This is a genomic window from Marivita sp. S0852 (assembly GCF_046591575.1).
Taxonomy (GTDB): domain Bacteria; phylum Pseudomonadota; class Alphaproteobacteria; order Rhodobacterales; family Rhodobacteraceae; genus Marivita.
On record NZ_JBIQWA010000001.1, the window covers coordinates 681,428 to 796,770 of the forward strand.

The 115,343-nt window shown below is 56.7% G+C and carries 110 protein-coding genes and 2 tRNA genes (2 of these 112 running past the window's edge); 63 read left to right on the forward strand and 49 right to left on the reverse strand.

Going from position 1 to position 115,343, the window contains the following annotated elements:
- Positions 1-162 carry the final stretch of an Hpt domain-containing protein gene (locus tag ACG74X_RS03310; RefSeq protein WP_411232713.1) on the forward strand. Its footprint begins 171 nt before the window's first position, so 162 of the gene's 333 nt are visible here — the last part of the coding sequence; its start codon lies off the left edge, out of view; its stop codon occupies positions 160-162.
- A 17-nt stretch (positions 163-179) separates the two neighbouring features.
- On the opposite strand, the gene ilvA is transcribed toward ACG74X_RS03310, so the two are convergent.
- Both ilvA and ACG74X_RS03320 read right to left on the reverse strand, forming a co-directional pair.
- Positions 180-1,406, reverse strand: a complete 1,227-nt coding sequence (gene ilvA / locus ACG74X_RS03315) for a threonine ammonia-lyase IlvA (RefSeq protein ID WP_411232714.1) — start codon at positions 1,404-1,406, stop codon at positions 180-182.
- Between the two features lie 37 nt (positions 1,407-1,443).
- The gene (locus tag ACG74X_RS03320) at positions 1,444-2,154 is read right to left on the reverse strand and encodes a hypothetical protein (RefSeq protein WP_411232715.1); all 711 of its coding nucleotides are present in this window, start codon (positions 2,152-2,154) and stop codon (positions 1,444-1,446) included.
- Positions 2,155-2,299: 145 nt separating this feature from the next.
- Here ACG74X_RS03320 and ACG74X_RS03325 point away from each other — a divergent pair, with 145 nt between their 5' ends.
- Complete coding sequence (locus ACG74X_RS03325) at positions 2,300-3,529, forward strand: argininosuccinate synthase (RefSeq protein ID WP_411232716.1); 1,230 nt, start codon at positions 2,300-2,302, stop codon at positions 3,527-3,529.
- Between the two features lie 26 nt (positions 3,530-3,555).
- Here ACG74X_RS03325 and ACG74X_RS03330 read toward each other — a convergent pair whose 3' ends face one another.
- Positions 3,556-4,272, reverse strand: a complete 717-nt coding sequence (locus ACG74X_RS03330) for an HAD family hydrolase (RefSeq protein WP_411232717.1) — start codon at positions 4,270-4,272, stop codon at positions 3,556-3,558.
- A gap of 158 nt (positions 4,273-4,430) precedes the next feature.
- On the opposite strand from ACG74X_RS03330, the gene msrA reads away from it, so the two are divergent.
- Complete coding sequence (gene msrA / locus ACG74X_RS03335) at positions 4,431-5,093, forward strand: peptide-methionine (S)-S-oxide reductase MsrA (protein WP_411232718.1); 663 nt, start codon at positions 4,431-4,433, stop codon at positions 5,091-5,093.
- On the opposite strand, the gene ACG74X_RS03340 is transcribed toward msrA, so the two are convergent.
- Entirely contained in the window at positions 5,090-5,965 is an 876-nt protein-coding gene (locus ACG74X_RS03340) for a ribokinase (protein WP_411232719.1), read from the reverse strand. The two genes, msrA and ACG74X_RS03340, sit on opposite strands and share 4 nt — an antisense overlap.
- Positions 5,966-5,968: 3 nt before the next feature.
- Positions 5,969-8,224 (reverse strand): NADP-dependent malic enzyme, encoded by a 2,256-nt coding sequence (locus tag ACG74X_RS03345; protein ID WP_411232720.1) that lies wholly within the window; start codon positions 8,222-8,224, stop codon positions 5,969-5,971.
- Positions 8,225-8,332: 108 nt separating this feature from the next.
- Here ACG74X_RS03345 and mutS point away from each other — a divergent pair, with 108 nt between their 5' ends.
- Positions 8,333-10,960 (forward strand): DNA mismatch repair protein MutS, encoded by a 2,628-nt coding sequence (gene mutS / locus ACG74X_RS03350; protein WP_411232881.1) that lies wholly within the window; start codon positions 8,333-8,335, stop codon positions 10,958-10,960.
- Here the strand turns inward: mutS and ACG74X_RS03355 are convergent.
- On the reverse strand, positions 10,957-11,523 hold the full coding sequence (locus tag ACG74X_RS03355; RefSeq protein ID WP_411232721.1) for a nucleotide exchange factor GrpE: 567 nt from the start codon (positions 11,521-11,523) through the stop codon (positions 10,957-10,959). The two genes, mutS and ACG74X_RS03355, sit on opposite strands and share 4 nt — an antisense overlap.
- A gap of 10 nt (positions 11,524-11,533) precedes the next feature.
- Entirely contained in the window at positions 11,534-12,598 is a 1,065-nt protein-coding gene (gene hrcA / locus ACG74X_RS03360) for a heat-inducible transcriptional repressor HrcA (protein WP_411232722.1), read from the reverse strand.
- 86 nt (positions 12,599-12,684) lie between these two features.
- Here hrcA and rph point away from each other — a divergent pair, with 86 nt between their 5' ends.
- From rph to hemW, 3 genes are read left to right on the forward strand one after another with little or no spacing between them, the layout of a single operon-like run.
- On the forward strand, positions 12,685-13,398 hold the full coding sequence (rph, locus tag ACG74X_RS03365) for a ribonuclease PH (protein ID WP_411232723.1): 714 nt from the start codon (positions 12,685-12,687) through the stop codon (positions 13,396-13,398).
- On the forward strand, positions 13,395-14,006 hold the full coding sequence (gene rdgB, locus ACG74X_RS03370; RefSeq protein ID WP_411232724.1) for an RdgB/HAM1 family non-canonical purine NTP pyrophosphatase: 612 nt from the start codon (positions 13,395-13,397) through the stop codon (positions 14,004-14,006). Before rph ends, rdgB begins: the two co-directional genes overlap by 4 nt.
- Positions 13,969-15,147: a radical SAM family heme chaperone HemW gene (gene hemW / locus ACG74X_RS03375; RefSeq protein WP_411232725.1), complete on the forward strand. Its 1,179-nt coding sequence runs from the start codon at positions 13,969-13,971 to the stop codon at positions 15,145-15,147. The genes rdgB and hemW overlap by 38 nt, the downstream gene beginning before the upstream one ends.
- On the opposite strand, the gene ACG74X_RS03380 is transcribed toward hemW, so the two are convergent.
- The 6 genes from ACG74X_RS03380 to rho are packed head-to-tail and all read right to left on the reverse strand — an operon-like array spanning position 15,144 to position 21,923.
- The gene (locus tag ACG74X_RS03380) at positions 15,144-16,052 is read right to left on the reverse strand and encodes a ParB/RepB/Spo0J family partition protein (protein WP_411232726.1); all 909 of its coding nucleotides are present in this window, start codon (positions 16,050-16,052) and stop codon (positions 15,144-15,146) included. The two genes, hemW and ACG74X_RS03380, sit on opposite strands and share 4 nt — an antisense overlap.
- Before the next feature lie 10 nt (positions 16,053-16,062).
- On the reverse strand, positions 16,063-16,875 hold the full coding sequence (locus ACG74X_RS03385) for a ParA family protein (RefSeq protein ID WP_411232727.1): 813 nt from the start codon (positions 16,873-16,875) through the stop codon (positions 16,063-16,065).
- Entirely contained in the window at positions 16,868-17,461 is a 594-nt protein-coding gene (gene rsmG / locus ACG74X_RS03390) for a 16S rRNA (guanine(527)-N(7))-methyltransferase RsmG (RefSeq protein WP_411232728.1), read from the reverse strand. Before rsmG ends, ACG74X_RS03385 begins: the two co-directional genes overlap by 8 nt.
- Positions 17,461-19,332, reverse strand: coding sequence for a tRNA uridine-5-carboxymethylaminomethyl(34) synthesis enzyme MnmG (gene mnmG / locus ACG74X_RS03395; protein WP_411232729.1), 1,872 nt, complete (start codon positions 19,330-19,332; stop codon positions 17,461-17,463). The genes rsmG and mnmG overlap by 1 nt, the downstream gene beginning before the upstream one ends.
- A 12-nt stretch (positions 19,333-19,344) precedes the next feature.
- Entirely contained in the window at positions 19,345-20,631 is a 1,287-nt protein-coding gene (mnmE, locus tag ACG74X_RS03400) for a tRNA uridine-5-carboxymethylaminomethyl(34) synthesis GTPase MnmE (RefSeq protein WP_411232730.1), read from the reverse strand.
- Positions 20,632-20,651: 20 nt separating this feature from the next.
- On the reverse strand, positions 20,652-21,923 hold the full coding sequence (gene rho / locus ACG74X_RS03405; RefSeq protein ID WP_411232882.1) for a transcription termination factor Rho: 1,272 nt from the start codon (positions 21,921-21,923) through the stop codon (positions 20,652-20,654).
- Between the two features lie 497 nt (positions 21,924-22,420).
- On the opposite strand from rho, the gene ACG74X_RS03410 reads away from it, so the two are divergent.
- Genes ACG74X_RS03410 through dnaQ form a run of 4 tightly spaced genes read left to right on the forward strand, consistent with a single transcriptional unit; the run spans position 22,421 to position 25,122 of the window.
- Complete coding sequence (locus ACG74X_RS03410) at positions 22,421-23,020, forward strand: Maf family protein (RefSeq protein ID WP_411232731.1); 600 nt, start codon at positions 22,421-22,423, stop codon at positions 23,018-23,020.
- Complete coding sequence (locus tag ACG74X_RS03415) at positions 23,017-23,850, forward strand: shikimate dehydrogenase (protein WP_411232732.1); 834 nt, start codon at positions 23,017-23,019, stop codon at positions 23,848-23,850. Before ACG74X_RS03410 ends, ACG74X_RS03415 begins: the two co-directional genes overlap by 4 nt.
- A complete protein-coding gene (coaE, locus tag ACG74X_RS03420; RefSeq protein WP_411232733.1) occupies positions 23,847-24,440 on the forward strand; it encodes a dephospho-CoA kinase in 594 nt (197 codons plus the stop codon). Before ACG74X_RS03415 ends, coaE begins: the two co-directional genes overlap by 4 nt.
- Positions 24,433-25,122, forward strand: a complete 690-nt coding sequence (gene dnaQ / locus ACG74X_RS03425) for a DNA polymerase III subunit epsilon (RefSeq protein WP_411232734.1) — start codon at positions 24,433-24,435, stop codon at positions 25,120-25,122. The genes coaE and dnaQ overlap by 8 nt, the downstream gene beginning before the upstream one ends.
- Positions 25,123-25,125: 3 nt before the next feature.
- On the opposite strand, the gene secB is transcribed toward dnaQ, so the two are convergent.
- Positions 25,126-25,632 carry a protein-export chaperone SecB gene (gene secB / locus ACG74X_RS03430; RefSeq protein ID WP_411232735.1) on the reverse strand — a complete coding sequence of 169 codons (507 nt, stop codon included), beginning with the start codon at positions 25,630-25,632 and terminating at the stop codon, positions 25,126-25,128.
- A 65-nt stretch (positions 25,633-25,697) separates the two neighbouring features.
- Positions 25,698-26,195, reverse strand: coding sequence for an FxsA family protein (locus tag ACG74X_RS03435; RefSeq protein ID WP_411232736.1), 498 nt, complete (start codon positions 26,193-26,195; stop codon positions 25,698-25,700).
- Positions 26,196-26,299: 104 nt separating this feature from the next.
- Here ACG74X_RS03435 and ACG74X_RS03440 point away from each other — a divergent pair, with 104 nt between their 5' ends.
- From ACG74X_RS03440 to ACG74X_RS03450, 3 genes are read left to right on the forward strand one after another with little or no spacing between them, the layout of a single operon-like run.
- Complete coding sequence (locus tag ACG74X_RS03440; RefSeq protein ID WP_411232737.1) at positions 26,300-26,959, forward strand: Tim44/TimA family putative adaptor protein; 660 nt, start codon at positions 26,300-26,302, stop codon at positions 26,957-26,959.
- Positions 26,956-27,999: a murein transglycosylase A gene (locus ACG74X_RS03445; RefSeq protein WP_411232738.1), complete on the forward strand. Its 1,044-nt coding sequence runs from the start codon at positions 26,956-26,958 to the stop codon at positions 27,997-27,999. Before ACG74X_RS03440 ends, ACG74X_RS03445 begins: the two co-directional genes overlap by 4 nt.
- The gene (locus tag ACG74X_RS03450; RefSeq protein ID WP_411232739.1) at positions 27,996-28,580 is read left to right on the forward strand and encodes a Smr/MutS family protein; all 585 of its coding nucleotides are present in this window, start codon (positions 27,996-27,998) and stop codon (positions 28,578-28,580) included. Before ACG74X_RS03445 ends, ACG74X_RS03450 begins: the two co-directional genes overlap by 4 nt.
- On the opposite strand, the gene bchO is transcribed toward ACG74X_RS03450, so the two are convergent.
- The 4 genes from bchO to crtA are packed head-to-tail and all read right to left on the reverse strand — an operon-like array spanning position 28,547 to position 32,808.
- Positions 28,547-29,440, reverse strand: coding sequence for an alpha/beta fold hydrolase BchO (gene bchO, locus ACG74X_RS03455; RefSeq protein ID WP_411232740.1), 894 nt, complete (start codon positions 29,438-29,440; stop codon positions 28,547-28,549). The two genes, ACG74X_RS03450 and bchO, sit on opposite strands and share 34 nt — an antisense overlap.
- Positions 29,412-31,103 carry a magnesium chelatase subunit D gene (locus ACG74X_RS03460; protein WP_411232741.1) on the reverse strand — a complete coding sequence of 564 codons (1,692 nt, stop codon included), beginning with the start codon at positions 31,101-31,103 and terminating at the stop codon, positions 29,412-29,414. Before ACG74X_RS03460 ends, bchO begins: the two co-directional genes overlap by 29 nt.
- Complete coding sequence (gene bchI / locus ACG74X_RS03465; RefSeq protein ID WP_411232742.1) at positions 31,100-32,104, reverse strand: magnesium chelatase ATPase subunit I; 1,005 nt, start codon at positions 32,102-32,104, stop codon at positions 31,100-31,102. The genes ACG74X_RS03460 and bchI overlap by 4 nt, the downstream gene beginning before the upstream one ends.
- Positions 32,101-32,808 (reverse strand): spheroidene monooxygenase, encoded by a 708-nt coding sequence (gene crtA / locus ACG74X_RS03470; protein ID WP_411232743.1) that lies wholly within the window; start codon positions 32,806-32,808, stop codon positions 32,101-32,103. Before crtA ends, bchI begins: the two co-directional genes overlap by 4 nt.
- 123 nt (positions 32,809-32,931) lie before the next feature.
- Between crtA and ACG74X_RS03475 the strand changes: the two genes are divergently transcribed.
- The 3 genes from ACG74X_RS03475 to tspO are packed head-to-tail and all read left to right on the forward strand — an operon-like array spanning position 32,932 to position 36,007.
- Complete coding sequence (locus ACG74X_RS03475; RefSeq protein ID WP_411232744.1) at positions 32,932-34,482, forward strand: phytoene desaturase; 1,551 nt, start codon at positions 32,932-32,934, stop codon at positions 34,480-34,482.
- Positions 34,479-35,519, forward strand: coding sequence for a 15-cis-phytoene synthase (gene crtB, locus ACG74X_RS03480; RefSeq protein WP_411232745.1), 1,041 nt, complete (start codon positions 34,479-34,481; stop codon positions 35,517-35,519). The genes ACG74X_RS03475 and crtB overlap by 4 nt, the downstream gene beginning before the upstream one ends.
- A gap of 5 nt (positions 35,520-35,524) precedes the next feature.
- Complete coding sequence (gene tspO, locus ACG74X_RS03485; protein WP_411232746.1) at positions 35,525-36,007, forward strand: tryptophan-rich sensory protein TspO; 483 nt, start codon at positions 35,525-35,527, stop codon at positions 36,005-36,007.
- Here tspO and crtC read toward each other — a convergent pair.
- The gene (gene crtC / locus ACG74X_RS03490; protein WP_411232883.1) at positions 36,004-36,876 is read right to left on the reverse strand and encodes a carotenoid 1,2-hydratase; all 873 of its coding nucleotides are present in this window, start codon (positions 36,874-36,876) and stop codon (positions 36,004-36,006) included. The two genes, tspO and crtC, sit on opposite strands and share 4 nt — an antisense overlap.
- Positions 36,831-38,402 carry a 1-hydroxycarotenoid 3,4-desaturase CrtD gene (gene crtD, locus ACG74X_RS03495; protein WP_411232747.1) on the reverse strand — a complete coding sequence of 524 codons (1,572 nt, stop codon included), beginning with the start codon at positions 38,400-38,402 and terminating at the stop codon, positions 36,831-36,833. Before crtD ends, crtC begins: the two co-directional genes overlap by 46 nt.
- Positions 38,403-38,495: 93 nt before the next feature.
- Here crtD and ACG74X_RS03500 point away from each other — a divergent pair, with 93 nt between their 5' ends.
- The 13 genes from ACG74X_RS03500 (at position 38,496) to dxs (ending at position 51,502) form a co-directional block, all read left to right on the forward strand.
- A complete protein-coding gene (locus ACG74X_RS03500) occupies positions 38,496-39,371 on the forward strand; it encodes a polyprenyl synthetase family protein (protein ID WP_411232748.1) in 876 nt (291 codons plus the stop codon).
- Entirely contained in the window at positions 39,372-40,544 is a 1,173-nt protein-coding gene (locus tag ACG74X_RS03505; protein WP_411232749.1) for a methyltransferase, read from the forward strand.
- A gap of 119 nt (positions 40,545-40,663) precedes the next feature.
- The gene (gene bchC, locus ACG74X_RS03510; protein ID WP_411232750.1) at positions 40,664-41,605 is read left to right on the forward strand and encodes a chlorophyll synthesis pathway protein BchC; all 942 of its coding nucleotides are present in this window, start codon (positions 40,664-40,666) and stop codon (positions 41,603-41,605) included.
- The gene (locus tag ACG74X_RS03515; protein ID WP_411232751.1) at positions 41,602-42,603 is read left to right on the forward strand and encodes a chlorophyllide a reductase iron protein subunit X; all 1,002 of its coding nucleotides are present in this window, start codon (positions 41,602-41,604) and stop codon (positions 42,601-42,603) included. Before bchC ends, ACG74X_RS03515 begins: the two co-directional genes overlap by 4 nt.
- 47 nt (positions 42,604-42,650) lie before the next feature.
- The gene (gene bchY, locus ACG74X_RS03520) at positions 42,651-44,225 is read left to right on the forward strand and encodes a chlorophyllide a reductase subunit Y (RefSeq protein WP_411232752.1); all 1,575 of its coding nucleotides are present in this window, start codon (positions 42,651-42,653) and stop codon (positions 44,223-44,225) included.
- The gene (gene bchZ, locus ACG74X_RS03525; protein ID WP_411232753.1) at positions 44,219-45,685 is read left to right on the forward strand and encodes a chlorophyllide a reductase subunit Z; all 1,467 of its coding nucleotides are present in this window, start codon (positions 44,219-44,221) and stop codon (positions 45,683-45,685) included. The genes bchY and bchZ overlap by 7 nt, the downstream gene beginning before the upstream one ends.
- The gene (gene pufQ / locus ACG74X_RS03530) at positions 45,682-45,909 is read left to right on the forward strand and encodes a cytochrome PufQ (protein ID WP_411232754.1); all 228 of its coding nucleotides are present in this window, start codon (positions 45,682-45,684) and stop codon (positions 45,907-45,909) included. Before bchZ ends, pufQ begins: the two co-directional genes overlap by 4 nt.
- Positions 45,910-46,030: 121 nt before the next feature.
- A complete protein-coding gene (gene pufB, locus ACG74X_RS03535; protein ID WP_072778079.1) occupies positions 46,031-46,180 on the forward strand; it encodes a light-harvesting antenna LH1, beta subunit in 150 nt (49 codons plus the stop codon).
- Between the two features lie 14 nt (positions 46,181-46,194).
- Positions 46,195-46,350 carry a light-harvesting antenna LH1, alpha subunit gene (gene pufA, locus ACG74X_RS03540; RefSeq protein WP_085627475.1) on the forward strand — a complete coding sequence of 52 codons (156 nt, stop codon included), beginning with the start codon at positions 46,195-46,197 and terminating at the stop codon, positions 46,348-46,350.
- Positions 46,351-46,483: 133 nt separating this feature from the next.
- Positions 46,484-47,323: a photosynthetic reaction center subunit L gene (gene pufL, locus ACG74X_RS03545; protein WP_411232755.1), complete on the forward strand. Its 840-nt coding sequence runs from the start codon at positions 46,484-46,486 to the stop codon at positions 47,321-47,323.
- A 2-nt stretch (positions 47,324-47,325) separates the two neighbouring features.
- The gene (gene pufM / locus ACG74X_RS03550; RefSeq protein WP_411232756.1) at positions 47,326-48,315 is read left to right on the forward strand and encodes a photosynthetic reaction center subunit M; all 990 of its coding nucleotides are present in this window, start codon (positions 47,326-47,328) and stop codon (positions 48,313-48,315) included.
- Positions 48,315-49,388 (forward strand): photosynthetic reaction center cytochrome PufC, encoded by a 1,074-nt coding sequence (pufC, locus tag ACG74X_RS03555; protein WP_411232757.1) that lies wholly within the window; start codon positions 48,315-48,317, stop codon positions 49,386-49,388. Before pufM ends, pufC begins: the two co-directional genes overlap by 1 nt.
- A 194-nt stretch (positions 49,389-49,582) precedes the next feature.
- Positions 49,583-51,502, forward strand: a complete 1,920-nt coding sequence (gene dxs / locus ACG74X_RS03560; protein ID WP_411232758.1) for a 1-deoxy-D-xylulose-5-phosphate synthase — start codon at positions 49,583-49,585, stop codon at positions 51,500-51,502.
- A gap of 3 nt (positions 51,503-51,505) precedes the next feature.
- Here dxs and ACG74X_RS03565 read toward each other — a convergent pair whose 3' ends face one another.
- From ACG74X_RS03565 to ACG74X_RS03595, 7 genes are all read right to left on the reverse strand, one after another.
- Complete coding sequence (locus tag ACG74X_RS03565) at positions 51,506-52,912, reverse strand: DUF4214 domain-containing protein (protein ID WP_411232759.1); 1,407 nt, start codon at positions 52,910-52,912, stop codon at positions 51,506-51,508.
- Between the two features lie 88 nt (positions 52,913-53,000).
- Positions 53,001-53,549, reverse strand: coding sequence for an isopentenyl-diphosphate delta-isomerase (idi, locus tag ACG74X_RS03570; RefSeq protein WP_411232760.1), 549 nt, complete (start codon positions 53,547-53,549; stop codon positions 53,001-53,003).
- A complete protein-coding gene (locus ACG74X_RS03575) occupies positions 53,546-54,730 on the reverse strand; it encodes a geranylgeranyl diphosphate reductase (protein WP_411232761.1) in 1,185 nt (394 codons plus the stop codon). The genes idi and ACG74X_RS03575 overlap by 4 nt, the downstream gene beginning before the upstream one ends.
- 2 nt (positions 54,731-54,732) lie before the next feature.
- On the reverse strand, positions 54,733-56,013 hold the full coding sequence (locus ACG74X_RS03580) for a BCD family MFS transporter (protein WP_411232762.1): 1,281 nt from the start codon (positions 56,011-56,013) through the stop codon (positions 54,733-54,735).
- The gene (chlG, locus tag ACG74X_RS03585; protein WP_411232763.1) at positions 56,010-56,918 is read right to left on the reverse strand and encodes a chlorophyll synthase ChlG; all 909 of its coding nucleotides are present in this window, start codon (positions 56,916-56,918) and stop codon (positions 56,010-56,012) included. The genes ACG74X_RS03580 and chlG overlap by 4 nt, the downstream gene beginning before the upstream one ends.
- A gap of 94 nt (positions 56,919-57,012) precedes the next feature.
- Entirely contained in the window at positions 57,013-58,434 is a 1,422-nt protein-coding gene (gene ppsR / locus ACG74X_RS03590) for a transcriptional regulator PpsR (RefSeq protein WP_411232764.1), read from the reverse strand.
- The gene (locus tag ACG74X_RS03595; RefSeq protein ID WP_411232765.1) at positions 58,435-59,220 is read right to left on the reverse strand and encodes a cobalamin-dependent protein; all 786 of its coding nucleotides are present in this window, start codon (positions 59,218-59,220) and stop codon (positions 58,435-58,437) included.
- A gap of 293 nt (positions 59,221-59,513) precedes the next feature.
- On the opposite strand from ACG74X_RS03595, the gene bchF reads away from it, so the two are divergent.
- From bchF to ACG74X_RS03680, 17 genes are all read left to right on the forward strand, one after another.
- A complete protein-coding gene (bchF, locus tag ACG74X_RS03600) occupies positions 59,514-60,035 on the forward strand; it encodes a 2-vinyl bacteriochlorophyllide hydratase (RefSeq protein WP_411232766.1) in 522 nt (173 codons plus the stop codon).
- Positions 60,032-61,318 (forward strand): ferredoxin:protochlorophyllide reductase (ATP-dependent) subunit N, encoded by a 1,287-nt coding sequence (locus ACG74X_RS03605; RefSeq protein ID WP_411232767.1) that lies wholly within the window; start codon positions 60,032-60,034, stop codon positions 61,316-61,318. Before bchF ends, ACG74X_RS03605 begins: the two co-directional genes overlap by 4 nt.
- Positions 61,315-62,850 (forward strand): ferredoxin:protochlorophyllide reductase (ATP-dependent) subunit B, encoded by a 1,536-nt coding sequence (gene bchB / locus ACG74X_RS03610; protein WP_411232768.1) that lies wholly within the window; start codon positions 61,315-61,317, stop codon positions 62,848-62,850. Before ACG74X_RS03605 ends, bchB begins: the two co-directional genes overlap by 4 nt.
- Positions 62,840-66,409 carry a magnesium chelatase subunit H gene (locus ACG74X_RS03615; protein ID WP_411232769.1) on the forward strand — a complete coding sequence of 1,190 codons (3,570 nt, stop codon included), beginning with the start codon at positions 62,840-62,842 and terminating at the stop codon, positions 66,407-66,409. Before bchB ends, ACG74X_RS03615 begins: the two co-directional genes overlap by 11 nt.
- Before the next feature lie 175 nt (positions 66,410-66,584).
- Entirely contained in the window at positions 66,585-67,403 is an 819-nt protein-coding gene (gene bchL / locus ACG74X_RS03620) for a ferredoxin:protochlorophyllide reductase (ATP-dependent) iron-sulfur ATP-binding protein (RefSeq protein ID WP_411232884.1), read from the forward strand.
- Entirely contained in the window at positions 67,404-68,075 is a 672-nt protein-coding gene (gene bchM / locus ACG74X_RS03625) for a magnesium protoporphyrin IX methyltransferase (protein ID WP_411232770.1), read from the forward strand.
- A complete protein-coding gene (locus tag ACG74X_RS03630; RefSeq protein ID WP_411232771.1) occupies positions 68,072-69,511 on the forward strand; it encodes a PucC family protein in 1,440 nt (479 codons plus the stop codon). Before bchM ends, ACG74X_RS03630 begins: the two co-directional genes overlap by 4 nt.
- Positions 69,512-69,538: 27 nt before the next feature.
- Entirely contained in the window at positions 69,539-70,318 is a 780-nt protein-coding gene (puhA, locus tag ACG74X_RS03635) for a photosynthetic reaction center subunit H (protein ID WP_411232772.1), read from the forward strand.
- 57 nt (positions 70,319-70,375) lie between these two features.
- Positions 70,376-71,011 (forward strand): photosynthetic complex putative assembly protein PuhB, encoded by a 636-nt coding sequence (puhB, locus tag ACG74X_RS03640; RefSeq protein WP_411232773.1) that lies wholly within the window; start codon positions 70,376-70,378, stop codon positions 71,009-71,011.
- A 12-nt stretch (positions 71,012-71,023) separates the two neighbouring features.
- The gene (gene puhC / locus ACG74X_RS03645; protein ID WP_411232774.1) at positions 71,024-71,491 is read left to right on the forward strand and encodes a photosynthetic complex assembly protein PuhC; all 468 of its coding nucleotides are present in this window, start codon (positions 71,024-71,026) and stop codon (positions 71,489-71,491) included.
- A gap of 17 nt (positions 71,492-71,508) precedes the next feature.
- A complete protein-coding gene (locus ACG74X_RS03650; RefSeq protein WP_411232775.1) occupies positions 71,509-71,805 on the forward strand; it encodes a hypothetical protein in 297 nt (98 codons plus the stop codon).
- Entirely contained in the window at positions 71,802-72,926 is a 1,125-nt protein-coding gene (gene acsF / locus ACG74X_RS03655) for a magnesium-protoporphyrin IX monomethyl ester (oxidative) cyclase (protein WP_411232776.1), read from the forward strand. Before ACG74X_RS03650 ends, acsF begins: the two co-directional genes overlap by 4 nt.
- 249 nt (positions 72,927-73,175) lie before the next feature.
- Positions 73,176-74,000 (forward strand): putative photosynthetic complex assembly protein PuhE, encoded by an 825-nt coding sequence (puhE, locus tag ACG74X_RS03660; RefSeq protein ID WP_411232777.1) that lies wholly within the window; start codon positions 73,176-73,178, stop codon positions 73,998-74,000.
- Positions 73,990-75,204: a 5-aminolevulinate synthase gene (gene hemA, locus ACG74X_RS03665; protein ID WP_411232778.1), complete on the forward strand. Its 1,215-nt coding sequence runs from the start codon at positions 73,990-73,992 to the stop codon at positions 75,202-75,204. Before puhE ends, hemA begins: the two co-directional genes overlap by 11 nt.
- 105 nt (positions 75,205-75,309) lie before the next feature.
- The gene (locus ACG74X_RS03670) at positions 75,310-75,759 is read left to right on the forward strand and encodes a c-type cytochrome (RefSeq protein WP_411232779.1); all 450 of its coding nucleotides are present in this window, start codon (positions 75,310-75,312) and stop codon (positions 75,757-75,759) included.
- Positions 75,760-75,890: 131 nt separating this feature from the next.
- Positions 75,891-77,207, forward strand: coding sequence for a UDP-glucose dehydrogenase family protein (locus ACG74X_RS03675; protein ID WP_411232780.1), 1,317 nt, complete (start codon positions 75,891-75,893; stop codon positions 77,205-77,207).
- A gap of 79 nt (positions 77,208-77,286) precedes the next feature.
- Positions 77,287-77,946, forward strand: a complete 660-nt coding sequence (locus ACG74X_RS03680; RefSeq protein WP_411232781.1) for a sugar transferase — start codon at positions 77,287-77,289, stop codon at positions 77,944-77,946.
- Positions 77,947-78,340: 394 nt separating this feature from the next.
- Here ACG74X_RS03680 and ACG74X_RS03685 read toward each other — a convergent pair whose 3' ends face one another.
- Positions 78,341-78,907, reverse strand: a complete 567-nt coding sequence (locus ACG74X_RS03685) for a TlpA family protein disulfide reductase (protein ID WP_411232782.1) — start codon at positions 78,905-78,907, stop codon at positions 78,341-78,343.
- A gap of 22 nt (positions 78,908-78,929) precedes the next feature.
- On the opposite strand from ACG74X_RS03685, the gene argH reads away from it, so the two are divergent.
- The 5 genes from argH to ACG74X_RS03710 all read left to right on the forward strand — a co-directional run bounded on the left by argH (position 78,930) and on the right by ACG74X_RS03710 (position 84,824).
- On the forward strand, positions 78,930-80,321 hold the full coding sequence (gene argH, locus ACG74X_RS03690; RefSeq protein ID WP_411232783.1) for an argininosuccinate lyase: 1,392 nt from the start codon (positions 78,930-78,932) through the stop codon (positions 80,319-80,321).
- Entirely contained in the window at positions 80,318-80,491 is a 174-nt protein-coding gene (locus tag ACG74X_RS03695) for a hypothetical protein (RefSeq protein WP_411232784.1), read from the forward strand. Before argH ends, ACG74X_RS03695 begins: the two co-directional genes overlap by 4 nt.
- Positions 80,491-80,808 carry a DUF2834 domain-containing protein gene (locus tag ACG74X_RS03700; protein ID WP_411232785.1) on the forward strand — a complete coding sequence of 106 codons (318 nt, stop codon included), beginning with the start codon at positions 80,491-80,493 and terminating at the stop codon, positions 80,806-80,808. Before ACG74X_RS03695 ends, ACG74X_RS03700 begins: the two co-directional genes overlap by 1 nt.
- Before the next feature lie 88 nt (positions 80,809-80,896).
- The gene (gene lysA / locus ACG74X_RS03705) at positions 80,897-82,162 is read left to right on the forward strand and encodes a diaminopimelate decarboxylase (protein WP_411232786.1); all 1,266 of its coding nucleotides are present in this window, start codon (positions 80,897-80,899) and stop codon (positions 82,160-82,162) included.
- Between the two features lie 37 nt (positions 82,163-82,199).
- Entirely contained in the window at positions 82,200-84,824 is a 2,625-nt protein-coding gene (locus ACG74X_RS03710) for a TIGR02302 family protein (protein WP_411232787.1), read from the forward strand.
- An 18-nt stretch (positions 84,825-84,842) separates the two neighbouring features.
- On the opposite strand, the gene arfB is transcribed toward ACG74X_RS03710, so the two are convergent.
- The 6 genes from arfB to ACG74X_RS03740 form a co-directional block, all read right to left on the reverse strand.
- Positions 84,843-85,277, reverse strand: coding sequence for an alternative ribosome rescue aminoacyl-tRNA hydrolase ArfB (gene arfB, locus ACG74X_RS03715; protein WP_411232788.1), 435 nt, complete (start codon positions 85,275-85,277; stop codon positions 84,843-84,845).
- A 252-nt stretch (positions 85,278-85,529) separates the two neighbouring features.
- Complete coding sequence (locus ACG74X_RS03720; protein ID WP_411232789.1) at positions 85,530-86,159, reverse strand: queuosine precursor transporter; 630 nt, start codon at positions 86,157-86,159, stop codon at positions 85,530-85,532.
- 91 nt (positions 86,160-86,250) lie between these two features.
- Positions 86,251-87,096 carry an esterase-like activity of phytase family protein gene (locus ACG74X_RS03725; RefSeq protein ID WP_411232790.1) on the reverse strand — a complete coding sequence of 282 codons (846 nt, stop codon included), beginning with the start codon at positions 87,094-87,096 and terminating at the stop codon, positions 86,251-86,253.
- A gap of 5 nt (positions 87,097-87,101) precedes the next feature.
- Positions 87,102-88,025 carry a penicillin-insensitive murein endopeptidase gene (gene mepA / locus ACG74X_RS03730; protein WP_411232791.1) on the reverse strand — a complete coding sequence of 308 codons (924 nt, stop codon included), beginning with the start codon at positions 88,023-88,025 and terminating at the stop codon, positions 87,102-87,104.
- The gene (locus ACG74X_RS03735) at positions 88,022-89,362 is read right to left on the reverse strand and encodes an MFS transporter (protein WP_411232792.1); all 1,341 of its coding nucleotides are present in this window, start codon (positions 89,360-89,362) and stop codon (positions 88,022-88,024) included. The genes mepA and ACG74X_RS03735 overlap by 4 nt, the downstream gene beginning before the upstream one ends.
- Before the next feature lie 60 nt (positions 89,363-89,422).
- Positions 89,423-89,968 carry a thioesterase family protein gene (locus ACG74X_RS03740; protein WP_411232793.1) on the reverse strand — a complete coding sequence of 182 codons (546 nt, stop codon included), beginning with the start codon at positions 89,966-89,968 and terminating at the stop codon, positions 89,423-89,425.
- 139 nt (positions 89,969-90,107) lie between these two features.
- Between ACG74X_RS03740 and ACG74X_RS03745 the strand changes: the two genes are divergently transcribed.
- From ACG74X_RS03745 to yaaA, 3 genes are all read left to right on the forward strand, one after another.
- Entirely contained in the window at positions 90,108-90,401 is a 294-nt protein-coding gene (locus ACG74X_RS03745; RefSeq protein ID WP_411232794.1) for a YggT family protein, read from the forward strand.
- Positions 90,402-90,495: 94 nt separating this feature from the next.
- Entirely contained in the window at positions 90,496-92,538 is a 2,043-nt protein-coding gene (recQ, locus tag ACG74X_RS03750) for a DNA helicase RecQ (protein WP_411232795.1), read from the forward strand.
- A gap of 33 nt (positions 92,539-92,571) precedes the next feature.
- A complete protein-coding gene (gene yaaA / locus ACG74X_RS03755) occupies positions 92,572-93,351 on the forward strand; it encodes a peroxide stress protein YaaA (protein WP_411232796.1) in 780 nt (259 codons plus the stop codon).
- Here the strand turns inward: yaaA and ACG74X_RS03760 are convergent.
- The 4 genes from ACG74X_RS03760 to ACG74X_RS03775 form a co-directional block, all read right to left on the reverse strand.
- Complete coding sequence (locus ACG74X_RS03760; RefSeq protein ID WP_411232797.1) at positions 93,336-95,477, reverse strand: response regulator; 2,142 nt, start codon at positions 95,475-95,477, stop codon at positions 93,336-93,338. The two genes, yaaA and ACG74X_RS03760, sit on opposite strands and share 16 nt — an antisense overlap.
- A gap of 147 nt (positions 95,478-95,624) precedes the next feature.
- Positions 95,625-96,803, reverse strand: coding sequence for an acetyl-CoA C-acyltransferase family protein (locus ACG74X_RS03765; protein WP_411232798.1), 1,179 nt, complete (start codon positions 96,801-96,803; stop codon positions 95,625-95,627).
- Positions 96,804-96,871: 68 nt separating this feature from the next.
- Positions 96,872-98,206 (reverse strand): mechanosensitive ion channel family protein, encoded by a 1,335-nt coding sequence (locus ACG74X_RS03770; RefSeq protein WP_411232799.1) that lies wholly within the window; start codon positions 98,204-98,206, stop codon positions 96,872-96,874.
- Positions 98,207-98,264: 58 nt separating this feature from the next.
- Positions 98,265-98,471: a hypothetical protein gene (locus ACG74X_RS03775; RefSeq protein WP_411232800.1), complete on the reverse strand. Its 207-nt coding sequence runs from the start codon at positions 98,469-98,471 to the stop codon at positions 98,265-98,267.
- Between the two features lie 200 nt (positions 98,472-98,671).
- On the opposite strand from ACG74X_RS03775, the gene leuC reads away from it, so the two are divergent.
- From leuC to ACG74X_RS03810, 7 genes are all read left to right on the forward strand, one after another.
- Positions 98,672-100,075 (forward strand): 3-isopropylmalate dehydratase large subunit, encoded by a 1,404-nt coding sequence (gene leuC, locus ACG74X_RS03780; protein ID WP_411232801.1) that lies wholly within the window; start codon positions 98,672-98,674, stop codon positions 100,073-100,075.
- On the forward strand, positions 100,075-100,680 hold the full coding sequence (gene leuD / locus ACG74X_RS03785; protein ID WP_411232802.1) for a 3-isopropylmalate dehydratase small subunit: 606 nt from the start codon (positions 100,075-100,077) through the stop codon (positions 100,678-100,680). Before leuC ends, leuD begins: the two co-directional genes overlap by 1 nt.
- Before the next feature lie 312 nt (positions 100,681-100,992).
- Entirely contained in the window at positions 100,993-101,814 is an 822-nt protein-coding gene (locus ACG74X_RS03790) for a hypothetical protein (protein ID WP_411232803.1), read from the forward strand.
- 41 nt (positions 101,815-101,855) lie between these two features.
- Positions 101,856-102,770 carry an endonuclease/exonuclease/phosphatase family protein gene (locus ACG74X_RS03795; protein ID WP_411232804.1) on the forward strand — a complete coding sequence of 305 codons (915 nt, stop codon included), beginning with the start codon at positions 101,856-101,858 and terminating at the stop codon, positions 102,768-102,770.
- A 64-nt stretch (positions 102,771-102,834) separates the two neighbouring features.
- A complete protein-coding gene (gene leuB, locus ACG74X_RS03800) occupies positions 102,835-103,941 on the forward strand; it encodes a 3-isopropylmalate dehydrogenase (protein WP_411232805.1) in 1,107 nt (368 codons plus the stop codon).
- A gap of 17 nt (positions 103,942-103,958) precedes the next feature.
- On the forward strand, positions 103,959-104,936 hold the full coding sequence (locus ACG74X_RS03805) for a DMT family transporter (protein WP_411232806.1): 978 nt from the start codon (positions 103,959-103,961) through the stop codon (positions 104,934-104,936).
- A 78-nt stretch (positions 104,937-105,014) separates the two neighbouring features.
- Positions 105,015-105,091 (forward strand) — tRNA-Pro (locus ACG74X_RS03810).
- A gap of 106 nt (positions 105,092-105,197) precedes the next feature.
- On the opposite strand, the gene ACG74X_RS03815 is transcribed toward ACG74X_RS03810, so the two are convergent.
- The 10 genes from ACG74X_RS03815 to ACG74X_RS03860 form a co-directional block, all read right to left on the reverse strand.
- Positions 105,198-105,650: a CoxG family protein gene (locus tag ACG74X_RS03815; protein ID WP_411232807.1), complete on the reverse strand. Its 453-nt coding sequence runs from the start codon at positions 105,648-105,650 to the stop codon at positions 105,198-105,200.
- Between the two features lie 108 nt (positions 105,651-105,758).
- Positions 105,759-106,556: an XdhC family protein gene (locus tag ACG74X_RS03820; RefSeq protein ID WP_411232808.1), complete on the reverse strand. Its 798-nt coding sequence runs from the start codon at positions 106,554-106,556 to the stop codon at positions 105,759-105,761.
- Positions 106,553-107,737, reverse strand: a complete 1,185-nt coding sequence (locus tag ACG74X_RS03825) for a vWA domain-containing protein (RefSeq protein ID WP_411232809.1) — start codon at positions 107,735-107,737, stop codon at positions 106,553-106,555. Before ACG74X_RS03825 ends, ACG74X_RS03820 begins: the two co-directional genes overlap by 4 nt.
- A complete protein-coding gene (locus ACG74X_RS03830) occupies positions 107,734-108,609 on the reverse strand; it encodes an AAA family ATPase (RefSeq protein ID WP_411232810.1) in 876 nt (291 codons plus the stop codon). The genes ACG74X_RS03825 and ACG74X_RS03830 overlap by 4 nt, the downstream gene beginning before the upstream one ends.
- 46 nt (positions 108,610-108,655) lie before the next feature.
- Entirely contained in the window at positions 108,656-111,082 is a 2,427-nt protein-coding gene (locus ACG74X_RS03835; protein WP_411232811.1) for an aerobic carbon-monoxide dehydrogenase large subunit, read from the reverse strand.
- Positions 111,079-111,609 (reverse strand): (2Fe-2S)-binding protein, encoded by a 531-nt coding sequence (locus ACG74X_RS03840; protein ID WP_411232812.1) that lies wholly within the window; start codon positions 111,607-111,609, stop codon positions 111,079-111,081. The genes ACG74X_RS03835 and ACG74X_RS03840 overlap by 4 nt, the downstream gene beginning before the upstream one ends.
- Positions 111,610-111,656: 47 nt before the next feature.
- A complete protein-coding gene (locus tag ACG74X_RS03845) occupies positions 111,657-112,511 on the reverse strand; it encodes an FAD binding domain-containing protein (protein ID WP_411232813.1) in 855 nt (284 codons plus the stop codon).
- A 111-nt stretch (positions 112,512-112,622) separates the two neighbouring features.
- Positions 112,623-113,747, reverse strand: a complete 1,125-nt coding sequence (locus tag ACG74X_RS03850; protein WP_411232814.1) for an MHYT domain-containing protein — start codon at positions 113,745-113,747, stop codon at positions 112,623-112,625.
- A 165-nt stretch (positions 113,748-113,912) separates the two neighbouring features.
- A complete protein-coding gene (locus ACG74X_RS03855; protein ID WP_411232815.1) occupies positions 113,913-114,803 on the reverse strand; it encodes a BadF/BadG/BcrA/BcrD ATPase family protein in 891 nt (296 codons plus the stop codon).
- 292 nt (positions 114,804-115,095) lie between these two features.
- Positions 115,096-115,182, reverse strand: a tRNA-Leu gene (locus tag ACG74X_RS03860).
- A 151-nt stretch (positions 115,183-115,333) separates the two neighbouring features.
- Here ACG74X_RS03860 and ACG74X_RS03865 point away from each other — a divergent pair.
- Positions 115,334-115,343, forward strand: partial view of a complex I NDUFA9 subunit family protein gene (locus ACG74X_RS03865; protein WP_411232816.1) — the 5' portion only. Its footprint extends 983 nt past the window's final position; the window shows 10 of its 993 coding nt (coding positions 1-10); it begins with the start codon at positions 115,334-115,336; its stop codon lies beyond the right edge, outside the window.

The following is a 115,343-nucleotide window of genomic DNA, read 5'->3' on the forward strand; positions in this document are numbered from 1 at the left end:
GCCCTGAACCTTGGGTTTAGCGACCTTTCGATCCTGTGCAGCAAGGGCGAAAGCGATGCCGCGCAGGGCCATGTCACATTTGACCCGCAAGCCCTAAAAGACCTTTTTGCCCAGTCCCGTAAAGCCTTTGAAACCGAATATCCGAAACGATACGCGGCTTAGGTTAGACGATGATGATCCTAGATCACAAATTGCGCAAGAAGATCGTCGTCAGTGATATCCTGATAGGTGAATCCACCTGCATCAAGTTTGCCAAACAGATCATCAAAACTGGACGCTCTTTTGGTTTCGATTCCAATCAACACTGAACCATAGTTCCGTGCGGATTTTTTCAGGTATTCAAAACGGGCAATATCGTCATCGGGGCCAAGAAACCCCAGAAAATCTTTCAATGCGCCGGGGCGTTGCGGCAGCCTGAGGATGAAGTATTTCTTCAACCCAAGATATTTCTGGGCGCGTTCTTTCACTTCGGGCAAACGTTCAAAATCAAAATTACCGCCGGTGGTGACACAAACCACCGTTCGACCCCGAATGGACTGGCCCAAATCCTGCAAGGCATCAATCGACAACGCACCCGCAGGTTCCAGAACAATGCCTTCGACGTTCAGCATTTCAAGAATGGTCGTACACAACCGATCCTCGCGGATGGTCAGTGTATTGGCCAGACCAACATCCTTGAGCCGGGCAAATGTCTTTTGCCCGATCTGTCCAACAGCTGCGCCATCGGCAAAGGTGTTTACCGTGTCCAAACTGACAGGTTTTCCGGCATCCAATGCCGCACGCAGGCTCGCACCGCCAGCAGGTTCAACAAACGTGTATTGGCACTGGGTTCCAAGATAGCTCAGCATCCCGGCCGACAGACCGCCACCGCCCACCGGAAGCACCAGATGGTCCGGGCATTTACCAAGCTGCTCCATCATTTCGACCGCAACACTGGCCTGCCCTTCGATCACATCCTCATCGTCAAATGGCGATAGGAAATGCCCCCCGGACTCTGCGCAGAACGCCTGGGCCGACGCCAGCGTGTCATCAAAATAATCCCCCGTCAGGCGGATTTCGATGCTGTCGCCCCCGAACATGGATGTCTTTTGGATCTTCTGCTGTGGCGTTGTCACCGGCATAAAGATCACGCCCTTTTTCCCGAAATGGCGGCACATATAGGCAACGCCCTGCGCATGGTTTCCGGCACTTGCGCACACAAAGACACCAACATCGGGCCGTTTGCGCATCGCATTGAACGCACCCCGCAGTTTGTAACTTCTTACCGGGGACAGATCTTCGCGCTTGAGATAGACTTCTGCGTGATAGAGGTCCGACAGATGCGCGTTGCGTTGCAACGGGGTCTGCGGGAAAACATCGCGCATCGCCTGCGTGGCGTCGCGCGCGGATTGGGCAAAATCAGTCATACAGTCCCCCTAGGCATTTTGCCAATAACCGCAACCCCTAGTCGATTGGCCGGTTTTCAACGAAATGCCCGTAAAGCGTGGTCAGAACCGATATGCCAATGATCGTGGCGAACCAGTTTACAACAAGAGAATACACCACATTGATCACCGAAGTCGGGTCATCATTGAACCACGACGGCAGTTGAACCACGATGCTTGCACCGACAACAATCAGAGCCAGCGTAAAAATCGTTCCGCTTTCGCCACGGGTTTGCTCCCACGCCTGACCAACACTCAACTTTTCGCCCAGCGCCGCCGCCGGCAGCATTACACCAAGCCGGAAAAACAGATACGCGGCGATCCCGATCAGGGCCAGCGTCATGATACCGGCCAATCCCGGAATACCGATAGAGATGACGCCAACCGGTATCGACACCACAACAATTGCCAGAATCACAAGAAGCCCGATCAAAAACGACCTGCCAAGATACCCAAGCACCGCTGACCCGTGAAACTGTGGCAGCCAACCGGATGTTGTTTCACCCGTCAACGCAAACCGATGCCATGCGACCGCAATCCAAAGGCTTGCGATAATCGCCAGAAGCCCCAAAAGCAGCGTTGGCAAAATGGTCGCCGGGTCCATCACCGGCATTTGAGTGCCTTCGATTTCCATCATTTGTGGTGGGTTGAAAAAGCTGTAAATCGTGTAACTGCTTTGCAAAACATACAGCACCAGCGACAGCCGCAGCGCTTGGTCCAGGTTCGCCATCACCAAATTGAACGAATGTCGGAATATCTGCCAACCCTTCATCTCACACACCTTTTTTGTCGGTTTATCATTGTCAAACGGCGACTTCTTGCCCCTGTCCGGAAAAACAAGTAATCGCCCCAGCAAACCCGTTAAAGGAAAACCCATGTCTGCGCCCAAAAAAGTTGTGCTGGCCTATTCCGGTGGCCTCGATACCTCGATCATCCTCAAATGGCTGCAAACCGAATACGGCTGCGAGGTTGTCACCTTCACCGCCGATCTGGGACAGGGAGAAGAGCTGGAGCCGGCACGCGAGAAGGCGGTGATGCTGGGGATCAAACCGGAAAACATCTATATTGAAGACATCCGCGAAGAATTTGTGCGCGATTTTGTGTTTCCGATGTTCCGCGCCAATGCAGTTTACGAAGGCATCTACCTGCTTGGAACGTCAATCGCGCGGCCTTTGATCTCGAAACGGCTGGTCGAGATTGCAGAGCAAACAGGTGCCGATGCGGTGTCGCATGGCGCAACCGGCAAGGGCAACGACCAGGTTCGGTTCGAACTGTCCGCCTATGCGTTGAACCCAGATATCAAGGTTATCGCCCCTTGGCGCGAATGGGATTTGTCGTCCCGGACCAAACTTCTGGACTTTGCCGAAAAAAACCAGATCCCGATCGCCAAAGACAAACGCGGTGAAGCGCCTTTTTCGGTGGATGCAAATTTGTTGCACACCTCGTCTGAAGGCAAAATTCTGGAAGACCCGGCACAAGAAGCGCCTGACTATGTGTATCAGCGCACCACGCATCCCGAAGAGGCACCCGACACACCCGAGATGGTCGAGATCACCTTTGAAAAAGGCGATGCTGTTGCGATCAATGGTGAAGCGATGAGCCCCGCCACGATCCTCACCACGCTGAATGAACTGGGTGGCAAACACGGCGTGGGGCGGCTTGATCTGGTTGAAAACCGCTTTGTTGGCATGAAATCCCGTGGTATTTATGAAACACCCGGCGGCACCGTTTTGTTGGAAGCCCATCGGGGTATCGAGCAAATCACCCTGGATAGCGGCGCGGGTCATCTTAAAGATTCGATCATGCCGAAATACGCAGAGCTGATTTACAATGGCTTCTGGTTTTCGCCGGAACGCGAAATGCTGCAGGCGCTGATCGACAAGAGCCAGGAACATGTCAGCGGCACCGTGCGCGTGAAGTTGTTCAAAGGCTCTGTGCAAACCGTGGCCCGTTGGTCGGATCAATCCCTGTATTCAGAGGCGCATGTCACCTTTGAGGAGGACGCCGGTGCCTATGATCAGAAAGACGCGCAAGGCTTTATCCAGCTTAACGCATTGCGCCTGAAACTGCTTGCCTCGCGGAACCGTCGCCTGAAAAAAAATTAGACTCGAACACAAGCCAATACGCGACATCAAAGTCGAAGCTTGCAGGCACTCATTTTTTTGAAATGCGGCATGCAAGCTTTGACAAGGGTCTGGTGATCGCCAACATCAGGCATGGGGCCTTCGGGTCCGGCAAATCCTGTCGATTGATGAACGCTTTTGTACCAATGCGCAGCCCAAACACCATCTGACGGATGCCCGCCCTTCGACCATGACAACATGGATGCATCCCATTCGAGAGAGATCGCATCACACAACGCGCGCAACGCGTGCTTGGGATCGGTGCGTATATCCTCACTGTCGATGACCACCGGCGTCTGACCCAAAGCACCCACCTCGTCAAAAAGCCTAGATTGTTGGTGAAAGCCGACATCATCAACCGTCAATTTTGGATAACCCTTCGCAAAACTAGCGACAACGCGTTGCGGATGCCGAATAAGAAACACGTTTGTGCACTGCGCGATAAACGTCCTTGGCATACCGGGCAGCATGTGTTGGCACATGTGTTTGTGATACACGTTTGGTTTGTCGTCGGGGATCGGTCCAATCAGGCTCTGTTCCACCTCAAATTCCGTTTCGGGACGCGACGCCAGAACCTCTTGGCGCATCGGATGATCAAGCCCTGTCAAGCGAAGATATGGTCCATAAAAGGGTTCGTCGACCACCGCAAAATCGCGGCGCTGCGCAAACGAATACATCATCGCGGTGGATAAATTGCGGGGCCCAGACCACATCGCCAGTCTCATTGGACCGCTCCTTTCTGCATCATTTTCGGAATAGGTATCGGTCTGCGCGCGACGCACAAGCGGTAACCGACTGTCACCTTCCGGTGAACATCTCATTCGGAAATTGCAGACCACGAAGATCCTGTCGCAATATGACTGCAAAATGAAGGAGTTTCCTGATGCGCCAACTTCGTCGCTCGCGTCCAGTTGCCCTTGCCTTTGCAATCGTAGCAGGACTGTTTATCCAGACCGCCTCTGGCAAAGCTGGTGAAACACATCACATTGTCGTCGCCGGGGGATGCTTTTGGTGCGTGGAAGCAGATTTTGAACGCGTCAAGGGCGTTCATGAAGCCGTGTCCGGCTATACCGGCGGAACCACGGCCAATCCCACCTACAAACAGGTGACCCGTGGCGGGACAGGGCATTATGAGGCAGTAAAGATCTCATATGACAGCGCGCAGCTAAGCCTGGAACAGCTTTATGACATGTTCTTCCGGTCCATTGATCCAACAGATGCAGGCGGCCAGTTTTGTGATCGCGGCCAAAGCTATGCAACGGCGATTTTCGTCTCTGATCCGGCGCAAAAAGCGGCAGCCGAGGCCGCAAAGGCCAAAGCGCGGTCCCAATTGGGACAGCCCATCGTCACACCGATCCTGCCCGCTAAAACCTTTTATGACGCCGAAGACTATCACCAAGACTACTATAAAGGCTCCAATCGGGTTCTCACGCGGTTCGGACCGATCAAACAAAGCGACGCATACAAGCGCTATCGCGATGGCTGTGGTCGGGATGACCGTGTGAAAGAGCTTTGGGGAAATGCCGCGCCGTTCGTCTCTAATTAGGAGAAACGGGCATCCTGAACGTCTTTGAGATCCGGAATGACATCTGCCGTCCCATGACGCGTGACCATAATGGCACCAGCTTGCTGGCCCAGGGCAATCGCCTGCTCCATCGGCATGCCCCGGTCCAGCCCAGCCACCAGAAACCCGGTAAACGTGTCGCCCGCCCCGGTTGTATCGACGGGAACCACCGGCACGGCCGGGAACACCTGGTCTGAACCCAGATCCCTGTTCAGCCATCGGCACCCATCACCACCCAGCGTGACCACAATATCCCGCACCGGAAGATCCGTCAGAGGCGTGTCCATAGCTGCGCAAAGCTGGTCCGCTTCGACGGAATTCATCACAATTATGTCAAGCAATGGCAAAACCGCCTGAACCGCTTCTGCATCGAAAGGTGCCGCTGCATAGACCACACGCAGACCTTTGGCTGACGCCAATGTTGCGCCGTTCAATTGTGCCGATGTTTCGTTTTGAAACAGGAACGTGTCTTTCTCAGTGGCATGGTGCAGAGCGGCTGCGACATGTGGCTCTGACAGTGCATGATTTGCGCCCTGAAACAGCAAAATAGCGTTTTCCCCGTTGGCATCGACCATGATAATTGCATGTCCGGTCTGATGCTCCAGCTCTGAAACAAAGCGCGTATCAACGCCATATTCCAATAGCCGATCCACCGCCCAGCGCCCATCAAGACCCACAGCACCGATATGAACAACCCTGGCCGCCGCACGGGCAATCGCGACCGACATGTTGGCCCCTTTGCCACCCAGACCCCGACGATGATCCGTCGATGCCAGCGTTTCACCGGGCACTGGCAAATGCGGCACCTGGTAAAACAAATCGGCATTGATCGAGCCCAGATTAAAAACCGCCATGGTTTATTTGCCTTTGCACGCCGCCAGGACAGCCATGTTTAGAATGTCATTTGCCGTCATGGTGGTGGAACAAATCTGGATTGACTTGTCGATCCCGGCAAGAATCGGCCCAATTACCGTGGCATCCGCCATTTCCTGCATCAATTTAACCGAAATCGACGCAGAATGGCGCGCTGGCACAACAAGGATATTTGCCGGTCCGGTCAGCCGCTGGAACGGATAATTGGTCTGTGCCTGCGGGTTAAGGGCGACATCGACGGTCATTTCCCCCTCATATTCAAAATTCACGCCGCGCCGGTCCAGAACTTCGGGCGCGAGGTGCATTTTCTCGGCCCGTTCTGACACCGGATACCCAAAAGTCGAAAACGACACAAACGCCACGCGCGGTTCAAGCCCGATCAACCGGGCAACTTCGGCCGCCCGCTCTGCAATGGTGGCCAAATCTTCCTGATCCGGCCATTCGTGAACCAGCGTATCCGCAATCAGCACGATCCGACCCTTGTGAAGCAACGCCGTAACCCCGGCCGCCCCATGCGCCGCATCGGCATCGAACACGTGATTGATCAACTCCATCACATGCGCTGACTTTCGCGTCGCCCCGGTTACCAAAGCATCGCCATGCCCTTGTTGAAGCATCAAAGCCGCAAACACATGTCTGTCACGCGCGGCAAGGCGGTGAATGTCTTCGCTGTCATGCCCTTTGCGCTGCAAACGGCCATAAAGATAATCTTTGTAGCGCTCTAAATGCGGTGTCTTGGCGGCGTTCACAACTTCGATCTCTCTGACGGCGTCGCCCAGTCCGGCCTCCTCAAGCTTGCTTGCCACATCGGCATCGCGGCCCACGACCAACGCTTTGCCAAAGCCCGACCGTTGATACATCACCGCCGCCCGCAAAACGCGCGGGTCGTCGCCTTCGGCAAAAATCATCCGCGCCTGAGCAGATTTGGCGCGGGTATTGATCCCGCGTAGGATGCTCGCGGTGGGGTCCATACGCGACTTGAGCGTGTCTTCATACGCCTCGAGATCAATGATCGGACGGCGTGCTGCACCGGTATCCATACCTGCCTTGGCGACAGCGGGCGGCACGCGGTGAATCAATCGGGGATCAAACGGCGTCGGGATGATATAGTCACGGCCAAATGACAGGCTGGTGCCATAGGCCAAAGCAACCTCATCGGGAACATCCTCGCGGGCAAGCTCTGCCAATGCTTGCGCACAGGCGATTTTCATTTCGTCATTGATTGCGCGGGCGTGAATATCAAGCGCCCCCCGGAACAGATAGGGAAACCCCAGAACATTGTTGACCTGATTGGGGTAATCGCTGCGTCCCGTTGCAACGATGGCATCGACCCGAACCTCGTGCGCCTCTTCCGGTGTAATTTCAGGGTCCGGGTTCGCCATGGCAAAAATCACCGGGTTGTCTGCCATCGACCGAACCATGTCTTGCGTCACCGCGCCTTTGACGCTGACACCCAAAAACACATCTGCATCGACCATGGCGTCTTCCAATGTGCGCGCGTCGGTTTTTACTGCGTGCGCCGATTTCCACTGGTTCATGCCATCGGTGCGACCCTGATAGATGATGCCCTTGGTATCAGCGACGATGCAATTCTGATGCCGCGCGCCCATCCGTTTGAGCAACTCGATACAAGCAATTCCGGCGGCACCGGCCCCGTTCAGGACGATCTTCACATCTTCGATCTTTTTCCCTGAAAGATGCAGCGCGTTAATCAATCCAGCCGCGCAAATCACCGCTGTGCCGTGTTGGTCATCGTGGAAGACCGGAATATCCATCTCTTCTTTGAGCCGCTGTTCAATGATGAAACACTCAGGGGCCTTGATATCTTCAAGGTTCACACCGCCAAAGGTGGGCCCCATGAGTTTGACCGCCTTGCAAAATTCGTCCGGGTCTTCGGTGTCCAGCTCTATGTCAATGGAATTGACGTCGGCGAACCGCTTGAACAAAACGGATTTGCCTTCCATCACCGGTTTCGACCCCAAAGCGCCCAGATTGCCCAGACCCAGAACCGCCGTTCCGTTGGAAATGACCGCGACAAGGTTACCTTTGTTGGTGTAATCATATGCCAGCCCCGGATCTTCGGCGATATCTTCGCAAGGCACCGCAACGCCCGGCGAATAGGCCAAAGACAGATCTCTCTGGGTGGTCAGCGGGACTGTGGCTTGCACCTCCCACTTGCCCGGAATGGGTTCGAGGTGGAAGGTCAACGCCTCTTCGCGGGTGTATTTTGTGTTGGACATGGAGCCTCGCAGTCAAATTCGGGTTTTCCACCCGGGTCGCCCGCCTTAATGTCACGCCAAAGCACCGAGGGGAAGCTGGTGAACGCGAATAAATCGGCCGTCACACCCATGATGGCGCAATATTTGGAAATAAAATCACAATATCCGGATGCTTTGTTGTTCTACCGGATGGGTGATTTTTACGAATTGTTCTTTGATGACGCAGTTGCGGCGGCAGAGGCGTTGGACATTGCCCTTACCAAACGCGGCAAACACGCGGGCGATGACATCCCCATGTGCGGCGTGCCGTTCCATTCCGCCGAAGGATATTTGTTAACCTTGATCCGCAAGGGTTTTCGCGTCGCGGTCTGCGAGCAGATGGAGACACCGGCAGAAGCCAAGAAACGCGGATCGAAATCCGTTGTGAAGCGGGGCGTCGTCCGATTGGTCACGCCGGGAACACTCACCGAAGAAACACTGCTAGAGGCGCGACGGCACAACTTTTTGGCCGCTTTGGCCTGTGTCCGAGACGAATGGGCGCTTGCCTGGACCGATATTTCAACAGGCGCGCTTCATGTCTTGCCTCTGTCCCTTGCGCGGGTCGGGCCGGAATTGGCCCAATTGTCGCCTGCTGAAATTTTGATAGCAGACGGAGAGGGTGAAACTGTCAAATCCATCCTTGAAGACCTGACCCTGACACCCACGTTCCTTGGTAAATCCAGCTTTGATTCAACGGGCGCGTTAACCAGGTTGACTCAGCAATTCAGTGTTTCATCGCTTGACGCTTATGGTCAGTTTTCGCGCGCTGAACTGTCGGCGATGGGCGCGTTGGTCGATTATCTTGACCTCACACAGAAAGGCCGTCTGCCGCTTTTGCGACCGCCTCAACAGGAAAAGCTAAGCGCCTCCATGCAGATTGATGCAGCGACACGGCGCAATCTTGAACTGATCCACGGTCTTGGCGGGGGACGCGCAGGATCACTTTTGTCTGTCATTGACCGTACGGCAACGGCCGGTGGGGCGCGGTTGTTGGAACGTCGTCTGTCGACACCGTCTTGTGACCTGACAACAATTCACGCTCGTCAGGATGCGATCAGCTGGGCCATTGAGGACACAAATTCAGCCAATTGGATCAGAACCGCCCTGAAACGCGTGCCGGACTTGGATCGCGCCATTTCCCGACTGGGACTGGATCGCGGAGGGCCAAGAGATATGGCCGCTGTCCGCAACGCATTAGAGCAAGCAGAGGCGATTTCAGCTTTGTTAGAGACGATATCGTTGCCAGATCCGTTAAAGTCGGCTGCGGCATCTATGACAGGCCACGCCGATCTTCTTGCCCATCTGGATGACGCTCTAATTGCCGAACCACCCCTTCTTACACGGGATGGTGGATTTATTGCGCAGGGCTATGATGCTGCATTGGATGAGGCCCGCAAGCTGCGCGATGAAGGCCGCGGCGTCGTTGCCGCGCTGCAGACGCAATATGCTCAGCAGACAGGGGTCTCATCGCTCAAGATCAAGCATAACAATGTGTTGGGTTATTTTATCGAAACAACCGCGACCCACGCAGAAAAGATGATGGCACCGCCTTTGAATGAAACCTTCATTCACCGCCAGACCACCGCCAACCAGATCCGTTTTACCACGGTCGAGCTGTCCGAATTGGAACGACGTATTCTCAATGCCGGAAGCGAAGCGCTTGAGATCGAAAAGCGTCTCTATATCGCCTTAAGTGATGCCATCCTGACAGAGCAACCAGCCCTGAACGCGCTTTCCGGCGCTCTGGCGGAATTCGATGTGGCAACAGCGCTGGCAGATTTGGCCGCAGATCTGGACTGGTGTCGCCCGAAAGTTGACAACAGCCGGACCTTCGACATTCAGGCGGGGCGTCACCCGGTAGTAGAACGCGCCTTGAAAGCGCAGGCGGACGGCAATTTTGTTGCCAATGATTGCACCCTATCAGCGGAAAACGATGCCGCCTCGATCACGCTTTTGACCGGCCCTAACATGGCCGGTAAATCAACCTATCTGCGCCAAAACGCGTTGATCGCGCTGTTGGCGCAGGTCGGGTCTTATGTACCGGCGACGTCGGCGCATATCGGGCTGGTCAGCCAGATTTTCAGCCGCGTCGGGGCGTCAGATGATCTGGCCCGAGGCCGCTCTACATTTATGGTGGAAATGGTGGAAACGGCTGCAATCCTGAATCAGGCGGACGACCGCGCGTTGGTGATCCTTGACGAAATCGGGCGCGGCACAGCGACATATGATGGTCTTTCGATCGCGTGGGCCACTTTGGAACACTTGCAATCGGTCAACAAGGTGCGCGCCTTGTTTGCCACACATTATCACGAACTTACCGCACTTGCGTCAAAGCTGGACGGAGTTCGCAATTCAACCGTGGCCGTGCGCGAATGGGATGGCGATGTCATCTTTCTGCACGAGGTGCGCGATGGTGCGGCAGACAGGTCTTATGGCGTGCAGGTTGCCCAACTTGCCGGATTGCCGCCGGCGGTCATCACCCGCGCGCGCTCGGTTTTGGACGCGCTGGAACAAGGGGAACGGGAAAACACGTCACCCAAGGCGTTGATTGACGATCTGCCGTTGTTTTCCGCTGTCGCAAACACGCCTCAGCCTGCAAAACCGATCGAAGAAAACAAAATCGAGGCGCAGATCAAAGATCTGCACCCCGACCAAATGACACCAATTGAGGCGTTACAGGCTCTGTATGACCTCAAGGCGCTGATGCAAGACGATTAGGACTTCGGTGTCGAGCTGACACCCACCTGGGCAGGACGCAAAAGACGATCATAAAGCATGAACCCTTCGGCCGAGACCTGAATGATGTCGCCTGCTTGCGTTCCGGGAACCGGGGCTTCGAACATGGCTTCGTGCAATTGCGGATCGAACTTGTCGCCCACTTCGGGTTTGATGGCCTGAACACCGTGCTTGGCAAAGACGTTCAGCAATTCCCGCATGGTCAGCTCAACACCTTCGATAAACGCTTTCGACGCTTCGCGCTGATCCTCGGGAATCGCGTCAACGGCACGTTGCAGGTTGTCATAAACCGGCAACAAATCCCGTGCGAGCCGTGATCCACCATATTGATGCGCCTCGCGCCGATCTTTGTCTGACCTTTTGCGCGCATTTTCGGCCTCTGCCAAGGCACGCATGAATTTGTCCTTCAGATCATCGCGTTCCGCACGCAACGCATCAAGATCAGCGGCTTCATGGCTGATCTCTTCTTCAAGCGCTTCATTTTCTTCTGCCTCGGCCTCAGCAAGGCTATCCAGAAAATCTTTTGTGTGATCTGTTTCGGCCATATTCTTACCCTCAATTCCGGTCGCCGAGCATTTTCCCGACAAGCTGCGCGGTGTAGTCGACAATCGGCACGATCCGCCCATAGTTAAGCCGTGTCGGGCCAATGACCCCGACCGCACCGATTATCTTACGATCAGCGTTCATATATGGAGAGACCACCAAAGAGGAACCCGAAAGTGAGAAAAGTTTGTTCTCAGACCCAATAAAAATGCGCACACCGTCGCCTTCTTCGGTCAGTTCCAGAAATTCGGCGATGTCCCGCTTGCGCTCCAGATCATCAAACAGTTCTCTGATCCGGTCCAGTTCCTCGGCATGTGCATCTTCGGCCAAAAGATTCGACCGTCCGCGCACGATCAACCGCTCTGGTGCGCCGTCTTCGTCATCCCAGATCGCGATACCTTGCTCGACCAGCGTGGCAGCAAGGGTGTTCAGTTCCTGTCGCTTGCGAACAATGTCATCCTTGATCGTTTTCCGAAGTTCAGACAACGTTTTGCCTTCGACCAGCGCATTCAAAAAATTCGCCGCTTCGCGCATAGAGCTGGGCGTTTGTCCCGGCGGGGGTGTGAACAACCGGTTTTCGACATGACCATCGGCAAACACCAAAACGACAAGCGCTTGATCGCCACCTACGGGTACAAATTCGATATGCTTGATCGCGGCCTCATGTTTCGGCGTCAAAACCAGGGACGCGCCCTGCGTCACACCCGAGAGCGCCGATCCGACGCGATCAAGGATTTGGCTCACGTCTTGCGAATTGCTTGTGACGGTCGCATCAATCTTTTCGCGATCGTCCTGATCGAGGTCGCGCACCTCTAACAGGCCATCAACAAACATTCGCAAGCCCAGCTGCGTGGGCACGCGCCCGGCACTGATATGTGGGCTGTCCAGAAGGCCAAGAAACTCCAGATCCTGCATGACGTTGCGCACCGTCGCCGCCGAGACCTTTTCATCCAGCGTGCGCGTCAATGTACGAGAACCAACAGGTTCGCCGTTGAACAAATACCCTTCGACCACCTTGCGAAACACTTCGCGAGAGCGGTCATTGAGTTCATCCAAGAGTTTTGATCCGTCGCTCAAACGTCACCTCATTCTGCGGCTCGTTAAGGGGTTGCGAACCAAGAAAGCCTGCCTGTATCCGTACATGACAAATATAGGGGCTTGCCATGCGACCGTCAGGACGGAAATTAAGCGAAATGCGCGGGGTTTCAATCGAAACCGGGATCAGCAAACACGCAGAAGGATCATGTATGATCCGAATGGGCGACACCCATGTTCTGTGCACAGCCACAATCGAAGACCGCGTCCCGCCGTTTATCAAGGGATCTGGACTTGGCTGGGTCACGGCAGAATACGGTATGTTGCCCCGATCTACCACAAGTCGGATGCGCCGGGAAAGTGCCGCGGGCAAACAGCAGGGGCGCACGGTTGAAATTCAACGCCTGATCGGCCGCAGTTTGCGCGCCGGCGTTGATCGCGTCGCCTTGGGCGAACGTCAGATCACCGTGGATTGCGATGTCATTCAGGCAGATGGCGGAACGCGCTGTGCCTCTATCACCGGCGGTTGGGTCGCTTTGCGTTTGGCGGTCAATGCCTTGATGAAAGCCGGTGATGTCACCTCCGATCCATTAATTTCGCCGGTGGCGGCTGTCAGTTGTGGGATGTATGCGGGCCAGCCGGTTCTGGATCTGGATTATCCCGAAGATTCCGAGGCAGGCGTCGATGGTAATTTCATCATGCGCGGCGACGGTCAGTTGATCGAAGTCCAAATGTCTGCCGAGGGCGCAACCTTTTCACGTGATCAAATGACACAACTGCTTGATCTGGCTGATGTCGGCGTTCAAGAGCTGGTCGCCTTGCAGCTTAAGGCGTCAGAATGACGCGCAAGTTCATAGAAGATCGGTTGCTTGTGGCCACCCATAATCAGGGAAAGCTTGAGGAAATTGCCGATCTTCTAAAGGACTACAACGTCACGGTTGTTGGTGCGGCAGACATGGGGCTGCCAGAACCCGTTGAGGATGGTGCCACATTTGTCGAAAACGCACGAATAAAAGCACATGCAGCGGCCAAGGCAACCGGCCTGCCCGCCCTATCCGACGACAGCGGTCTTGAAATAGACGCGCTCAATGGTGCTCCCGGTGTTTACACCGCTGATTGGGCTGAAACAGGGTCGGGTCGGGACTTTGTGATGGCCATGGAAAAGGCGCACAAAGCCGTTCTGAAAACCGGAGCCACCCAACCCTGGACCGCCCGTTTTTGCTGCACGCTTGTTCTGGCCTGGCCGGACGGACATGACGAGGTGTTCCCCGGAACAATGGAAGGTCAGGTGATCTGGCCAATGCGCGGGTCTCAGGGGCATGGATACGATCCTGTGTTCCAACCTGATGGTTATGACCTGACATTCGGCGAAATGGATCGGTGGGAAAAAAACAAGATAAGCCACCGCGCCGATGCCTTCCGCAAACTGGTTGCAGGGTGCTTTGACTGAGCTTTGGCAACAACGCGGGTTTGGGCTTTATGTGCATTGGCCCTTTTGTGCAGCAAAATGCCCATATTGCGACTTTAACAGCCATGTCAGAGCCGAAATCGACCAATCCAAATGGGCGCACGCGCTCGCCCAGGACATTCGCAGATGCGGGATGGAAACGGGGCCACGGATGCTGTCTTCCATCTTTTTCGGCGGCGGTACACCCAGCCTGATGGAGCCGTCGACGATGGATACCGTCCTATCTGCGGCGCGTGATGTCTGGAGCTTTGCCAATGACATCGAAATCACGTTGGAAGCAAACCCCACATCTGTCGAAGCACACCGTTTTGAAGGTTACGCGACTCTGGGCGTTAACCGGGTGTCGCTTGGGGTTCAGGCGCTGAATGACAAGGATCTGCAAAAGCTTGGCCGCCTTCATTCCGTCGATGAAGCCCGACATGCCTTCACCCTTGCACGGCAATTTTTTGATCGTGTCAGCTTTGATCTTATCTACGCGCGTCAGAACCAAACCCTGGAGGACTGGCGCGCTGAATTGACCGAGGCGCTGGAGCTCGCCATTGATCACTTGTCTCTTTACCAATTAACCATTGAAGAGGGCACCGCCTTCTGGGATCGCGCCGCCCGAGGTCGGCTGCATGGCCTGCCCAACGACGATTTGGGCGCAGACCTGTATGAGGTGACTCAATCACTGTGCAACGACGCGGGCCTGACCGCCTATGAGGTGTCCAACCACGCCCGGCCCGGATCTGAATCAAAGCACAATCTGCTTTATTGGCGCGGTGGTGATTATGCGGGCGTCGGCCCGGGTGCGCATGGGAGATTGACGCTCAATTCACAACGGCTGGCGACCCAAAGTTGGAAGCAACCCGAAGCCTGGTTAAAGGCGGTCAGCCAAGGGTCAGGTGTGAATGTAACCGAGCCATTGACCCCACAAGATATAGCGGAAGAACGCCTCATCATGGGGCTACGTCTTAAAGAAGGCCTAGATATAGATGACGCGCAGTCCGTTATAGATTGGACCCGGTTTAATGATCTATTGAACGGCGGGTATGTCTGGCACCACGACGGCCGAATCGGTGCGACGCCCACTGGTCGGCCCCTGCTGAATTACATCATCTCTCAATGTGCCAAAGCCGACTAGCGCGTTGCGCTCAGCAGCATGCAAAGCGCGTCCAGATCCTCCAGTGAATCATAGCTTACGGTCAATGATCCTGCCTCTTTTCCCGCTTGATGGTTGATCGAAACCTTCATACCTAGAGCTGCGGCCAAATCAGCTTCCAATGCCTTTGTGTCAGCATCCTTTGACCCAGCAGACGCCGTTTTAGATTTTGGTTTGGTGTTTGCCTCGGCGGTCGGTGAGTGTGCCTCTTTAACCAGCCTTTCGGTTTCCCGTACAGAAAGACCCCTCCGCACAATATCTCCGGCCAAAAACACCGGATCGGGCGCGGTAACCAAAGCACGGGCATGTCCGGCGGTCAGTTTCCCATCCTGTACCGCGTGTTTAACGACGTCAGGCAAGGTCAGCAAACGTAACAAATTGGCAATGTGGCTGCGACTTTTCCCCAGCTCTTTCGCCAGCTTTTCCTGAGTGTGACCAAACCGCGTCATAAGCTGTTCGTATCCAGCAGCCTCTTCAATCGCGTTTAGGTCTGCTCTTTGGATGTTTTCAATAATCGCAATTTCAAGAACATCTTCATCAGTAAATTCACGCACCACCACGGGCACTTCATGCACGCCAGCTTTTTGAGCAGCGCGCCACCGCCGTTCGCCGGCAACAATCTCGTAGCGTTCAGCTTCACCATCTTTTTTGCGAACGATTAGCGGCTGTATGACGCCCTTGCTCCGGACAGAGTTCGCCAATTCATCCAGCGCATCCGCATCAAATTGGCGACGCGGCTGATTTGGGTTCGGCTCAAGCTGCTCAACAGGAAGCACGCGCGTTGAGCGGGAACTGGCTGTCGTCGCCTCTGAATCCGGTTCGATATCTGCCATCAGGGCTGAAAGACCACGCCCCAAACCGCGGCGTTGCTCTTTTTTATCTGTCATTGTGTCACCCTCATGCCTCTGTCAGTACTTTGTTTTTCGCTAGAAATTCACGCGCCAATGCACGATACGCAGCCGCTCCCTTGGAATTCGTATCATATTCCAGAACCGGCATTGCATAAGATGGTGCCTCACTCACCCGAACATTGCGGGGAATCACGGTCGTAAAGACCAGATCACCAAGATTATCTCGGGCATCCATTTCGACCTGTTGGGACAGATTATTTCGCGCATCATACATGGTGAGCACGACCCCTTCGATCCTCAAATGAGGATTGGCCGTTTGTCGCACCTCACGGATGGTCAACATAAGCTGGCTAAGACCTTCCAATGCGAAAAATTCGCTTTGAAGCGGTACAAGAACCGAATGCGCGGCCACCATCGCATTGACGGTCAAAAGGTTCAATGACGGCGGACAATCGATCAGGATGTAATCAAACGCGAACTGATCAATATCAGGCTGACGAAGCGCATCATGCAGCAAAAAACTCCGTTTTTCGTTTGCGATAAGTTCAATATCTGCAGAGCTTAGGTCCGTCGTAGAGGCAACCAAGCTCAGATTATGCTGCTGCGTTTTACAAATGATGTCTTGGAGCGGGAAGTCGTCGAGCAAAAGATCATAAGTGGTCGCTCGCCTGTTCTCGGGCATGATACCCAAACCGGTTGACGCATTGCCTTGAGGATCAAGATCGACAACCAACACATTTTGGTCAATCTCAGCCAGGGCAGATGCAAAATTAATTGCCGTCGTTGTCTTACCGACGCCACCTTTCTGGTTTGCGATTGCTATGATTTTAGGGCCATTCGGGCGTTTGGGATCATGCACGTGACAAATCTCCAATTTCCAAGATGGCAGCATCGGGGTTCGTTGTACTTTTATGACTTTGCAAAGAGAACCGCCACTTCTTTTCCGCCTCAGCGACTTCTTCTTTCCAGGTTATTCCTTTGGGAAAGATGGCCAAACCTTCAGATTTCAAATGCAGCTCAGCATAGCTCAATAAATCAGAGAGCGGCGCAAGGGCTCTGGCGCTTAAAATATCTGCGTTGAGCGGCGGTATGTCCTCAATCCGCTGGGCCAGCACAGTAAATGGGACTCCGACCTCCCGTGAGACGGTTTTCAGGAAAGCCGCTTTTCTTTGGTCACTTTCGACCAGTGTGACCTTGGTTTCGGGACATGTTTCGTATTTCAGAATGGCGATGGCCGCGCCTGGGAAACCACCACCGGACCCTAGATCGGCCCAGTGTAGCGCTTTTTTCCTGTTCAACTCCGCGATCTGAACCGAATCCTCAAAATGTCTTTTAGCGGCATCTGAAAGAGACGCCGCTGAAACCAGATTTATTTTTGGGGACCATTTTTTTAAAAGCTTGAGATGTATGTCCAATCGCTCTTGTGTTTCACGTGAAACATTCATCAAGCTAGCTTCTTTCGAATTTGTTTGGACTTCAGACGCGTCAGAATCAATAACAAAGCGGACGGGGTGACCCCGTCAATCCGAGACGCCTGCGCCATATTTTGTGGACGATGGAATGAAAATTTTGCTTTCAACTCATTCGATAAGCCTTCAATTTCATCAAATGGAAAGTCCTTTGGTATCTCTTCCAACTCATCCCGCTGCAAAGCTTCAATATCTCTCCGCTGTCGTTCAAGATAATTTGCGTACAACGCGTCTTTTGACAACTGTTCCCGTGTCACATCGTCAATGTCACACAAGTTTGGGTGAATCTTGATCAAAGCATCCCAGGACACTGAGCCGATTGACAAAGCTTCATACCCAGTCCGACGCGCGCCATCACGAGACACATCTACACCCGCATTAACCAATTGCTGCGACGACACCGACAAGCTGTCAAGTTGAGCTTTGGCCTGATCAAGTTTTTCCTTCTTTTTCGTAAATTCCCGGACCCTAAGCTCAGTCACACATCCCAACTCCATTGCCAACGGCGTCAATCGCTGATCGGCATTGTCTGCCCGTAATGACAAACGATACTCCGCTCGTGACGTAAACATGCGATAAGGTTCGGTCACACCGCGCGACGTGAGGTCATCGATCATCACGCCAATATAGCTATTCGACCGACTGAAGTTAATTGAATCCTGGCCTTTGGACCGGCGGGCCGCATTAATCCCCGCGACCAGACCTTGCGCCGCCGCCTCTTCATAACCCGTTGTCCCGTTGATCTGTCCGGCAAAATACAGCCCCTGACATGTCTCAAGAGATAGGTCCAAGTTCAACGCACGCGGGTCGACATAGTCATATTCAATGGCATATCCCGGCTGCAAGATCTTAGCATGTTCAAGACCTTCTATTGACCGAACATATTCTTCCTGAATCTCTTCAGGTAAAGACGTTGAAATCCCATTGGGATAAATGGTGTGATCCGCCAAACCCTCGGGCTCCAGGAATATCTGATGGGACGGCTTATCAGAAAATCGTACAATTTTATCTTCGATTGAGGGGCAATACCGTGGGCCGATACCCGCAATATGACCGCCATACATGGCGGAACGATCAAGATTTTTCCGAATAATGTCATGGGTATGTTGATTGGTATGCGTTATCGCGCAGGCGATCTGTCGGGCGGTCGGTTTGGATGATAAAAACGAAAACATCGTTGGGTCATCATCACCAGGTTGCCTATCTAGCCCGTCCCAATTGATTGTGCGCCCATCAATCCGCGGCGGCGTACCTGTTTTAAGCCGTCCAAGCGGCAAGCCAAACTCCTCGAGCCGATAGGCCAATTGTGTCGACGGTTTTTCACCCATCCGACCCCCTGCAATTTGGCGATCTCCAATATGGATTATGCCACGCAAAAAGGTTCCAGTTGTGAGGATAACGGTCTGAGACGTTAACTTTTGATTTCCATTTAGCTCGATACCGGCGATCTGACAGTTTTTAACAATCAAATCTGTGACTTCGCCTTCAATGATTGCGAGATTTTGCTGTGCTTTAGTCGCCTTCAGCATCTCGGTTTGGTAAATTTTTCGATCAGCTTGTGCGCGTGGGCCCTGAACCGCCGGACCTTTACGCCGGTTCAACAACCGAAACTGTATACCGGCTTTATCAGCGACCCTTGCCATAACACCGTCAAATGCATCGATTTCTCGGACAAGATGGCCTTTTCCGAGGCCGCCAATCGCGGGATTACACGACATGACGCCAATTCCCTGCTCGGACAAGGTGACCAAGGCCGTCTTAGCACCCATCCTGGCAGATGCATGTGCGGCTTCGCTTCCGGCATGGCCGCCCCCGACGACGATGACATCGAAATCAAATTGTTTCACGTGAAACACTCCTTACTTTCCGATGCAAAAACTAGAGAATATTCGATCTAGCACATCTTCGACATCCACGCGACCCACCAAGCGTTCCAAGATGAAAATCCCAGATCGCAATTCCTCTGCGGCAAGGTCATAAAAATCGGGGCCACGTTCAACAAACTCCACACTCGATCTCAAATTGGCCAAGCCTTGCGAAAGAACATCCCTTTGGCGTTCATGAGACACAAGCCCGCCACTTGTCGCCTTAGATAAAAGAAAACCTTTCACCCTTGCGATAAGTTCAGACAAGCCAGCACCGGTTGTACCAGAGACCCCATCCAACCGACCGGACAAATCAGATTTTCCAAAGACAACGATGTCGTTGTCCTTCGGTTGCAAGATCGAAAATTCCTCTTCATCGCTTAAAAGAAAAACCCTCAGATCTGCCGTATCTGCTCGTTGAAGCGCGCGTTGGATTCCGATGTTTTCGACTGTGTCATTCGAATCGCGAAGTCCGGCAGTATCGAGAAATGTCACCGGCAAACCATCCAAATCCATCCGCACCTCGATAACGTCGCGCGTCGTTCCGGCGATTTCGGATGTAATGGCGGCATCACGACCGGCCAAAGCATTCAATAAGGTCGATTTGCCAGCATTGGGAGGGCCGACAATGGCCACCTCGAAACCAGAACGGATTCGTTCTGCCACGCCAAAGCCCTGGATTTCCTCGTCGAGATTTTTGATAATGCGCGACAGGGATCGCTGAACATCATCAGAAACATCAATCGGGACTTCTTCATCAGCAAAGTCTATTGTTGCTTCTAACAAGGACAGGGCATGGATAAGCTCACCGCGCCAATCCTCTGCCGCATCTCTTAACCTCCCAGAAAACCCCAGCAACGCTTGTTTTCTTTGCATTTCTGTTTCTGATTTAATCAAGTCTGACAACGCTTCGACTTGTGTCAGATCAAGCCGACCGTTTGACAAAGCGCGCCGTGTGAATTCACCCGCGTCTGCCGGGCGGAAACCAGGCATCTCATTCAGGCAGTTCAGGACAACCTGGACAATTGCGATGCTGCCATGAAGGTGAAATTCAACCACCGGTTCGCCAGTAAAGCTTGCCCCATCGTCGAACGATAAAATCAGAGCCTCATCAAGAAACCCACGCTTGGCGTGAGTCAAGCGGCGAAGCGATGGTTTTCGGGCGTCGGGACAGGGGAATCCGAATAAGTCACAACTCTGGGCCGCATCCGGACCCGAGACACGGATAACAGCCACACCTGATTTCCCTGGCACGGTTGCCAAGGCAAAGATCGTGTCCATACACCACCCTGCCCTATGGGTTAGGAATTCATTGAATCGAAGAATTCAGAATTTGTCTTGGTCTGTTTGAGTTTACCGATCAGGAATTCGATAGCATCGGTGGTTCCCATCGGGTTCAGAATTCGACGCAGAACAAATGTTTTCTGCAGATCGACCTTGTCCACCAACAGCTCTTCTTTCCGCGTTCCGGATTTGAGAATATCCATTGACGGGAAGACACGTTTGTCCGCGACTTTACGATCAAGCACGATCTCGGAGTTCCCCGTGCCTTTGAATTCTTCAAAGATCACTTCATCCATCCGGCTGCCCGTGTCGATCAATGCCGTGGCGATGATGGTCAGCGAACCGCCCTCTTCGATGTTCCGTGCGGCACCAAAGAAACGCTTGGGCCGCTGCAGTGCGTTGGCATCGACACCGCCGGTAAGAACTTTACCCGAAGACGGAACGACAGTGTTGAACGCTCTACCAAGTCTTGTGATCGAATCAAGAAGAATAACAACATCTCGTTTATGTTCGACAAGGCGCTTTGCTTTTTCGATCACCATTTCCGACACCGCGACGTGCCGGGTTGCGGGTTCATCAAAGGTCGAGGACACAACCTCACCTTTTACAGACCTTTGCATGTCGGTCACTTCTTCGGGTCGTTCATCAATAAGAAGAACGATGAGATAACACTCCGGGTGATTCCGCTCGATCGAATGTGCGATGTTTTGCAGAAGAACCGTTTTACCCGTACGCGGTGGCGCCACGATCAGCGAACGCTGGCCTTTGCCGATGGGCGCAACAAGATCAATGATCCGCGCGGACCGGTCTTTGATAGTCGGGTCTTCGATTTCCATTTTCAAACGCTCATCCGGATAGAGCGGGGTCAGGTTGTCAAAGGCGATCTTGTGACGGGCGCGTTCCGGTTCCTGAAAGTTGATCTGACTGCAATTGGCCAAGGCAAAATAGCGTTCGTTGTCTTCTGGTGCCTTGATCTCGCCATCGATAGTATCACCTGTCCGAAGCGAAAATTTGCGGATCATTTCTGGCGACACGTAAATATCGTCAGGACCAGGAAGATAGTTGGCTTCGGGTGACCGCAGGAAACCAAACCCATCCTGGAGCACTTCTAGCACGCCATCCCCGAAGATTTGCCAACTTTCATCGGCACGTTCCCGAAGAATCTGGAACATGATCTCGCCCTTGCGCATCGTGGATGCGTTTTCGATCTCAAGCTCTTCGGCCATCGACAACAGGTCTTTGGGGCTTTTCGCCTTCAGATCGGCAAGGTTCAACTTTTCGGTCATGATATATCCTGGACCATCGGTAAGTGTGGTCGTCTTTAGTGTCTCTTAGGAAAGTGCCATCCAGAACAGGACTGTGCTGCTCTTAGCCGAGCCGTTCCGAGCTGTCAAACGACCAACCTTTCTTTAAAAAATTAAGAGAAAAGTAAGGTTTTGGTTGTTTGTTGTGCGCCAGCAGGGCTGTGGATTAACATTTTATACCAGAGTTATCCAGTGAGGGTATCTCTGTGGGTAGGTCTGTTAATTTTCTTAGAGAAAGCAAAATTTAGATCATATCTATCTGATAAATAGAATGATTTTATGCACAAACTCCGGTGTATTTCTTAGGAACGACTTTGTTTGTTAAGAGTTGTCAAAGTCAACAAGTTATCCAATTCACAGGCAGAACAAGATGCGGGTAGGTTCTGAACGGTTCGGTGAGCTGTGAAACAGCTTGCCGCGGCTTGGCCTTTTCCTCAAAACACTCCGTGAAACAAACCTGACTTGTCCGCGGAGTTGTCCACATGAATCTCGATCTGGTTTTGGCGTCCGGGTCCGATATCCGCGCAAAGATGCTGCGCAACGCTGGTCTGAGATTCGATGTTCAGGTTGCGCGAATCGATGAAGAGGCAATTCGCCGATCCCTTGAGGCAGAGGAGGCATCGCCACGCGACATTGCCGATACATTGGCAGAAATGAAAGCGCGCAAGGTTGCTGACAAACTTCCTGGCGCGCTTGTGCTGGGATGTGATCAGGTGCTGTCCGTCGACAAACAGGTGTTTGGTAAGCCACAGAGCATTGCTGAGGCCAAGGTTCAGCTACAGCAGCTGAGGAATCGTTCGCATACTTTATTGTCGGCAGCGGTTCTGTACGAGGACAGCGCGCCAAAATGGCGTCATGTTGGCGTCGTTCGGCTTCGTATGCGTGATTTTTCCGATATGTATCTGGATGACTATCTTGAGAGAAACTGGGAGAGTGTCCGCCATTCTGTCGGCGGATATAAGCTTGAAGAAGAAGGCGCACGGCTGTTCACACAGGTGCAGGGTGACTATTTCACGGTTTTGGGCCTTCCTTTGCTTGAGCTTTTGAACCATCTCACACTAACCGGACGGATTGACGGATGAGTGACAGTAAAATTCCCCTCGCTGGCGTCATTGGCCACCCCATCGCACATTCCAAAAGTCCAAATGTTCACAATTATTGGATCAGGAAATATGGTCTGAAGGGGCATTACGTTCCGATCGACATAGACCCCGAAAAGATCAAGGACATGCTGCCCCGGTTGGCGGATCTTGGGTTTGTTGGGGCCAATGTGACCATCCCGTACAAGGAAACCGTGATGGATATTGCGGATCTGATTACGGATCGTGCCACCCTGATCGGGGCGGCGAATACCCTGATTTTTCGCAAAGATGGCAGAATTCATGCCGATAATACAGACGGTTACGGATTTATTGAGAATATTCGCCAAACTGTTCCGGATTGGACTCCAACAAGTGGGCCAGCGGTTGTTTTCGGTGCAGGTGGTGCTGCGCGGGCGGTGATTGCGTCTCTTATTGATGTGGGTGTTCCAACGATCATGCTGACAAATCGCACGCGCATCCGGGCAGAGAAATTACGCGATGATTTTGGTCAGCGCGTTCAAGTGGTTGAATGGGTGCAGGCCGGTAATGTGCTTGAGGATGCAGATCTTGTTGTGAACACTACGTCACTTGGCATGACCGGAAAAACCGAAATGCGCGTCCCACTTGATGGGTTGCGTCCGGGAATCATTGTCAATGATCTTGTGTATTCGCCATTGCGGACACGATTGCTCGCAACCGCCGAAGAGCGCGGTTGCAAAACTGTCGACGGGTTGGGCATGTTGCTTCATCAAGCGGTTCCCGGTTTCGAGCGGTGGTTTGGCAAACGCCCCGTGGTCGATGAAAATGTCCGTGCGGCGGTTTTGCGGTGACGTTCAAGCTTGGGCTTACCGGGTCTATCGGCATGGGCAAATCTACCACCGCGCAGATGTTTGCAGATGCCGGATGCGCCGTTTGGGATGCGGATAATGCGGTTCACCGTTTATATGAGCGGGGTGGAGCTGCGGTCCCTTTGATCGAAGCGGCGTTTCCAAGCGCTGTTTCAAACGCGCAAGTCGACCGGACAGCCTTGAAGCGCATTATCATGACGACTCCTGTTGCGTTAAAGAAGATCGAAGAGATTGTTCATCCTTTGGTTCAAAAGGATCGGGCAGAGTTTGCAAAAACCGCGACGGCGGAGATACTTGTTTTTGACATCCCGCTGTTGTTTGAAACCGGGGCCGAGAAAGAGATGGATGCCGTTGTATGTGTCACTGTTTCACCTGAACTTCAGGAAGAACGGGTTTTGGAGCGGGGTACGATGACGCAGGATCAGTTTCTAGCCATTCGCGACAAACAGATGCCGAATGATGAGAAAGTGCAGCGGTCTGATTTTGTGATCACCACCGAGACTCTTGAGGATACGCGCCGTCAGGTTCACACTGTTTTGAACCAGATCAAGAAAGATATGAGTGATGCGTGAAATCGTACTGGATACCGAGACAACCGGTTTTGAACCTGAACAGGGCGACCGGATTGTCGAGATTGGCGCGGTGGAGCTGTATAATCATGTGCCGACAGGCCGTACCTATCATCAATATATCAACCCTGAACGATCCATGCCGCAGGACGCGTTCGAAGTGCATGGCCTTGGTGATGATTTTCTGCGTGACAAACCCGTGTTTGCAGATATCGCGCAAGCCTTTGTTGATTTCATAGAAGACGCGACCCTTGTCATTCACAACGCCGCGTTTGACATGAAGTTTTTGAATGCGGAATTGACGTGGCTTAAACGCCCGGTCATTCCCATGTCGCAGTCATTGGACACGTTGGCCATTGCGCGGCGCAAATTTCCGGGCTCGCCTGCGTCGCTTGATGCGCTGTGTCGTCGCTTTGGGATCGACAATTCGTCGCGCACATTACACGGCGCATTGCTCGATTCCGAAATTCTGGCCGAGGTGTATCTTGAGCTGATTGGCGGCAAACAACCGGATTTCGGATTGAGTGTATCGCAAGGCAGATCCGGATCGGGGGAAATGGGCGAGGATTGGCGTCCGACCGCACGACCGGTGCCGTTGCCCTCTCGGATTTCGGAGAGCGAAAAGGCGGCACATGCCGCCTTTGTTGAAACGCTAGGGGATGCTGCGCTTTGGAAGCGCATGTAACGTCTAGGCGTTCGCCGTTTCCGATTGCTGTGATTGCGCACGTCGCGCCAATTCTGTGCGATAAAGCTGAAGGAAATCAATCGTTTCCAGGTTAAGCGGTGGAAAGCCACCATCGCGTGTGACGTCACTGACAATGCGGCGCACGAAGGGAAAAAGCATGCGCGGACATTCAATCAGAAGGAACGGATGAAGCTGGTCTTCCGGGACGTTTTCGACGTGGAATACACCGGCATATTCAAGCTCCAGCACAAAAAGCGTGTCGCCGCTTTCCTTGGCTTTTGAGTTGATCTGGACCTTCAGGATCACCTCGTATTGGTGATCTGCCGTGCGTTTCTTTGCGTCCAGATTGACTTGCAGCTGCACATCCGGCTGCACGTCGCCCTGAACACCCTTTTGCGCAAGGATATTTTCAAACGACATGTCCCGCACGAATTGCGCGAGAACATTCATTTTGATGGGTGCCGGCTGTTCAGCGGCCCCATTCGAAGCGGTTTCTGGCGTGTCAGCCATGTGTCTCTCCCTGAGATCGAGCAATTGATCGGTTCAGCGCTGCATATCAGCCACAGATCAGAGCCTCAATGCTTGGTCCAACCGGAACCATTCTGTGTGGGTTTTTTCGTATCGGTGACATCCTTAAAGTCGGCATCAATCACCGTGTCGCGCGGACGCCTGTGTCGTGGGTCTTGTTGAAACGGGTCGTTTTGTGAGCCCATCTCAAAGCGCTGTACCTTGATGCGTTTGCGCAGATATCCAATGATCGCCAGCCGGATCGGCGGGGCGAGAAGGGCAAATCCAACCGCATCCGTGAAAAATCCGGGTGTCAAAAGCAATGCACCGGCAACCAGGATCATCGCCCCATGCGCCAGCGGTTCGGACGGATCTTCAAGATTCGAGAATGAACCACGCAGGTTGTCCATTGCCGCCAGACCCTGCGATCGGACCAGATACGTACCGATAACCGCGGTCAGGATCACAATCCCGAGTGTCGGCCAAAGACCGATAACGCCCCCAATTTGAATGAATAAACCGATCTCGACCAAGGGAACGAGCAAGAAAGCCACAAACAGCCACATAACAGGGCACTCCTTTCAGCGGGCGTGCGGTGGACTATGCACGGCCCGTCACCTACATAAGAGCACAACGTTGACGTTTCCACTTTGGTCTGGGCGAGGTCCTGATGAATTCTCCGCTGATACAGCTTTTGGTGCTTGCTGGCATCGCCGTGTTTTTGATCCTGCGCTTGAAAAGCGTTTTGGGAACACGGGACGGTTTTGAAAAGCCGCCGCTTCCACAACAAGATACCCGCTCATCCTCTCGGCCGGACCTGGAGGTGATTGAAGGAGGGCCAGATCGCGACATTGTTGATCACGTTGATGAACATAGCGATGCGGCCGATGCCCTGGCGCGTATGAAACGTGCTGAACCATCCTTTGGCGTTGCGGATTTTCTGGGCGGCGCACGCGGTGCCTATGAAATGATCCTCATGGGGTTCGAGCGTGGTGAACTTGCAGAGATCAAGCCCTTTCTAAGCGAGGATGTCTACGAAACATTTGCCGAGGTGGTCGAGGCGCGTGAAGCGCAGGGACTCACGATTGAAGCCGAATTCATCGGTGTTCGAGAGCTGTCCCTGGTGGATGCCACATTCGATGAGGCAACACGCACGGCCGAGATTTCGGTGAAGTATGTTGGCGAACTGACGTCTGCTGTCCGCGACAGCTCGGGCGAGATTATCGAAGGATCGTTGACGCAGATGAAGCGTCAAAAAGATGTTTGGACATTCTCGCGTCGCATGGGTGAAGATGACCCGAACTGGCAGCTTATCGCCACGGGCGAATGATCCGAAGGCTGGGCGCAGCCATTCTCCTGAGTCTACTGGTGGCAGGATCTGCTGTGCCGAACGAGACGGACACACATTACGCCATCCTCGGGTTCGAGGATCTTGAGGGCTGGGCAGATGATGATCATGCCGCAGCCCTTTCGGTTTTCAAAAACACGTGTGCGGATCTGGATGAACCTGATTGGTCCTCGCTTTGTGCCCTGGCCTTCGATGCCAAGGACTCGCGGCAATTTTTTGAACTGTTTTTCCGCCCGCTGTTGATCACTGACGGGAACACTCCTTTGTTCACCGGGTATTTTGAACCCGAACTGAGCGGATCACCCGTGCCCACCACCCGATATCGCCATCCGGTTTACCGAATGCCACCCGAAGCACGCGACACGCGTCCATGGTTGACGCGACAAGAGATTCTGACAAGCGGGGTCATGTCGGGCCGAGGGTTGGAAATTGCCTGGGTTGATGATCCTGTGGAACTGTTTTTCCTTCAGGTGCAGGGGTCTGGACGTATCCGGTATCCCGACGGGCGTGTTATCCGTGTTGGATATGGCGGAGCGAATGGGCACAATTATAGCTCGATCGGGCAAGAACTTGTGCGCCGCGGCACCTATCAGGCGCATCAGGTTTCAGCCGAGGTGATAAAAAACTGGGTGCGTCGCAATCCTTTTGACGGAGAGAGCCTGCTGTTTCACAATAAATCCTATGTTTTCTTTCGTGAAGTCAGCCAGGTTCCTGCCGACAAAGGTCCGCTTGGTGCGATGAACCGCTCTATCACGCCGATGCGGACGATTGCGGTCGACCCGGCATTCACGTCATTGGGTGCGCCTGTCTGGATTGAAAAAGATGGCGAAACCCCATTGCGCCGTCTGATGATTGCACAGGATACCGGCTCGGCGATCAAGGGGGCACAGCGTGCGGATATTTTTTTTGGAACCGGGGATCAAGCGGGTCAAGCGGCAGGCCGGATCAAAGACCCGGGACGCATGGTGGTTTTGATGCCGATCCAACGCGCCTATGCGTTTATTCCGGAATCGCTTCAATGAGCCGTCGGAAACTTCGCGCTGAAGAACGTGCGCTTTGGCAAAAGGTGGCGCATTCCACCACACCTTTGCCAGAGGCGCTGCGGCGCGAAGCGCAAACACCGGAACCGGCTGTTCCCTCTGCGCCGCGTCAAGACAGCCTCGATTTGCCAAAAGCGTTCGGCATTTCAACCGCGAAACCCCTGCCCCATGGTCAGATCACCACGCCGCAACCTGTCCAGCGCGGCAAGCCTGCGATGGACAAGAAAACTTTCGGCAGAATGCGACGCGGCAAACTGGTTCCAGAAGCGAAAATTGACCTTCATGGGATGACCCTCGATCAAGCGCATCCCGCGCTGACGCGGTTCATTATGACGTCCTATTCCCGCGGTTTTCGCCTTGTGCTGGTGATCACCGGCAAGGGACAGCGGGACGATCCCCATGATCCGATCCCCCGCCAAAGGGGCGTTTTGAAGCGTCAGGTACCATTATGGTTGAAAATGGCACCCCTGCATTCAGCGGTTCTCGAAGTCAGCGAAGCGCATGTGCGCCATGGCGGTGGCGGGGCTTATTATGTGTATTTGCGCAGAACGTCGCGGACGTGATCAGCGACAAGCTGTGGTGCCTCTTCGTGTAAAAGATGCCCGTATCCCGCATAAGGGATGACCGTTGCGTCGGGCATTGATTTGGCTGATGACACAACGGTCTTCGGCGGCACGGTTTTGTCATTTTCACCGATCAGAAAGGTGCAGGGCACGTCGATCCGGGGCAGGTCAGCTAACAAACCGTCCAGCTTCCATTGCGCCATCATCAATAATGTTCCGTCGATATGAGCGCGGTTTTGAAACAATCGGGCGTAAAGGTTCAGACCCTCTGACGATATGTTTGACCCTGTCGTCCCCAGCATCGAAATAACCTGCCCAGGGTCCGACATACGTCGTTTGACCATGTTCACCATAAGGGGGCTCATCGCGACCATCCGTGCGGCCATGGGAAAAAGAACGCCGGTCAGCCCCTTAAAGGGTGTCAGCGCCGGATTAACGGCAATCAGCGGGACCGGTCCATCCGAGTTTTGCAAGATGCGCAAGGCCAGTGCGGCACCGGCGGAATGTGCAAGAATAGCCTTAGGTGCCCAGCCCTCATGCGTCAGCAGACTTTGTACGTCTTGCGCCATCAGTGACAAAGACGACCTGTGCCGCGACCCAAGTCTGGTTTGTCCATGACCGGGAAGGTCGATGGCGACTACGTGAAAATCCTTTGCCAGATCGGTCATCACATCTCGCCAGGAATGTGTTGATCCGCTTGCGCCATGCAACAGCAGAACGGTCTCGCCCTGGCCCATTTCCTGAACGTGCCAGTGATGGGGGCGGACATCGACAAACCGCGAATGTGCCGCATGAGGCCAGGCTGTTAGGGTTTCGGCGACACCCATGACATCATTCGCCCAATGCCGTTTCGATGGCACGGCTCAGCCCTTTGGAATCGGCGCGGGGCAGCGCGATATACTGGGCACCCATCACGTCGCACAGGGCGCGCAAATCCCGATGCGGGCGTACAGACGTGTCGATCATGGCGCTGGGTACATTCAACGCTCGAATATGGCGCGCCATCGCTTGAGCATCCTCTTGCGCCGCCTGACGCCCGGTTTTTCCGGGAAGTGGAACATTCGCGCGTCCGTCTGTCAGAATGGCAATGGACGGGGACAACCCTTGCGCACGTGCTCGTTGGGCCAGCTCTGCCGAGGCTTTCAGTCCTGACGCCAGTGGGGTGCCGCCCCCACCGGGAAGACCGGCCAATCGCCGCTTGGTTTGAACCAAGGATCGGGTTGGCGGTAAAATAAGATCGGCAGCTTCGCCGCGAAACGCAATCAGCGCAACATGGTCGCGGCGCGCATAGGCATCTGCCAACATCAGCTCAACCGCGCCTTTCGCTTCGGCCAGTCGGGCCACCGCAGATGATCCAGAGGCGTCGACGGCGAAGATCACCAGCCGGTCTGATACCTCCTGATAATTGCGCACATGAATGTCTGAGGGGCGGATTTGAATGCCGGACCTGCCAGGGTGTTGACGCTTTCGGATCGTTTGCCAGGGCACCGCTGCCCGCAATGTCGCAACAAGGTCAATCCGGTTGCCACCGTCCAACCGACCAGGGCGCGACGGCAATGGCCGTCCGCGACGATTACCGCGTTTTTTCTGTCCTGCCCCGCCGCTTCCTGATGCGGCTTTAACTCGGCCTGTGCCTTCCAACATGGACAGCACATCAAACGGCAACATCGCCTTGACCGCGTCGATCAACAAATCGTCCGGCAGGGTCAGATCAGACTCGTCCTGATCGGGGCTTTGGGTGTCAGGCTGATCGTCTGGCTGTGTGTCGCTTTGATCAGGCTCTTCTTCGTCTTCGTCAGCGGGCATTTGCGTGGCGCGATGGGCATAGACAAGCTGGACAGCGACCATAAGATCATCATCAGTGACTGTTTCGCGACCATTGAGGGCCGCATGCGCCCGCGCCGCGGCAAGAGCCAGAACAGGGGCGCGCAATGACACGATGCCAAACCGGGCTGCTGTGACCGTCAAGGCAGCGGCTGTCTGGTCTGGAATGGAGATTGTGTTCAGGCGGTTTCGGGCGTCCTGAATCGTGTCTTTCGACAGAACCAGTTCGGCCAGTTCGACATGCCGCAGACCTTCCAGATCTACCCGAAATGCAAGGCGCTCTGTCAAAGTTTGCGGCGCAATTTCGTCGTCTTCTGCGCCTTCGTCCAAAAGGATAAGGCAATGCTCCATTGCAGTATCCAGGGCTTGTGCCAACCGTGCGGCAAGACCAGGTTCGCACCGTTCGGCCATAGTGAAAACAAGGGGCGTTGGTGTTTCAAGAATTCCTTTCGACCGAACGACGTTGCCCCGCGTCAGCGTTTCACCAACGTCTATGCCGCCGAACAGCTGTAGATCGCTGATTGCGGGCGAAATCCGGCGGGCGGAAGGAAAGAGCTGTTTGATCGGTTTGCAAAATGCGTCGCGCACCGGACCGGCGCGTGATCGCAGATGCAGCCCGCCAAGCCCGTTGGGATCGACCGCCAGAAGCGACAGGGCCAACTGGCCTTGCACCTGAATGCCGGTCCGATCTTCTTTCATGCAAACACTTCCTCAACAGTGCGCATAATACGTGTCGAAGACCCCGCATCGTCAAGAGGATCGCGGCGCAGCCGGTGGCTCAGCGCCATTGGGGCAACGGATCGAAGATGCTGACGATCGACTTTGGGGCTGCCTTCATACGCGGCAAGGGCGCGCGCGGCACGCAAGAGGGTCAGTTCACCGCGCAGCCCGTCGGATCCGATTGCCACACACAGACCTGCGCAGTCCCGCAAGGTTTCATCCGGTGCGTCAATGTCACCAAGGTTGGCGCGCGCGGTCAGAATGCGATCCCGGATTTTTGCATCTTCCGGAGCCCAGTTTTTCACGAAACTGTCCGGATTGATGTCAAATGCGGCACGGCGCCGGATCACCTCTACGCGTTCATCAATGTCATCCGGGGACCGGACTTCGACGGACAGGCCGAACCGATCCAGAAGTTGAGGGCGCAGTTCGCCTTCTTCGGGATTGCCTGATCCGACAAGGACAAAGCGCGCGTCGTGGCGGACGGACAGACCTTCTCGTTCGATGACGTTTTCACCTGATTGTGCAACATCCAGCAAAAGGTCGACCAGATGGTCTTCAAGAAGATTGACCTCGTCGATGTAAAGATAGCCACGATTGGCCTTGGCCAGCAAACCCGGCTCAAACGCTTTTTCCCCGCGGCTTAACGCACGTTCGATGTCCAGCGCGCCGACAAGCCGGTCTTCTGTAGTACCAAGCGGAAGATCCACGACAGGGGTCGGGGCGGTGATGACCTCGCCTGTGACGGGTTCGGCCCAATCCGGCATATCGTCCAGCGTTTCGGCATTGGTCGGGCTGCCCTTCAGTTTGGAAATCTCTGGCAACAAAGCGGCCAATGCCCGGACGGCCGTGGATTTACCTGTCCCGCGATCGCCAAAGACCAGAACACCGCCAATTCCGGGATCAACGGCCGTCAGAACCATGGCGAGCTTCATTTGATCCTGGCCGACAATGGCCGAGAAAGGGAAAGGATGTCTCATGCGGCAACTTCCTTGAGAATTCGAGGGGATTGGCCTTCCCAACTTCCGGTTTCCCCGGCGATGCGGAAACGCGCATATAATTCTTCGCGAAACCATTGGCCGTCGCGGACAGCGCGAATGGCGTGTGCGTGTGGCCCGTCCACACGGGCAAATTCTGCCATGGATTTGGAATCGGGCCAAATTGAAAATGTGATCTGTTGCAGCAGGGGCAATTCCCCAATTCCGATTTTGAACATCACATTCGGGTCTTGCCCGATGACACCGCTGATATCGGGCACGCGTTTCCAGAATTGCGCGGCAACCGAAGGGCGGACCGTTGCGCGCGTCAATGCCGCGATAGGCCCGTCCGAAGGCGGTGTTTCTTCTATGAACGGCGTCTGACCAGACCAGACCCCGCGCGCCGAATACGGCGTCAGGAACAAGGTCCAGTTTTCAGAGGCGTGTTTTCTGTATTTCTGGAACAACGGCTCGGATGCAATCGCGTCCCGTGCGCGGGATTCGTCAGACCACACGGTCAGGATGGCGTAGACAGCTGTGTTCGGCATGGGGGTAAACCCCTCGCCCGTACCAGAGCCGCACAGTTTCCAGAATTCAAGCCCATCGATTCGCGGCAGCGACAGGCGCGCGGCACCCATCATGGACAGCGCCCAAAGCCGCGTAAGCGGTGTTGCAAAGCGATAAAAGCTAAGACTTACGGTCTGCATTTCGGTTCCCATAGTGTCAACTTAGTCTGACACATTTCAGCGCAGTATGAAAGATAGATAATTTTAAGCCATCTTTTTCTGCGAAAAGATTGTAAAGTAAAGTTGACAGTATAACATAGAGCAATGATGACAAAGCTAGACACTGCCCTTGCGGCCCACTCCGACAAACTGACCTCTGCACATGCCGTCGTGATTGGCGCCGGCCTGGGCGGCCTTGCCTCTGCGATGCGCTTGGGCGCAATGGGGTATCGCGTAACGGTTATCGACAAGCTTGATGTTCCTGGCGGGCGGGGGTCGTGTCTCTGGAAAGAGGGCCACCGCTTTGATCTGGGACCAACGATTGTCACGGTTCCTCAGGTTTTCAAAGAGTTGTGGGCGGTTTGCGGCCGCAACTTTCATGACGATATTGATCTGCGACCGCTTGATCCGTTCTACGAAATTCGCTGGCCGGACGGGTCCAGTTTTACGGCGCGGCAGGATACCGATGCTATGCGTGCCGAGGTCGCCCGATTGTCGCCGGGCGATGTTGCCGGGTACGACAAGTTCTTGCAAGACAGCGAAGAGCGGTACTGGTTCGGGTTTGAGGATCTGGGCCGCCGGTCGATGCATCGCCTGATGGATCTGATTCGGGTTTTGCCAAAGTTTGCAATGCTGCGGGCGGATCGGTCGGTCTATGCGCACGCCGCCAAACGGGTCAAAGACGAACGGTTGCGTATGGCGTTGTCGTTTCATCCGCTTTTCATCGGCGGTGATCCATTCAACGTCACTTCCATGTATATTCTTGTCTCGCATCTCGAAAAAGAGTTTGGCGTACATTACGCCATGGGCGGGGTGGCGGCCATTGCCGAAAACATGGCCGAGATCATCAAGGAACAGGGCGGCACGGTCCGGATGGAAACCGAAGTTGACGAGATCCTTGTCAAAAACGGTCATGCGCGCGGCGTAAAGCTCAAGTCGGGTGATGTTCTGACGGCCGATATCGTGGTGTCCAATGCAGATGCGGGGTTCACCTATGATACTTTGTTGCGCAAACAAAAACGCAAGCGTTGGACCACACCTAAACTCAAAAGCCGACGATGGTCGATGGGTCTTTATGTTTGGTATTTTGGGACCAAGGGAACCCGCGAGATGTGGAAGGATGTGGGACACCACACCATTCTGAACGGACCGCGATACAAAGAGCTGGTTCAGGACATCTTTATGAAGGGCAAAGTCTCGGATGACTTTTCGCTTTACATACATCGGCCGACGGTGACCGACCCATCAGCGGCACCAGAAGGGGATGATACGTTCTATGTGCTAAGCCCGGTTCCGCATCTTGGACACGCGGATTCGGCGGATTGGTCAAAGATAGAGCGGGAATACCGTATGCGTTTGACCAAAGCGCTGGAAGAGCAACTGTTGCCCGGGTTTTCGAGTCGAGTCACCGCCAGTGAGGTGTTCACACCCGAAACCTTCAAAGACCGCTATGCGTCGCCCTATGGGTCCGGATTTTCGATCGAGCCGCGCATTCTTCAAAGCGCATGGTTCCGTCCTCACAATGTCAGCGAAGAACTAAAGGGGCTTTACCTGACGGGTGCCGGAACACATCCAGGCGCGGGCCTGCCGGGCGTTATCTCTTCGGCAGAGGTGTTGGCACAATTGGTGCCTGATCCGGCTTTGGTGCGCGGATGAGCAGTTACGACGCAGATATGCAAGCCTGCCACGAAGCAATTCGGCACGGGTCATTGTCCTTTCATATGGCGTCACGGCTATTGCCTGCGTCTGTACGTGATCCGTCTTTGGCGCTTTATGCCTTTTGTCGCCTTGCTGACGATGCCGTTGATCTGCAGCAGGAAAAAGCTGCTGCCGTGCTGTGCCTGCAAGAAAGGCTTGAACGCATTTACCAAGGGCGACCTGACAATGCGGCCCCGGACCGGGCGTTTGCGCGCGTTGTCGAAAATTTTGATATGCCACGGGCTTTGCCGGATGCCTTGTTGGAAGGGCTGGCGTGGGACGCCATGGGCCGAAATTACCGGACCTTGTCGGAATTGTTCGATTATTCCGCGCGGGTTGCATCGGCCGTTGGGGTGATGATGTGCGTCCTGATGCGCGTGCGCGATCCGAACGCATTGGCGCGGGCATGTGATCTTGGCGTTGCAATGCAGCTGACAAACATTGCCCGTGACATTGGGGAAGACGCGCTGGAAAAGCGGGTCTACCTCCCGCTGGATTGGCTGGATGAGGCCGGGTTGGACAAGGATCAATTCCTGTCCGATCCAAAACCCACCAAAGCCATTCGCCAGATGGCCCGACGCCTCGTTATGGAAGCCAATCGGCTTTACATGCGGTCCGAAGCCGGTGTTGCGGCGCTGCCTTTGTCGTCGCGGCCCGGTATCTATGCTGCGCGGTTCATCTATGCGGGAATTGGCCATCAGGTGCAGGATGCCGGATACGATTCCATCTCGACGCGGGCGCACACATCCAAGGGTCAAAAACTTGGCTGGATCGGTGTCTCTGCAATGAAGGCGATGACAACGGTTGTCATGCCAAAATCTGCGGTCCTGTTTGCTCGACCTCTTCCGGAAACGCAGTTTCTTGTCCATGCCGCCGGGCATGAACCCAATGTCCGGTCACGATCAGAATCGGTTCTGGACGCCTTGGCACAGGTTGCGCGTCATGAACGCGACCAACGTGATGCCTTGAATGATGTCCGGGTTGGGTCTACCTGATTTAGATGTTCTGGCTTTTATTTGGCATTTTTCTCGCGGCGTGTATGGCCGTAGGCGCGACGGGTGGATTGTTTCCCCCGGGGGCCTGGTACCGCCAATTGAACAAGCCGTCCTGGACACCGCCGGATTGGGTGTTTCCCGTCACCTGGACCACGCTGTACGTATTGATGGCCGCAGCGGGCGCACGCGTGGCGTTAAGCCCGGACAATGCGCTGGCGATGGCGCTTTGGGCGCTGCAAATCGCGATGAATGGGCTTTGGACCCCGGTATTTTTCGGATTGCAGCGGATCAAGCTGGGCATGATCGTCTTGAGTTTGCTGTGGTTGTCCGTGGCGGCAACCCTTTGGGCGCTGTGGCAGGTGGATTGGATCGCTGGTCTGATGTTTGTGCCTTATCTGATCTGGGTCTCGATCGCGGCTGCGCTCAATTGGTCGGTTTGGCGACTGAATCCCAAAGCGGCCAATGAAAAGCGCGCCGTGTCGTCTTAATCGAAGGTCCAGTTGCGTCGGCGGGGCACGCGCACGGCCAGCATCGGCTTGAGCAGCGGAGATCTGAACCGCGCCAGATCAAGAGCCTCATGAACGCCGATGGATGTTTCTCCATCAAGTTTTGTTTCCACCATGGACCGTGAATAGAACGGAGCGTCTAACATGCTCATGATCTGTTTGGGCTGCGTTCCGTCATCTCCTCGGGTTTCGCGCCGGACCGCCCAAAGCGAGCGTTTGAAACCAAGCAAAGGTGGCAGATCAATTTCCGACGCGGTTCCGTCCCGCTCAAAGTGAAACCCAGAGCCAAGTTTGGACCCGTCCAACCGGGTTGCATCGTAAAAGCAGGTGCTGCCTTTGCGGGCTGGGTACCGGCCCCATGTCCAAAATGAAAAATCTTCCTCCAACGCCCGCGTTCCAAAGTTGGCATCAAAATACCCGTGCCCGTCCCATTGCCATCCCGGTGCCTCCAGATCGACCGAGATGTCCGAGACCGGGCCAAAGGGACGCCAGATATGCGCGCCATCCGCCGTTAATGGCAGTTCAACTTGGGTGATCGCGCTGGGCGTGACGGTGATGGTGCCACGCACCCTGCTGATGATCGGGGGGCTGGAAACCTCGTTCACCTCGATGATCAGCTTACCATCAATCCACTGCATCGAGGATGGACCAACAGTGAATGAATCTGTCGTTTGACGCAATGCGGGCTGGCCGCGGTCGGTCATCGTAAATCGCCCGCCGGGGCCGTATGTGGCCACGTTGATGCAGACATGATCTTCGGGATTTTTGCGGCCTGACCAGCGATACCAGGGCGAAAAGACCGATCCTATGAACCCGATGACCGAGACAGCGCGCGTGCCGTCGTCGCTGATTCCGTCGACATACCACCACGCATATCCGTTTTCCGGAACCTTGAGGTTGAAGTTAGGTCCGTCACAATCGCCTCGGCCGCGTGCCGACCGGAGAGTGCCGCCATCGGAACGCCCGCCCCCGGATGTGTGCCGCCGCCGCTCAGATACAGGCCCCTGATCTTGGTTCGGGCCGTCGGTCTGCCCAGCGCCGCTGTCATTCCATGTGGGCTCTGCCCGTACAGCGAACCGGCGCTGCCTGGAAAGAGCGCGTCGAAGGTCTTGGCCTGGCTCAGACTGTTCGCTCCCGGTTCGGGTGAAAAGGTCAGACCAAAGCGGCGAAGCTGGGGAAATGTCCGGGAATGACATGTGTCAAAATCCTCCGGTTGGGGGGTGCGCTGTGTAAGCGGCGGTGCATTCATGATGATTTCAAAGCGTTCGGTTTCGGGGTGTGGCGTATCTTGCCCCCGGTCTTCCGCGCAAACGTAGAGCGTTGGATCACGCGGGATCTTGCCATGTTTGATATCCGCGAATTCGTTTTCAGACGGATCACAGAAAAACACATTGTGATGAACAAGCGGCAAATCGGATGGCATAGATGAAAAACTCCAGACATTTGCCGAATGGCTGCGCGCTTTTTTTGTCGTTACACGGGCTGTGGTTTGAACATCGGTCCCAAGCAAGCCAAGCGCGAGCGCCCGTGGATCACCGTTAAACACTACATGATCGGCAGAAAGAGTTTCGCCGGTTGCAAGGGTGACGCCCGATACGCCCCCCGATGTGGTGTCGATGGATTGGACATGGGCATTTGTCCTGATGTCGCCGCCTTTGGATTGGATCAAATCGGCGATAGAGCAGGCCAACGCATGCATTCCGCCTTTGACGCACCAAACGCCGCGCGCTTCGGCCTCCCAGATCAATGACAACAGGGCAGGGGAGCGATCCGGCGATCCGCCGACATAGGTCGCGTAACGGCCAAAAAGCTGTTGCAGTCTTGGGTCACTGAAACTGGACTTCAGCAGCTGCTTTAATGTCAGCCCGGGCGTCATGTCAAGAATCAGGCGCGGATGTGTCAGGACATGTTTGGTCAGGCGGCCAAGCCTTGGTTCGGCGCTTAACATCATTGGTTCGTGAAACCCGTCAAATAACCTGGCAGCGCGGTGGGTAAAGGTCAGGAATTCGGTTCGGGACGTTGGCCCGGCAAATTCCTCAACAGCATCCGCACTTTTTTCAGCGCAGGGAAACAGGTCCAGCGGGCCGCTGTCGGCCCACCAATGGCGCGCCAAAATCTCTTGTGGAATCAGGGTGACGTGATCGGACAGTGTTTCACCAACATCGTCGAACAGTCTTTCAAAGACTTCCAGCAAAGTCAGCACGGTTGGACCAGCATCAACACCATTGACCTGGCGCATTTTTCCGCCGGGGGCGGGATGGCGTTCAAGAACGGTAACGTCAAACCCATGGTGAACCAAAGGCAAAGCAGCCGTCAGCCCGCCGATCCCAGCGCCGACAACAATGACGCGTTCAGAGCTTTGCTTTGGTTTTTTCATCATCGAATTGTTGACTCACATTTGCCAAGTGTCCAGTATGATTTACACAAGTGTGTCAGATAAATTTGACAATATACCGTTTAGGAGTGTTCGATGGGACTGCATACCCGCATCAATTCTGCCGTAGAATCCGCAATCCGTGTCGGACAGGGCGGCACTGCTCCAGCCAAGTTATCGGATGCACTGCATTACGCCTGTACCCCCGGGGGCGCACGAATTCGTCCAACTATTCTTTTGTCGGTCGCGATGGCCTGCGGCGACGATTCACCCGAGACCACAAACGCCGCTGCGTCAGCGCTTGAATTGATGCACTGCGCCAGTCTGGTGCATGACGATCTGCCATGTTTCGACGATGCGGACACGCGCCGTGGCAAACCGTCTGTTCATCGCGCCTATTCAGAGCCGATAGCGGTGTTGACCGGGGATGCGCTTATTATTCTGGCTTTTGAGACGCTTGCACGCGCGGCCCAGTATTCGCCGGATCGGGCTGTCAGGCTGATCCGCACATTGTCACAGCAGTCAGGTATGCCAAATGGCATCTGTGCCGGGCAGGGGTGGGAAAGCGAATCCAAGATTGACCTGTCCGCGTATCATCTATCCAAAACCGGCGCGTTGTTTATCGCGGCGACCCAGATGGGCGCGATTGCCGCCGGTCAGGACGAAGAGCCGTGGTTCGAACTGGGCGCAAGGATTGGTGAGGCGTTTCAGGTTGCCGATGATCTGCGCGATGCACTTTATGACAGCACGACACTGGGCAAGCCGGCGGGTCAGGATGACTTGCACGGGCGGCCAAATGCCGTGTCTGAATTGGGCGTCGAGGGCGCGACCAAGCGCTTGAAAGCCATTCTGGGGGGCGCGATCTCGTCTATCCCGTCATGCCCGGGCGAAGCCAAACTGGCCGAGATGGTCCGCCTTCAGGCCGAGGCGATTATGCCGGTTGTGAAAACCAACGCCGCCAAAGCCGGGTAAATGGCTCTGGCCTCGGATACCCCTGCGTCTGCGATCCGCCCCAAAGTTGGTCTTAAGACCCGGATGATGCGCCTTGTTGCGCGTCCGGGATTTCAGCGCTGGGCGGCGTCCTTTCCATTGACAAGGCGTGTTGCCGCCAAGGATGGGGCGGCGCTGTTCGATATTGTTCAGGGCTTCGTGAAATCACAAGCTTTGTTCGCGTTGGTTGATCTGCGGGTCATGCACCGGCTGATGGATGGATCACAAACCGCACATGATTTGGCAGGTGTCTGCGTCTTGCCCGTGGATCGGATGGACCGATTGTTACGGGCCGGGGTCGCGATGCAGTTGCTCAGGCGGGATCGAAAAGGACGGTACAGTCTGGCCCGCAAAGGAGCGGCTTTGGTTGGTGTTCCCGGACTTGAGGATATGATCCGCCACCACGCCACGTTTTATCGGGATCTGAACGATCCCGTCGCTCTTTTGCGCGGTGAGGTTAATACCGAACTGGCACAGTTCTGGCCGTATGTGTTCGGGGCTGACAACGCCACCGATGCAGACACGTCGACTCGTTATTCAGATCTTATGGCCAGATCACAACAGATCGTGGCCGCAGATACTTTGGCGACCGTCAAGCTTGGTCAGACGCGGCTGCTATTGGATGTTGGTGGCGGTTACGGCGTGTTTGCCGAAGCAGCAGCGCTTCTTTATCCCCGGCTATCCGCCACCGTTTTCGATTTGCCAGCCGTGGCTGCCAACGCAACCTCGCGTCTCGCAGCATCCCAGGCCAAAGATCGTCTGCAGTTTGTATCCGGATCTTTCCGGGACGATCCGCTGCCCGCCGGTGCAGATACGATTTCCTTGATTCGAGTGTTGTACGATCACGAGGATGCAACCGTCACAGATCTGCTGTCTAAAGTTTATGACACTTTGCCGGATGGCGGAACGCTTGTGGTCTCCGAGCCGATGTCAGGTGGAGATCAGCCCGAGATCGCCGGCGATGTTTATTTCAGCTTTTACTGTCTTGCGATGCAAACCGGAACGGTGCGGAGCGCCAAAGAAATAGGGGCTTTGTGCCAAGACGCGGGCTTTTCTCGGATCAAAAGCTACCCATCGCGCCGTCCTTTTGTGACCACCGTGCTGACAGCCACAAAGGTAGAAAAACACACGTCAATGCAAGAGTTTGAGGTCTAAGGTGTCAATTATAGTTGACACTTTAGCCTGTAAGAATAAACTGACAGTGACAAAGCCAAAAAGCGACATACCGGAATCGATTCTTCGACCCACATGTCCCGCGACTGCAGGAGGTTAGGATGCAAACGAACGCTGTTGTGCTAAACGCACCAAAGACCCTTGCGATTGAAACGGTCGAGCTTACCGCGCCCGGGTCCGAAGATCTTGTGGTTGAAATTTCCCATTCTGGCATTTCGACAGGGACGGAAAAGCTGTTTTGGTCGGGTGACATGCCCCCGTTTCCCGGCATGGGGTATCCGCTGATCCCCGGCTACGAAGCCTCGGGTGACGTTGTCGAGGTTGGGTCGAACAGCCGCTACAAGGTTGGTGACCATGTGTTTGTGCCGGGTGCCAATTGTTATGACGGCGTCTTTGGCCTTTTTGGCGGCGCGACCAAGCGATTGGTGACAGATCAGGACCGTGTGACCAAAATTGATCGCGGCCTGGGTGCGCAAGGCGCGCTTCTGGCGCTGGCTGCAACGGCGCGTCATGCGATGGCAGGTTTGGACAAGGCTGTGCCTGATCTGATCGTCGGACACGGCGTTCTTGGTCGTCTGCTTGCTCGCTTGACCATTGCGGCCGGGGCCCCTGCGCCCACCGTTTGGGAAATTGATGCGGATCGTGCGACCGGGGCCGAAGGGTACGAGGTTTTGCACCCTGACAAGGACGAACGTCGCGACTATCGGTCGATCTATGATGCAAGCGGCAATGGCAATCTGCTGAACGATCTCATCGGTCGGATCGGCAAAGGTGGCGAGATTGTTCTGGCCGGGTTCTATACCCAGCCGCTGCAATTTTCGTTCCCGCCCGCGTTCATGAAAGAGGCACGATTCCGCGTCGCCGCCGAATGGGCGCGCGATGATCTGACAGCCACACGCACACTGGTCGAAAACGGTGCGCTGAGCCTTGACGGCCTTATCACTCATCAAGCCGCAGCGACGGATGCGCCCGGTGCGTATCGCACGGCGTTCGAAGATCCGTCCTGCCTGAAAATGATCCTCAATTGGGAGACTTCTTCATGAAGGACGAGGTTCCAAACCTGAAAGACTTTGACCAGCGGTTGAAGGACGAAGCCAACGAGGATCTCGCTGATGTGATCCCGACAGAGGCGACAAAGAAAACCCAGATCATTGCGATCTATGGCAAAGGCGGGATCGGTAAATCCTTCACGCTGGCGAACCTCAGTCACATGATGGCGGAACAAGGCAAACGCGTGTTGCTGATCGGCTGTGATCCGAAGTCTGACACCACGTCTTTGCTGTTCGGCGGCAAGGCATGCCCGACGATCATCGAGACCTCGACCAAGAAAAAACTCGCGGGCGAGGAAGTGAAGATCGGTGATGTGTGCTTCAAGCGTGGCGGCGTCTTTGCGATGGAGCTTGGCGGTCCCGAAGTGGGTCGCGGTTGCGGCGGTCGTGGGATCATCCACGGGTTTGAGCTGCTGGAAAAGCTGGGCTTCCATGATTGGGATTTTGACTACGTTCTGCTCGACTTCCTGGGCGATGTGGTCTGTGGCGGCTTTGGCCTGCCGATCGCCCGTGACATGGCGCAGAAGGTTATTCTGGTTGCCTCGAATGATCTGCAATCACTTTATGTGGCGAACAACGTGTGCTCGGCGGTGGAATACTTCCGCAAGCTGGGCGGCAACGTTGGTGTCGCGGGTCTGGTTGTGAACAAAGACGACGGATCGGGCGAGGCGCAGGCCTTTGCCAAAGCTGTCGACATCCCGATCCTTGCCTCCATTCCGCAGGACGATGACCTGCGCAAGAAATCCGCGAACTACCAGATCGTCGGCACGAAGGAGTCCCAATGGGGCGGCCTGTTCGCAGAGCTGGGCTTGAACGTGGGCGAAGCCCCACCCGTGCGCCCAACGCCGCTGACGCAAGATGGTTTGCTTGAACTGTTTGATGGATCGGAAACCGGAGCTGGTTACACGCTGGTGCCTGCAACCGACACCGACATGCGCGGCAAGAACGCGGCACCGCAAGAGTCATTGGAAGTGATCTACGACGACGCGTGAGGGTCAGCCACCCTGCGTGAAATGGGAACCAAAGAGAAGTAAGTGACGTGAGCAAAGAAGCAACATACGACGAAACGGCAGAGGTTGAGGTCATCCGTGGTGAACCACGTGATGAGGCCGCCGCGATGCCCGTTCCCGCCGATGGGCTTGGCTGCCATTCCGGGTCCGAGATGGAAAAGGCCGCGCGTATGGCGGGCAATTCCGAGATGCTGGACCAGTTCGCCAAGGACTATCCCGTTGGCCCACATGACCAACCGCAATCCATGTGCCCTGCCTTTGGGTCTTTGCGCGTCGGCTTGCGGATGAAACGGACCGCGACGGTTTTGTCCGGCTCGGCCTGTTGTGTTTATGGGCTGACCTTCGTGTCGCATTTCTATGGTGCGCGGCGGTCGGTTGGCTATGTGCCGTTCAATTCCGAGACGCTTGTCACAGGTAAGCTTTACGAGGACATCCGCGACAGCGTGCATGAAATGGCAGACCCGGATCGGTTCGATGCCATCGTCGTGACAAACCTTTGCGTGCCCACCGCATCTGGCGTGCCTTTGCGGCTTTTGCCGAAAGAGATCAACGGCGTGCGGATTGTTGGCATCGATGTGCCGGGTTTCGGTATTCCAACCCATGCCGAGGCGAAAGATGTCCTGGCCGGGGCGATGCTCAACTATGCCCGCGAAGAGATCAAAGCAGGCCCGGTGCAAGCGCCCGAAGCCGGTAAATCGGACCGTCCGACTGTTGCACTGTTGGGTGAAATGTTCCCGGCGGACCCGATGATGATCGGCGCGATGCTGGCCCCGATGGGTCTGGCCGCTGGTCCTGTTGTTCCCTGCCGCGAATGGCGTGAACTCTACGCCGCGCTCGACTGCGGTGTCGTTGCTGCGATTCACCCGTTCTACACCGCTGCTGTTCGTGAATTCGAAGCTGCGGGGCGTCCGATTGTCGGCTCTGCGCCGGTTGGCCACGATGGCACTGCCGCCTGGCTGGCCGGGATCGGTGACGCCTTCAACATTCCCAAAGATCAGATTGCCGCCGCCCAAAATGCGTTCCTCCCTGCCATTAAGGGTGCGTTGGCTCAGACGCCGATCAAGGGCACGATCACCTTGTCTGGCTACGAGGGATCAGAACTGCTGGTCGCGCGTCTGCTTGTCGAAAGCGGGGCTGACCTCCGCTATGTGGGCACCGCCTGCCCGCGCACGAAATGGTCTGACCCGGATCGTGAATGGCTGGAAAGCAAGGGTATCAAGGTCACATACCGCGCGTCTTTGGAAGACGATTGCGCCGCGATGGAGGCTGTTCAGCCTGATCTGGCGATTGGCACGACGCCCGTTGTCCAGAAAGCCAAGGAACTGGGCATTCCCGGCCTTTACTACACCAATCTGATTTCTGCGCGCCCCCTGATGGGGCCTGCTGGTGCCGGGTCGCTGGCCGAAGTGATCAACGCCGCCATCGCGGGCAAAGCGCGCATGGACGACATGAAAGCCTTTTTTGAAGGCGTCGGTCATGGCGATACCGCCGGTGTCTGGGAAGGCAGCCCAAATCTGCGCCCCGAATACCGCGCGACAAACCTCAAGAAGCTGGAGCGCGCCGAAAAGGCCCGCGTCGCGGCGAATGGGGGTGTCAAATGCTGATCCAGGATCATGATCGCGCAGGCGGCTATTGGGGCGCGGTTTATGCCTTTACCGCCGTCAAAGGTTTGCAAGTCGTCATCGACGGTCCCGTTGGGTGTGAAAACCTGCCCGTCACTTCGGTATTGCATTATACAGATGCGCTACCGCCGCATGAGCTCCCCATCGTGGTTACTGGCCTCGGTGAGGAGGAGCTGGGTCGGGAGGGGACCGAGGGGGCTATGAAACGCGCCTGGAGTGTTCTCGATCCAGCTCTCCCAGCGGTGGTGGTCACGGGGTCGATTGCCGAAATGATCGGCGGAGGCGTCACACCGCAAGGCACCAATATTCAGCGTTTCCTGCCGCGCACCATCGACGAGGATCAGTGGGAAAGCGCGGACCGCGCGATGACGTGGATCTTCACGGAATTCGGCATGACCAAGGGTCGGATGCCGCCCGAGAAGAAGCGCGAAGAGGGTGCGAAGCCGCGGGTCAATATCCTTGGGCCTATGTACGGCACGTTCAATATGCCAAGCGACCTGGCCGAGATCCGGCGTCTGGTCGAAGGCATCGGGGCCGAGATCAACATGGTGATGCCGCTGGGCGCGCATCTGGCCGAAATGCGGAACCTTGTGAACGCGGATGTAAACATCTGCATGTACCGCGAATTTGGTCGCGGCCTGTGTGAATGCCTTGGCAAACCATACCTGCAAGCGCCGATTGGCATGGACAGCACAACGAAGTTCCTGCGCAAGCTGGGCGATATGTTGGGCCTCGACCCGGAGCCGTTCATCGCACAGGAAAAGCATTCGACGCTGAAACCCGTCTGGGATTTGTGGCGGTCAGTCACGCAGGATTTCTTTGCGACCGCGTCTTTCGGGATTGTCGCGAACGAGACTTATGCGCGTGGTATCCGCAACTACCTTGAAGGCGATCTGGGTCTGCCTTGCGCCTTTGCCGTTGCCCGTGTGGCGGGTTCGAAAACCAACAACGAAGAAGTGCGGTCTTTTGTGCACAACAAAAAACCGCTCGTTCTGATGGGGTCGATCAATGAAAAGATGTACCTGGCCGAGATGAAGGCGGGGCATGGCCCGCAGCCGACATTCATTCCTGCCAGCTTTCCCGGCGCTGCGATCCGCCGCCATACCGGCACGCCGATGATGGGCTACGCGGGGGCAACTTACCTGCTGCAAGAGGTCTGCAACGGCCTGTTCGACGCTTTGTTTCACATTCTGCCGCTTGGATCAGAGATGGATCAGGCGGATGCCACCCTGACACCACTGCGCCGCGACTTCCCGTGGGATGCCGATGCGCAGGCCGAGCTGGACCGCATTGTGTCCCAGCATCCCGTACTCACCCGAATTTCTGCCGCCAAGAACCTGCGCGACGCCGCAGAGGCTGCAGCTTTGAAACAAGGCGCTGAACGTGTGGTCGTTGAGACCGTTCAGGCATTGTCCCAATCCCAAGGAGGACCGAAGACATGACGGATTTTACCTCTTCTGACACACGCTCGCAGAAGCACTGTCACACAAAACGCGGACCCGAGTTTCTGGTCTATTTCAGCATTATCTTCATCTTTGCGATCCCGTTCGCAACGGTGATGTGGATGCTTGATATCTTCCGGAGGCAAACGCTCAACATGCGCGGCCCATTGGCACGCGCTTGGTGCGAAGCGGATCGGATCACGCCTCTTATTTTCTCTGCCTGAAAAGGTTGGAGACCAAGAACTGACCACCCGGCGGGGTGGACAGGACCCGAGGGGCGTTAAACCCCCAAGGGACCCGGCCGCAGGGAGTGCGGCGTCAGCATAACGTTCCGGAGGAAAGTTCATGGCTGATAATACCGACCTGTCATTCACAGGTCTTACTGACGAGCAGGCCCAGGAGCTGCATTCCGTCTACATGAGCGGCCTTTGGCTGTTCTCGGCGGTTGCAGTGGTTGCACACCTCGCAACCTTCATCTGGCGCCCGTGGTTCTGAGGAAGGATTAGAAAATGGCAAAGTTCTACAAGATCTGGCTCATCTTTGATCCGCGTCGCGTGTTTGTCGCGCAAGGCGTGTTCCTGTTCCTGCTGGCTGCAATGATTCACCTGGTGGTGCTGTCCAACGGCATCAACTGGTTCGAAACAGCAGCAGCCGCTGGCATGTAAGCCAGTCAGCTCGACACGAGCCCAAAAAATCGCTGCGGGCGGCATCTCTTTGAGCCCGCCCGCGGCAAAACCAAACGAAACATGACGGCTTCGACCCTGACGGGCCATGCCGACAAACGCGGAGATAAAGAAGATGGCGCTGCTCAGCTTCGAGAAAAAATACCGCGTCCGCGGAGGGACGCTGATCGGCGGCGATCTGTTCGACTTCTGGGTTGGGCCCTTTTATGTGGGCTTCTTCGGAGTCACGACCGCCTTTTTCGCTCTGCTCGGTACAATCCTCATTTTTTGGGGTGCGGCAGATCAGGGCACATTCAATCCATGGCTTATCAACATCGCGCCGCCTGACCTGAGTTATGGTCTGGGCATGGCACCGCTGATGGAAGGTGGCTTGTGGCAGATCATAACGATCTGTGCGACAGGCGCGTTTCTAAGCTGGATGCTGCGCGAGGTGGAGATTTGCCGCAAACTGGGCATTGGCTATCATGTGCCCTTTGCCTTTGGTGTTGCGATTTTTGCGTATGTGACGTTGGTGATTTTTCGCCCGCTTTTGATGGGTGCCTGGGGTCACGGATTTCCATATGGCATCTTTAGCCATCTCGATTGGGTGTCCAACACCGGCTACGCCTACCTGCACTTCCATTACAATCCGGCGCACATGCTGGCGGTGACGTTCTTTTTCACCACCACTCTCGCGCTTGCATTGCATGGTGGTTTGATCCTGTCCGCTGCTAACCCTGAAAAGGATGAAGAGGTGAAGACGCCCGATCATGAAGACACCTTCTTCCGGGATTTCATCGGCTACTCGGTCGGAACGCTTGGTATCCACCGCGTTGGTTTGCTTCTCGCTCTGAACGCCGGGTTCTGGTCCGCGATCTGTATCATCATCTCTGGCCCCGTCTGGACCAAAGGCTGGCCTGAATGGTGGAACTGGTGGCTCGAACTGCCCATCTGGGGCTCCAATGTGGGACTGTAATCATGGCTGAGTATCAAAACATTTTCACGCAAGTTCAGGTTCAGGGGGCACCCGAATGGGGGCTGGAGACTGAATCTTCCGACAGAGAGCGTATCGGGAAACCTCGGTTTTCCACGCTCGTCGGTTGGATTGGAAACGCCCAGCTTGGTCCGATCCACCTTGGATGGACAGGGATGGTGTCACTGGCAACCGGTATCCTTGCGCTGAACATCATCGGGTTGAATATGCTGGCGCAAGTCGGCTGGTCGATCCCTGAATTTATCCGGCAACTGTTCTGGCTCGCGCTTGAGCCGCCAAGCCCGGAATACGGACTGACCATTCCACCACTGCAAGACGGCGGCTGGTACATCATCGCAAGCTTCTTTTTGCTTGTGTCGGTGATGAGCTGGTGGGCAAGGACCTACATCCTTGCGATGGAACACAAGATGGGCAAACATGTTTTCTGGGCCTTCGGCTCGGCGATCTGGTTGTTCCTTGTGCTGGGTCTCTTTCGGCCGATCCTTATGGGATCGTGGTCAGAGGCGGTGCCCTACGGCATCTTCCCGCACCTTGATTGGACCACCGCGTTCTCGATCCGCTACGGAAACCTGTACTACAACCCGTTCCACGCGCTTTCGATTGTGTTCCTCTATGGTTCTGTTCTGCTTTTCGCGATGCACGGCGCAACCATTCTTGCCGTCACCCGGTATGGTGGCGACCGCGAGTTGGAACAGATCGTGGACCGCGGCACTGCCACGGAACGCGCCGCCCTCTTCTGGCGCTGGACCATGGGCTTTAACGCCACGATGGAAGGTATCCACCGCTGGGCATGGTGGTTCGCAGTCCTCACTCCGATCACAGGCGGCATTGGCATCCTGCTGACGGGCACCGTCGTCGATAACTGGTTCATCTGGGCCCAGGAGCACCACTTCGCACCAATGTATGACGGCTCATATGGCTACGAAGCTTTTGGTACGGGATATCAGGAGTTTATTGGACAGGAGACGAACTGATGCTTCCTAAGTGGTTCAATACATGGAACAGGGATAACCCGACCAACATCTACGGTCCGGCAATCCTTGTGGGGACGGCCGGTGTGGCCGTCACCGTCGCCGCCTTCATCGTCATCGTGGGCCAACCGTTCAAAACGGACAGCTTGCAAACCGGCCCACGCGGGACGGGTATGTCGGTCCCTGAATTCGTCAATGAAGTCCGGGAGGCAGATCCGACCATAGCCGGTTATTTAAGACGAGAGGACATCACCGAAGAGGATATCGCCGCAGTCAGCGCCGAAGCCTTGCAGAATGTTCCGCCGGCGCTGGGCAATATCTCGGACGAAGATTATGCCGAACTGATCGTGGCAATGCGGTCATGGACGGGAATTCCCGACCTGATGGAAGACCCTGACAATTACCAAACCCAGATCGCCTATACGATGGTGGGTATGGTGCAAGGGATCAACGAAGACTGGATCGGCCACGTTCAATCGAACGCTGTGGTGGGTGTGAATTGTTACACCTGTCACCGTGGACAAGCAGTGCCGAGCGAAATTTGGTTTCGTCTTGGCCCTGTGAACGAAGCCGCCGAAGGCTGGGCTGCGGTGCAGAACCGTGTGACCGTGCAGTCGCAGTTTACATCGCTGCCATCCGATGCACTCGAAGCGTATTTGCTGAATTACGAGCAAATCGGCGTGCATGATCTGGAATCCCATGTTGCCGAATATCCGGCAGACGGTATCCAGACCTGGCAACATACCGAGCGGACGTACAGTCTGATGAACTATGTCTCGAATTCGCTTGGGGTGAATTGTGTCTTCTGCCACAACAGTCGGGCCTTCTATGACCCTGAGCAGGTCACCCCGCAATGGGCGACCGAACAGCTGGGCATTTCGATGGTTCAGGAAATCAACAATGATTGGCTTGTTCCCCTCGAAGGTCTGTATCCGCCGGAACGGCTTGGCCCGGTTTTTGCAGACGCGCCAAAGGCAGCGTGCAAGACATGCCACAAAGGGTATCAGCAGCCCTTGCAAGGACTTAACGTGATTGACGAATGGCCCGAACTGGCCCTCACCGATCCCGAGTCCTGATCACTTTCCCAAGCGATAGACTTATCGCTTGGGACGCCAGATCCGGTTTCGACAGGTTCCCAAACTAGAAACCGGATACGGGGCTCAACACCCCGGTTTCCTTCCTGTTGGCTACAGGAACTGGCGTCACGTCTCTGGGTACACCCGGCAAACGTGGCGCCTTCAATCCCTCATGTCCCCGAGGAGACTGCCACATGACACAGACCCCAAATCTTGATCGCATCGCAGGTCCTGCAGACCTCCGAACCATGGATGACGCAACGCTGAAGGCTGTGGCCGACGAAGTCCGATCCGAGGTGATTTCCGCCGTTTCGCAAACCGGGGGTCATCTTGGCTCCAGTTTGGGTGTGGTGGAACTGGCTGTGGCCATTCACGCCGTTTTCAACACCCCGTTGGACAAACTGGTCTGGGACGTGGGTCATCAATGTTATCCGCATAAAATCCTGACCGGGCGGCGTGACCGTATGACGACGCTTCGTCAGAAGGGCGGGTTGTCGGGTTTCACCAAACGCAGCGAATCCGAATACGATCCATTTGGTGCCGCGCATTCCTCAACCTCTATTTCCGCAGCTCTTGGATTCTGTGTTGGTCGCGACATGGGTCGCCCGAGTGGTGATGGCATCGCCGTGATTGGCGATGGATCGATCAGCGCCGGTATGGCGTATGAGGCGATGAACAACGCAGGCCACGAAGGTCGACGGTTGTTTGTTATTCTCAATGACAACGAAATGAGCATTGCGCCGCCGGTTGGGGCGATGTCCTCGTATCTCAGCCGCCTTTACGCGAATGAGCCTTTGGCGCGCATGAAATCTCTTGCCGAGGGTTTTGAATCCGCACTTCCCGAACCGATGCGCGAAAGCGCCAAGCGTGCCCGCCAATTGGTGACCGGCAATCTTCAGGCATCCGGGACGTTGTTTGAAGAGCTGGGTTTTGAATATATCGGCCCGATTGACGGCCACGACATGACCCAGCTTTTGCCGGTGCTGCGCGCTGCCCGAGCACGGGCGACGGGGCCGGTCCTGATCCATTGCTGTACGGTCAAGGGCAAGGGATATTCCTTTGCCGAGAACAGCGCCGACAAATACCACGGTGTGGCCAAGTTTGACGTGCAGTCCGGCACACAGGCCAAATCGAAACCCAACGCACCAAGCTATACCAAGGTTTTTGGTGACACATTGACAGAAGAGGCGGCGCGCGATCCCAATATCGTGGGGATAACTGCGGCAATGCCTGGGGGCACCGGTATTGATATCCTGGCGGACCGCTTTCCATCTCGGGTGTTTGATGTCGGTATTGCTGAACAACACGCCGTGACGTTTGCCGCTGGTCTGGCCGCAACCGGGCTCAAGCCGTTCTGCGCAATTTATTCGACTTTTCTGCAGCGCGGGTATGATCAGGTTGTCCATGATGTGGCCTTGCAAAACCTGCCGGTGCGGTTCGCAATTGACCGTGCCGGTCTGGTCGGGGCCGATGGGGCCACGCATGCTGGTGCCTTTGACGTTGGATATCTGACTGCCTTGCCAAATATGACCGTGATGGCTGCCGCAGATGAGGCCGAGCTTAAGCATATGGTGGCAACGGCGGTTGCACATGATAGCGGACCGATTGCGTTCCGGTATCCCAGAGGTGCGGGCAACGGTGTCGAGATGCCGGAACGCGGCGAGGTACTTGAAATTGGTAAGGGACGCGTTCTGCAAGAGGGCAGCGATGTTGCCTTTCTGAGTTTTGGGGCGCATTTGACAGAAGTCGAAGCCGCAGCGCGTTTGTTGGAGAATGACGGGCTGTCTGTGACTATTGCGGACGCCCGGTTCGCCAAGCCGTTGGACATTGACCTCATTCTCAAACTTGCCGCGAGCCACGAGGCTTTGATCACCGTTGAACAGGGCGCACGCGGCGGGTTTGGTGCCATGGTTCTGCATGAACTTGCGGATCGTGGGGCGTTGGACAAGGGCCTCAAGATCAGAACGCTGACATTGCCCGATCGCTTTATCGACCAGGCATCACCAGATGATATGTATGCCGACGCGGGTCTGACACGGTTCGATCTGTATAAAACCGCGGTCTCGATCACGTCTGATGATGGTAAAGTGGTTCCGCTGGCAAAAGGTGCTTAGCGGTCACACCCAATCAAGCGCATCCTCGACCAGCCCGGTCACACTGATGGTGAATTCTGAACCACGCGCCGTGTCTGCCAAAGCAGCGTGAGCATCAATAATCGCTTTCGCATCGACGACAGAGCTTAGGCTGCCATCGAACGTCTGCATGGCGGTGCTGGCCACGTTGAGGTTGTTCAATCCGTTTACGACAGCGAAATAAGCGCCGATCTCGGCTTTGGTTTCAAGATATTGGGCGTCGCTGACACTGCCAGTTGCAGCTTTGGCACCGTCGATCATCGCAAGGATGAATTCGGCCCGGTCAATGGCACCAGTGTCAAGCGTGCCGACCCAATAATCGAGACCCGCGTCATCGGGGGGGCGACCAAGGATGTTGGAATACACCGCCGTCACAAACTGTGTATTTGCGCCGGTTGAGCCATATAACGCCTGGGTTTCTGGTTGGTCAAAGAACTGCCGTGCGATGTCTTGCATCGACATTCCGTCCGCCAACCGCGACCCCCAGTACAACAATCCCGCTGCATCCGGAGCACGGTTGAAATAGGCCACATACAATTCTGAAAAAGCCAGCATATCTGAATCGCTCAACGCACTGACATTGGTGAACGATGCCAAGGCGAAGGGCGTGTCATTGAATTGAAGTGCCTCAATGCTGTCCAATGTGTCGATGCCGTCTCGTCCTTTTCGGTCCTCGATCATGATCGCACTATCGGTGATGGTGATCCCGTAATCCGCTGCGTCACCCATATAAACCGCCGTGTCGGTGCCCGCACCGCCGGTCAGAATGTCGTTGCCACCTGATCCCGTTATGGTGTCATCCTGAGCGGTTCCAACCAGATTTTCCGCTGTGGAGGTTCCGACAAGAACACCAGACAATTCCGCTGAGGGGTCAGACGGGTTTTCTTCGGCATTTGGTGTGTCTGTCACGATGTCGGGCGTCGTTACACCGTCTGTCATGGCAAAATTCTGTGTCGCCATAACGGAAAAATACGTACCGGTATCGTAGCTGAACGTCCCGGTTTTTATGCCAATTCCGATCACCTCTAGCTCTGGCGTCAAAATATTTTCGCGGTGTCCGGTGCTGTTCATCAACGCCATGTGCAGATCATAGACGTCGTCAAAAAGGCCGGGTTCACCACGTTCGCTTTGCGCTGCGATGTTTTCTGCTGTCCGCCATGATCCGGAAAAGTCGAAGCCTGCATCTGTCATACGTTCCGTGGGCGTCGATCCTCCCACGCCGGTATGGCTAAAGATATTTGTGCTGAGCATCCATTCAGAATGCGCATCCGCGGAGGCGTTAAGCGTCTTGTCGAGCACGAGCGCGTTCAAGCCACGGCTTGTACGTTCCTCGTTCACAAGGTCCAACATGTACCGCTCCAGTTCACTGGCGGTCGCAGCAGCAGCAGACATCTCAAACTCCCCAGTTCGAGCCCCGTCTAAATATTTAGGAGCGAACTAGGGCAAGAAACTGGAGCGAATGTGTTTAAAATTAGCTGTTTTAAGCCGGATTTGCGCAGGAAATCGCCATGTCGCCAAAGATTTGTGGCGCATATGTGTCAAGGTAAATGCGTAACCAGGGCGTGAAGCGGTTTGGTTCGTTTACCACCTCTTTCATGAGGTCCGCGTACCGAATCCATTGCGTCGCCATGACCTCGTCGGGGTTCAGAACCAGCTTTGGGGCCTGATCGACTTTTGACACAAAGATATCAACCACCTCGTGTTCGATAAGACCGCCACCCACATCGGCGCGATATTCCACCCGATCCCGGTAGTCGAGCGGCAACCCAATGATGCCCAGCTCTTCTTTCAGACGACGCTGCGCACAATCGAGGCTGCTTTCGTTCCAGTTTGGATGTGTGCAGCAGGTGTTCGCCCAAAGGCCGGGCGTATGGTATTTTCCCAATGCCCGTCGCTGGATTAAAATCTCGTCGCCGCGCAGTACGAAAACAGAAATCGCCTTGTGTCGCAGCCCGCGGATATGCGCGTCCAGTTTTTCAACCGGACACAGCGTGTCATCCACCCAGGCCGGGATGAGCGTTTGCGTCATACATGCGTCTCCCGGACCAATCCCAGCAGATGGCGCATGTTTTTGAAGCCGATCTTGATATGTGCCATGGGCCGCGCCTTGACGAGTTTTTTGTTCATATATGCCTCGAACGTCAATTTCTGAACATCGACATCGTGACACAGCGACACGAATCTTTCGCGCCGCGAGTCGCTTTTGTAATAGGCATCCTGCATTTGGCCCAACACGCGGAACACTGTTTTGTGCTCCTTCATGAACAGCTTTCTTGCAAGCGCCAGATCGGTGATCCGACCAGTTTTCAGCGTCGCGGCACAGGCGGTGGCGGCGAACCGTCCGCAGATCATGGCGTAATAAATGCCTTCCCCACTTGATGGCGCAACAACGCCCGCAGCATCGCCAGCGACAACCACATCACGGGCATTGTCCCAAAAACGCAGAGGTTTTAACGGAATAGGCGCACCTTCTTTTCGCAGCGTTTCGCAATTGGCCAGGCCTGACGCTTCGCGCAGGGCGGCGGTGGCGTCCTTGAGGTTCACGCTTTGGGCATAGGTGCCCATCCCAACCGAAGTGGTGCCGCCATGCGGGAAAACCCAACCGTAAAAATCGGGGCTGATGGTGCCGTCATAGATCACGTCGCAGCGCAGCGGATCATAGGTGTCGTTCGGTTCCGGTGCGGCGATGATCTCGTGATAGGCAAACACCAATGGCACTTTATCTCCGCCGGGGATCTCATCGCGGGCAACACGGGAATTTGCACCATCCGCGCCGATAATCAGCTTGGTTTGCAAGGCGCGCTCTTCGCCCGTTTCCTTGTCACGATAGATCACTGACCGCGTTTTGGCCGCTTTGTCGCGATCAATGCGGACATAGGTTCCGGTGAACCGCTTGGCCCCGGCCTTTTCGGCGCGATCGCGCAGGAACGGATCGAAATCCTTGCGATCGACCATTCCGACAAATCCATTTTCAATCGGAATATCAACATGGCGGCCTGTCGGCGAAATCATACGGGCGGTGTTCACCTTGGCGACAAGCTGATCCTCGCCAATATCAAAATCCTGCATCAGACGCGGCGGAATGGCACCGCCGCAAGGTTTGATACGACCTTCCCGATCCAGAAGCGCGACCTTGTAACCAGAGCGGGCCAGATCCTCTGCGGCGGTTGCACCGCACGGGCCACCGCCCACAACTACGACATCAAACATCATCATTCTCCTGCGATCAGTTCGGGTTGGCGGACAGAGCCTTCCATGATGCGCAGTGCCATCAGGGCCGCGCAGAGGAACAATCCAGCCTCGAATACAAATACAGCGCCAAATGCCGGGGCGTCTGTGGTGAGTGTGCGCATAATATCGGCAGCTGCAGCACCGGTCAGGCCGCCGAAGCCGGCAGCAATTGCTTGCGCGGCACCCCAAAGACCCATGCGCGTGCCTTCGCGTTTTTCCCGGCCTTCCCCGGCAAGCGCCATCATCGACCCGATTGCCGCAACAGCAAACGCGCCGTTAAAGAAACCAAGGGCAAAAACCGCCGGAAGAAGTGTTTGCGGCAGGGCATAGCCCCCCAGGATCGCAATGACGCACAAGCTTGCCGCCGAGCCAAGGCAGCCACCGATCACCCAATTGCGCAAACATCCAAAGCGCAGCGCCGTTGCCGCGATGCCCACGGTCAGCATCCCAAGGAACACGCCCCCGTTCTGGATGCCGGACAATGTGGTGCTTTCACCGGGTGTGAAGCCAAAGACAAGGCCGGCATAGGGCTCTAGGATCAGCTCTTGCATGAAATATGCGGTCATCGAAAGAAAGACGAACAAGGTGAACATCCGCGCCTTTGGTTCGGCCCAGACTTCGGCGAGACCTTCCCGGAACGGCACGGGCTTTGCTTCTGGTTCGGCCTCGATCCCGCGCTCGACACGCCATGTGGCGGCAAGCGTGATGAAAAGCGCAACAGCGGCCACGCCACTGACCACGCGGATCAAAACGGCGGGTGTATAGGGATCAAGCAATTGACCAACCACACCTGCGGTCATGGCAATGCCAAAGATCATCATCAACCAAGTGATCGTGGCGGCGGCCGCCCTGCGATGCGGAGCGGTTGCAGTGGCAAGAAGCGCGAGCACGGATGTCCCGGCCGCCCCGGCACCCAGACCGATCAACGCATAGGCGACAATCGACATGGCAAGCCCGGCCCAATAGCTGTGCTCCATCTGAACCACGCCAAGCGCGGCGAGGATACCGCCAGCCGCCAGGATGATCATTCCACGAATAATCCAGCGCGTGCGCACACCGCCCTTGTCGGAGATGAACCCCCAATTGGGTCTTGTGATCTGAATTCCATAATGCAGGGCGACCAACGCGCCGGGCAAAACCGCCGGAAGCGCAAGTTCAACCACCATCAGCCGGTTCAGCGTTGATGTGGTTAGAACGACAATCGCCCCAAGCGCCATCTGCACGAGTCCAAGACGAACGATAGAAAACCAACCTAATGTCACCACATCACCTCTACAGAGCGAAGAGCAAAGGCCGAGACCATCATGCCGGACACGTACATCAGAACACCGGTGCCGTTATACCAAGGGGCCTTTGCTTTGGGATCTTTCAGCATGACAGACATTGCCCAAATCTGGCCCAGCACCAACGCGAGGATGGCAGAGGCATGCAGGGATTGCCCCCAATGGGCCAGTGCAAGAATCACAAAGATCTGCGGCACCAGCATGACACCGCACGCCACTTTGGCCGCGCGTTCCGGTCCGAGTGTAACGGGTAAGGAATTGACGCCCATCTGGCGGTCGCCTTCCAATGCCTTGAAATCGTTCAATGTCATGATGCCATGTGCGCCGATACCATAAAGTAGGGCCAACCAGATGATTGGCGCGGATGGCAATGTCTGACTAAGCACAGCTGCACCGGTAAACCATGGCAGTGATTCATAAGACAGCCCAACCAGTCCCGGCCCGAACCAGCCCGATTTTTTGAGCCGAACAGGTTCAGCCGAATAGGCCCATGCGGCGATGACGCCGACAACGGTGGCAATAAAGCCCCATGTGCCCAATAAGGCACCAAGCGAAAGTGACAGCACCGACATGGCCAACGCGATCCACAATCCCCAGCGCCCGGGGATTCGACCAGACGGAATGGGCCGATCCGGTTCGTTGATCGCATCAACATGTCGGTCGCACCAATCATTGGCTGCCTGACTCATGCCGCAAACGACCGGACCGGCCAGGATGATCCCAATGATCAAAAGGCCGATATTGTCGCTGATGGCGACACCAGATGCGACGGCACCACAGGCGTAAGCCCACATTGGCGGAAACCAAGTGACGGGTTTGATCAATTCCAACATCGCCGACGGGGCGGGATAGCGATCAGTGTGTAAACTTATGCTGACAGTCATGTGTCAACTAGACACGACAATTCGATTCACATCAAGCAAAACAGACAGGTCAATGCATTAAATGAGCGGGTCATCTCGACGCGCCAGACGCAGGTCAGTTTCCGTCGCTATCCTTATTCAAAAGCCCGTACTTGCGAAGTTTCACATACAGGCTTTGTCGTGACAGCCCCAGCATTTCAGCCGCTGCCACCCGGTTGTTTCGCGTCAGGCTGACGGCCGTTTCAATACACATTTTTTCAACCACATCGGTCGTTTCGGACACAATTTCCTTCAACGTGGCCGAACCAACAAGCTCCATAACATTGCGGTTTGATTCTTCGCTGCTGTGGACCTGCGTCTTGCGCATGGCATCCACGCGGCTGATGTCGCGGATAATGAAACCCAGTTCAGGTTCATTATGATTTTCAAGAAACGTGACCGACATCTCAACCGGCGTTTTGGCACCGAATTCATTCAATACCTTGGTGGAATACATGCGCATCTGACCAGCGCGGCGTGCGTTTTCCACCAAAACACTAAGGTCAATCTGACCGCGCCCCAGGTAATCCGACAGGTTGCGCCCGCGAACATCTACCGAATGTGCGGCATCCACCAGATCCAAAAACGCATCATTGCAGGCCTCGATAACGCCGCGAACCGACGTAAAGACAAAGGCATCCGGTCCTTTTTCAAAAACCGAGGACAGGTTGGTGGTCAGGCTATCAAATCGCTTGGGGCTGCTTTCCGACGTGGACAGACGACAAATCAGAATGCGTTCACCGCCGGCCCGAAACACGCTGGGGACCACACTGACCTGCTGTCGGCCTCGGCGTGATTGCACGTCAACGCCTGTGGTATTTTCGGACATCGCCTCATTGATCAGGGCTTCGATAAATTCGTCGCCCCGTTTGTCACGGAACTCTTGGGTGAACGAAGAGCCAACCAGATCTTCCCGAGTTGAGCCAAGCATCATTGCCGCCGGTTCATTCAGATCTTTGATTTTGCCATCGTTCACAGAGACAAAAACAACGGGGTCTTGCACTGTGCGCAACAAAAGGCGGTAGCGCGCATCGTATTCGCGTCGGGCCTCATAGCCCTGTTCCAGCGACATTTGTGCTTGCACCAGCTGTTGCTGGGTTTCGGCAATCGGGCGCAAATCCCGTCCCAGCATGAGGAACGATCCGTCTGACCCAAATGGATGAAAGCTGTATCGAACGGGAAATTCCCAAACAGCATTGTCTGAATGGTTCAATTCGACCGACCGTGACGGAAGCTCACCAGACGCCATCTTTGACATGACGGCATCAATTTTCGGGATGCACTCCTTGGTCAGAAAGTTCTTGAGAGGCCGACCTTCCCAATGCTCAAGCTTGCCAAAGGATGTTTCATTTGGATTGACAAGCACGGACAAGACTTCGCCGTCTTTTGATACGACAAGGGCAATATCCGATGCGACGGCAATAATGCTACTTAATACGCTGGCATCTATTAACGGAACGGAACCGCTGCTCCAGAAGGTGGACCCACTACTGTTCATCTACCTTGCCATCGACCCGCTTCTGGACTTCTTTTTCTCGCAAAGCTTAAGTGCAACCTTCACGTCATTTGTCACCAGATCGACGTCTGTCTTTTCTTTAACACCGTCCGTCAGGCTCAGGACGATACCGCCTAGTACAAGTGGCGGCGGTGTCAATATACCGGCACGTATTCGTTTAACTAAATTTGAAATTGATGCAAGAGCATCAGGTCTGGACCCGGAAAACAGGACCATATCATAGTTTTCATCCGACAGCGCCTGCACGATCGTGTCAGCATGTGCGCCAAACAGGATACGCACAGACGCCCCCATCCGTCGAATTTGGGCTGTCGCAACATGAGGACCAAGCGTGTGGCTGTCATCGCCCTGAAGGATCAATAGAACATTTTTCTCCTGCGCCGCTGCGCAGGGCTTGCAGGACCACGGCGGGGCCAGAAGCGTCAAAAGTCCTTGAAGCCGGGCGGTGGCAATGGTCACCTTTGCAAACCCGATATCATCATTCACCCACATCGCGCCCAATTCATGAGCCGCCTGTGGAATGTAGATGTCGACAATCTGATCTGCGCTGATGCGGTTGTTCTGTAATGCCAAGAGCAGCCCGTCAGGGTCGAATGCGCCTGGCTTCAGAACTTCATTCAAAAGCCTCAGAACCGCGCTTGCACGAATCGTGCGCGCAGCCTCTTCGCCTTTGTCGTTAAGAACAGAAATCACGGTGGACGCCAAAACCGATACATCGGGGCGATACTCTTCGGTCGTTATGCGATCGTCTGAATGGTCGTTCGCCATAGCAAAACCTCTTTTCCGAAAGCCTGACACAGATGTCAGACGGATCAGACACTATTATTGTCTAATTCTTGCGCCATAATGTCAAAGACAATTGACACCGTGTCGCAGAACGCTTTCCTTTCAACGATGTAGAACGCGAAAATTGTCAAAAAAACATGGATTAAACAGCGATCTGAGGGATTCGGGGCACGATTTTGCCTGCCGCATAGCCCCGAGTCGGAAAGTGTAAGTTTTAGTTGACACTTGGCCTCAGCAGGCGATACTTTTTCCTAAGCAACTACGGAATCGTACACATGACTGGACCACGTCGCGCCCCTCAAAAGCCGGTGTTTCTCTATACAGAGGAGCAGCGCATGCGCCGTGACAGCACCAAATGGACTGTCATTCAGGCTGTGCTTGCCCCTGTGCAATTTCTGGTTTTCCTGGTCTCGCTTGGCCTAGTGCTGCGGTATCTCTGGACAGGTGCCGGGTATGATGCGGCAACGCTCTCGATCCTGATAAAGACCGCATTCTTGCTGTGCATTATGGTGACAGGTGCCATTTGGGAAAAGGTCGTCTTTGGGCAGTACCTTTTTGCCCATGCCTTCTTTTGGGAAGACGTGTTCTCGATGATGGTGATCGCGCTGCACCTTGCCTATGTTTGGGCGGTGTTCACGCAGGCATTGGCCCCGGCCGAGGAAATGTGGCTCGCGCTTGCCGCCTATGCCGCTTACGTGATCAATGCAGGTCAATTCGTCTGGAAGCTCCGCCGCGCGCGTTTGCAGGCGGCCAATGCGTCTGTTGTCGAACCTCTGACTAAGGAGGCTGCGGCATGACCGAACAATTTACACCGCCCCCCTCGCGCGGGTGTTCAAACACACCTGTGTTGAAGCAGCGCGGTCAGCACGAAGTGTTCTGTGGCCTGACCGGCATCATCTGGCTGCACCGCAAAATGCAGGACGCCTTCTTCCTTGTTGTCGGAAGCCGCACCTGTGCGCATCTTCTGCAATCTGCCGCTGGCGTGATGATCTTTGCGGAACCGCGCTTTGCGACGGCCATCCTCGAAGAAACCGACCTGGCTGGCATGGCTGATGCGCAGCAAGAGCTGGATCGGGTTGTCAGCGAATTGCTGGAGCGTCGTCCTGACATCAAACAACTGTTCCTTGTCGGGTCGTGCCCATCCGAGGTGATCAAGCTTGACCTTGCCACAGCCGCCGAACGTATGAGCGCGCAATTCGCGCCGAACGTGCGCGTGCTCAGCTATTCTGGCTCTGGCATCGAAACCACGTTCACCCAAGGCGAAGACGCATGCCTTGCCGCGATGGTGCCGGTCATGCCCAAGACCGACGCGCGCGAATTGCTCTTGGTTGGCGCGTTGCCCGACGTTGTCGAAGAACAGGCTGTCGGATTGTTGGAGGCGATGGGCATCGGCCCGATCCGCGTTCTGCCTGCATCGCGCGTGAACGACGAATACGGCATTGGCCCGAACACGCTCTACGCGCTGACACAGCCCTTCCTGACAGACACGCACGAAGCGCTGCAACGCCGGCACGCGCAACATATCGCAGCGCCGTTCCCATTCGGCGAAGAAGGCACAACCGCCTGGCTTCGCGCAATCGCAGATCAGTTTGGCGTGTCGGATGCAAAGTTTGCAGAAGTCACCGACGCCCCCCGCGCCCGCGCGCGCAAGGCGGTTGCACAAGCGTCCGAGGCGTTGCGCGGCAAGTCGGTCTTCTTCTTCCCGGACAGCCAGTTGGAAATCCCGCTGGCCCGTTTCCTGACCCGCGAATGTGGCATGGAGGCCGTAGAGGTTGGCGCGCCATTCATCCACCGCGCTGTCATGGCGGCTGACCTCGACTTGTTGGCCGAGGGCCCAACCATCGCTGAAGGGCAGGATGTCGACAAACAACTCGACCGCTGCCGCGACGCGCGTCCTGATCTGACGGTCTGCGGCCTTGGCCTAGCCAATCCGTTGGAAGCCGAAGGTCTCACAACCAAGTGGGCGATCGAACTCGTATTCACGCCTGTGCATTTCTACGAACAGGCGGGCGACCTTGCCGGTCTCTTCTCGCGCCCCGTGCGCCGCCGCGACCTTCTGAAATTGGAGGCGGCAGAATGAAACTCACCGTCTGGACATACGAGGGACCCCCGCATGTCGGCGCGATGCGCGTCGCAACGGGGATGACTGGTCTGCATTACGTGTTGCACGCTCCCCAAGGTGATACGTATGCAGACCTTCTTTTCACCATGATTGAGCGTCGCAATCACCGCCCGCCCGTCACGTACACCACGTTCCAGGCGCGCGATCTGGGCGCAGACACCGCGTATCTGTTCAAAGACGCCGCAACCGCCGCTTATGAGCGCTTCAAGCCCGAAGCGATGATCGTCGGCGCATCCTGCACCGCCGAGTTGATCCAGGACGATCCCGGCGGTCTGGCCGAAACGCTTGGCTTGCCGATCCCTGCGATCCCGCTTGAGCTGCCCAGCTACCAGCGCAAGGAAAATTTCGGCGCGGACGAGACGTTCTTTCAGATCGTGCGAGCCTTGGCCAAGCCGATGGAAAAGACCGCGCGCGTCACGGCGAACCTGATCGGCCCCACTGGCCTCGGCTTCCGCCACCGCGACGACATTGTCGAAGTGACTGGCCTGCTGATGGACATGGGGATCGAGGTGAATGTCGTGGCCCCGATGCCCGCCTCGCCGTCCGACATCGCCAAGATGGGGCAGGCGCATTTTAACGTGCTGATGTATCCCGAAACGGCCGAAACCGCCGCGCGGTATATGGAGCGTGAGTTTGGTCAGCCCTATACCAAGATCGTGCCAATCGGCGTCGGCGCGACGCGCGATTTCGTGCAAGAAGTGGCTCAAATCTGCGGAATAGAGCCGAAACTCGACGACAGCCGCCTGCGGATGCCGTGGTATTCGGCCAGTGTCGATAGCACCTACCTGACCGGCAAGCGTGTTTTCCTGTTCGGCGATGGCACCCATGTGGCCGCCTGCGCCCGCATCGCCCGCGATGAGATGGGGTTCGAGGTGGTTGGAATGGGCTGCTACAACCGCGAACAGGCCCGGATGCTGCGCGGTCTCGCCAAAGATTACGGCGTCGAGGCATTGATCACCGACGACTATCTCGAAGTCGAACGCCGCATCGAAGAGCTGGCCCCCGAGATGATCCTCGGCACCCAGATGGAGCGTCACATTGGCAAGCGTCTGGGCATCCCCTGCGCCGTCATTTCCGCACCCGTGCATGTGCAAGACTTCCCTGCCCGCTACAGCCCCCAGATGGGCATCGAAGGCGCGAACGTGATCTTCGACACCTGGGTGCATCCGCTGGTCATGGGTCTGGAAGAGCACCTGCTCACCATGTTCCGCGAGGACTTCGAGTTTTACGACGAAGCCGGGCCAAGCCATCACGGCGGCAAAGCCACGCCGCGCGCGCCAGAAACAGAGCCTGTCGCGGCAGAGCCACAGGTCAACATCGGCCCGGTCGAGATCGTCTGGCTGCCCGCGGCTGAAAAAGAGCTGAAGAAAATCCCATTCTTTGTGCGCGGCAAGGCCAAGCGCAACACCGAGACCTTCGCGTCCGAACGCGGCGTGCAGGAAATCAGTGTCGACACCCTTTACGAAGCGAAAGCCCATTATGCGCGATAACTTCGACGAAACCCGGGCGTACAACATCGCCATCATCACGCTGGACAGCCACGCGGCTGGTCCCGTGGCGCGGGCGTCGTTGAACCTTGCCAAAGACTTTCCGGGGCTGAGCGTCACCGTGCATGCCGCCGCTGAATGGGCCGAAACGCCGGAAACGCTGGAAGAGACGAAACAGGCCATTGCACAGGCCGATATGATCGTTGCCAACCTGCTCTTCCTTGAAGAACACATCGCCCCCATCATGGATGACCTGTACGCCGCACGGGACCGGGTCGATGGCATGATCGGCGTGATCGCTGATGCGCAGATCATCAAGCTGACCAAGCTGGGCAAGCTCGACATGAGCAAACCTGCCTCTGGTCTGATGAAGCTGCTCAAATCGCTGAAACCCAAATCCACGGATTCAGAGGTCGAAAAGGGCGAAAAGCGGATGCAGCAACTGCGTCGCTTGCCAGGTCTTTTGAAGATGGTACCGGGCAAGGCCCAGGATCTACGGTCCTGGTTCCTGGTCATGCAGTATTGGCTGGGCGGGTCCGACGACAACATAGAACAGATGGTGCGCTACCTTCTGGGCAAATACGCCAAAGGCCGTGATGAATGGCTGGGCGCGGTGGCCGAAGCGCCGATTGAATACCCGGATGTGGCTCTGTACCACCCCGATTTGCCGCAACGTATCACGACAGACATCTCTGACATGCCGCGCCCGGCAGAGGTCAAGACAACCGTTGGCCTGCTCTTGATGCGGTCTTACGTGCTGGCCAACGACACCGCGCATTACGACGCTGTGATCCGCGCCTATGAGGCGAAAGGCATTGCCGTTCTACCTGCATTTGCCGGTGGTCTTGATGGCCGCCCTGCGATCAACGCGTTCTTCCAGACCGAAGACGGCCCGCGCATTGACGCCTTGGTGTCGCTGACCGGGTTCAGCCTTGTGGGCGGTCCTGCGTATAATGACAGCGATGCGGCGGTTGAGGTGCTCAAGGCGCTCGACATTCCCTACATCGCCGCGCACCCGCTTGAATTTCAAACGCTGGGTCAATGGGCCAATGGCGATCAGGGCCTTGGTCCGATTGAGACCACAATGCTCATCGCGCTGCCCGAACTGGATGGCGCGACCTGCCCAACCGTGTTTGGCGGGCGTCATGGGCCAGAGGGCTGTAACGGATGTCAGTACCAATGCCCCTGCGACACGACAAGCAAGGCGATGGCCCCCTGCCGTGAACGTATTGACAGTCTGGCTGAGAAGACGCTGCGTCAGGCCACCCTGCGCCGCAAGGAAAACGCGGACAAGAATGTGGGCATCGTGCTCTTCGGCTTCCCACCCAATGCGGGCGCTGTTGGCACGGCGGCGTATCTGAGTGTGTTCGAGTCGCTCTACAACACGCTGCACCAGATGAAGGCGGACGGGTACGACCTGACGCCACCAGAAAGCGTTGCCGCCCTGCGCGCTGCCGTGCTTGAAGGCAACGCCAAGCAATACGGCCAAGAGGCCAATGTCGCAGCCCATGTGAGCGCCGACGAGATCGTGCGCAGCACGCCGCCGCTCAAAGCGATCGAGGCTGTTTGGGGTCCGGCCCCGGGTAAAATCCAGTCCGACGGAACCGGTGTATTTGTTTTGGGCGCGCAGTTCGGCAAGGTGTTTGTCGGTGTCCAGCCGACCTTTGGGTACGAAGGCGACCCAATGCGGTTGCTGTTCGAAAAGGGCTTTGCCCCGACCCATGCGTTTGTTCAGTTCTACCAATGGATGCGCAACACGTTCTGCGCTGATGTGGTCTTGCATTTCGGCATGCACGGCGCGCTGGAATTCATGCCGGGCAAACAGGCGGGTCTTGGCGCGCGTGACTGGCCGGATCGCCTGATTGGCGAGATGCCGAATGTCTATCTCTATGCGTCCAACAACCCGTCCGAGGCCGCGTTGGCCAAGCGTCGCTCTGGTGCTGTGACGGTCACACATCTGACACCACCACTCGCGCAATCCGGTCTTTATAAAGGTCTGCAAGAGCTGAAAGACAGCCTCACACGGTGGCGGTCGCTTGACCCCGCTGATGGCGAATTGACTGATCTTGAGGCGCTGATCGTCGAACAGGCCGAAGCGGTCGATATGGATGGCAGTGCACCCGAGGCGCTGTGGCTCAAGCTGCTGGAAACCGAAGACGCGCTGATCCCGGATGGTCTGCACATCGTCGGCAAACCGTTCAGCGATGATGCGCGTGCCGAATATCTCAAGCTGTTGGTCGATGCCGATGACGACACACGCGCCAAGGTCGATGCGCTGTTGCAGCAGGAAACCGAACTGCGCGGCCTGATGCATGCGCTTGACGGTGGCTATACCGCGCCCGTGCCCGGTGGTGATCTGATCCGCTCGACGGATGTGCTGCCAACGGGCCGCAACATCCACGCCTTTGATCCGTTTCGTATGCCCACCGAATACGCCTGCCGCGATGGTATGAGGCAAGCAGATCTGCTGCTGGCGACACACGACACCCTGCCGCGCACGGTTGCACTGGTTCTGTGGGGCTCGGACAACATCAAATCCGATGGCGCACCTTTGGCGCAGGCGCTTGCTCTCATTGGCGCGAAGCCCCGCTTTGACAGCTTTGGCCGCATCTCTGGCGCGGACCTGATTCCGCTCGAAGAGCTGGGTCGGCCACGCATCGACGTGGTGATGACGCTTTCGGGCATCTTCCGCGATCTTTTGCCGTTGCAGACCCGCATGTTGGCCGAAGCGGCAAAGAAAGCGGCCGAGGCCGATGAACCTTTGGAACTTAACTACATCCGCGCGCACGCTTGGGTCTATGCGCAGGAAAACGGTGTCGATATCGAAACCGCCGCGTTGCGCGTGTTTTCAAATGCCGGAGGCGCGTATGGATCGAATGTCAATGCGCTGGTCGACAGCTCTGCCTTTGGCGATGAAGACGAACTCGCCGACGCCTACGAGGCGCGCAAGTCGTTTGCCTACGGTGTGAACGGCAAAGCCGCCGCCAACCCGGCGCTGCTGCAAGAGACGTTGAAAACCGTCGATGTCGCCTATCAGAACCTTGAAAGCGTTGAACTGGGGGTCACGACCGTTGATCACTACTTCGACACGCTTGGCGGCATTTCCCGCGCCGTGAAACGTGCGCGCGGCGGGCAAGAGGCGGCGATCTATATCTCCGACACCACGCGCGGCAACGGCAAGATCCGCACGTTGCAGGACCAGGTCGCCCTTGAGACGCGTTCGCGCAGCCTGAACCCCAAATGGTTCGAAGGCATGCTCAAGCACGGGGCCGAAGGTGTGCGCCAGATCGAGGCGCAAGTGACCAACACGATGGGTTGGTCCGCGACGACCGGCAAAGTCGAACCCTGGGTCTACCAGCGCCTGAGCGAAACCTTCGTGCTGGATGACGACATGCGCGCGCGCCTTGCCGACCTGAACCCAACCGCCTCCAGCCGCATGGCGAACCGCCTGCTGGAAGCACACGACCGTAATTATTGGCAGCCCGACGCCGATACCCTGGCCGCGTTGCAAGACGCAGCCGACGCGCTTGAAGATCGCCTTGAAGGCATCGCAGCCGAATGAGAGCGCCAAAGATGAAGTGGAACCTGACATGAGCCCATTGGACACAAAAAGCCCCCCCGCCGCGCGCGCCGCCCTGCGCGAAGCCGCCGGACTCGAGGCCCGTGGCCTGTCCGCGCCCCCCGTTCTGAAAGGGCAGGACGGCGAAGGATCGGTGCAGGTGCATCAGGACAACTCGATGAAAATCGAAGGTGCCAAGGTCTTTGCGGTCTACGGCAAGGGTGGGATCGGTAAATCGACCACGTCGTCCAACCTGTCTGCGGCGTTCTCAAAGCTGGGCAAGCGCGTGTTGCAGATCGGGTGTGACCCGAAGCACGACAGCACGTTTACTCTGACCGGCCAGTTGCAGCCGACCGTGATCGACATTCTGAAAGAGGTGGATTTCCACGCCGAGGAGTTGCGGCCCGAGGATTTCATGGCCGATGGCTTCAACGGTGTGAAATGCATCGAAGCGGGCGGTCCGCCTGCGGGCACCGGCTGTGGTGGCTACGTGGTTGGCCAAACCGTGAAACTGCTCAAGCAACATCACCTGTTGGAAGACACAGATGTCGTTCTGTTCGACGTTCTGGGTGACGTGGTCTGCGGTGGCTTTGCCGCCCCTTTGCAACACGCTGACCGCGCAGTAATCGTCACCGCCAATGATTTCGACAGCATCTACGCGATGAACCGGATCATTGCCGCCGTGCAGGCAAAGTCGTCCAACTACAAGGTGCGTCTTGCCGGTTGCGTTGCGAACCGCTCCAAGGACACCGACGAGGTGGATCGCTACTGCGACACGGTTGGCTTCAAGCGTCTTGCGCATATGCCCGATTACGACGCCATCCGCCGCTCACGGCTCAAGAAAAAGACGCTGTTCGAAATGCCGGACGAGGAAGACATCGTCATCGCGCGCAAGGAATATGTGCGCCTGGCCGAGACGCTGCTCAAGGGCACCGAAGGCATGACGCCAAAGCCGTTGGAAGACCGCGACATCTTTGAACTGTTGGGGTTCGATTAAGTGACTTACGAACTGACCAGAGACCGCGTCGAACACTATTTCGACCGCACCGCGACCAAGGTTTGGGAGCGTCTGACGTCCGACGCGCCGGTTAGCCGTATCCGTGAAACCGTGCGCAAAGGCCGGGACCAGATGCGCGAGACGCTCTTGTCGGCGCTGCCCGCTGACCTGACCGGTGTCCGCGTGCTTGATGCAGGCTGCGGCGCCGGGCAGATGACGCATGAATTGGCGATGCGCGGGGCTGATGTGACGGCGGTGGATATATCACCGTCGCTCGTGAAGATCGCGCGGGATCGTTTGCCGGAGACGTTGCACGCGCGCGTGCGGTTTAAAAGCGGCGATATGCTGTCACCTGATCTGGGCGCGTTCGACCACGTGATCGCGATGGACAGCCTGATTTATTACACCGAGGCGGACATTCGCAAAGCGCTGGCCAACTTGGGCGAACGCACCAGCGGTTCCGTGGCCTTTACCGTGGCACCACGCACGCCGCTGCTGATGGGCATGTGGTACGCGGGCAAGGTGTTCCCGAAGTCAGATCGCTCACCCACGATGATCCCGCATGGGCCACAGCGACTCGCTAAAACAGTCTCTGACATTGGGCAACTCAGCGAATTGGGCCGCATCACATCGGGCTTTTACATCAGCCAGGCGTTGGAGTTCCGGCCATGATCGTCACGCGCTCTCAGGTGAAAAATCTCGGCACGCGGTTGCTTCCGTTCTCGGATGCAGCGTCTGACGATTTGCCTTTGGGCCAACTGCTGCGGCTCGCTCTGTTCCAGATTTCTGTCGGCATGGCGGGTGTCATGCTGCTGGGTACGCTGAACCGCGTGATGATTGTCGAACTCAGCGTGCCCGCCACGCTCGTCGCCATCATGGTTGCCCTGCCTGTCCTCATCGCGCCGTTCCGCGCGCTTTTGGGGTTTAAGTCCGACAACTATCGCTCCGCCATCGGCTGGAAGCGAATTCCCTATCTATGGTTTGGCACGCTCTGGCAGTTCGGCGGTCTGGCTGTCATGCCCGCCTGTCTGTTGGTGCTGGGTGGGGATGTCACCCATGACATTCCGTTTGCAGGCGAAGTCCTGGCCGCGCTCGCGTTCATCATGACGGGCTTTGGCATGCACATGACCCAGACCGCGGGTCTGGCTTTGGCAGCGGATCGCGCGACGGACGAAACCCGCCCGCGCGTGGTGGCACTGCTTTATGTCATGTTCCTCGTCGGCATGGGGGTGTCGGCCATCGTGATCGGCTGGCTGCTGCGTGATTTCTCGGGTGTGCTGCTGATCAGCGTGATCCAGGGCTGTGCCGTTGTGACCGTGGTGCTCAACCTGATCGCCCTGTGGAAGCAAGAGCGCGTGAAGCCGATGAGCAAGGAAGAGCGCGAGGCACCGCAACCGTCCTTCAAGGACGCCTGGAACGATCTGACCCATGGCGGCACCGCGGGGCGTCTTCTTGCGGTCGTGTTCCTTGGCACAATGGCGTTCAACATGCAGGATGTGCTGCTTGAACCCTATGGCGGCGAAATCCTTGGCCTCAGCGTATCGGCCACGACACTTCTGACCGCAACCTGGGCTGCTGGTGCGCTGCTTGGCTTTGCCCTTGCCGCCCGCGTTCTTGCCAATGGAGGCAACACCTATCGCATGGCCTCGGTTGGTCTGCTGGCGGGGATCGCCGCGTTCAGCATCGTGATCTTTGCCGCCCCCATGGACAGCACGTTCCTGTTCTTTTCAGGCGCTGGCCTGATCGGGTTTGGGGGCGGCTACTTCGCCATCTCGACGCTAACCGCTGCCATGACTTTGCCTGCCGAAGGGCTGGCCGGACGGGGCCTTGCGCTGGGCGCTTGGGGTGCGGCGCAAGCCACTGCCGCGGGCCTGTCCACGCTGATCGGCGGGGCCACTCGTGACAGCGTCAACATGATCGCCATGTCCGGCGCATGGGGCGAAGCGTTGCAAACGCCGACCACCGGATATTCCGTCGTTTACCACCTCGAAATCGCGCTTCTGTTTGTGACGCTCATCATATTGGGCCGTCTCGTTAGCCAAAGCCGGACCGCGCCAACCCCTAACCAGAAACCGACAGGGCTGGGCCTTGCCGATTTCCCAACCTGACCAAGGCCCATCAAGGAGGACACTCAGATGACCGAAGACTATATCCTTGGAAACCTAGACCTGGCGAGCATTTCGCTTTGGCTGTTTTTCATTTTCTTTGTCGGTCTCGTGATCTGGCTTCAGCGCGAGAATCAACGTGAAGGCTATCCGCTTTTGGACGAGGACGGCAGCCAAGCAGACGCCGGCAGCGTGTTTCCAAACCCGGCCGATAAAACCTTCAAACTGCCGCATGGTCGCGGTGAATACACCGTGCCATCTGGCCAGACACCCGAACGGGGCGACATTGACGAAAAGCTGACACGCCAGTTTGACAGCGGCGGTTTCCCGTTCGACCCCGTTGGCGACCCGCTTGCCGATGGTGTTGGACCAGGAAGCTGGGCACCGCGCCGCGATGAACCCGAGCTGGATGGCCATGGTCATCCAAAGATCATCCCGATGTCCGGCAGCGATAGCTTTCGGGTTGCCGCGGGCCGTGACCCGCGCGGTTTGCCGGTTGTCGCAGGCGATGGTGCGATTGTTGGCAAGGTCACCGATATGTGGGTCGACGAGCCGGAACAGCTTGTTCGCTATCTCGAATATGAACTGGACGCGGAATTTGGCGGTGGATCGCGGCTTGTGCCGATCACCTTCACCCGCATCTGGGGCAATCGCGTCAAAGTCCGCTCGATCTTTGGAGAACACTTCGCCGGTGTTCCGACACTCGCCGCGGCTCATCAAATCACCAAGCTCGAGGAAGACAAGATCAGCGCCTACTACGGTGGTGGTACGTTGTATGCCAGCACAGAACGTCAAGAGCCGCAGATCTGACCTGAAACCACAAGACGCCAACAGCCGCAGCCACGGCTTTAGGAAAGGGAACCCACCATGTCGCACGATGACTTTGAAATCGAACCGGTCAAAGGCCTGCCAGAAAAACCGCCAGAGGGTGAAACCATCCTCTGGCAGGGCAAGCCGAATTGGTGGGCCCTGTCCAAGGAGTCGCTGAACTTATATTGGGTTGCGGGTTATTTTGTGTTTCTTGCCGTCTGGCGGTTCGTCGCAGTCAGTGACCTCATGCCCTTCGGCGAGGCGGTTTGGGCATCCGTCCCGTTCCTGATCCTTGGGGCCATCACATGCGCCATCCTGATCGCAATTGCGTGGACGCAAGCGTATTACACCGTTTACACCGTCACCAATCGCCGTGTTGCGATGCGGATTGGTGCAGCGCTGAATGTGACGCTGAATTTGCCCTATACACAGATCAAAAATGCCAATCTGGACTTGCGCAAAGCAGGCACCGGGACAATTGCCTTCGATCTTCTGGGTGACACACGGATCAGCTATCTGGTGTGCTGGCCGCATGTGCGTCCCTGGAAAATCTCTCCGACGCAACCTGCCTTGCGCTGCATCAATGACGCAGAAAAGATCGCTGCCATGATATCAGAAGCAGCCCAGGCGCGGGTGTCCATTCCTCGGGTAGAGCGAACACCTGTCGCACCTGCAGCTGTGGCAGCGGAATAAGGGGGCGGACAGATGCAAACCAATACAATTGACAAACCCCGGATTCATGCCACCGAAAAGGAAATCGTTCCACGTATCCTGGTGCGGGCGATGTTTGCGATGGTGATGATCTGTCTGCTGATGGTCAGCGTCTACACCTGGTTGGATGGACCAGCACAATACACAGCACCGGACAGTCCGGTGGTGATCGAAAAGACCCTCTATCTGGAGGGTAACATGAACGGCTCTGCGCGTGTCTTTTCCGAAGACCGCGCCCTGGTCGCCGAGTACAGCCCCGAAGAGGGAGGTTTCCTTTCGGGTATGTGGCGCGTTTTGCAACGCGAACGCACGAAGGCACGTGTTGATCTGGACGGTCCGGTGGTCGTTCGCGCACGTGAAAACAACCGTCTTGAGATCTTTGATCCCAGCACGGGATGGGGTGCTGACCTGATGGGGTTTGGTGCCGACAATTCAGCCGCTTTCGCCAAGCTGCTGAAGTAATCGAAAAGGGAACCACAATGGGATTACTAACGAAAGAAATCGAACGGGCCCCCTGTACCGTTGAAATCAGCCATCGCTTTGAAAGCCTGCACGCACATGTGCGCTTCAATAACGGTGCGGTGATCTATCCGGGGGACGAAGTAAAGGTTCAGGGGCCGGAAATCATGGCCCCGTTCGGCGAAGTCGTGTCGGAAGACCGCGAAGCCGTCATCGTCCGCGCGTCAAAGCTGGAACAGCTTTGGACCCGTCTGACCGGTGATTTCGAAGTGATGGAGCTATGTGAATTCTCCTTCTCGGAAGAGGTGACGCTATGAATATGCAAGCCAAACACACCGCTGACGCCACCACCGTCGAAGAAAGCCTTGCGATTCAAGAAGAGCAGGCGAAATACGACGATAATTTCGCCACCGAAACCGCGATGGCCAACACGCTGCTGACGCCGCGCTTCTACACCACCGATTTTGATGAGCTGGACGCGATCAACGTCGATGGAATTCGCGCCGAGTGGGACGCGTTGATCGCCCAGATGGAGGCAGACCCGAACAAGGGCCACTTCAAAAAGAACGAAGACTGGGACCATGTCGATTGGGAGAACATGGAGCCACAGCTGAAGAAGGAGTTTATCGATTTCCTGATCTCAAGCTGCACCGCAGAATTCTCGGGCTGCGTACTTTACAAGGAAATGAAGCGCCGTGGGAACAACAAGGACATCACGCAGCTGTTTCAATTGATGGCGCGCGATGAGGCGCGGCATGCCGGGTTCATCAACGACGCCCTACGCGAAGCGGGTCTGCGGGTGAACCTTGGCTTCCTCACGCAGTCGAAGAAATACACTTATTTCCGGCCCAAGTTCATCTATTACGCCACCTACCTGTCGGAAAAGATCGGCTATGCCCGCTACATCACGATTTTCCGCCATTTGGAGGCGAACCCCGAACACCGGTTCCACCCGATCTTCAAGTGGTTCGAGGAGTGGTGCAACGACGAATTCAGCCATGGTGAAGCGTTTGCGCTTTTGATGAAGACGGACCCGAAATTGACCCAGGGGCGCAATGTCTATTGGATCAAGTTCTTCCTCACGGCTGTTTACGCCACGATGTATGTCCGCGACCACCAGCGGCCCGCGTTCCACAAGGCGCTGGGCGTTGATCCCGATTGGTACGCGCATGAGGTGTTCACCAAGACGTCCGAGCTGACCAAGCAGATCTTTCCGATCACGTTGGACATTGATCACCCCCGTTGGCAGCCCACGCTGGAGCGGTTGCAACGCGCGAATGTGCAGATTGCCGAAGGCAAAAAGCAGGGTGGCGTTGGAGGCAAGCTCAAGGAATGGGCGGGCGCGGCCAATGCTGCGTCTTGTTTCGTGTCCCTCTACTTCATTCCGGTGAAAAAACACAAAGTGCCCGCCGTGACGCGGTTGGAGCCTTCATATTGAACGGTTTCGCCGCCTTCGGGCGGCGACCGGGGGGGGGGGGGGGGGGGGGGGGGGGGGGGCGNGCGGCCAATGCTGCGTCTTGTTTCGTGTCCCTCTACTTCATTCCGGTGAAAAAACACAAAGTGCCCGCCGTGACGCGGTTGGAGCCTTCATATTGAACGGTTTCGCCGCCTTCGGGCGGCGACCGGGTGGGGGGCCAGCCCCCCACACCCCCCGGCATATTTGGAAAAAGAAGAAGGATAGAAACGCGTGTTAGGTGACCCTTGGATTGCAGCCCTCGTGGCGCTTTTTCTCTGGTGGTTTTCCACTGGGGCGATCCTGATGGTTGTGAAATATGCGGATCGGCGTGGGATGCGGTTTGGTCAGGCGCTGACCATGGCCGCGTTTCCTGTGTTCCTTCTGGGGGCCTATGGCATCTGGGTCAGCGCGACTGGCACGAATGTGGCGTCGGCCTATCACGGCTTTCTTGCGGCGCTGGCGCTTTGGGGATGGATCGAAATGGCGTTCCTGACCGGGACGATCATCGGTCCAAACCGGATGGTTTGCCGCGATGATATCCCGGAATGGGAGCGGTTCATCCGCGCCTGGGGCACAATCGCCTATCACGAGATGCTTCTGGCGGGAACATTGGCGGCAATCTGGCTTTACACATATGAGGCCGAGAATACGTTTGGGTTCTGGACTTTTGCGGTGCTGTTTTTTGCCCGCGTGTCAGCCAAGCTGAACCTGTTTCTGGGTGTGCCCAAGATCAACACCGAATTCCTTCCGCAACCTTTGGCCCACTTGCCCAGCCATTTCCGGCACGCCAAGATGAACTGGCTTTTCCCGATCTCGATCAGCGCGCTGACCTTTGCAGTGGGATGCTGGATCGAACGGATTTTTGCGTCAGACACACAAGGTGACGTGGTCGGCTTTGCCCTGTTGGCCGCCATAACCGCGCTTGCGCTGCTGGAGCATTGGTTCATGGTTCTGCCCTTGCCCGACGAGAAACTCTGGCGCTGGATGTTGCCCGCGCCCAAACCACAACAACAAGACAAGACACTACGAAGAACGGAGGACGCCCATGGACTTTGACAGCTTGTTCAATGCCCAGCTCGACACCCTTAAGAATGAGGGGAATTATCGTATTTTTGCCGAGCTTGAGCGCAAGTGTGGCGCTTTCCCGAAGGCCAAGAGCCATGATGAGGATTGTCCCGACGAGGTGACGGTTTGGTGTTCCAACGACTATCTTGGCATGGGCCAGCACCCCAAGGTGATCAAATCGATGCAGGATGCGGTGGCCGAGAATGGCTGTGGCGCTGGCGGCACGCGGAATATTTCCGGTACAAATCACCAGCACAAATTGCTGGAGGCGGAGTTGGCGGACCTGCATGGCAAGGAATCAGCGCTCTTGTTCACCTCTGGCTATGTGTCAAACTGGGCGGCCTTGTCGACGCTTGGCTCTCGGCTTCCGGACGCGGTGATTTTGTCGGATGAATTGAACCACGCGTCGATGATCGAAGGCATCCGTCACGCGCGTTGCAACAAGGTGATCTGGAAACATAATGATCCAGAGGATCTGGACCGCAAGCTGGCAGCCTTGCCGGTAAACGCGACCAAGATCGTGGCGTTTGAATCGGTCTATTCAATGGACGGCGATATTTGCCCGATGAACGAGATCGTGGACGTGGCTGAAAAGCATGGCGCGCTGACGTATCTGGATGAGGTTCACGCCGTGGGCATGTACGGTCCACGCGGCGGTGGTGTGTCAGAACGCGAGGGACTCGCGGATCGGATCACGTTGATCGAAGGCACACTGGGCAAGGCGTTCGGCGTTATGGGCGGCTACATCACCGGCTTTGACGCGATGTGTGATTTTGTGCGGTCTTTCGCCAGTGGGTTTATCTTTACCACCGCGCTTCCGCCGGCTGTGGCTGCGGCTGCACGGACCTCGATCCAGCACCTGAAGCAAAGCAGTGTCGAACGGGACAAGCAAAAGGCGCAAGTCGCACATTTGCGCCAGCGGCTAGACGCGATGGGTATCCCCCATCTTGAAAATCCCAGTCACATCATCCCCGTGATGATCAAGGACCCGGTCAAATGCCGGATGCTGGCGGATATTCTGATGCAGGAATATGGAATCTATGTTCAGCCCATCAACTATCCAACAGTGCCCAAAGGCACAGAGCGATTGCGCTTTACGCCAGGTCCGCTTCACACTGACGCAGACATCGAACATCTGGTAATGGCTCTCTCAACCCTTTGGAAACAATGCGCTATTTCGCACGAGGTCGCTTAACGCGATACTGATCGCGACGGAGTGATACAGAACCAATGGAATTCCCGTTGGTTTATGATAATTGTGTAGGGTATCGTGCAAACGGACACGTAAAAGGAGTTTGATATGAAGCTTTTGGTCGCAACCGCAGCTACAGCACTCACGCTGGGCGGTGCAGCATTCGCAGACAGCCATGCCGGATCCGGTGATGCTGAAGCGGGCGCAAAAGAATACAACAAGTGCAAATCATGCCACATGATTGTTGCCGATGACGGCACCGAGATCGTCAAGGGTGGCCGCACAGGCCCGAACCTTTATGGCATCATCGGTAAGCAAGCCGGCACTCAGGAAGACTTCCGCTATGGTGACAGCCTTGTTGCAGCGGGCGAAGCTGGTCTTGTTTGGGACGAGGAAACATTTGTAGCCTACGTTCAGGATCCCAAGAAATTCCTGGCAGAATATCTGGATGACAAAGGCGCGCGGTCAAAAATGTCGTACCGCCTGCGCAAAGGTATGGAAGACGTTTACGCATACCTCGTATCGGTCGGCCCCGAGATGGAAGACACCGGGTCGTAACGTAAGATTTTATAAGTCTGGAACGGGGCGCGCTGTCACAGCGCGCCCTTTTCTTTTGCGTCCACCATTGGTCAGAGTTGACCCAAAAAGCTCCGGGGCGCAAAACACCACCACTCAAAAAGGGCAGGTTCATGAAAATTGCGATGATTGGCACGGGATATGTTGGGCTCGTATCCGGGGTATGTTTTTCGGATTTTGGCCACAATGTTGTGTGTGTCGACAAAGACCCGAACAAGATCGACATGCTCGAACGCGGTGACGTTCCGATTTATGAACCCGGTCTGGACACGCTGATGGCCAAGAACGTCGAGGCGGGTCGTTTGGAATTCACCCAGGATTTATCTGCCGCGATTGACGGGGCAGATGCGGTTTTCATCGCTGTGGGAACACCGACACGCCGCGGGGATGGGCATGCTGACTTGACCTATGTAATGGCGGCGGCGCAAGAGATTGCCAAGGCGGCAAAGGGTTATGTTGTGATCGTCACGAAATCAACAGTGCCTGTCGGGACAAATCGCAAACTGCGCGAGGTGGTGTCTGCGGCGAACCCCGATCTTGATTTCGATGTTGCGTCCAACCCCGAATTCCTGCGCGAAGGGGCCGCGATTGATGATTTCATGAAGCCCGACCGCGTTGTTGTGGGCATCCAGACGGATCGTGCGGCCGCCGTGATGTCCGAGATTTACCGTCCGCTATACCTGCGGGATTTCCCGATCGTGACCACCGATCTGGAATCCGCCGAGATGATCAAATACGCGGCGAATGCGTTTCTTGCGACCAAGATCACCTTTATCAACGAAATCGCGGCGTTGTGTGAACGGGTGGGCGCTGATGTGAAGCAGGTATCCAAAGGCATGGGGATGGACAACCGTATCGGCAACAAGTTCCTGCATGCGGGGCCGGGATATGGCGGCTCTTGTTTTCCGAAAGACACCAAAGCTTTGGCGCGGATCGGGCAGGATCATGCCAGCCCGATGCATATCACAGAGGCGGTCATCGCCGTGAATGAAGACATCAAGCGCCGAATGATCGAAAAGCTGCAGGATCTGTGTGATGGGTCCTTCAATGGCAAAACCGTTGCCGTGCTGGGTGTCACGTTCAAACCAAACACCGACGATATGCGCGACGCGCCATCGCTGACAATCGTGCCCGCGTTGGTCGGCGGCGGCGCGAAAGTGCGGGTCTGTGATCCGCAGGGACAACATGAAGGCGAAGCGTTGTTGCCGGGGGTGACCTGGCTGGATGATCCATACCAGGCTGTCAAAAGCGCTGACTTGCTTGTTCTTTTGACGGAATGGAACGAATTTCGCGCCTTGGATCTGGTGCAGATCGCAGAGTCCATGGATCGCCCCGCGATGGCGGATCTGCGCAATATCTACAACGCAAACGTCGCAAAAGATGCCGGGTTTGTAGCCTATGAAAGCGTTGGGCGCATTGGGTTTCAGTAAAGGTCATTGCTCCGGGTTAACCGGGCATTAACGACAATTTGATCAGTCTGGACCAACTTAGGAAAGTTGGTTCAGGCATATGCGCGTTTCAGACAGGCTTTTTGATATCTGCGTTGCCGGGGTCAGTCTGCTTTTGACGTGGCCCATCATCATTTTGTGTATGATCTGCATTGCGATTTGCGATCGCCATCCCCCGATCTTTGGCGCGCGCCGTATGAAGGGGGCGAACCAGCCCTTTACGATGTGGAAATTGCGCACAATGCGGGGCAGCGACGATGGTTTGCCGACATCTGCATCAAAGGCGTCAGAGATCACGCGACTGGGCTTTGTGCTGCGGCAATTGCGACTGGACGAGCTGCCTCAGCTGCTCAATGTCCTGAAAGGTGATATGCGTATCGTCGGGACCCGGCCCCCGACGCCCCGGATGGTGTGCCAATATCCTGATCGTTTCGAAACCATCTTGCGTGACCTGCCCGGGATCACCGGAGATGGCACGCTGAAAACACGCATTCTGGAACGTCGCTTGCTTGACCATACCAGCACCGTGCCCGCGGTTGAGACCGTTTATGTTGATCATATTCTTCGCCAACGTGTGTCGATTGATCTGGCCTACGCGCGCAAGCGCACAGCGGTGTCTGATATCTTTATTGTGCTGCAAACGCTGCGAATGATTCTGTCTTTCTCAACAATGTTCCGTCCAAAAAATGCTCGAATCTGGGCGCGATTGCCGACTCAGTGAAAACAATCCTTGCGGTATCACGCCATTGTATCCCTAAACTGCCTCAAATCCGGCGAAAAAGGCAAAACGCTTGGCTGTGTGCCACATTTCTGACAAATACGATTTTATCGGGCGGGGGCCTGATCACAGGAAATATTCATGCGTCGGGTCTCTGACCACATCCTAACTCTCTCTTTGCTCACGGATGCCGAATCTTTCGGAACAACGACGCAGGATATGTCCAGCACTGTGGCGCAGGAGCGTTGGATCTAGGACAATCGGCACGCGCGGGGGCGCGACTTTGCAGCTACAACTCATGAACCGAGGTGAAGTGCTGTGTGCCGGGTCTGCGTTTGGGGACGCATCCACGCTCCTGCGAACAGGGTGATCGCACAAACCGTTTCAGCTGCCGAAGTCAGCCAGCGCTTTCTTGGCCAAGAATCGTGCGCAGGATGGCTTTTGCGTTATCCGACGCCCAATCTGCGTCACCGCGCAAGCGCGCAACCTCTTTGCCATCCGGGTTCAGAATCACCGTGATGGGAAGCCCAAGAACACCCATTTCCCGCGCCAGCGCAGATTTCGGATCGCGGTGCAGCGGCAGGTTTTCGACGCCGATTTCCTCAAAAAATGTCTTCATCGCCGGAGGCGGGTTGCGGCCCGTTGCAATCGTGACCACTTCAAAATCATCACCGCCGAATTCCGTCTGCAATTCCGACAGCATTGGCATTTCCTTGCGGCACGGCGCACACCATGTCGCCCAGAAATTCAAAAGAACCCATTTGTCGTCATAGGCGGCAAGCGACAATGGCTCGCCCTCAAAGGTGGTGAATTCGGATGTACCAGCCGCCTGTGCCTCGCTGTGGAAGACAAGTTTTTTCATATCGCCGTCGCGCATCGCTTCGGCTGCGGCCAGATCGGCAAAGCTCGGATTTGCAAGCGTGACGAGGCCCGTATAGAGCAATGCGGCAAGCGTTTTCTTCATTTTCCCTCCGAAGGGGTAAGACATGTCCGACAAATCCTCGAACCAGATGTGGGGAGGCCGTTTCGCCGCCGGCCCCGATGCCATCATGGAAGCAATCAATGCCTCGATCGGGTTCGACAAACGCATGGCGGCACAAGACATCGCCGGGTCAAGGGCCCACGCCGCAATGCTTGCCGCGCAAGGCATCGTAACATCTAGCGATGCAAACGCGATGCGGGAAGGCTTGCTCACTGTTTTGTCAGAGATTGAAACAGGTGACTTTGCATTCTCAACCGCGCTGGAAGACATTCACATGAACGTCGAAGCGCGTCTGAAAGAGGTAATTGGCGAACCAGCAGGCCGTTTGCACACGGGCCGGTCGCGCAACGATCAGGTGGCAACCGATTTCCGGCTTTGGGTACGCGACCAACTCGACGCGGCAGAGGCCGGTTTGCAGGCTCTGATGCGCGCATTATTGGCCCAGGCCGACGCAGGCGCGGATTGGGTGATGCCGGGTTTCACCCATCTGCAAACCGCGCAACCCGTCACATGGGGTCATCACATGATGGCCTATGTCGAAATGTTCGCGCGTGATTTGTCCCGCGTTCAGGACGCGCGGAAACGCATGAACGAATCGCCCTTGGGGGCCGCTGCCCTGGCGGGCACATCGTTTCCAATTGATCGCGACATGACGGCAAAGGCACTTGGCTTTGACCGCCCGATGGCCAACAGCCTTGATGCCGTCAGCGACCGGGACTTCGCTTTGGAATTTCTGAGCGTCGCAAGCATCTGTGCAATGCACCTAAGCCGCATGGCCGAAGAGCTGGTGATCTGGTCCTCGGCCCAATTCCGCTTTGTCACCTTGTCTGACCGGTTCTCGACCGGCTCGTCCATCATGCCGCAAAAGAAAAACCCCGACGCGGCGGAACTGATCCGTGCCAAGATCGGTCGGATCTTTGGGGCTAATGTGGCGTTGATGATGGTCATGAAGGGCCTGCCGCTGGCCTATTCAAAGGACATGCAGGAAGACAAGGAACAGGTGTTTGACGCCGCCGACAACTGGATGCTTGCGCTCGCTGCGATGGAAGGCATGGTCAAAGACATGTCCGCGAACATCGAAGCACTGGAATCCGCCGCAAGCGCGGGCTTTTCGACGGCAACGGATCTTGCAGACTGGCTTGTGCGCGCACTCGACCTACCCTTCCGGGATGCACACCACGTCACCGGATCGTTGGTGGCGATGGCGGAACAGAAGGGATGCGATTTGCCGGATCTGAGCCTTGACGACATGCAGTCGGTCCATGCCGGGATAACAGCAGAGGTGTTCGAGGTGCTTGGCGTGCACAATTCTGTCGCCAGCCGCACCAGCTATGGTGGCACCGCCCCTGTCCGCGTGCGCGAACAAATCGCCCGTTGGAAGGATCGTCTGAAATGAAGCACACACCGCTCATCCTGGCTCTGCTTGTGCTTGCGGCCTGTGGTGCCGAAGGTGATCCGATCCGCCCGTCTGTGAACACCACGGTGTCTGTCGGCTCTGAAGGCATACGCACATCAACCGGGGTGATCGTGCAAACCGGGTCTGTCAGTGTTGGAGTGGGATTCTGATGACGTATATGCGCTGGATCTATCTTGCCCTTGCCGTTTGGGGTGCAATCCACCCGATGTATTATTTCATGTCCTACCTCGCGGCAAACGCGTGGAGCCTCGGGGCCTTGATTGACGCGTGGTATGTCAACGATTCGACCACCGGATTGACATGGGATCTGACCATTGCCGCCATCACTCTGACTGTTTGGATCATTGCCGAAGTCGCGATGCGCCGAAACTGGTCAGCGTTGATTGCCATACCCGCCACCTATTGTATCGGTGTCAGTTGTGGATTGCCGCTTTACCTGTACCTGCGGTCGCGTCCTGTGGACTGACAGGGAATCCGATATTTGAACAAGAAGAAGGGTGGTAACACCCACGCCGCTCGGCTACTGCGTCGCGGTCTGATGTCTGGAGACTGTCTTGGATCATTTCCTCTATCGCGATTGTGAGCTTTTCGCCGAAGACGTGCGCGTGTCAGATATCGCCGCGTCCGTTGGAACGCCGTTCTATCTGTATTCGACCGCAACCCTGACCCGGCATTTTCAACTGTTTGATCAGGCCCTGGACGGGATGGACCACATGGTCTGCTACGCCATGAAAGCGGCGTCCAATCAGGCCATCCTCAAAACGCTGGCCGAGCTGGGCGCAGGCATGGATGTGGTGTCAGGCGGCGAATACGCGCGCGCCAAAGCCGTGGGCGTACCGGGCGACCGCATTGTGTTTTCCGGTGTCGGCAAAACGCGCGCTGAAATCCGGCAGGCGCTTGAAGGCGGACTTCGTCAGTTCAACGTCGAAAGCGAACCCGAGATGCGGGTAATCTCCGAAGTCGCAACCAGTCTGGGCAAAACCGCGCCGATCACCGTGCGCGTGAACCCGGATGTCGACGCCAAAACACATGCCAAGATCGCAACCGGTAAATCCGAGAACAAGTTCGGTATCCCGATTGCCAAAGCACGCGAAGTCTATGCCGAAGCCGCCGCACTTCCGGGGATCGAGGTGATCGGCATCGACGTGCATATCGGATCGCAGCTCACCGATCTGACGCCATATGAATTGGCCTATCAAAAGGTGGCCGAGCTGACCGAGCAATTGCGGGCAGACGGCCATACGATCAAACGTCTTGATCTTGGTGGCGGGCTTGGCATTCCTTATGCCCGCAACAATGAAGCACCGCCTTTGCCGTCTGACTATGGCGCGCTGATCAAACGCACTGTTGGCCACCTTGGTTGCGAGATCGAAATTGAACCGGGCCGGCTGATTGCGGGCAATGCGGGCATTCTTGTCAGTCGGGTGATCTATGTGAAACAGGGCGAAGGCCGACAGTTTCTGATCCTCGATGGCGCGATGAACGATCTGATCCGTCCTGCGATGTATGATGCTTATCACGATATCGTCCCTTTGATCGAACCCAAGCCCGGCGTTGAGCAGCAGCCCTATGATATCGTTGGGCCTGTCTGCGAATCCGGGGATACGTTTGCGAAAAACCGCATGATGCCGCCGCTTCGCGATGGGGATCTGGTCGCGTTTCGGTCTGCCGGGGCCTATGGGGCCGTGATGGCCAGCGAATACAACACCAGACCGCTGGTTCCCGAGGTTCTGGCCAAGGGTGATCAATTCGCCGTCATCCGAGAGCGCCCGGACTTTGACGAAATCATAAATCGAGATACCATCCCCCCATGGCTGTGAGGTGCCCCTCTCGCGGTCCACGTGCCGGGAGATGGGAATGACCACACGGGATAACTTGCCCCACGACATCAGCACTGCCATCCGCTGGCCGCTGTTCCTCACCCGTCTGGGAATGGGAGCAGAGGCGGTGGTCCGGGCCTTCTGGCCGCTATGGTCGGTGATTTTCGCCGGTTTGGCGTTTCTGATGCTGGGGCTGCAGGATGTGTTGCCGGTTCAAGTCGTGTGGGCGGCACTCGCGCTTGTCACAGGCGGGGCAGTCTGGGCGCTGATCCGCGGCGTGCGCCGCTTTTCCTGGCCCTCCCAAACCGAAGCGCTCGCCCGTCTGGATGCCACAATGCCGGGCAATCCCATTCTGGCGGCAATGGACAGTCAGGCCATCGGCTCGGATGATGCCGCGTCGCATGCGGTCTGGAAGGCCCATCAGGCGCGCATGACGGCCCGGCTCAAAGACGCCAAGCCAGCGGAACCTGACTTGCGTGTGTCGCGCGCGGACCCGTTCGCATTGCGCTATGTTGCGGTTCTCGCTTTGCTGGTGGCGACAGTGTTCGGATCGGTATTGCGGGTGCAATCCGTGTCTGCGATGGGCCCAACCGGGCAGGCGCTTGCCTCTGGCCCCACATGGGAAGGCTGGCTGGAGCCGCCGCATTACACCGGATTGCCGTCCATCTACCTGAACGACATCGACGCCGCGCGTTTGGAAACGCCCGTCGGCAGCCGCGTCACCTTGCGATTCTATGGAGAGGTTGGCGCGTTAAGCGTCAGCGAAACCATTTCCGGCAGAGCATCCCCGACAGACACCGCACAGGACGTAATCGAAGCGTCGATTCAAACCGCCCAGGAATTCGACATTGTCCAGTCAGGCAGCATCGAAATCGAAGGCCCCGGCGGCCGCTATTGGGAAATTGTCGCAACGCCAGACCAGGCCCCGGAAATCACACGCGAGGAACAGATCGAGGTCAGCTACGAAGGCGAAGCCCAAATTCCGTTCACCGCACGCGACGATTATGGCGTTGCCGACGGCATGGCGCGAATTGAACTTGCGCTGACAGAAGTGGATCGGCGCTATGGTCTTCGCATTGATCCGGAACCGCGGGCCGTGATCGAATTGTCGCTTCCGATGCCCATCGCGGGGGATCGGTCCGACTTTACCGAAACCCTTGTCGATAATTTTTCGCAACATCCCTGGGCAAACCTGCCGGTCACTCTGAACCTGAGCGTCAGTGATGAGGCCGGTCAGACCGGTGACGCGATCCCCGAGGTGATCACCCTGCCAGGCCGCCGGTTTTTTGATCCGATGGCCGCTGCGATCATTGAGCTTCGGCGCTCTATCCTGTGGAACCGCGACAATGCCGCGGATGTGGGGCTTTTGATCCGGGCCATCTCGCATCGTCCGGATGACGCCTTCCGGTCCGCCACCGATTATCTGCGCCTGCGCACCATTCTGCGCCGCGTCGAGGCTTTGGCGCAGGTCCGCATGACCGATGATCAACAGGCCGAAATTGCTAAGGCGATGTGGGATCTTGCGCTTCGCTTGGAAGAGGGTGATCTGGACGATGCGCGCGAACGGCTCCAGCGCGCGCAGGATCGGTTGTCCGAGGCGATGCGCAATGGCGCGTCGGATCAGGAAATCGCCGAATTGATGCAGGAACTGCGCCGCGCGACGGATGATTACCTGCGCCAGTTGTCGCGTCAGGCGCAACAGGACACCCCTGATCAGGAAATGACCCAGAATCAAGACATGATCGAAATGAGCCAGAGCGATCTGCAAGAGATGATGGATCGCATCCAGGAGTTGATGGAACAAGGCCGCATGGCCGAAGCGCAGGAAGCGCTCGAACAGCTTCGTCAGATGATGGAGAACATGCAGGTCACGCAAGGTCAGGGCCAGCAAGGGCAGTCGCCGGGCGAACAGGCGATGGAGGGTCTGGCAGAAACCCTGCGCGACCAGCAAGGCCTGTCCGATCAGGCATTCCGGGATCTGCAAGAACAGTTCAATCCGGGACAGCAGGGCCAGCAGCCTGGACAACAGGGTCAACAAGGACAGCAGCCCGGTCAACAGCAGGGCCAAGGCCAGCAAGGTCAGGGGCAACAGGGCCAGAATGGCCAAGGCCAGAATGGTCAGCAGCAAGGTCAGGGACAGGGTCAAAACGGCCAGGGCCAAAGCCTTGAGGAAAGCCTGGCAGATCGCCAGCGGTCTTTGCGTCAGGAATTGAACCGCCAGTCGCAAAATCTGCCCGGGGCCGGTACCGAAGCCGGAGATGCCGCGCGCGAGGCGCTTGACCGCGCCGAAGGCGCAATGGAAGGCGCAGAAGATGCGCTGCGCAACAACGATCTTGCTGGTGCCATCGACAACCAATCCGAAGCAATGGAAGCTCTGCGCGAGGGGATGCGCAATCTGGGCGAAGCCATGGCGCAACAGCAGCAGCAAGGGCAGGGCCAACAAGGTATGGCCGAGGGCACTGATCCGGGTCAGCAACGTGACCCGCTTGGACGCAATGTCGGGTCCAATGGCCAGATCGGGTCTGACGAAAGCCTGCTGCAAGGTGAAGACGTCTATCGCCGGGCGCGCGAGCTTCTGGACGAAATCCGCCGTCGCTCTGGTGAAGGTGAGCGCCCCGCAGAAGAACTGGAATATCTGGAACGCCTGCTCGACCGGTTCTGACCGGGTCGGTGCCTTGGCTTAACTGTCCGGCTCGATCTTGCCGCGAAGCGCTTTGACCTCGCCCCTGACTTTTTTCGCCTTGAGCCGTCTTTTCTTTGATCCCAGGGTTGGCTTTGTCGCGACGCGACGTTTCGGCGGTGTCAGGGCTTGCCGGATCATCTGTTTAAGTCGGTCCCGCGCAATTTCGCGGTTGCGGGCCTGCGACCGCGTTTCATCCACTTGCACCACCAGCGCCCCGTCTTTGGTCCATTTGCGCCCGGCAATCCGCCGCAAACGGGCTTTTACCGGGCCAGGCAGGTTCGGGGACCGCTCCGCTTCAAACCGCAGCTCGACTGCGGTGGACACTTTATTGACGTTCTGCCCCCCCGGACCAGACGCGCGGATAAACTGTTCCGTCAGCTCCCAATCCTCGATGGTGATGGTATCCGTGACAATGATCATCCCAAGGGACATAACGCCAAAGCGCCCATACAAAAAGGGCCACCGATGAACGATGGCCCTTCGAGAATAAACGGAGGTGGGGTCCGGTTAGGTTCCTCACCAATTCGTAAAGTTCATCACCCAGGGACTGCCCTAGATGTGCGCCTCCCGAACTGTTCCGACACCTCTCTCCAATACCTCTCTCGACACTGGATCACCTCCTTTCAGCTGTTTCAAAACGCATGCTAAAGGTGGCACGGTTTTAGATAACTGCAAGAAAAATCTTTAGGATGTCGACGTATTTCCGCGAACATGCAGCACGATGAGTCGAAAAGGCACCAACGCAATCAACGCCAGCGCGATTTTCACCATCCAGTCCGCCACCGCAAGTGACACCCAAAGAGGGGCGACAGGACCAACGCCCAGCAGTGGCAACATCTCGCCCGCCCAGGACACATCGTTTTCTGGTTCCAACGCGATCAATGCGGCGGAAAAGGCGATCGAGAAAAACAACGCCGTGTCCACTGTGGCCCCAATCAGGGTAGATGCCAAAGGCGCGCGCCACCAAGCGCCTTCGCGCATCCGGTTAAAGATAGCGACATCCAGCAGCTGCGCGCTCAGAAACGCCACGCCCGAGGCAAGAGCAATGCGGAATGTCACCAGCGGGCCAAACTCTCCGGAAATCTGCGTGCCCACCAAAGAGCAAAAGACTCCCACGATAAACCCGACAAATACGACCTGACGGGCAGGGCCAGAGCCATAAAGCCGGTTCATCAGATCGGTGACCAAAAAGGCCAGCGGATAGGTGAACGCCCCCCATGTGAGCCAATTTCCAAACAGGAACTGTACGAGAATGTTCGAGGCCAACACGATGAGGGCCATGGCAAGAATGCCGGGGATATGTGTGCGAGTCATTTCGGCTCCCGTTTTAGCAAGGTTGCGGGGACTTGATTCCCGATCATCGGGAATGGCGCGACGGATAGCGCGACATTTTGACAGGCACAAGTTAATTGCTGATAGCGTATTCCACGATCTCGGTTTTCTGGAAGCGCTGGAAATTGTCGTCCGACACCAGCGTCATCCGTAGCGCTTTGTCCTCTGTCATCCAGATGGACAGCCCTTCCAGATTGTCATGCGTGCGAGGGGCGGTCGTCAAAAGGATCTCTCCTTGCATAAGTCCGGCGTCCCTCAGATCAAATCGGCGAACCTGACTGAAAAAACCAAAACCGGCAAATCCGCGTTCAAGAACATATAATCTGCCATAGGCGTCGAAATCCGCACCAACCGGCAGAAAACCGGGATGCCGGGCAAGTCGCAATGCGGTGTCCCATCCGGCGCCATCCCGAAACCGGTACACGGTAAACGGTGTCGTCAACCCGTCAGAGACTTCGGGAATGGCCAACACAGCCCCGTCAGGTGCTATGGCCAGCGCCTCCAACCCTCTGTTTCTGGGCAAATCCCGGATCTCCGGGTGATCCGGCAACAAAGACCACACGCCGTTTGTGTCCAGCCGCGCAATCCGGTTTTCGTGCTCGAACGAGATATAAAGCCGCCCCGCCGTATCGCGTGCAATCCCTTCTGTGTCGGCTTTGGGGGTCTTGCCAAAAAGCGAATGTGGAAACTGCAGGGGTGCGATGTCCTTGCTGCGCAATCCGATGATTTTTCCCTCGTGCCGAAAGATCGATCCTTCGATCACATGGCCCCGGTCGCTCAACACGACAAAATCTTTGCCATTCGGTGCCAGTTTGATCGCGGAGTAGCCGCCGAAAGGCTTGCGGTCTTTGTGCCACTCGAACGAAGACAGAAACCGCACACGGTCAGACTCAAGTGTCTCGGTTGAACCGGTGGTCACTGGGGTCAGTTGGAAGACAGCACAGCAGCGCATTGTGCCGGCAGGTCGCCCATCGTCAATTCCCGACGTGGACGCGGTGGTGGGGCATTCGGGTCAGGCGGGGGCGGATTGAGAATGTTGTTCACCCAACGCTGCGCATCCGCACAGCCATCCCCACGCGGCGGCGGATCTTGATCAACACAGCCCCGCATGCCGCGCGGACAGTTCAAGCGCACATGGAAATGGTAATGATGCCCCCACCAGGGGCGGATCTTGCGCAAATAGCTGCGATCGCCTTTTTCCGCGTTGCACATCGCTACTTTTGCACCTGGAAACACAAATATACGAGCCACCCGTGGGTCTTGTGCCGCCGCCTTAAGGATATTGTGGTGCGATTGCGTCCACTTGTCGTTCACAAAGGCCCCTGCCGAACGTCGCATCGAAATCGACGAGATATTTTCACGCTCGGTACGAGACAGGGTCAAACGATCCGGCGCGCGCATCCAGATATCGGCATCCAGCCCGCTTTGATGACTGCGATGTCCGGTCAGCATCGGCCCGCCCCGCGGCTGGCTCATATCGCCGATATACAACCCTTGCCAACCCGGCTCTCTGGCTGCGATGCGGGACAGGTCCTGCACAAAATCCACTGTGACCGGCAGAGCCCAATTGCGGTTCCGCGACAGGCGCATCGCCTGCCAGGTGGGGCCGGTTTCGGCTAGTTGCACGCCCCCGGCCATGCATCCCTTGGCATATCCGCCATAGGCTGCCGGTGACTGGTTCGAGGCCGCGCCCACGCCGCCGAACAACTGCTTGGCCTGCCGCGTGCTCAACACGCTGGTGGTACGCGCCGCAGAGGCGGAGGTTGATGCGCTGTTGATGGGTGCATCTGCGTCACCACAGGCGGCCAAAAGAAAGGTCAGTCCGATCAGAAAAGAAAACCGTGTCATCCTGCTGCCTGCTGCCCGTTTGGTTTCACCCAGACTAGCAACACAAGACCGATCAGGAAAAGCCCTATCACTGGGCTGACGCCCAATTGCTGCGATCCAGTGGCGTATGTGGTGATGCCAATCAACAAAGGTGCTAGAAAACTGGTCGCTTTGCCCGAAAGAGCATACAGGCCGAACGCCTCGGTCATGCGGTCGGGGTTGGCTTGTCGCACCATCATCGTGCGGCTTGCCGCCTGAATCACTCCGCCCGCGGCCCCGATCACGGCCCCGATCACGTAAAATGCGATGTCAGGCAACGCGGACCCGTCACTTAACGCCACGCCAAATATCGCCTCGCGCGAAATCATCACGATCACAATGGCCACAGCGGTCAGCGCCAGAATACAGACGATGATCACAGGTTTTGGCCCGAACCGCGCATCCGCCTTGCCGCCAAACCACGCCGCAATCGCGCCGGTGATGATCGCGATGATGCCAAAGATCCCGACATTCTGCACAGACCAGCCCAGCACTCCCGCCGCATAGATCCCGCCAAAGGCATACATCCCGTTCAAGGCATCGCGATAAAACATCGCCGATCCAAGATAGGCGAAAAGCGACCGATCCTGCGGCAATCTTTGCAGAGTTCCGCGCAGATCCCGCAAAGCCTGACGAACCGCGCCTTTCGGAGCTTTGCGCGCTTTCGGGTCACGGACATACAGGAAAAACGGAATCATAAAGACGGCAAACCAGATCGCCGTCAAAGGCCCTACAAACCGCGTGCCTTCCCGCATCGTGGCATCCAGACCAAATGCAGGCTCCAGCCCCAGCAATGTGCGCCCGGTCTGGGCATTGTCGGCAAAGAACGCCAGCATAATCAGCAGCGCGATCAACCCGCCGACATAACCAAAGGCCCAGCCATTGCCGGAAATGCGTCCAATCTCGTCCGGTTTGCCCAGATCCGGCAGCATAGAGTTGGTAAAGGTGGTCGCAAATTCCATTCCGATCATGCCAATCGCGAAAAAGGTCATGATCGTGAACAGATTGAAGCTGCCCGGCTCTGCATACCAAAGCCCGGCCGCGCCAATGACATACATTGCGGAAAACAACCAGATCCAGCGCAGCCTGTTCCCGCCGGTATCCGCCAACGCCCCCAGAACCGGGGCCAGCACCGCAATCACCAGACCGGCGGCACCAATGCCGAACCCCCAGGCAGACTGTGCTGCGGTTCCGTCGCCCATCAATTCCTTGATATAGGGCGCAAAGATAAAGGTGATCAGCAGCGTGTTGAACGGCTGGCTGGCCCAGTCAAAAAAGAACCATCCCCAAATCCGTTTGCGCAAAGATGCATCCGCCATTCAAAATCCCCTTTTCGGGGTTATGGGTGCGAAATGCGGAGGCGGCAAGCAGGGTTGTGGCTAAGTCGCGTCCTGCATGGGGGGCCAGGGCCGCATATCCTCGGCCTCAAGCCATTTTGCGACCCAAGCGGGCATGTCCGGCGATGTGGGTGCGCCCATGTTCAACGCGCTGATCACATGATCGGTGGCAACGATCCCGTTTCGATCTGTCACCGCAGATCGGTAAACGGCGTGATTGGCACATTCGCCATTCGCCTTCCACATCGTCTGCTCAATATACATGAACCGCGCGTCCCAGCACAGCAGCCGACTGCGCATTTCAAACCTCTCAAACGTGCGGATGCGACGGCGATACCGTACAACAACCCCGGCCATTGTCAGCCCCCAGCGCTCGCGCCGGATCAGTGACATCAACCCGTTTACCTGCGCCAGCGGAATGCGCCCCAGATCATACAGCGTCAGCGTGCGCCCGTTGTTCAGTTCCATCCACATGTCGATGTCCCAGGGCCAACACCGGTGCTGCGACACATAGGTGCCAAACAAGCCCACCTGCGGCGCAGAGCGCGCTTTCCAAAGGCCAAGGCCCATCCGAATAAAAGGATACATCACTCAACTCCTGTTCGCCGCTTAGTTGACCCAAGCGTCAGTCGCGTCAACCGCGACCTCGCGGCAAGTGTCAGTGACTTGTTCTCCGGCCCGCTTGCGCCTACCTGTGGGCAAGGCACTGACAAAGGAAGTCCGTTCAATGCAATCGCTCTACCAGATCCTTATGCTGCTTCTTGATGTGGTGTGGTTCTTTATCATCGCCCATGTCATCATGAGCTGGCTGATCAACTTTCAGGTTCTGAACCTGCGGCAGCCCATCGTCGCGCAAATCTGGGACGCGTTGAACCGCATACTCGAACCGTTATATTCCCGCCTGCGTCGCATCCTGCCCCCGATGGGCGGCATTGACCTTGCCCCGCTCGTGGCGCTGATCGGCGTCTACATCATCCGCATCGTGCTGGCGAACAATGCGGGCTGGTTCTACAGCTTCTGACGCTGCTAAGGCTTGTTCACGCATCCTTAGTATGAGACTGTCAGGTTAAGAGCAGATATAGCAAGAACCTGACAGGTCACCCATGCCCCGTGATATGCCCGACGCAGATGTCATTCTGCGGGATGTCTTTGGATTCGACAGCTTCCGTCCCGGCCAGTCCGAGATCGTAGAGGCTGTGACACAGGGTGAAAACGTGTTGGCCATCATGCCGACAGGTGGCGGAAAATCCCTGTGTTTTCAATTGCCTGCACTGGCCCGCCACGGGGTCACGGTTGTGATCTCGCCGTTGATTGCGCTGATGCGCGATCAGGTGCGTGGCCTGCGCGAAGCAGGTGTTGCCGCAGGGGCGTTGACCTCGGCCAATACCGACGAAGAAAACGACGCGGTCTGGGATATGCTTCATTCCGGCGAATTGAAGCTGTTGTACCTCGCCCCCGAACGGCTTGCCTCGGGCGGCACACAGCGGATGTTGAGCCAAGCCGGCGTTTCGCTGATTGCGGTGGACGAGGCCCATTGCGTCAGCCAATGGGGCCATGATTTCCGCCCCGACTACCTGCGCATCGGCGACCTGCGCCGCGCGCTGGATGTGCCGTTGGCAGCCTTCACCGCGACGGCAGATGCCGAAACCCAGGAAGAAATCGTCACGCGCCTGTTCGATGGCCAATCCCCCCGCACCTTTCTGCGCGGCTTTGACCGGCCCAATATCCACCTGATGTTTGCGCCCAAGAACAAACCGCGCCAACAGATCATGTCTTTTGCCGCTGCGCGCAAAGGCCAATCCGGCATCGTCTATTGCGGCACACGGGCCAAGACGGAAACCTTGGCGCAGGCCCTGAATGCCGAAGGCCATACAGCCTGCTTTTACCATGGCGGGATGGAGGCGGATCAGCGCCGCCATGTCGAGGCGCGGTTTGCAACCGAAGACGGTCTGATCGTTGTCGCCACCGTGGCCTTTGGCATGGGCGTCGACAAACCCGATATCCGCTGGGTCGCGCATGCTGATCTGCCCAAATCCATCGAAGCCTATTATCAGGAAATCGGCCGCGCCGGGCGCGATGGCGCACCTGCCGAAACGCTGTCGCTGTATGGTGCCGATGATATCCGCCTGCGCCGGTCCCAGATCGACGAGGGGCTGGCCCCTCCGGAACGTCGCCATGCCGATCATGGCCGCCTGAATGCGCTTCTTGGGCTGGCCGAGGCGTTGGAATGTCGCCGCAAAACGCTGCTTGGGTATTTCGGTGAACACGACATCAGCTGCGGGAATTGCGATCTGTGCGACAAACCGGCAGACGTCTTTGATGGCACCCAAGCGGTGCGCAAGGCCCTGTCTGCCGCGCTGCGCACCGGCGAAAGTTTTGGGGCTGGTCATTTGATTGATGTTCTTCTGGGCGCCAAAACCGAAAAAGTGCTGCAACGGAACCATGACGCTCTGCCGACTTTTGGTGTTGGCACCGATCTGAAACGTGGCGAATGGCAAGCGGTGTTCCGGCAGATGATGGGCCATGACCTGATGCGCCCCGACGCGGACCGCCACGGCGCTTTGATCATGACCGAGGCCGCGCGCCCGATCCTGCGTGGCGAGGCGGCGATCCAACTGCGCCGCGACAGCATCGAGGCCGCCAGCGAACGCCGTCCCAAAGTCCGCACTTTGGTCAGTGACGAAGACGCCCCGCTGATGTCCGCGCTCAAGGCCAAACGCCGCGCGTTGGCCGAAGACCAATCCGTTCCCGCCTACGTTATTTTCCCCGATCGAACCCTGATTGAAATGGTCGAAACCCGGCCGCAGACGCTTGATCAAATGGCCGCCATCAATGGTGTTGGGGCCAAGAAACTGGAACGCTATGGTCGGGCCTTTCTTGAAGTGATTGCCGGGGATGTGCCCGACACCCATCCGGCCCGGCGAAAACTGGCATCGGGCGGCGCTGGCTCTGTTTATGATGCCCTTTTGACGTCTCAGGCAGATCTGGTGCGGGGATCGTGCGGCACGCTCAAGCCGATGTCCTGCGAGGCAAGCCAGCTGGCCAAACTGGCGCAGACCAAACCGGGCGATGAAACCGGGATTGCGCGTATCATCGGAGAGAGACGCGCCGAACGCTTTGCCCAGACGTTTCTGGACGTCCTGCGCGCGGCGGACTAAATCCGGTGAAACGATAACCGAAAGGGTGCTGCCATGCTCGTTGTGATTTCCCCGGCCAAACGGCTTGACTGGTCTGAACGCGATGTGACCATGACAACGCCGGTTTTTCAGGATGATGCCAACCGCCTTGCCAAAACCGCGCGCAATCTGACGCTGGGAAATCTCAAATCGTTGATGGATTTAAGCGATGATCTGGCCAAGCTGAATCGCGACCGGTTTCGCGATTTTGATGAAACACCAACAGATGCCGATCTGCGCCCTGCCGCACTTGCCTTTGCGGGCGATACCTATCAGGGGCTTGAGGCGGATACGCTCGATGCCGATGAAATGCGCTGGGCGCAGGATCATCTGCGTATTTTATCAGGGCTGTACGGTGTTTTGCGCCCGCTGGACGGGATTCAGGCCTATCGCCTTGAAATGGGCAGCCGCCTGAAAACCCGGCGCGGGGGCAATCTTTATGATTATTGGCGCGACCAGATCTCCAAAGAGCTGAAGTCCCAGGCGCAGGAGGTGAACACCGACACTCTGGTCAATTGTGCAAGCCAGGAATATTTCGGTGCAGTGCCAGCAAAGGCGCTTGGCCTGCGGATCGTGACACCCGCGTTCATGGAAGACAAAGGCGACGGCAAAGGCCCCAAGATCGTCAGCTTTTTTGCCAAGAAAGCCCGCGGCGCGATGGCGCGGTATGTGGTGCAGAACCGTCTGACCGACGCGGCGGGCCTGCTGGATTTCGACAGCGGCGGCTATGGCTATCGCGAAGATCTTTCAGAGCCGGACAAGCCGGTGTTCGTGCGCCCCTACGACGCCAATTGAACACGCGGGCAATGGGCCTGTAACTTTTCAAGCAAGGCGTCCTTGCGCAGCGGTTTGGTCAGATAGTCGGTCAGCCCCGCCGCAAGGATCTGTTCCTTATCGCCATCCATGGCATGTGCGGTGACGGCGATGATCGGCACATTTGGCCCGTTGCCCTCGATCTCTCTGATCTTGGCGGTGGCTTCTTTTCCATCCATGCCGGGCATCGAGATGTCCATGAAAATCACGTCCGGCCGGTCATCCTTAAAGGCCTGAACAGCCTCGAACCCATCATTGGCCGTGCGCAGATCAAGGTCCAGTTTGCCTATCATCTTGCTAAAGACCATGCGGTTGACGCGATTGTCTTCTGCCAAAAGCACCTTCGGAGCCAGATGTGCGGACGGGGCTTCGATGCGCTGTGTCGCGTTGGACATCTGGGTTGTGTGTCTGATCGCGTCCAGAAGTGCGGCGCGGGAAAAGGGCCGTTGAAGCACATGAGCCTTTCCCGAAACTCGGTCCTGCACGCCCTTTGTGTCGGATGTGATACACAGAACCGGGGCGTTCGTCGCGCGCGCAGTCAGCGTTTCAAGCACCGAGTCAAAGGCGGGATGGCTTGGGTCCAGATCCAAAAGAGTGATGCCCATGTCATCAAGGGCAGTTTTGGCCAGATCTTCGGGCGTGTCACAGACAACAGGTTGCCCGCCCAGCGCGCTGACCTGATTGACCAAAGAGAAAGGATCGCTGTGATCGGTGGCTTCAATCACCAGAATGCGCTGCATCTTTTTGGGTAGCTCTAGGAGATGTGTCTCATTGTGCTCGGGAGGCAGGCTGACCCGGAACCCGAAACAACTGCCCACACCCTCTTCGGATTCGATCCAGACCTCTCCATCCATCAATTCGATCAAGCGTTTCGTGATGGCAAGTCCCAGTCCTGTGCCTTCGAATTGGCGATTGCGGTCATCCTCGACCTGATTGAATTCGCCGAAAACATGATCCACCTTTTCCGGCGCAATCCCGATTCCGGTATCTTCAATGGTGATGTGCATGGTGATTTTGTCATCCGGCCCCGGCACACCGACAACGCGCAGCAAGACGTGGCCTTCTAATGTGAATTTTACCGCATTGCCCATCAGATTGGTGATGATCTGGCGGATGCGGCCGGGATCGGCGACAAAGCGGGTTGGCAAAAAGATGTCGTAATCAATCCTGAGCGTTATACCCTTGCTCTGTGCGATAGGCTGCATCAGCATCACAACATCCTGCAAGGTTTTTTCAAGGTCAAAGGGTTCGGGATGCAGAACCAGCTTGTCTGCATCAATCTTTGAGTAATCCAGCACATCGTTGATGATGACCAACAACGCCTCGCCGGAATTTTTGATCGTTTCGACAAACAACCGCTGTTCGCTGTCCAGACTGGTTTCGTTCAGCAGTTCAGCCATGCCCACCACACCGTTCATCGGGGTTCGTATTTCGTGGCTCATATTGGCCAGAAAGGCAGATTTCGCGCGGTTCGCGGCCTCGGCGCGGACGCGGGCGTCGTGCAGTTGTTCCTGGTGGCGCACGCTTTCGGTGATGTTAAGCGCAAGGCTCACGATATCGCCGGATGGACCGCGCCGGTCAAAGATCCGGATGTGTTCACCATTCCACAGTTCGATTTGTACCGGTTTCGGATCAACCTGTTGCCATCGGTCCTGCATTCGCGCGCGCCAATGTGCCGGTGGCTCGTTGCCAATGTTGACGATGCCTTCCTCGGTCAGCAATTGCAGGATGCGCGGATAGGTGATGCCGGGTTGCACCTCTTCGATATCTTCGAACACGGCAAGATAGGCGCGGTTGGCCACAATCATGCGGTTGTCGTTGTCGAAAAAGGCAAACCCGTCCTGAATGGTCTCGATCGAATGCCACAGGCGGCGTTCGGCGATCTGGATCTTTTCATGCGCGACGCCAAGTTCGGTTTTCACCCGCTGGTTTTCGCCCCGCACCATCGCCACCTCGGCGCGGGTTTCAACGATTTCCTCGCTCAGCTGTTGTGCGTGGGTTCCCAGTTTGCGATTGGCCGCAAACAGTTCAGCCTGTTTGAGTTCAAGAAGCCGTTCCGCCGCAAGCCGCGCGCGACGTTCCTCGGCCAATTTGTTGGCGAGACTCATTAAGACCTCCGTATTCGTTAACGCAACTGTCGGAGATCATGGTGAAGAAGAAATTAACCCGGCTGGAAAAGTCCAACCGCGCCCGAAATACAACCTATGCGGTTACCCATGGGTGACACCGCCTATTTTTTAGGCAGCTTAGGGCGCTCAAAGCCGCTCAATGGCCAACGCGATGCCCTGTCCGCCCCCGATACACATGGTGATCAGCGCCTTCGACCCGCCGATCCGCTCTAACTCGTAAAGCGCTTTTACGGTGATGATGGCACCTGTTGCCCCGACCGGGTGGCCCAAAGCGATCGCGCCACCGTTTGGATTTACCTTGGCCGGATCAAGGCCAAGCCCCTTATTCACCGCAAGCGCCTGCGCGGCGAAGGCTTCGTTTGATTCGATCACATCGAAATCCGAGACGGACAGCCCCGTCCGTTTCAACAGCGCCTCGACTGCGGGAACGGGGCCGATGCCCATGACCTCGGGGCGAACCCCTGCGTGAGCATAGCCCAATATCCGGGCTTTGGGTGTCAGCCCCGCCTTGGTTGCTGCATCCGCTGTTGAAAGGCAAAGGGCCGCAGCCCCGTCATTGATGCCAGAGGCATTGCCCGCCGTCACTGTGCCGTCTTTCTGAAACACCGTGCGCAATCCCCCAAGGGTGTCCAACGAGGTTGCCTTGGGATGTTCGTCCGTCTCGAAAAGCACGACCTCGCGCCGTTTTTTCACGTCAACCGGCACGATCTGGCTGGCAAACCGTCCTTCGCTGATCGCTTTGGCGGCGCGGTCCTGGCTGGTCATGGCAAACTGGTCTTGCGCGTCACGGGTGATGTCATGTTCGGCCGCGACGTTTTCTGCCGTCACACCCATGTGGCCGGTTCCGAAGGGGCAGTTCAGCGCGCCCAGCATCATATCCAGCGTGCGGATATCGCCCATCTTGGCCCCCCAACGCTGGTCCGGCACGATGTAGGGTGCGCGGCTCATGGACTCGGCTCCGCCGGCCAGGGCAAACTCTGCATCGCCCAGCATCAGGGACTGGATCGCCGACACAATCGCCTGCGCCCCTGACCCGCAGAGACGGTTGACGTTCATCGCGGGCGTTGTCTCGGGAATGCCCGCCTGCAGGGCGGCGACGCGGCTGAGGTACATGTCGCGCGGTTCGGTGTTGATGACGTGACCAAAGACGACGGTGCCGATTTGACCGCCTTCGACCCCAGAGCGTTCCATCGCTGCTTTGGCCGCGGTTGCGCCCAGATCAATCGGCGGTGTTCCGGCAAGCGCGCCGCCGAATGTGCCAATCGCGGTGCGTGCGCCGTCAAGGATTACGATATCGTCTGCCATGGATGTCCCCCAATTCTGTTGTGCGCAGTATGGGCAACCGTCCGGACGGAGTCAGCCACAACGTTCCGTCAGTCGGCAGGACCATTTGTCGCCAAGGTGGACCCTTCAAGCATTTTGACCTCGCGCTGCGGGAACGGAATCGAGATGCCATGCTCTTGGAACGCATCCCACAGGGCCAGATAGACATTGCCCCGAATGTTGGTCAGCCCGCCGGTGGGGTCGCGAATCCAGAAGCGCAGAATATAGTCGACAGAGCTGTCGCCAAACCCGACAATGTGACAGACCGGGGGTTTGAAGCTGAGCACCCGGTCGACAGATTTGGCCGCCGCGATTGCCAGGTCACGAACCTGGTGCGGATCGTCCTGATAAGCGGTGCCGAAATAGATATCGAGGCGGACAAATTCGTTGGAATGGGACCAGTTCACCACCTGCCCGGTGATCAGGTCTTCGTTCGGGATCAGATATTCCCGACCATCCCGTGTTACCACGCTGACATAGCGGGCACCCAACGAATTGATCCAGCCGAAGGTGTCGCCAAGCGAGATCACGTCACCTGGCTTGATGGATTTATCAAGCAGAATGATCAGACCGGACACCAGGTTCGAGACAACTTTCTGCAGGCCAAACCCGATACCGATACCGATGGCACCGGACAGGACGGCCAGCCCTGTCAGATCAACGCCAACGATGCGCAACGCCATAAAGAACGCGGCCCCATATAGCGCGATCTGCAAAAGCTTGATCGCCAGCACCTGCATCGAAGGTGAAATATCTTTGTTCTTGCGGATGGTTGTGGCGGTTGAACTGCTGATCAGGCGGGCAATGGCAAGAAGAGCTGCAAGCAGAACAATTGCCTGGATGACAATCCACAGCGAAAATCGCGACTCGCCCAGACTGAATGCGATGCTTTCCGCCAGTGATTGTGCTTCGTCGGAGAGGCCTGTGATTGACAGGGCGACCCAAATCCAGACCCCGTACCGCACAAATCCCCGGACCAGCGCATTGGAAATCAACCGTGTCGCAAGCACGATGGACATCCACGCCACGGATAGATTTGCGATGATGCCCAAAAGATAGGACCGGGACGGCCATGTGACCTCGCGCATGATCAGCACAACGGTCCAGATCAGGACGACGAAGATGATCATCCGCAGCCGACGGTGCAGGACAATCAAAACCCGCATGCGCCATTTGGGCCATCCCGACCGCGAGCGCATCCACTTGTGCATACGGGGCTTGAACACAGCCGCCAGAAGATGCGCGGCAATGAACACGCCAACCGCGATCCCCAATTGGTAGGCGTTCCAGGGGCGGATCAGATTGTCGGCAAAGCCTTGCAGCCAGGTAAACGACCCAAGCGCAAAATCGGTTAACGCTTCGGTGATGAGGACGTCGTTTTCCATACCGTGTTACTGCTCCTGCCGGGGCAGGGTTACATCACAGCTGGTTTGGCGCAACTGGTTATGGGTTGATGAACGGCAAGATAACGGGCTCGGGCCAGGTTGCCGTGCCCGCTCCGGCGGTGTGAACCGCCATTATTCCAATCAAAAAGGCGATCAATCCAAGATTGATGATATTCAGTTTGGTAATCATATGTTCCTCGCTGGTACTGTTACGCGGCGGGGCCTGTTCCGGATCAAAATTAATATCAATGGTCTGCCAAGGCATTGGTCACAGGCTTGCGAGAGGGCAATGCAATGATGTAGGACAACATCCATGACTATGGTTTTCGACATGGATGATCGCGCCCGTCTGCGCGAACGATTCTTTGGTGCGACGCATACCGTGCGCGCACGACTAGCCTGACGCGCGCCGCGCGCGCGACCGACGATCACTTTCACATTGCACCGCTTTAAGGGAGAGGACCTATGTCCCCCAAAACGCTCTATGATAAAATCTGGGATGCCCATGTGGCCCACGAGGCCGAAGACGGCACCTGCTTGCTGTATATCGACCGGCATCTGGTTCACGAAGTGACAAGCCCGCAGGCCTTTGAAGGTCTGCGCATGGCTAGTCGTGGCGTTCGCGCGCCGGACAAGACCATTGCGGTTCCGGATCACAACGTGCCGACAACGCCCGGGCGGGAAGACCCCAAGAACATGACCGAGGACAGCGCCATTCAGGTGGCCGCGCTTGACAAGAACGCCAAGGATTTCGGGATTCACTATTATCCTGTGTCTGACGTGCGTCAGGGGATTGTCCATATCGTTGGTCCGGAACAGGGCTGGACCTTGCCCGGTATGACGGTGGTTTGTGGCGACAGCCACACAGCGACCCATGGCGCCTTTGGTGCTTTGGCACACGGGATCGGCACATCCGAGGTCGAGCATGTTCTGGCGACGCAAACGCTCATCCAGAAGAAATCCAAGAACATGAAGGTCGAGATCACCGGCAAGCTGCGCCCTGGTGTGACGGCCAAGGACATCACGCTTTCTGTGATTGGTGAGACCGGAACTGCGGGCGGTACTGGCTATGTCATCGAATATTGCGGAGAAGCGATCCGCGATCTGTCGATGGAAGGTCGGATGACGGTCTGCAACATGGCCATCGAAGGTGGCGCACGCGCGGGTCTGATTGCGCCGGACGAGAAGACGTTTGAATATGTCAAAGGCCGTCCGCACGCGCCCAAGGGGGCACAGTGGGAAGCGGCGCTGAACTGGTGGAAGACATTGTATTCCGATGACGATGCCCATTGGGACAAAGTGGTCACGATCAAGGGCGAAGACATCGCGCCGGTCGTGACCTGGGGCACCTCTCCCGAGGATGTTCTGCCGATCACCGCCGAGGTGCCTGCGGCAGACAGCTTTGATGGCGGCAAGGTTGGCGCGGCACAGCGGTCGTTGGACTATATGGGTTTGCAGCCGGGTCAAAAGCTGTCGGATATCGAGATCGACACCGTGTTTATCGGGTCTTGCACCAATGGCCGGATCGAGGACTTGCGCGCTGCGGCTGAAATCCTCAAAGGCAAGAAGATTGCCGTGAAACGGGCGATGGTTGTTCCCGGTTCCGGCCTTGTGCGGGCGCAGGCCGAGGAAGAGGGACTGGCGGATATCTTCAAGGAGGCCGGGTTTGAATGGCGTCTTGCGGGATGTTCCATGTGCCTTGCGATGAACCCCGATCAGCTGGCCCCTGGTGAGCGTTGCGCGGCCACATCGAACCGGAATTTCGAGGGCCGTCAGGGCCGGGGGGGTCGCACGCACCTCATGTCGCCAGCCATGGCGGCGGCAGCGGCTGTGACTGGCAAACTGACTGATGTTCGGGAGATGATGTAATGGACAAGTTCGAAAAACTCACCGGGATCGCGGCACCCATGCCGCTGGTGAATATCGACACCGATATGATCATCCCCAAGCAGTTTCTGAAAACGATCAAGCGCTCTGGCCTTGGTGTGAACCTGTTCGATGAGATGCGGTATGATGATGACGGCAAGGAAATTCCGGATTTCGTGCTGAACAAGCCGCAATATCGCGAGGCGGAAATCCTTGTTGCCGGTGACAATTTCGGCTGCGGATCATCGCGCGAACATGCGCCTTGGGCGTTGAAGGATTTTGGCATCAAGGCTGTGATATCGACGTCCTTCGCCGACATCTTTTACAACAACTGTTTCAAGAACGGCATCTTGCCCATCGTTTTGCCCAAAGAGGCGGTGGATGTTCTGATGAAGGATGCCGAAAAAGGGTCAAACGCGCGTATGACCGTTGATCTTGAAAATCAGGTGGTCACATCGTCGGATGGTGACACATTCGCATTCGAGTTGGACAGCTTTAAAAAGCACTGTCTGATGAATGGTTTGGACGACATTGGGCTGACGATGGAAAAGGCCGCAGCCATCGACACGTTCGAGGCACAGGCTGAACAGGCGCGCCCCTGGGTTTAAGAGGCACCATCGTCGTCATCAAAGCCGCCCCTTCGTGGGCGGCTTTTTTACGCGCACCACATCTGGTGGTGCGGGGCATTTGTGCCACATTTGATTTGGGTCGTTGATGTAAACGCGCACCAGTTTTCAAGCAAAATCAGGCATTTCAGGGCTGCGCTTCATGTGAGTCGTTGAGCAGGGGTCCAGAGTTGGGCAAAACTGGGGCAATAATGAGGCAGGCCGTCCCACCCGACGGCAGACATTTGGAACAAGGGCCCGGCATCGTATCGCGTCCGTCCAAGTTGAAGGGAAACCAAAGTGGTCAAGCGGATCATGGGATCAGCTCTCCGTGCGCTATTGATCGCGCTGCTTGTGGCGATTCCGTCGCTTTTTCTGGCGGATAGCGTCAGCGACTCGGCGCATATGGCGGCGTTGATCGCGCTTGTTGCGGCGGTTGTCACCTTTTCCGAATATTACAGCGAATACCCGACATTTCTTGAATTCCGCAACGCACCGCCCTTTAACCGATTGCGGTTTCTGGGGTTGTTCTTTTGTGTTTTGTTTGCGTCTTTGCTGACCGCGTCTGAAGGGCGCGGGCCAGGTGTGTCGATGACCTTGTTGCAGCAATGGTCGCACAGGACCGCCATGATCTTTGACTTCCCGTTTTCGCCTGTGCACCTGATGTCGATTGCGTTTGGCGACCGACCGGGATTGTTTGACGTCCCGGCGATAACGCGCATGGCAAGCATTCTGTTTGTCGTGACATTGGTCACATTGGCCTTGTTCTGGATTCATGCACGGTTCATCTTTTGGCCAATCCGCAAGAAAGCGTTCAACTTCTGGATCAACCTGCCGTTATTTGACCCAACTTCGGGTCGGGATGTGTTGTTTCGCTTGAAACGTGATGCGCATCTTAACGTGGCCTTAGGTTTTTTGCTGCCATTTGTGATCCCGGCACTGCTTAGACTTTGGATCGGTGCGTTTGATCCTGCGCTGCTTGTGGTGCCGGAGGTTTTGATTTGGGTGCTGTGCGCGTGGGCCTTTTTGCCACTGACTTTGATGATGCGTGGGATCGCCCTGTTTCGGGTGGCGGCCCTGATCGAAGAAAAACGGCGTCGCGCCTATGCTCAGGACGACGAGTTGCAAATCGCCTGATTTTGGTTGCTTTGCTGTGGCTGGCCATTTGTGGTCAGGCCATGGCCCACGATCTTCGGTTGGCGCTATGGCATGCCCCGTTTTCGCGTGATGGTCCGGGTGTCTTGCTGCGCGATCTGCACAAAGGTGATCCATCACTTACGGCCATGGCGAATGCGCTGCGTGGTGCGGATGCGGATATCATTGTTCTGACCAAGATTGATTATGACGCGCGTGAGGCGGCGTTGACCGCGTTGCGTGATCTGATCGGTGATGGGCATACCTATCTTATTGCGCTGCCGGCAAACTCTGGCATTCCGTCTGGCATTGACAGCGACGGTGATGGCCGTCTGGGAGAGCCGGAAGATGCGCAGGGGTTTGGTGCCTTTCCGGGATATGGTGCCTTGGCCGTGTTATCACGATATCCTATTTCCAGGCAGGAGGCGCGGTCATTCAACGATCTGTTGTGGAAGGATTTGCCCGGATCGCAGATGACACCGGCGGACAAAGGTTGGGACAGACAACGCCTGTCCAGCGGTGGGCATTGGGTCGTACCCGTCGACATCCCCCCGGATGTGCGTCTTGGTCTGTTGATCGGACATGCTGGCCCGCCGGTTTTCGACGGACCCGAGGACCGGAATGGGCGTCGTAACCACGATGAGCTGCGGCTTTGGGAGCAGATTATCGCAGACGACCTGAATGATGCCATGCCGGTGTTTATGGCCAATACCAATCTTGACCCCGACCGTGGCGAAGGGAACAGGCCTGCATTGGCGGCATTCATAAGTGATGGCCCGTTTCAGGATGCGCTGCCGCATATTCCAACGGCACTTTGGGATGATCCCGGGCCGATGCGGGTGTCGTATCTTTTGCCGTCAGCGGCGTTGAGCGTTGTTGACGCAAAGGTCTGGCCGCCAATACCGGATCAGGACCATCGGTTGATCACGGTGGATATTGATCTTCCTGACCTTCGGTAACCTTGACCCTTGGTGCCAGCAAGGCTAGGCGAAACGCACTCTAGATGATCAAAGGATTCCGACGATGAGCAACGCTTCGCTTCTGATTTTGCCCGGTGACGGGATTGGCCCCGAGGTGATGACCGAAGTGCGCAAAATCATCGACTGGTATGGCGCGAACCGCGACCTGCAATTTGATGTAAGTGAAGATCTTGTCGGTGGTGCGGCCTATGACACGCATGGCACCCCCCTGCATGATGACACGATGGCCAAGGCCCAGGAGGTTGATGCCGTTTTGCTTGGTGCTGTGGGTGGGCCGAAATACGACAATCTTGATTTCAGCGTGAAGCCCGAGCGTGGGTTGCTGCGGTTGCGCAAAGAGATGGACCTGTTCGCAAATCTGCGACCGGCGCAATGTTTCGACGCGTTGGCGGATTTTTCGTCTTTGAAAAAAGAGGTAGTTTCCGGCCTCGATATCATGATCGTGCGCGAACTGACCTCGGGCATCTATTTCGGAGAGCCGCGCGGTATCATCGAAGAGGGCGGCGAACGCGTGGGGATCAACACCCAGCGTTATACCGAGAGCGAGATTGACCGGGTCGCGCGGTCGGCCTTTGAACTGGCACGGCGTCGGGGCAACAAGGTGTGTTCGATGGAGAAGGCCAATGTGATGGAATCGGGCATCCTGTGGCGCGAAGTTGTTCAAAAGGTGCATGACGCCGATTACGCGGATGTCGAACTGAGCCATATGTACGCCGACGCGGGTGCGATGCAGCTGTGCCGCTATCCCAAGCAGTTTGATGTGATTGTGACCGACAACCTGTTTGGTGATATTCTTTCGGACGCGGCGGCGATGCTAACCGGATCTTTGGGCATGTTGCCCTCGGCCAGCCTTGGTGCGCCGATGGCGAATGGACGTCCGAAAGCGCTTTATGAGCCGGTGCATGGCTCTGCGCCTGACATCACGGGGCAAGGCAAAGCCAATCCGATCGCCTGTATTCTGAGCTTTGCGATGGCGCTGCGATATTCGTTTGATCAGGGCGACGAGGCGGCGCGTTTGGAAACCGCGATTGAGACCGTTTTGGCCAATGGCGCGCGGACCCCGGACCTGATGGGACCGGATGGTGGAACGCCGATGTCCACGTCTGACATGGGCGATGCGATTGTCGCAGCGCTCGACGCCAGCCTGTAACAGTCAAGGGGCCAGCCATGTCTCCAAATGCAAAAGGAGCGCTGCTGGCCCTGATCGCCTTTGGGCTGTTTTCGACGCATGACGTGTTTATCAAGTCATTGGGTGCCATCTACTCCCCCGTCCAGATTGTGTTTTTCAGCGTCTTGCTGAGCTTTCCGCTGGCCACCATCATGTTGATGCGCGATGCCAAACCCGGCACATTGGTTCCAGTGCATCCGTGGTGGATGGCCTGTCGCACGGCGGCGGCTGTGATCATGGGGGTTTCGGCCTTTTACGCCTTTGCCAACCTGCCACTGACGCAGACCTATGCCATTTTGTTTGCGACGCCATTGATCATCACGATCCTGTCCATTCCCATTTTGGGGGAACGGGTGCGGATGATGCGCTGGGCGGCGGTCAGTGTTGGTCTGGTTGGTGTTCTGGTGGTTTTACGACCAGGAGCGACAGACCTCACGTCCGGTCATATCGCCGCCCTTATGGCCGCGTTTTCGGGGGCTTTTGCGTCGATCATCGTGCGCAAAATCGGGGCCGAGGAACGCACGGTTGTGATGTTGCTGTATCCCATGGTTGGTAATTTTGTGATCATGGGCACTGCGCTGGCCTTTGTTTACAAGCCGATGCCGCTTGAGCATCTGGGCATGCTGGCGGTGATATCGGTTCTTGCGTGGATCGCGGCCCGGTTCATCATCGCGTCCTATCAGACGGGCGAAGCGGCGATTGTCGCGCCGATGCAGTATTCGCAAATCCTTTGGGCGACGGTGTATGGTCTGGTTTTTTTTGATGAACGTCCTGATATGTATACCGCAATCGGTGCCAGCATCATTATCGCGTCGGGTTTGTTTATTGTGTTTCGGGAAAGCCAAAGCGGCGCATCTGAAAACACACCTGTCCTGCGCACCAGAACACGAATTGGGACGCCCTCGACCTTGCGGCTGAGCGGGTTGATGACATCCGGGCGGTTCCGCGACAAGCCAAAGCCGAAATCGAAGGACTGACGCCGGAGTTTTTGTGACACCTGCGTCGAAAACAACGCTTGTCAAAAAGGCGGCCGAGCAGTAATTCGCCACCACGGTCGGGCTGTAGCGCAGCCTGGTAGCGCACCTGCTTCGGGAGCAGGGGGTCGGAGGTTCGAATCCTCTCAGCCCGACCAATATCTTTTATGTTTGAAACTGCGGCAGACTGTTCCGCGATGTGAACACGCGGCGCGGTCGAGTGAAAACCGCCCATCCGTCGCATAGAGGGCGGTTTTTCTGCGTTCAGGCGACGGGTTCGTCTTCCATCACCTCGGCAAAGTTCTTGAAGAACTTTGCCGCCAGTTTCTTTGCCGTGCTTTGGATCAAGCGGCTGCCCAGTTGGGCCAGTTTTCCGCCGACATCGGCTTTCGCATCATAGCGCAGAATGGTCTGGTCGCCGTCTGCCGTGAGTGTCACATCGGCACCTCCTTTGGCGTGCCCGGCAGCCCCTCCATTGCCTTGACCGGACAAAGAAAATGCATCGGGCGCGCCCTCTGTGTTCAGTGTGACGTTGCCGGTGAATTTGGCTTTGACCGGACCCACCTTGAGCACGACTTTGGCTTCGAGTTCGGTGTCTGAATGTTTGATCAGCTCTTCGCAGCCGGGAATGCACTGTCTGAGGATTTCTGGATCGTTCAGTGCGGTATAGACCCGGTCTTTTGGAGCGTTAATGATAATTTCGTCGGAGAGTTCCATGAATGTCACCTTTTCTAACAACAGGGGAATTTGATGCGCGCGATGTGATCGGCGTGTTCCGGGGTCATGGTCATGCGCCGGCAGAGCCGGTTAACCAGTGTGAGCAGTCTAGACATGAGCATCCCTTTTTATTGCGCGGCGGCGGACCTGGATCAGTTCGGCCAGGATCGAGAGGGCGATTTCTTCGGGAGTCACCGCCCCTATATCAAGGCCAGCCGGGGCTTTGACCGCATCAATGGCTTTTTGCGGAATGCCTTTTTCGCGCAGCTTTTCGGCCAGTGATGCGAATTTGCGCGTGCTGCCGACAAAGGCGATGTGGCTTGCGTTTGACGTCACGGCGCTGATGAGAGCATCGAGATCACCTTGACCCTGGGTTGCAATCACCACGACGCGTTTGCGGTTGGATGTCGTCTGTGTCGCATCGGACGGCGCGGTCTGTGTGGTCACCGACCAGTGAAATTGCGGGGCAAGGTTGGACAGTGCCTGCGCTACGGGCGACGCGCCGATCACCGCCAAGTGTGGCATGGGGATACAGGGTTCGATAAAGATGTCGATGGTGCCGCGCGACGGGCATCCGTTTCGGGCAAAGCGGGTGCCGTCGACCTCGTCTCCGGGGGTCACACCTTTTTCCGCCAACAGGTCTTCCGGTGCGACGGATACAAGCTGTGGTGTGCCGCTTTGCAAGGCCTCCAGCGCCGCGCGTTTGACCGCGCCGCGCGTACATCCTCCCCCCAGCCAGCCATGCAGCATCGTGCCATCGGCGCTGAGCAGGGCTTTTGCTCCGGGTTTGGCCGCGGTTGCCCCGGCTGTGCGGACGATGGTGGCAAAGGCAAAGGGTTCGTCTTTGGCGCGCAGTTCTTGCGCGGCATCCGCAATTTCATCAGACAGAATCTCGGCAGGGGTCATAACGCGGCAAGCTCCTGTTCCAGCGCGGCAAGATCGCCAAGTGTGTTGGCCGCCGAAAACAGATCGAGATGTGGCAAGGCGGCGGCCATTCCAGAGGCCACTGGCGCATAGTCGCGCCAGCCTTTCAGCGGATTGAGCCAGATGACCTTGCAACCGCGTTTCTTGAGCTTTTTCAGCGCTGCGTCGATCTGATGAGCGGGTGAGGTATCGTAGCCATCCGACAGGATGAGAACGACACTGCGTCCATCGACAAAGCGTTTTGCATAGGTGTCGGCAAAGCGCTGCAGGGAGGGTCCGATTTTGGAGCCCCCGCCAAAGCCGTCCGCCATCAGCGACATCCGCCCAATGGCGCGCATTTCGTCTTTGTCGCGCAGGGCTTCGGTGATGCGTACAAGTCGGGTGTGGAACAGATAGGCATCCGCACTGCTATCGGCGCGCATCAAGCCGGCCAGGAAGGCCAGAAACACTTGCGCATATACGGTCATGGAGCCTGAGACATCGCAAAGCGCAACAATTTTGCGGGTGCGGTCGGGGCGTTTCTTGCGCAGCAACATGAGCGGTTCGCCGCCAGTGGCAAGGCTGCGACGGATGGTTTTGCGAAAGTGCAAACGATCGCCTTTGCGCGCGGCGATGCGGCGTCGGGAACGTTTGTCGCGCAGGGCGGCACCCAGGCGCCTGGCAACAGCTTCGGCTTTGGCGATATCGTCGTGGCGCACCATATCGCGCAGGTCTTTGCGCATCAGGTTGCGGATTTCAGTTGCGATCAGTTTGCCTTCGCCATCACTGTCGGCCTCTCCGTCACCGCCATCCGGGGTGGTGGCGGAGCCTGCGCCAGTGCTGCGGTCTTGGCCTTTGGCGTCCTGCGACGACTGCACGTCATTGTTGAGATTTGAGGTCTGTTTCGGAATGATTTTTTGTTTCACGCGACCCGCATCCAGCCAATAGCTGTCAAACAGCGCATCAAAGCGCTCTGCCTCGTCTTTGCAGCCTGTGCAGACGGCTTTCAGGGCGCGTCGGGCGTGTTCAGGCCACGCTGCGTCAACATGGGCCAAAGCGGACAAGGCGGTGTCGGCTTCGGCCACGCCAAGCCGTAGCCCGTTTTCCCGCAGATGCGCGACAAACCCGGCAACCCGGGCGGCAGGCCCGGGATCGCGTGCCGCAAAACGGGTGACACGGGTCATGCGGCACGTCCTGCGATGCGCTGGGCGACTTCGATGGTGACCTGTGCCTGATCCGATTGGGTTTTCAGCAAGGTTGTCAACGTCGATTGCATGACCGCCGGGTCCGAGGTCAGATCGGCGATGCCAAGCCCCATAAGAGCGGCGGCGAAATCAAGGGTTTCGGCAATGCCGGGGGTCTTTTCCAGATCTTCTTTGCGCAGTTTCTGAACAAAGCCGATGATCTGATCGGCCAGGTGGGCTTCGATCTTTGGGCACCGGGCCTTGAGGATCGCGAGTTCGGTTTGGCGATCCGGGTAGTCGACATAGGTGTAAAGGCAGCGTCGGCGGAGCGCGTCGGACAAGTCGCGTGTGCCGTTTGATGTCAGGATGACAATGGGGCGCGTGGTGGCTGTGATGGTGCCAAGTTCCGGGATGGAAATCTGAAAGTCGGACAGGATTTCAAGCAGATAAGCTTCGAATTCCTCGTCTGCGCGGTCGATTTCGTCGATTAACAGAACCGGCGGCGTGTCTTGGGTGATGGCGGCGAGAAGCGGGCGTTCCAGAAGGAAATCGCGCGAGAAGATACGTTCTTCCACGCTTTTGCCGGTTTCGCCGTCTTCGGCGGCGGCGCGGATTGTGAGAAGCTGGCGTTGGTAATTCCATTCATAGATCGCCTGCGCCGCATCCAGACCTTCATAGCATTGAAGGCGGATCAGTTGCGTGTCTTTGACCGCAGCCAGCGTGCGTGCGATCTCTGTTTTGCCGACACCAGCCGCCCCTTCCAAAAGCAAAGGGCGCCCAAGCGACAGCGCGAGGTGCAGGGCGACGGCAAGGTCGTCGGAGGCGACATACGTCTTGCCAGCAAGAGCGGTTTGTAAATCTGTCCAGGTCATATCTTGTTCGCGGGGTGCACCAGACAGCCCACCCCGCGCCCCTCGCTTAACCGTGGAGGCCAAGATCATTGGCGGTTTTCCAGATCCGCCAGTGATCATGCGGCATGTTTGTGTGCCGGTTGCCGAACGGACGGAACGCATCCTGTATCGCGTTCGAGAAACACGGCACGCCACCGACATGGGGGCTTTCGCCGACACCTTTGGCCCCGATGGGATGGTGCGGGCTGGGTGTGACGGTGTAGTCGGTTTCGTAGTTGGGCACTTCCCAGGCGGTGGGCAGGAAGAAATCCATCAATGTTCCGGTCTTGACGTTGCCCATATCGTCATAGGCAATCTCCTGTCCCAATGCGACGGCCAGTGCTTCGGTCAAACCGCCATGGATCTGGCCTTCGATGATCATCGGGTTGATCCGCGTGCCGCAATCGTCCAGTGCATAGAACCGGCGGATGTCGGCAACGCCGGTGTCGACGTCGATGTCCATCACACAGACATAGGCCCCAAACGGGTAGGTCATGTTGGGCGGATCATAATAGCTGACCGCTTCGAGACCCGGTTCAATGCCGGGAATCGCCTGATTGTAGGCCGCGAATGCGATGTCTTTCATCGTTTTGAACCGTTCCGGCGCGCCTTTCACGACAAAACGATCCACGTCAAACTCGACATCGTCGTCATGCACTTCGAGAAGGTAGGCCGCGATCATCTGTGCCTTGGCACGGATTTTGCGTCCGGCCATGGCAGTGGCAGCGCCAGCTACCGGGGTTGATCGGGAGCCGTAAGTGCCAAGCCCATAGGGCGCGGTATCGGTGTCGCCTTCCTCGATCGTGATGCTGTCGGCGGGCAGGCCGATCTCAGAGGCCAGGATTTGCGCAAAGGTTGTGGCGTGGCCCTGACCTTGGGAGATCGTGCCGAGCCGGGCAATCGCCGATCCAGTAGGGTGGATGCGGATTTCGCATGAATCGAACATGCCCAGTCCAAGGATGTCGCAGTTTTTGACCGGACCCGCGCCGACGATTTCGGTAAAGAAAGACAGGCCAATGCCCATCAGCTTGCGGGTTTTGCCAGCTTTGAAGTCTTCAACCCGCTGGGCCTGTTCCTTGCGAAGCCCGTCATAGTCGACGGCTTTTAATGCCTTATCCCACGCGGTATGGTAATCGCCGCTGTCGTATTCCCAGCCAAGCGCGGCTGTGTAGGGGAACTGCTCTTTGCGGATGAAGTTGATGCGCCGCAGCTCTGCCGCGTCCATGTTCAATTCTATCGCCAGAACTTCGATCATGCGTTCGATGAAATACACCGCTTCTGTTACCCGGAACGAGCAGCGATAGCTGACGCCGCCGGGGGCCTTGTTGGTATAAACGCCATCGACCTCTAAATACGCGGTCGGGATGTCATAAGACCCGGTGCAGATATTCATAAAACCTGCGGGAAACTTGGTCGGGTCGGCGCAGGCGTCGAAACCGCCATGATCGGCTGTGACATGGCAGTGCAGGCCGGTGATTTTACCCTCTTTGGTTGCCGCGATTTTGCCCGTCATGTGATAGTCGCGGGCAAAGGCGGTGGTCATCAGGTTGTCCATGCGGTCTTCGATCCACTTGACCGGTTTGCCCGTTACGATGGAGGCCACAACCGAGCAGACATAGCCGGGATAGGCACCCACCTTGTTGCCAAAGCCGCCGCCGATATCGGGCGAGATTACGCGGATGTTGTGTTCTTCAAGACCCGAGATCAGAGACACGATTGTCCGGATCGCATGCGGGGCCTGAAACGTGCCATAGAGCGTCAGTTTGCCGTTCACCTTGTCCATCGACGCCACGCAGCCGCAGGTTTCCAGCGGACAGGGATGTGTGCGGTGGTAGTACATGTCGGCCTCGGCCACCACGTCGGCGTTGGCGATCACCTCTTCTGTGGGGGCTTTGTCGCCTGCTTCCCATGTGAAGATATGGTTGGCATGCTTGCGCGGGCCATGTGCGCCTGCAGGGATAGAGCCGTCTTCGGCCACCAGATCTTCGCGCAGAACCACATCTGATGTGAGCGATTCAAACGGGTCGACGATGACGGGCAGTTCCTCATATTCGACCTCGACCAGTTCAATACCATCCGCGGCAGCGTAGCGGTCTTCGGCGACGACAAACGCCACTTCCTGTCCCTGGAACAGCACTTTGCCATCAGCCAGTACCATCTGTTTGTCACCGGCCAGCGTTGGCATCCAGTGCAAGCCCAACGGTTCCAGATCGGCCGCAGTCAGTACCGCCAGAACACCGGGGACTTTGAGGGCCTCTTCGGTGTTGATGCTGGTGATGCGTGCATGTGCATAGGGCGAGCGCACAAAATCGCCAAACAGCATCCCGTCGAGTTTGATGTCATCGACATAGTTGCCTTTGCCCTGGGTAAAACGCGCATCCTCGACCCGCTTGCGCGAACAGCCCATGCCCTTGAGGTTATCAATGCGATCTTCGCGTGTGACGTCGTCCTTCATTCTGCGGCCTCCACTGTGTTTTTCCCTATCGCTTCGCTAGGTGAGGGATGGGCTGCATTCATCTCGGCCGCAGCCGCCTGAATGGATTTCACGATGTTTTGGTAACCCGTACAGCGGCAGAGATTGCCAGCCATGCCAAAGCGGATTTCTTCTTCGGTCGGGTTCGGGATCTCTTCCAGCAGCTTGGTGGCGCGGGTGATCATTCCGGGTGTGCAATATCCACACTGCAATCCGTGATGTTCCTTGAACGCCTCTTGCAGCGGGTGGAGATTGTCCGGCCCACCGATGCCTTCGATGGTTGTCACCTCGGCCCCATCGGCCTGAGCCACGAACATGGTGCAGGATTTCACCGACTTGCCGTTAATGGTAACGGTGCAGGCACCGCAATGAGAGGTTTCGCAGCCGATATGCGGCCCGGTGATGTTAAGCCGCTCGCGCAGCGTATAGATCAGCAGTTCACGCGGTTCGGCGAGGAATTCTTCGTCCTTGCCGTTCACGTTCATCTTGATGTGCATTTTCTTGGACATGGGTATTCCTTTGTTGGCCCGTTCGCTGTGCTTTGTGATGGCGCGCCTCAGGCGCGCGACCAGGCGCGTTCGATGGCACGGGTCAGGATCACGCCAGCGACGTGTTTCTTGAACGCCACCGGGCCACGGTTGTCTTCGCTTGGGTCAATATCGCCCAACATGGCATCGACGGCCGCTTTGATCGCGGTTTCATCCACCGCTGTGCCAACCAGTGCGGCACAGGCCGCTTCGGAAAACACGGGTGTGTCGCTCAGGTTGGTCATTGCAACAGACGCCGAGGTACAAGAGCCGCCGTCTTTGGTGATCTGCACGGCGGCGGCTGCTGTGGCATAATCACCGATTTTGCGTTTTTGTTTTTCATAGGCGTAGCCGCCTGACGGCTTTGGAATGATGACAGCCGTCAGCACCTCGTCATCTTCGCGCGCGGTCATATAGGCCGCTTCGTAAAATTCGCGGGCAGGCACCCTGCGCTCGCCGTCTGGTCCGACAAGAACAAAGGACGCATCAAGACATTGCATCAGGCCGGGCATATCATTGCCGGGGTCGCCATTGGCCACATTGCCGCCGACGGTGCCCATATATCGGACCTGTGGGTCGGCAATCTGTAACGCCGCTTCACGCAGGATCGGGGCCGAGGACGAGAGGCTTTCGTTGTTGATGATGTCCGACTGCGTCACCATCGCACCAAGGCAGATTTCGCTGTCGCTGACGTCGATTTCTGACAATCCGCTGACATCTTGCAAATCGATCAAATGCGGAATGTCGGCCATCCGAAGTTTCATCATCGGTATCAGGCTGTGACCGCCCGCCATAACGCGGGCATCATCGCCGTGCTCGTCCAGCAAAGCGATGACACCGGTCATGTCCTTGGGTCTGTAATATTCAAATGCGGCTGGAATCATTTGCTCTCCTCCCATCAAGCGAATGTTCTGACTGGAGCAAAGCATGCCTGTGCGGTTCTGCCGCAGCTTCTGAAAACCTATGAAATTCGCGCTTTTTGCACGAAATGCGCCCTATGTTGCACGAGTTGCGCCAATCTGCGCCGCAAGAGTTGACTGAATGTCCTTGAGGTTGGCCCTGCTGACCGGTGCGGGCGGCAAATTGACGGAGGTGAAGGTACAGCGGCCCTTGTCTTTGGTGCGTTCAAACCGCGCCACCTTGCCCGGGTTAATCAAATAACTGCGGTGCGTTTTTAGAAATCCGGCGGGCAAAAGACGCTTGGTCGCCTCGGTGATGGGCCACACGCAAAATAACCTGTCCTGATCGGTGTAGACTTGGGTGTAGTGACCGTCGGCTCTTACAAAGGCCACGTCATCCGGAGCGACAAAAATCTTGGTGCCGCCTTTTTCACATGGGATTTGCAACCCGATCGGGCTGATTGACGGTCCTGGGTCGTTTGTCGGGATTTGAGGGTCCGTCTGCTTTGCCGGTTCAAGATAGGTGGTGCTGACCCACAGGAATGCGCCAAAGATGACAAAGCTTGAGAGTATGACGCCGATGGCCAGGATTTCATTGCTCATCGACGGGCCAAAATCGTTGGATTGTGGTTCTGCAACAAAGTTGGTTCCAGCCATGGCAAGAAAATGAACCGCAAACACGGCGACGCCGAAACACAGGGTTGCCAGAAATATGTTGCGGTTCGTGCGTTGGTTGTAGGCAACCCAAAACGCAAGAATGCACAAGGCAATGGCAACCGCAGATGACAACAGAACACCCAACGGCGTATACACCGCGCGGCACAGTTCCAACCCTGCCATGCCAATGTAATGCATGACCAAGATCCCGGCCCCGACAATGGCCCCGGCCACCAGAATGACCTGCGGTGTGCGTTCGGTGAAATGCAAAAGAACCAAAGCGCCGCCGACGATCAGGATCGCTGTCAAAGCCGAGATGAGCGTGATCGCAGCATCGTAGTAAAACAGAATAGGCAGCTGCAGGCCCAGCATAGCCACGAAATGCATTGACCAGATCCCGCCCCCCAGCGCGATAGAGGCGAGAGCCACCGCAATCTTGCGCTGGGCCAGCGTTTTTTCAGACAAATTGCGCGTAAGAGACAGACCGGTAAACCCGGCCACAAGCGCAATGATCAGCGATATCGCGACCAAGACGGCGTTGTGAGAAAAATCCAGCTGTTGCATGTGGTTCAAAATGAACAAAGCACCGTTGTTTGGCAAATGACCATTTGTGGCGACTTTTGTGACACAGGCAGGTGAATGTGTCTGTTCGGTTCAGACGTCCTGCGTTTGCACGCGGTGATCCAAAGACACTGGTCTGCCAGTTTCGTTTGAAGAGTGCGCCCTGGATCAGCGTTGGTCAGTGAGGTGGTCCGCCAAAGAGTGCGCAAGCGTGACCGCACCATCAAGTGCGGACCCTTGTGCGGGTGTGACCTGATCCCGGATGTCCGCATCGAGATAGGGAAGGTAGTGTCGCCCGACCCCGCCGATGAGGCATATCTTGTCGTGATCCGTGACCCGTGTGGTTTTGAAACAGGTCGTCAGATACTCTGCACCTTGCATGAGCAGTTGTTTTCCATGCACGTCGCCATCCTGAGCAGCGGCGACAACAATTGGGGCGAAGTTTGCGTAATCCTGGGGAGTGGCTTTTTGGGCGAAACGGACGATTTCGACAATATCGCCCTGAAACGCACCCATAATGTGCCGTGACAGCGCGTTTTGTGCGGCCAGCCCATCGTGAACCAGCACACAGTGCTCAAGCGCTTTGCGGCCAAGCCACGCGCCAGAGGCCTGATCGGAAAGCTGAAACCCCCAGCCGCCGAAGAAGCGGGTTTGCCCGTCTTTGCGTGCCGCGACAAACGATCCTGTCCCAACCGCGGCCACGACACCGTCAGACGTACCAAGAGCGCCGATGGTGGATGTTTCGCGATCATCCGAAACGCGGACCCGTTTGAACGGCAACGCGGATTGAATATGCGTTGCCTGATCCGGCGTCAAAACGCCCGCGAGGCCCGCATGCGCAACCGCCGCGATGATGTCGGCCTCGCCGAGTGATGCGCGCATGGCGGCGGTTTGGATTGCGGTGCAGATATTCTCAAGGGCCTGTGATGCGTCGGTGGACACATTGGCGGGCCCTCCTTCGGCCTGACCGATACAGATACCCGATGCGGTGCACACAGAGACGCGACATCCGGTGCCACCCCCGTCGATCCCGAAGATATGTCGCGTGTTGCTTGGCATGTCGAACCATTAGCAGCCCTGTTCTGCAACGCACAGTGCTTTGCGAACAAACCTGGCACCCTTGGCACCGCGGCGACCGCCGACACAGGTTTACGGTTGATTTGTGTTGAGAACCAATATTCAGGGTATTCTCGACAGCGCGCGCCAATGGAAAGAAAACACACCATCTTTGCGCGGGCGACTTTAGCTGCCCGGATTGACTTAAATATTTTGTTGAATGGTGCAGATGAGAGGGCAAACCTCGGACCAAACCCACGCCAAGCAGCGCCCCGCGCGATCGCACGACATGGAATGGTGCCCAGGAGAGGACTCGAACCTCCACGTCCATACAGACACTAGCACCTGAAGCTAGCGCGTCTACCAATTCCGCCACCTGGGCAGGTGTCGTGAGGCAGGCGTGTAATCCTGTCGCTGTGGGCTGTCAACGGCATTTTTAACGGTATCATCTTTCCCTTTGCGGCAATCCTTCACCTTGCTCGTGGCGGGTGACGGGGATACAGGTCGTGCAAGGTTTGACCGGGAGCATGCACATGTCCAAAC

Excerpts from the sequence above, each read along its gene's own strand:
- puhC (WP_411232774.1), top strand. The coding sequence starts at position 71,024 with ATGCAAACCAATACAATTGACAAACCCCGGATTCATGCCACCGAAAAG.
- ACG74X_RS03795 (WP_411232804.1), top strand. The coding sequence starts at position 101,856 with ATGGCCCACGATCTTCGGTTGGCGCTATGGCATGCCCCGTTTTCGCGT.
- ACG74X_RS03710 (WP_411232787.1), top strand. The coding sequence starts at position 82,200 with ATGACCACACGGGATAACTTGCCCCACGACATCAGCACTGCCATCCGC.
- ACG74X_RS03835 (WP_411232811.1), bottom strand. The coding sequence starts at position 111,082 with ATGAAGGACGACGTCACACGCGAAGATCGCATTGATAACCTCAAGGGC.
- yaaA (WP_411232796.1), top strand. The coding sequence starts at position 92,572 with ATGCTCGTTGTGATTTCCCCGGCCAAACGGCTTGACTGGTCTGAACGC.
- ACG74X_RS03840 (WP_411232812.1), bottom strand. The coding sequence starts at position 111,609 with ATGTCCAAGAAAATGCACATCAAGATGAACGTGAACGGCAAGGACGAA.
- pufB (WP_072778079.1), top strand. The coding sequence starts at position 46,031 with ATGGCTGATAATACCGACCTGTCATTCACAGGTCTTACTGACGAGCAG.
- ACG74X_RS03615 (WP_411232769.1), top strand. The coding sequence starts at position 62,840 with ATGCGCGATAACTTCGACGAAACCCGGGCGTACAACATCGCCATCATC.
- ACG74X_RS03680 (WP_411232781.1), top strand. The coding sequence starts at position 77,287 with ATGCGCGTTTCAGACAGGCTTTTTGATATCTGCGTTGCCGGGGTCAGT.
- mutS (WP_411232881.1), top strand. The coding sequence starts at position 8,333 with ATGATGGCGCAATATTTGGAAATAAAATCACAATATCCGGATGCTTTG.
- mepA (WP_411232791.1), bottom strand. The coding sequence starts at position 88,025 with ATGACACGGTTTTCTTTTCTGATCGGACTGACCTTTCTTTTGGCCGCC.
- tspO (WP_411232746.1), top strand. The coding sequence starts at position 35,525 with ATGTTCTGGCTTTTATTTGGCATTTTTCTCGCGGCGTGTATGGCCGTA.
- bchL (WP_411232884.1), top strand. The coding sequence starts at position 66,585 with ATGAAAATCGAAGGTGCCAAGGTCTTTGCGGTCTACGGCAAGGGTGGG.
- ppsR (WP_411232764.1), bottom strand. The coding sequence starts at position 58,434 with ATGAACAGTAGTGGGTCCACCTTCTGGAGCAGCGGTTCCGTTCCGTTA.
- ACG74X_RS03760 (WP_411232797.1), bottom strand. The coding sequence starts at position 95,477 with ATGAGTCTCGCCAACAAATTGGCCGAGGAACGTCGCGCGCGGCTTGCG.
- crtB (WP_411232745.1), top strand. The coding sequence starts at position 34,479 with ATGAGCAGTTACGACGCAGATATGCAAGCCTGCCACGAAGCAATTCGG.
- ACG74X_RS03740 (WP_411232793.1), bottom strand. The coding sequence starts at position 89,968 with ATGTATCCTTTTATTCGGATGGGCCTTGGCCTTTGGAAAGCGCGCTCT.
- ACG74X_RS03340 (WP_411232719.1), bottom strand. The coding sequence starts at position 5,965 with ATGGCGGTTTTTAATCTGGGCTCGATCAATGCCGATTTGTTTTACCAG.
- ACG74X_RS03445 (WP_411232738.1), top strand. The coding sequence starts at position 26,956 with ATGATCCGAAGGCTGGGCGCAGCCATTCTCCTGAGTCTACTGGTGGCA.
- recQ (WP_411232795.1), top strand. The coding sequence starts at position 90,496 with ATGCCCGACGCAGATGTCATTCTGCGGGATGTCTTTGGATTCGACAGC.
- leuB (WP_411232805.1), top strand. The coding sequence starts at position 102,835 with ATGAGCAACGCTTCGCTTCTGATTTTGCCCGGTGACGGGATTGGCCCC.
- pufQ (WP_411232754.1), top strand. The coding sequence starts at position 45,682 with ATGACGGATTTTACCTCTTCTGACACACGCTCGCAGAAGCACTGTCAC.
- ACG74X_RS03450 (WP_411232739.1), top strand. The coding sequence starts at position 27,996 with ATGAGCCGTCGGAAACTTCGCGCTGAAGAACGTGCGCTTTGGCAAAAG.
- pufM (WP_411232756.1), top strand. The coding sequence starts at position 47,326 with ATGGCTGAGTATCAAAACATTTTCACGCAAGTTCAGGTTCAGGGGGCA.
- ACG74X_RS03435 (WP_411232736.1), bottom strand. The coding sequence starts at position 26,195 with ATGTGGCTGTTTGTGGCTTTCTTGCTCGTTCCCTTGGTCGAGATCGGT.
- bchC (WP_411232750.1), top strand. The coding sequence starts at position 40,664 with ATGCAAACGAACGCTGTTGTGCTAAACGCACCAAAGACCCTTGCGATT.
- ACG74X_RS03410 (WP_411232731.1), top strand. The coding sequence starts at position 22,421 with ATGAATCTCGATCTGGTTTTGGCGTCCGGGTCCGATATCCGCGCAAAG.
- ACG74X_RS03770 (WP_411232799.1), bottom strand. The coding sequence starts at position 98,206 with ATGGAAAACGACGTCCTCATCACCGAAGCGTTAACCGATTTTGCGCTT.
- mnmE (WP_411232730.1), bottom strand. The coding sequence starts at position 20,631 with ATGGACACGATCTTTGCCTTGGCAACCGTGCCAGGGAAATCAGGTGTG.
- ACG74X_RS03815 (WP_411232807.1), bottom strand. The coding sequence starts at position 105,650 with ATGGAACTCTCCGACGAAATTATCATTAACGCTCCAAAAGACCGGGTC.
- bchF (WP_411232766.1), top strand. The coding sequence starts at position 59,514 with ATGACTGGACCACGTCGCGCCCCTCAAAAGCCGGTGTTTCTCTATACA.
- rsmG (WP_411232728.1), bottom strand. The coding sequence starts at position 17,461 with ATGAATGTTTCACGTGAAACACAAGAGCGATTGGACATACATCTCAAG.
- ACG74X_RS03415 (WP_411232732.1), top strand. The coding sequence starts at position 23,017 with ATGAGTGACAGTAAAATTCCCCTCGCTGGCGTCATTGGCCACCCCATC.
- ACG74X_RS03675 (WP_411232780.1), top strand. The coding sequence starts at position 75,891 with ATGAAAATTGCGATGATTGGCACGGGATATGTTGGGCTCGTATCCGGG.
- ACG74X_RS03440 (WP_411232737.1), top strand. The coding sequence starts at position 26,300 with ATGAATTCTCCGCTGATACAGCTTTTGGTGCTTGCTGGCATCGCCGTG.
- crtA (WP_411232743.1), bottom strand. The coding sequence starts at position 32,808 with ATGCAGACCGTAAGTCTTAGCTTTTATCGCTTTGCAACACCGCTTACG.
- msrA (WP_411232718.1), top strand. The coding sequence starts at position 4,431 with ATGCGCCAACTTCGTCGCTCGCGTCCAGTTGCCCTTGCCTTTGCAATC.
- pufA (WP_085627475.1), top strand. The coding sequence starts at position 46,195 with ATGGCAAAGTTCTACAAGATCTGGCTCATCTTTGATCCGCGTCGCGTG.
- ACG74X_RS03330 (WP_411232717.1), bottom strand. The coding sequence starts at position 4,272 with ATGAGACTGGCGATGTGGTCTGGGCCCCGCAATTTATCCACCGCGATG.
- ACG74X_RS03845 (WP_411232813.1), bottom strand. The coding sequence starts at position 112,511 with ATGATTCCAGCCGCATTTGAATATTACAGACCCAAGGACATGACCGGT.
- ACG74X_RS03460 (WP_411232741.1), bottom strand. The coding sequence starts at position 31,103 with ATGAAAGAAGATCGGACCGGCATTCAGGTGCAAGGCCAGTTGGCCCTG.
- acsF (WP_411232776.1), top strand. The coding sequence starts at position 71,802 with ATGAATATGCAAGCCAAACACACCGCTGACGCCACCACCGTCGAAGAA.
- argH (WP_411232783.1), top strand. The coding sequence starts at position 78,930 with ATGTCCGACAAATCCTCGAACCAGATGTGGGGAGGCCGTTTCGCCGCC.
- crtD (WP_411232747.1), bottom strand. The coding sequence starts at position 38,402 with ATGAAAAAACCAAAGCAAAGCTCTGAACGCGTCATTGTTGTCGGCGCT.
- ACG74X_RS03320 (WP_411232715.1), bottom strand. The coding sequence starts at position 2,154 with ATGGCGAACCTGGACCAAGCGCTGCGGCTGTCGCTGGTGCTGTATGTT.
- ACG74X_RS03325 (WP_411232716.1), top strand. The coding sequence starts at position 2,300 with ATGTCTGCGCCCAAAAAAGTTGTGCTGGCCTATTCCGGTGGCCTCGAT.
- rdgB (WP_411232724.1), top strand. The coding sequence starts at position 13,395 with ATGACGCGCAAGTTCATAGAAGATCGGTTGCTTGTGGCCACCCATAAT.
- chlG (WP_411232763.1), bottom strand. The coding sequence starts at position 56,918 with ATGACTGTCAGCATAAGTTTACACACTGATCGCTATCCCGCCCCGTCG.
- dxs (WP_411232758.1), top strand. The coding sequence starts at position 49,583 with ATGACACAGACCCCAAATCTTGATCGCATCGCAGGTCCTGCAGACCTC.
- arfB (WP_411232788.1), bottom strand. The coding sequence starts at position 85,277 with ATGTCCCTTGGGATGATCATTGTCACGGATACCATCACCATCGAGGAT.
- pufL (WP_411232755.1), top strand. The coding sequence starts at position 46,484 with ATGGCGCTGCTCAGCTTCGAGAAAAAATACCGCGTCCGCGGAGGGACG.
- ilvA (WP_411232714.1), bottom strand. The coding sequence starts at position 1,406 with ATGACTGATTTTGCCCAATCCGCGCGCGACGCCACGCAGGCGATGCGC.
- ACG74X_RS03695 (WP_411232784.1), top strand. The coding sequence starts at position 80,318 with ATGAAGCACACACCGCTCATCCTGGCTCTGCTTGTGCTTGCGGCCTGT.
- puhB (WP_411232773.1), top strand. The coding sequence starts at position 70,376 with ATGTCGCACGATGACTTTGAAATCGAACCGGTCAAAGGCCTGCCAGAA.
- ACG74X_RS03500 (WP_411232748.1), top strand. The coding sequence starts at position 38,496 with ATGGGACTGCATACCCGCATCAATTCTGCCGTAGAATCCGCAATCCGT.
- ACG74X_RS03720 (WP_411232789.1), bottom strand. The coding sequence starts at position 86,159 with ATGACTCGCACACATATCCCCGGCATTCTTGCCATGGCCCTCATCGTG.
- hemW (WP_411232725.1), top strand. The coding sequence starts at position 13,969 with ATGCCTTCCGCAAACTGGTTGCAGGGTGCTTTGACTGAGCTTTGGCAA.
- ACG74X_RS03575 (WP_411232761.1), bottom strand. The coding sequence starts at position 54,730 with ATGTTTGATGTCGTAGTTGTGGGCGGTGGCCCGTGCGGTGCAACCGCC.
- secB (WP_411232735.1), bottom strand. The coding sequence starts at position 25,632 with ATGGCTGACACGCCAGAAACCGCTTCGAATGGGGCCGCTGAACAGCCG.
- ACG74X_RS03475 (WP_411232744.1), top strand. The coding sequence starts at position 32,932 with ATGATGACAAAGCTAGACACTGCCCTTGCGGCCCACTCCGACAAACTG.
- leuC (WP_411232801.1), top strand. The coding sequence starts at position 98,672 with ATGTCCCCCAAAACGCTCTATGATAAAATCTGGGATGCCCATGTGGCC.
- bchI (WP_411232742.1), bottom strand. The coding sequence starts at position 32,104 with ATGAGACATCCTTTCCCTTTCTCGGCCATTGTCGGCCAGGATCAAATG.
- ACG74X_RS03670 (WP_411232779.1), top strand. The coding sequence starts at position 75,310 with ATGAAGCTTTTGGTCGCAACCGCAGCTACAGCACTCACGCTGGGCGGT.
- ACG74X_RS03805 (WP_411232806.1), top strand. The coding sequence starts at position 103,959 with ATGTCTCCAAATGCAAAAGGAGCGCTGCTGGCCCTGATCGCCTTTGGG.
- ACG74X_RS03380 (WP_411232726.1), bottom strand. The coding sequence starts at position 16,052 with ATGACAGATAAAAAAGAGCAACGCCGCGGTTTGGGGCGTGGTCTTTCA.
- ACG74X_RS03345 (WP_411232720.1), bottom strand. The coding sequence starts at position 8,224 with ATGTCCAACACAAAATACACCCGCGAAGAGGCGTTGACCTTCCACCTC.
- ACG74X_RS03735 (WP_411232792.1), bottom strand. The coding sequence starts at position 89,362 with ATGGCGGATGCATCTTTGCGCAAACGGATTTGGGGATGGTTCTTTTTT.
- bchB (WP_411232768.1), top strand. The coding sequence starts at position 61,315 with ATGAAACTCACCGTCTGGACATACGAGGGACCCCCGCATGTCGGCGCG.
- ACG74X_RS03515 (WP_411232751.1), top strand. The coding sequence starts at position 41,602 with ATGAAGGACGAGGTTCCAAACCTGAAAGACTTTGACCAGCGGTTGAAG.
- ACG74X_RS03850 (WP_411232814.1), bottom strand. The coding sequence starts at position 113,747 with ATGCAACAGCTGGATTTTTCTCACAACGCCGTCTTGGTCGCGATATCG.
- ACG74X_RS03790 (WP_411232803.1), top strand. The coding sequence starts at position 100,993 with ATGGGATCAGCTCTCCGTGCGCTATTGATCGCGCTGCTTGTGGCGATT.
- dnaQ (WP_411232734.1), top strand. The coding sequence starts at position 24,433 with ATGCGTGAAATCGTACTGGATACCGAGACAACCGGTTTTGAACCTGAA.
- ACG74X_RS03630 (WP_411232771.1), top strand. The coding sequence starts at position 68,072 with ATGATCGTCACGCGCTCTCAGGTGAAAAATCTCGGCACGCGGTTGCTT.
- ACG74X_RS03745 (WP_411232794.1), top strand. The coding sequence starts at position 90,108 with ATGCAATCGCTCTACCAGATCCTTATGCTGCTTCTTGATGTGGTGTGG.
- ACG74X_RS03565 (WP_411232759.1), bottom strand. The coding sequence starts at position 52,912 with ATGTCTGCTGCTGCTGCGACCGCCAGTGAACTGGAGCGGTACATGTTG.
- ACG74X_RS03355 (WP_411232721.1), bottom strand. The coding sequence starts at position 11,523 with ATGGCCGAAACAGATCACACAAAAGATTTTCTGGATAGCCTTGCTGAG.
- ACG74X_RS03650 (WP_411232775.1), top strand. The coding sequence starts at position 71,509 with ATGGGATTACTAACGAAAGAAATCGAACGGGCCCCCTGTACCGTTGAA.
- hemA (WP_411232778.1), top strand. The coding sequence starts at position 73,990 with ATGGACTTTGACAGCTTGTTCAATGCCCAGCTCGACACCCTTAAGAAT.
- ACG74X_RS03830 (WP_411232810.1), bottom strand. The coding sequence starts at position 108,609 with ATGACCTGGACAGATTTACAAACCGCTCTTGCTGGCAAGACGTATGTC.
- ACG74X_RS03820 (WP_411232808.1), bottom strand. The coding sequence starts at position 106,556 with ATGACCCCTGCCGAGATTCTGTCTGATGAAATTGCGGATGCCGCGCAA.
- bchZ (WP_411232753.1), top strand. The coding sequence starts at position 44,219 with ATGCTGATCCAGGATCATGATCGCGCAGGCGGCTATTGGGGCGCGGTT.
- rph (WP_411232723.1), top strand. The coding sequence starts at position 12,685 with ATGCGACCGTCAGGACGGAAATTAAGCGAAATGCGCGGGGTTTCAATC.
- ACG74X_RS03685 (WP_411232782.1), bottom strand. The coding sequence starts at position 78,907 with ATGAAGAAAACGCTTGCCGCATTGCTCTATACGGGCCTCGTCACGCTT.
- ACG74X_RS03775 (WP_411232800.1), bottom strand. The coding sequence starts at position 98,471 with ATGCCTTGGCAGACCATTGATATTAATTTTGATCCGGAACAGGCCCCG.
- pufC (WP_411232757.1), top strand. The coding sequence starts at position 48,315 with ATGCTTCCTAAGTGGTTCAATACATGGAACAGGGATAACCCGACCAAC.
- ACG74X_RS03505 (WP_411232749.1), top strand. The coding sequence starts at position 39,372 with ATGGCTCTGGCCTCGGATACCCCTGCGTCTGCGATCCGCCCCAAAGTT.
- ACG74X_RS03595 (WP_411232765.1), bottom strand. The coding sequence starts at position 59,220 with ATGGCGAACGACCATTCAGACGATCGCATAACGACCGAAGAGTATCGC.
- ACG74X_RS03855 (WP_411232815.1), bottom strand. The coding sequence starts at position 114,803 with ATGCCAAGCAACACGCGACATATCTTCGGGATCGACGGGGGTGGCACC.
- puhA (WP_411232772.1), top strand. The coding sequence starts at position 69,539 with ATGACCGAAGACTATATCCTTGGAAACCTAGACCTGGCGAGCATTTCG.
- idi (WP_411232760.1), bottom strand. The coding sequence starts at position 53,549 with ATGACGCAAACGCTCATCCCGGCCTGGGTGGATGACACGCTGTGTCCG.
- ACG74X_RS03825 (WP_411232809.1), bottom strand. The coding sequence starts at position 107,737 with ATGACCCGTGTCACCCGTTTTGCGGCACGCGATCCCGGGCCTGCCGCC.
- leuD (WP_411232802.1), top strand. The coding sequence starts at position 100,075 with ATGGACAAGTTCGAAAAACTCACCGGGATCGCGGCACCCATGCCGCTG.
- ACG74X_RS03700 (WP_411232785.1), top strand. The coding sequence starts at position 80,491 with ATGACGTATATGCGCTGGATCTATCTTGCCCTTGCCGTTTGGGGTGCA.
- ACG74X_RS03765 (WP_411232798.1), bottom strand. The coding sequence starts at position 96,803 with ATGGCAGACGATATCGTAATCCTTGACGGCGCACGCACCGCGATTGGC.
- ACG74X_RS03605 (WP_411232767.1), top strand. The coding sequence starts at position 60,032 with ATGACCGAACAATTTACACCGCCCCCCTCGCGCGGGTGTTCAAACACA.